This window comes from Plantibacter sp. RU18 (genome assembly GCF_050613355.1).
Taxonomy (GTDB): Bacteria; Actinomycetota; Actinomycetes; order Actinomycetales; family Microbacteriaceae; genus Plantibacter.
The window spans coordinates 3174360-3286123 of record NZ_CP159618.1; the positions used below are offsets into that span (position 1 = coordinate 3174360).

108 protein-coding genes, 3 tRNA genes, 1 pseudogene and 1 riboswitch (2 of these 113 cut by a window edge) are annotated in these 111764 nt (G+C 67.8%); of the genes and pseudogenes, 46 read left to right on the plus strand and 66 right to left on the minus strand.

From position 1 onward, the window contains the following. Window positions 1–195 (plus strand): annotated as a pseudogene (locus ABMA10_RS15245) (glycosyltransferase) (its annotated part extends 507 nt beyond the left edge of the window); the annotation flags it as partial. Here the strand turns inward: ABMA10_RS15245 and ABMA10_RS15250 are convergent. After that, window positions 158–1192: a Gfo/Idh/MocA family protein gene (locus ABMA10_RS15250; protein ID WP_347868532.1), complete on the minus strand. Its 1035-nt coding sequence runs from the start codon at window positions 1190–1192 to the stop codon at window positions 158–160. The pseudogene ABMA10_RS15245 and the gene ABMA10_RS15250 overlap by 38 nt on opposite strands. 196 nt (window positions 1193–1388) lie before the next feature. Here ABMA10_RS15250 and ABMA10_RS15255 point away from each other — a divergent pair, with 196 nt between their 5' ends. Further along, entirely contained in the window at window positions 1389–1853 is a 465-nt protein-coding gene (locus ABMA10_RS15255) for a LysM peptidoglycan-binding domain-containing protein (protein WP_347868533.1), read from the plus strand. 9 nt (window positions 1854–1862) lie between these two features. On the opposite strand, the gene ABMA10_RS15260 is transcribed toward ABMA10_RS15255, so the two are convergent. After that, the gene (locus tag ABMA10_RS15260) at window positions 1863–3287 is read right to left on the minus strand and encodes a CitMHS family transporter (protein WP_347868534.1); all 1425 of its coding nucleotides are present in this window, start codon (window positions 3285–3287) and stop codon (window positions 1863–1865) included. Window positions 3288–3481: 194 nt separating this feature from the next. Here ABMA10_RS15260 and ABMA10_RS15265 point away from each other — a divergent pair, with 194 nt between their 5' ends. Both ABMA10_RS15265 and ABMA10_RS15270 read left to right on the plus strand, forming a co-directional pair. Further along, window positions 3482–5200 carry a sensor histidine kinase gene (locus ABMA10_RS15265; protein ID WP_347868535.1) on the plus strand — a complete coding sequence of 573 codons (1719 nt, stop codon included), beginning with the start codon at window positions 3482–3484 and terminating at the stop codon, window positions 5198–5200. Next, on the plus strand, window positions 5200–5871 hold the full coding sequence (locus ABMA10_RS15270) for a response regulator (RefSeq protein WP_347868536.1): 672 nt from the start codon (window positions 5200–5202) through the stop codon (window positions 5869–5871). Before ABMA10_RS15265 ends, ABMA10_RS15270 begins: the two co-directional genes overlap by 1 nt. A 199-nt stretch (window positions 5872–6070) precedes the next feature. On the opposite strand, the gene ABMA10_RS15275 is transcribed toward ABMA10_RS15270, so the two are convergent. Further along, complete coding sequence (locus ABMA10_RS15275) at window positions 6071–6736, minus strand: ScbR family autoregulator-binding transcription factor (RefSeq protein WP_347868537.1); 666 nt, start codon at window positions 6734–6736, stop codon at window positions 6071–6073. Window positions 6737–6917: 181 nt separating this feature from the next. Then, window positions 6918–7760 carry a LysR family transcriptional regulator gene (locus ABMA10_RS15280; RefSeq protein WP_347868538.1) on the minus strand — a complete coding sequence of 281 codons (843 nt, stop codon included), beginning with the start codon at window positions 7758–7760 and terminating at the stop codon, window positions 6918–6920. Between the two features lie 229 nt (window positions 7761–7989). On the opposite strand from ABMA10_RS15280, the gene ABMA10_RS15285 reads away from it, so the two are divergent. Continuing rightward, window positions 7990–8061: transfer RNA gene (locus ABMA10_RS15285), tRNA-Arg, on the plus strand. A 10-nt stretch (window positions 8062–8071) separates the two neighbouring features. On the opposite strand, the gene ABMA10_RS15290 is transcribed toward ABMA10_RS15285, so the two are convergent. The 3 genes from ABMA10_RS15290 to ABMA10_RS15300 all read right to left on the minus strand — a co-directional run bounded on the left by ABMA10_RS15290 (window position 8072) and on the right by ABMA10_RS15300 (window position 11073). After that, complete coding sequence (locus ABMA10_RS15290) at window positions 8072–8569, minus strand: HNH endonuclease (RefSeq protein WP_347868539.1); 498 nt, start codon at window positions 8567–8569, stop codon at window positions 8072–8074. A 409-nt stretch (window positions 8570–8978) separates the two neighbouring features. Continuing rightward, window positions 8979–10121, minus strand: coding sequence for a CHAP domain-containing protein (locus tag ABMA10_RS15295; protein WP_431030661.1), 1143 nt, complete (start codon window positions 10119–10121; stop codon window positions 8979–8981). 250 nt (window positions 10122–10371) lie between these two features. After that, window positions 10372–11073, minus strand: a complete 702-nt coding sequence (locus ABMA10_RS15300) for a metal-dependent transcriptional regulator (RefSeq protein ID WP_347868541.1) — start codon at window positions 11071–11073, stop codon at window positions 10372–10374. Window positions 11074–11217: 144 nt separating this feature from the next. Here ABMA10_RS15300 and serC point away from each other — a divergent pair, with 144 nt between their 5' ends. Further along, a complete protein-coding gene (gene serC, locus ABMA10_RS15305) occupies window positions 11218–12330 on the plus strand; it encodes a phosphoserine transaminase (protein ID WP_347868542.1) in 1113 nt (370 codons plus the stop codon). 84 nt (window positions 12331–12414) lie between these two features. Here serC and ABMA10_RS15310 read toward each other — a convergent pair whose 3' ends face one another. Together ABMA10_RS15310 and ABMA10_RS15315 are read right to left on the minus strand one after the other, a co-directional pair. After that, on the minus strand, window positions 12415–13140 hold the full coding sequence (locus ABMA10_RS15310; RefSeq protein WP_431030662.1) for a DUF3027 domain-containing protein: 726 nt from the start codon (window positions 13138–13140) through the stop codon (window positions 12415–12417). Next, window positions 13133–13516, minus strand: a complete 384-nt coding sequence (locus ABMA10_RS15315; protein WP_347868544.1) for a cold-shock protein — start codon at window positions 13514–13516, stop codon at window positions 13133–13135. Before ABMA10_RS15315 ends, ABMA10_RS15310 begins: the two co-directional genes overlap by 8 nt. 136 nt (window positions 13517–13652) lie before the next feature. Between ABMA10_RS15315 and ABMA10_RS15320 the strand changes: the two genes are divergently transcribed. From ABMA10_RS15320 to ABMA10_RS15345, 6 genes are all read left to right on the plus strand, one after another. Further along, window positions 13653–13928, plus strand: coding sequence for a multidrug ABC transporter ATPase (locus tag ABMA10_RS15320; protein WP_431030663.1), 276 nt, complete (start codon window positions 13653–13655; stop codon window positions 13926–13928). A 5-nt stretch (window positions 13929–13933) separates the two neighbouring features. Further along, window positions 13934–15766 carry a helicase-associated domain-containing protein gene (locus ABMA10_RS15325; RefSeq protein WP_347868546.1) on the plus strand — a complete coding sequence of 611 codons (1833 nt, stop codon included), beginning with the start codon at window positions 13934–13936 and terminating at the stop codon, window positions 15764–15766. 54 nt (window positions 15767–15820) lie between these two features. Continuing rightward, window positions 15821–17464: a DNA repair helicase XPB gene (locus tag ABMA10_RS15330; RefSeq protein WP_347868547.1), complete on the plus strand. Its 1644-nt coding sequence runs from the start codon at window positions 15821–15823 to the stop codon at window positions 17462–17464. Between the two features lie 82 nt (window positions 17465–17546). Then, the gene (locus ABMA10_RS15335) at window positions 17547–18236 is read left to right on the plus strand and encodes a response regulator transcription factor (RefSeq protein WP_347868548.1); all 690 of its coding nucleotides are present in this window, start codon (window positions 17547–17549) and stop codon (window positions 18234–18236) included. A gap of 10 nt (window positions 18237–18246) precedes the next feature. Beyond that, window positions 18247–19914: a sensor histidine kinase gene (locus ABMA10_RS15340; RefSeq protein ID WP_347868549.1), complete on the plus strand. Its 1668-nt coding sequence runs from the start codon at window positions 18247–18249 to the stop codon at window positions 19912–19914. A gap of 159 nt (window positions 19915–20073) precedes the next feature. Further along, entirely contained in the window at window positions 20074–20364 is a 291-nt protein-coding gene (locus ABMA10_RS15345) for a WXG100 family type VII secretion target (protein ID WP_347868550.1), read from the plus strand. 71 nt (window positions 20365–20435) lie between these two features. On the opposite strand, the gene ABMA10_RS15350 is transcribed toward ABMA10_RS15345, so the two are convergent. From ABMA10_RS15350 to ABMA10_RS15375, 6 genes are all read right to left on the minus strand, one after another. After that, window positions 20436–21614, minus strand: coding sequence for a hypothetical protein (locus tag ABMA10_RS15350; protein WP_431030664.1), 1179 nt, complete (start codon window positions 21612–21614; stop codon window positions 20436–20438). Window positions 21615–21890: 276 nt separating this feature from the next. Beyond that, a complete protein-coding gene (locus ABMA10_RS15355) occupies window positions 21891–22958 on the minus strand; it encodes a hypothetical protein (protein WP_431030665.1) in 1068 nt (355 codons plus the stop codon). Window positions 22959–23183: 225 nt separating this feature from the next. Further along, on the minus strand, window positions 23184–24803 hold the full coding sequence (gene groL / locus ABMA10_RS15360; RefSeq protein WP_347868553.1) for a chaperonin GroEL: 1620 nt from the start codon (window positions 24801–24803) through the stop codon (window positions 23184–23186). A 203-nt stretch (window positions 24804–25006) separates the two neighbouring features. After that, entirely contained in the window at window positions 25007–25210 is a 204-nt protein-coding gene (locus ABMA10_RS15365) for a cold-shock protein (RefSeq protein ID WP_347868554.1), read from the minus strand. 286 nt (window positions 25211–25496) lie between these two features. Further along, complete coding sequence (locus tag ABMA10_RS15370; protein ID WP_347868555.1) at window positions 25497–26069, minus strand: LytR C-terminal domain-containing protein; 573 nt, start codon at window positions 26067–26069, stop codon at window positions 25497–25499. A 21-nt stretch (window positions 26070–26090) separates the two neighbouring features. Continuing rightward, on the minus strand, window positions 26091–26393 hold the full coding sequence (locus tag ABMA10_RS15375; protein ID WP_347868556.1) for a DUF3263 domain-containing protein: 303 nt from the start codon (window positions 26391–26393) through the stop codon (window positions 26091–26093). A gap of 225 nt (window positions 26394–26618) precedes the next feature. Between ABMA10_RS15375 and msrB the strand changes: the two genes are divergently transcribed. Together msrB and ABMA10_RS15385 are read left to right on the plus strand one after the other, a co-directional pair. Then, window positions 26619–27038: a peptide-methionine (R)-S-oxide reductase MsrB gene (gene msrB / locus ABMA10_RS15380; RefSeq protein WP_347868557.1), complete on the plus strand. Its 420-nt coding sequence runs from the start codon at window positions 26619–26621 to the stop codon at window positions 27036–27038. Further along, the gene (locus ABMA10_RS15385; protein WP_347868558.1) at window positions 27035–27583 is read left to right on the plus strand and encodes a nitroreductase family protein; all 549 of its coding nucleotides are present in this window, start codon (window positions 27035–27037) and stop codon (window positions 27581–27583) included. The genes msrB and ABMA10_RS15385 overlap by 4 nt, the downstream gene beginning before the upstream one ends. A gap of 9 nt (window positions 27584–27592) precedes the next feature. On the opposite strand, the gene ABMA10_RS15390 is transcribed toward ABMA10_RS15385, so the two are convergent. Continuing rightward, window positions 27593–28540 carry a DMT family transporter gene (locus ABMA10_RS15390; protein WP_347868559.1) on the minus strand — a complete coding sequence of 316 codons (948 nt, stop codon included), beginning with the start codon at window positions 28538–28540 and terminating at the stop codon, window positions 27593–27595. 186 nt (window positions 28541–28726) lie between these two features. Here ABMA10_RS15390 and ABMA10_RS15395 point away from each other — a divergent pair, with 186 nt between their 5' ends. Then, window positions 28727–29362 carry a hypothetical protein gene (locus ABMA10_RS15395; protein WP_347868560.1) on the plus strand — a complete coding sequence of 212 codons (636 nt, stop codon included), beginning with the start codon at window positions 28727–28729 and terminating at the stop codon, window positions 29360–29362. Between the two features lie 54 nt (window positions 29363–29416). On the opposite strand, the gene ABMA10_RS15400 is transcribed toward ABMA10_RS15395, so the two are convergent. Then, window positions 29417–29492: transfer RNA gene (locus ABMA10_RS15400), tRNA-Thr, on the minus strand. A gap of 45 nt (window positions 29493–29537) precedes the next feature. After that, complete coding sequence (locus ABMA10_RS15405) at window positions 29538–30506, minus strand: DsbA family protein (RefSeq protein ID WP_347868561.1); 969 nt, start codon at window positions 30504–30506, stop codon at window positions 29538–29540. Window positions 30507–30762: 256 nt separating this feature from the next. Between ABMA10_RS15405 and ABMA10_RS15410 the strand changes: the two genes are divergently transcribed. Next, complete coding sequence (locus ABMA10_RS15410) at window positions 30763–31872, plus strand: ABC transporter ATP-binding protein (protein ID WP_347868562.1); 1110 nt, start codon at window positions 30763–30765, stop codon at window positions 31870–31872. Window positions 31873–31976: 104 nt separating this feature from the next. Beyond that, entirely contained in the window at window positions 31977–33260 is a 1284-nt protein-coding gene (locus ABMA10_RS15415; protein ID WP_431030666.1) for a DUF4032 domain-containing protein, read from the plus strand. A gap of 84 nt (window positions 33261–33344) precedes the next feature. Here ABMA10_RS15415 and rlmB read toward each other — a convergent pair whose 3' ends face one another. Both rlmB and cysS read right to left on the minus strand, forming a co-directional pair. Then, entirely contained in the window at window positions 33345–34355 is a 1011-nt protein-coding gene (rlmB, locus tag ABMA10_RS15420) for a 23S rRNA (guanosine(2251)-2'-O)-methyltransferase RlmB (protein ID WP_347868564.1), read from the minus strand. Then, on the minus strand, window positions 34345–35799 hold the full coding sequence (cysS, locus tag ABMA10_RS15425) for a cysteine--tRNA ligase (protein WP_347868565.1): 1455 nt from the start codon (window positions 35797–35799) through the stop codon (window positions 34345–34347). Before cysS ends, rlmB begins: the two co-directional genes overlap by 11 nt. Before the next feature lie 40 nt (window positions 35800–35839). Between cysS and ABMA10_RS15430 the strand changes: the two genes are divergently transcribed. Continuing rightward, a complete protein-coding gene (locus ABMA10_RS15430; protein ID WP_347868566.1) occupies window positions 35840–36955 on the plus strand; it encodes a winged helix DNA-binding domain-containing protein in 1116 nt (371 codons plus the stop codon). 24 nt (window positions 36956–36979) lie between these two features. Here the strand turns inward: ABMA10_RS15430 and ispD are convergent, their stop codons facing one another. Together ispD and ABMA10_RS15440 are read right to left on the minus strand one after the other, a co-directional pair. Then, window positions 36980–38236 carry a 2-C-methyl-D-erythritol 4-phosphate cytidylyltransferase gene (gene ispD / locus ABMA10_RS15435; RefSeq protein ID WP_347868567.1) on the minus strand — a complete coding sequence of 419 codons (1257 nt, stop codon included), beginning with the start codon at window positions 38234–38236 and terminating at the stop codon, window positions 36980–36982. Between the two features lie 51 nt (window positions 38237–38287). After that, window positions 38288–38770 (minus strand): CarD family transcriptional regulator, encoded by a 483-nt coding sequence (locus ABMA10_RS15440; protein WP_347868568.1) that lies wholly within the window; start codon window positions 38768–38770, stop codon window positions 38288–38290. 212 nt (window positions 38771–38982) lie between these two features. Here ABMA10_RS15440 and ABMA10_RS15445 point away from each other — a divergent pair, with 212 nt between their 5' ends. Then, complete coding sequence (locus ABMA10_RS15445; protein ID WP_347868569.1) at window positions 38983–39522, plus strand: hypothetical protein; 540 nt, start codon at window positions 38983–38985, stop codon at window positions 39520–39522. Window positions 39523–39614: 92 nt separating this feature from the next. Here ABMA10_RS15445 and ABMA10_RS15450 read toward each other — a convergent pair whose 3' ends face one another. Together ABMA10_RS15450 and ABMA10_RS15455 are read right to left on the minus strand one after the other, a co-directional pair. After that, complete coding sequence (locus ABMA10_RS15450) at window positions 39615–40298, minus strand: response regulator (RefSeq protein ID WP_431030667.1); 684 nt, start codon at window positions 40296–40298, stop codon at window positions 39615–39617. Beyond that, window positions 40295–41461 carry a sensor histidine kinase gene (locus ABMA10_RS15455; RefSeq protein ID WP_347868571.1) on the minus strand — a complete coding sequence of 389 codons (1167 nt, stop codon included), beginning with the start codon at window positions 41459–41461 and terminating at the stop codon, window positions 40295–40297. The genes ABMA10_RS15450 and ABMA10_RS15455 overlap by 4 nt, the downstream gene beginning before the upstream one ends. Before the next feature lie 166 nt (window positions 41462–41627). Between ABMA10_RS15455 and phoU the strand changes: the two genes are divergently transcribed. Beyond that, complete coding sequence (gene phoU / locus ABMA10_RS15460) at window positions 41628–42299, plus strand: phosphate signaling complex protein PhoU (protein WP_347868572.1); 672 nt, start codon at window positions 41628–41630, stop codon at window positions 42297–42299. A gap of 93 nt (window positions 42300–42392) precedes the next feature. Here phoU and ABMA10_RS15465 read toward each other — a convergent pair whose 3' ends face one another. The 3 genes from ABMA10_RS15465 to ABMA10_RS15475 all read right to left on the minus strand — a co-directional run bounded on the left by ABMA10_RS15465 (window position 42393) and on the right by ABMA10_RS15475 (window position 45515). Then, window positions 42393–43616, minus strand: coding sequence for a chaplin family protein (locus ABMA10_RS15465; RefSeq protein WP_431030668.1), 1224 nt, complete (start codon window positions 43614–43616; stop codon window positions 42393–42395). 110 nt (window positions 43617–43726) lie between these two features. After that, entirely contained in the window at window positions 43727–44602 is an 876-nt protein-coding gene (locus ABMA10_RS15470; RefSeq protein ID WP_347868574.1) for a hypothetical protein, read from the minus strand. A gap of 163 nt (window positions 44603–44765) precedes the next feature. Next, entirely contained in the window at window positions 44766–45515 is a 750-nt protein-coding gene (locus ABMA10_RS15475; RefSeq protein ID WP_347868575.1) for a phosphoglyceromutase, read from the minus strand. Between the two features lie 73 nt (window positions 45516–45588). Here ABMA10_RS15475 and ABMA10_RS15480 point away from each other — a divergent pair, with 73 nt between their 5' ends. Further along, window positions 45589–46431 (plus strand): class I SAM-dependent methyltransferase, encoded by an 843-nt coding sequence (locus tag ABMA10_RS15480; RefSeq protein WP_347868576.1) that lies wholly within the window; start codon window positions 45589–45591, stop codon window positions 46429–46431. A 27-nt stretch (window positions 46432–46458) separates the two neighbouring features. On the opposite strand, the gene ABMA10_RS15485 is transcribed toward ABMA10_RS15480, so the two are convergent. The 9 genes from ABMA10_RS15485 to ABMA10_RS15525 form a co-directional block, all read right to left on the minus strand. Beyond that, window positions 46459–47298 (minus strand): ABC transporter permease, encoded by an 840-nt coding sequence (locus ABMA10_RS15485; RefSeq protein WP_347868577.1) that lies wholly within the window; start codon window positions 47296–47298, stop codon window positions 46459–46461. After that, a complete protein-coding gene (locus ABMA10_RS15490; protein WP_347868578.1) occupies window positions 47295–48077 on the minus strand; it encodes an ABC transporter ATP-binding protein in 783 nt (260 codons plus the stop codon). Before ABMA10_RS15490 ends, ABMA10_RS15485 begins: the two co-directional genes overlap by 4 nt. Continuing rightward, window positions 48074–49423, minus strand: coding sequence for an amidohydrolase family protein (locus tag ABMA10_RS15495; protein ID WP_347868579.1), 1350 nt, complete (start codon window positions 49421–49423; stop codon window positions 48074–48076). Before ABMA10_RS15495 ends, ABMA10_RS15490 begins: the two co-directional genes overlap by 4 nt. Next, window positions 49420–50556, minus strand: coding sequence for an ABC transporter substrate-binding protein (locus ABMA10_RS15500; RefSeq protein ID WP_431030669.1), 1137 nt, complete (start codon window positions 50554–50556; stop codon window positions 49420–49422). The genes ABMA10_RS15495 and ABMA10_RS15500 overlap by 4 nt, the downstream gene beginning before the upstream one ends. A gap of 12 nt (window positions 50557–50568) precedes the next feature. Then, window positions 50569–51159 carry a helix-turn-helix domain-containing protein gene (locus tag ABMA10_RS15505; RefSeq protein ID WP_347868581.1) on the minus strand — a complete coding sequence of 197 codons (591 nt, stop codon included), beginning with the start codon at window positions 51157–51159 and terminating at the stop codon, window positions 50569–50571. A gap of 127 nt (window positions 51160–51286) precedes the next feature. Then, complete coding sequence (locus ABMA10_RS15510) at window positions 51287–52411, minus strand: FUSC family protein (RefSeq protein WP_431030670.1); 1125 nt, start codon at window positions 52409–52411, stop codon at window positions 51287–51289. A gap of 5 nt (window positions 52412–52416) precedes the next feature. Next, window positions 52417–53550, minus strand: coding sequence for a YgfZ/GcvT domain-containing protein (locus tag ABMA10_RS15515; RefSeq protein ID WP_347868583.1), 1134 nt, complete (start codon window positions 53548–53550; stop codon window positions 52417–52419). Between the two features lies 1 nt (window position 53551). Next, window positions 53552–54253 carry an FABP family protein gene (locus ABMA10_RS15520; RefSeq protein ID WP_347868584.1) on the minus strand — a complete coding sequence of 234 codons (702 nt, stop codon included), beginning with the start codon at window positions 54251–54253 and terminating at the stop codon, window positions 53552–53554. A 135-nt stretch (window positions 54254–54388) separates the two neighbouring features. Further along, window positions 54389–54679 (minus strand): hypothetical protein, encoded by a 291-nt coding sequence (locus ABMA10_RS15525; RefSeq protein ID WP_347868585.1) that lies wholly within the window; start codon window positions 54677–54679, stop codon window positions 54389–54391. Between the two features lie 110 nt (window positions 54680–54789). Between ABMA10_RS15525 and ABMA10_RS15530 the strand changes: the two genes are divergently transcribed. The 8 genes from ABMA10_RS15530 (at window position 54790) to pstB (ending at window position 63947) form a co-directional block, all read left to right on the plus strand. Then, on the plus strand, window positions 54790–55479 hold the full coding sequence (locus ABMA10_RS15530; RefSeq protein WP_431030671.1) for a response regulator transcription factor: 690 nt from the start codon (window positions 54790–54792) through the stop codon (window positions 55477–55479). Further along, window positions 55451–56371, plus strand: coding sequence for a mycothiol synthase (mshD, locus tag ABMA10_RS15535; RefSeq protein WP_347868586.1), 921 nt, complete (start codon window positions 55451–55453; stop codon window positions 56369–56371). The genes ABMA10_RS15530 and mshD overlap by 29 nt, the downstream gene beginning before the upstream one ends. A gap of 90 nt (window positions 56372–56461) precedes the next feature. Beyond that, entirely contained in the window at window positions 56462–58657 is a 2196-nt protein-coding gene (locus tag ABMA10_RS15540) for an RNA degradosome polyphosphate kinase (RefSeq protein ID WP_347868587.1), read from the plus strand. A gap of 56 nt (window positions 58658–58713) precedes the next feature. Beyond that, window positions 58714–59652 (plus strand): NUDIX hydrolase, encoded by a 939-nt coding sequence (locus ABMA10_RS15545; protein WP_347868588.1) that lies wholly within the window; start codon window positions 58714–58716, stop codon window positions 59650–59652. A gap of 210 nt (window positions 59653–59862) precedes the next feature. Next, a complete protein-coding gene (gene pstS / locus ABMA10_RS15550; RefSeq protein ID WP_414693664.1) occupies window positions 59863–60954 on the plus strand; it encodes a phosphate ABC transporter substrate-binding protein PstS in 1092 nt (363 codons plus the stop codon). Window positions 60955–61102: 148 nt separating this feature from the next. Beyond that, window positions 61103–62047, plus strand: a complete 945-nt coding sequence (pstC, locus tag ABMA10_RS15555; protein WP_347868590.1) for a phosphate ABC transporter permease subunit PstC — start codon at window positions 61103–61105, stop codon at window positions 62045–62047. Then, window positions 62047–63147: a phosphate ABC transporter permease PstA gene (gene pstA / locus ABMA10_RS15560; RefSeq protein ID WP_347868591.1), complete on the plus strand. Its 1101-nt coding sequence runs from the start codon at window positions 62047–62049 to the stop codon at window positions 63145–63147. Before pstC ends, pstA begins: the two co-directional genes overlap by 1 nt. Before the next feature lie 20 nt (window positions 63148–63167). Next, on the plus strand, window positions 63168–63947 hold the full coding sequence (pstB, locus tag ABMA10_RS15565; RefSeq protein ID WP_347868592.1) for a phosphate ABC transporter ATP-binding protein PstB: 780 nt from the start codon (window positions 63168–63170) through the stop codon (window positions 63945–63947). A 156-nt stretch (window positions 63948–64103) separates the two neighbouring features. Here pstB and ABMA10_RS15570 read toward each other — a convergent pair whose 3' ends face one another. The 3 genes from ABMA10_RS15570 to ABMA10_RS15580 form a co-directional block, all read right to left on the minus strand. Continuing rightward, on the minus strand, window positions 64104–64955 hold the full coding sequence (locus tag ABMA10_RS15570) for an anti-sigma factor (RefSeq protein WP_347868593.1): 852 nt from the start codon (window positions 64953–64955) through the stop codon (window positions 64104–64106). Continuing rightward, window positions 64952–65623 carry an ECF RNA polymerase sigma factor SigK gene (gene sigK / locus ABMA10_RS15575; protein ID WP_347868594.1) on the minus strand — a complete coding sequence of 224 codons (672 nt, stop codon included), beginning with the start codon at window positions 65621–65623 and terminating at the stop codon, window positions 64952–64954. The genes ABMA10_RS15570 and sigK overlap by 4 nt, the downstream gene beginning before the upstream one ends. Before the next feature lie 320 nt (window positions 65624–65943). Continuing rightward, window positions 65944–66573, minus strand: coding sequence for a DNA-directed RNA polymerase subunit beta (locus tag ABMA10_RS15580; protein ID WP_347868595.1), 630 nt, complete (start codon window positions 66571–66573; stop codon window positions 65944–65946). A gap of 134 nt (window positions 66574–66707) precedes the next feature. Between ABMA10_RS15580 and ABMA10_RS15585 the strand changes: the two genes are divergently transcribed. Next, window positions 66708–66780: transfer RNA gene (locus tag ABMA10_RS15585), tRNA-Lys, on the plus strand. A 9-nt stretch (window positions 66781–66789) separates the two neighbouring features. Here the strand turns inward: ABMA10_RS15585 and ABMA10_RS15590 are convergent. Further along, window positions 66790–67401 carry a TetR/AcrR family transcriptional regulator gene (locus tag ABMA10_RS15590; protein WP_347868596.1) on the minus strand — a complete coding sequence of 204 codons (612 nt, stop codon included), beginning with the start codon at window positions 67399–67401 and terminating at the stop codon, window positions 66790–66792. 106 nt (window positions 67402–67507) lie between these two features. Here ABMA10_RS15590 and ABMA10_RS15595 point away from each other — a divergent pair, with 106 nt between their 5' ends. Then, on the plus strand, window positions 67508–69004 hold the full coding sequence (locus tag ABMA10_RS15595) for an MFS transporter (RefSeq protein ID WP_347868597.1): 1497 nt from the start codon (window positions 67508–67510) through the stop codon (window positions 69002–69004). Between the two features lie 79 nt (window positions 69005–69083). Here the strand turns inward: ABMA10_RS15595 and ABMA10_RS15600 are convergent, their stop codons facing one another. From ABMA10_RS15600 to ABMA10_RS15610, 3 genes are read right to left on the minus strand one after another with little or no spacing between them, the layout of a single operon-like run. Further along, complete coding sequence (locus ABMA10_RS15600) at window positions 69084–69440, minus strand: DUF2200 domain-containing protein (RefSeq protein WP_347868598.1); 357 nt, start codon at window positions 69438–69440, stop codon at window positions 69084–69086. A 60-nt stretch (window positions 69441–69500) separates the two neighbouring features. Further along, window positions 69501–70298, minus strand: a complete 798-nt coding sequence (locus ABMA10_RS15605; RefSeq protein WP_347868599.1) for a hypothetical protein — start codon at window positions 70296–70298, stop codon at window positions 69501–69503. Beyond that, window positions 70295–70855, minus strand: coding sequence for a hypothetical protein (locus ABMA10_RS15610; protein WP_347868600.1), 561 nt, complete (start codon window positions 70853–70855; stop codon window positions 70295–70297). The genes ABMA10_RS15605 and ABMA10_RS15610 overlap by 4 nt, the downstream gene beginning before the upstream one ends. A 133-nt stretch (window positions 70856–70988) precedes the next feature. Here ABMA10_RS15610 and ABMA10_RS15615 point away from each other — a divergent pair, with 133 nt between their 5' ends. Beyond that, the gene (locus ABMA10_RS15615; RefSeq protein ID WP_347868601.1) at window positions 70989–72098 is read left to right on the plus strand and encodes a CPBP family intramembrane glutamic endopeptidase; all 1110 of its coding nucleotides are present in this window, start codon (window positions 70989–70991) and stop codon (window positions 72096–72098) included. Here the strand turns inward: ABMA10_RS15615 and ABMA10_RS15620 are convergent. Further along, entirely contained in the window at window positions 72064–72555 is a 492-nt protein-coding gene (locus ABMA10_RS15620; RefSeq protein ID WP_431030672.1) for a YbaK/EbsC family protein, read from the minus strand. The genes ABMA10_RS15615 and ABMA10_RS15620 overlap by 35 nt on opposite strands. Window positions 72556–72642: 87 nt before the next feature. Further along, entirely contained in the window at window positions 72643–73455 is an 813-nt protein-coding gene (locus ABMA10_RS15625; RefSeq protein ID WP_347868602.1) for a DeoR/GlpR family DNA-binding transcription regulator, read from the minus strand. 83 nt (window positions 73456–73538) lie between these two features. Here ABMA10_RS15625 and galT point away from each other — a divergent pair, with 83 nt between their 5' ends. Together galT and galK are read left to right on the plus strand one after the other, a co-directional pair. Further along, window positions 73539–74690, plus strand: coding sequence for a galactose-1-phosphate uridylyltransferase (galT, locus tag ABMA10_RS15630; protein ID WP_347868603.1), 1152 nt, complete (start codon window positions 73539–73541; stop codon window positions 74688–74690). Next, window positions 74687–75847, plus strand: coding sequence for a galactokinase (galK, locus tag ABMA10_RS15635; protein WP_347868604.1), 1161 nt, complete (start codon window positions 74687–74689; stop codon window positions 75845–75847). Before galT ends, galK begins: the two co-directional genes overlap by 4 nt. Before the next feature lie 73 nt (window positions 75848–75920). On the opposite strand, the gene ABMA10_RS15640 is transcribed toward galK, so the two are convergent. After that, the gene (locus ABMA10_RS15640; RefSeq protein ID WP_347868605.1) at window positions 75921–76799 is read right to left on the minus strand and encodes a bifunctional methylenetetrahydrofolate dehydrogenase/methenyltetrahydrofolate cyclohydrolase; all 879 of its coding nucleotides are present in this window, start codon (window positions 76797–76799) and stop codon (window positions 75921–75923) included. 11 nt (window positions 76800–76810) lie between these two features. Then, window positions 76811–78082, minus strand: a complete 1272-nt coding sequence (gene glyA, locus ABMA10_RS15645) for a serine hydroxymethyltransferase (protein ID WP_347868606.1) — start codon at window positions 78080–78082, stop codon at window positions 76811–76813. Between the two features lie 42 nt (window positions 78083–78124). Beyond that, window positions 78125–78244, minus strand: a riboswitch (ZMP/ZTP riboswitch). A 158-nt stretch (window positions 78245–78402) separates the two neighbouring features. On the opposite strand from glyA, the gene ABMA10_RS15650 reads away from it, so the two are divergent. After that, window positions 78403–79908 carry a family 20 glycosylhydrolase gene (locus ABMA10_RS15650; protein ID WP_347868607.1) on the plus strand — a complete coding sequence of 502 codons (1506 nt, stop codon included), beginning with the start codon at window positions 78403–78405 and terminating at the stop codon, window positions 79906–79908. 419 nt (window positions 79909–80327) lie between these two features. Then, window positions 80328–82703 (plus strand): sigma-70 family RNA polymerase sigma factor, encoded by a 2376-nt coding sequence (locus ABMA10_RS15655; protein WP_347868608.1) that lies wholly within the window; start codon window positions 80328–80330, stop codon window positions 82701–82703. A 12-nt stretch (window positions 82704–82715) separates the two neighbouring features. Here the strand turns inward: ABMA10_RS15655 and ABMA10_RS15660 are convergent, their stop codons facing one another. Further along, window positions 82716–83870 carry an MFS transporter gene (locus tag ABMA10_RS15660; RefSeq protein ID WP_431030673.1) on the minus strand — a complete coding sequence of 385 codons (1155 nt, stop codon included), beginning with the start codon at window positions 83868–83870 and terminating at the stop codon, window positions 82716–82718. A 278-nt stretch (window positions 83871–84148) separates the two neighbouring features. Here ABMA10_RS15660 and ABMA10_RS15665 point away from each other — a divergent pair, with 278 nt between their 5' ends. Together ABMA10_RS15665 and purU are read left to right on the plus strand one after the other, a co-directional pair. Further along, window positions 84149–84550, plus strand: a complete 402-nt coding sequence (locus tag ABMA10_RS15665; protein ID WP_347868610.1) for a MerR family transcriptional regulator — start codon at window positions 84149–84151, stop codon at window positions 84548–84550. A 36-nt stretch (window positions 84551–84586) separates the two neighbouring features. Continuing rightward, entirely contained in the window at window positions 84587–85462 is an 876-nt protein-coding gene (gene purU / locus ABMA10_RS15670) for a formyltetrahydrofolate deformylase (RefSeq protein WP_347868671.1), read from the plus strand. A gap of 74 nt (window positions 85463–85536) precedes the next feature. On the opposite strand, the gene ABMA10_RS15675 is transcribed toward purU, so the two are convergent. Genes ABMA10_RS15675 through ABMA10_RS15685 form a run of 3 tightly spaced genes read right to left on the minus strand, consistent with a single transcriptional unit; the run spans window position 85537 to window position 88614 of the window. Beyond that, window positions 85537–86235, minus strand: coding sequence for a DUF7507 domain-containing protein (locus ABMA10_RS15675; RefSeq protein WP_347868611.1), 699 nt, complete (start codon window positions 86233–86235; stop codon window positions 85537–85539). Beyond that, window positions 86235–87557, minus strand: coding sequence for a DUF7507 domain-containing protein (locus ABMA10_RS15680; RefSeq protein WP_431030674.1), 1323 nt, complete (start codon window positions 87555–87557; stop codon window positions 86235–86237). The genes ABMA10_RS15675 and ABMA10_RS15680 overlap by 1 nt, the downstream gene beginning before the upstream one ends. Next, entirely contained in the window at window positions 87529–88614 is a 1086-nt protein-coding gene (locus tag ABMA10_RS15685) for a hypothetical protein (protein WP_431030675.1), read from the minus strand. The genes ABMA10_RS15680 and ABMA10_RS15685 overlap by 29 nt, the downstream gene beginning before the upstream one ends. 152 nt (window positions 88615–88766) lie before the next feature. Here ABMA10_RS15685 and ABMA10_RS15690 point away from each other — a divergent pair, with 152 nt between their 5' ends. From ABMA10_RS15690 to ABMA10_RS15700, 3 genes are read left to right on the plus strand one after another with little or no spacing between them, the layout of a single operon-like run. Continuing rightward, on the plus strand, window positions 88767–89123 hold the full coding sequence (locus ABMA10_RS15690) for a YrdB family protein (protein WP_347868613.1): 357 nt from the start codon (window positions 88767–88769) through the stop codon (window positions 89121–89123). Continuing rightward, entirely contained in the window at window positions 89120–90274 is a 1155-nt protein-coding gene (gene nagA, locus ABMA10_RS15695; protein ID WP_347868614.1) for an N-acetylglucosamine-6-phosphate deacetylase, read from the plus strand. The genes ABMA10_RS15690 and nagA overlap by 4 nt, the downstream gene beginning before the upstream one ends. Beyond that, complete coding sequence (locus ABMA10_RS15700) at window positions 90271–91632, plus strand: FAD-binding oxidoreductase (RefSeq protein ID WP_347868615.1); 1362 nt, start codon at window positions 90271–90273, stop codon at window positions 91630–91632. The genes nagA and ABMA10_RS15700 overlap by 4 nt, the downstream gene beginning before the upstream one ends. A 58-nt stretch (window positions 91633–91690) precedes the next feature. Here the strand turns inward: ABMA10_RS15700 and ABMA10_RS15705 are convergent, their stop codons facing one another. The 6 genes from ABMA10_RS15705 to ABMA10_RS15730 form a co-directional block, all read right to left on the minus strand. Next, a complete protein-coding gene (locus tag ABMA10_RS15705; RefSeq protein WP_347868616.1) occupies window positions 91691–92845 on the minus strand; it encodes a mannitol-1-phosphate 5-dehydrogenase in 1155 nt (384 codons plus the stop codon). Beyond that, window positions 92845–93279 (minus strand): PTS sugar transporter subunit IIA, encoded by a 435-nt coding sequence (locus ABMA10_RS15710; RefSeq protein ID WP_347868617.1) that lies wholly within the window; start codon window positions 93277–93279, stop codon window positions 92845–92847. The genes ABMA10_RS15705 and ABMA10_RS15710 overlap by 1 nt, the downstream gene beginning before the upstream one ends. A 122-nt stretch (window positions 93280–93401) precedes the next feature. Continuing rightward, window positions 93402–94988, minus strand: a complete 1587-nt coding sequence (locus ABMA10_RS15715; RefSeq protein WP_431030676.1) for a PTS mannitol transporter subunit IICB — start codon at window positions 94986–94988, stop codon at window positions 93402–93404. Then, window positions 94985–96679 carry a phosphoenolpyruvate--protein phosphotransferase gene (gene ptsP / locus ABMA10_RS15720; protein WP_347868619.1) on the minus strand — a complete coding sequence of 565 codons (1695 nt, stop codon included), beginning with the start codon at window positions 96677–96679 and terminating at the stop codon, window positions 94985–94987. The genes ABMA10_RS15715 and ptsP overlap by 4 nt, the downstream gene beginning before the upstream one ends. Then, complete coding sequence (locus tag ABMA10_RS15725; RefSeq protein ID WP_347868620.1) at window positions 96666–96941, minus strand: HPr family phosphocarrier protein; 276 nt, start codon at window positions 96939–96941, stop codon at window positions 96666–96668. Before ABMA10_RS15725 ends, ptsP begins: the two co-directional genes overlap by 14 nt. Window positions 96942–96945: 4 nt before the next feature. Next, complete coding sequence (locus ABMA10_RS15730; RefSeq protein ID WP_347868621.1) at window positions 96946–97224, minus strand: PTS sugar transporter subunit IIB; 279 nt, start codon at window positions 97222–97224, stop codon at window positions 96946–96948. Between ABMA10_RS15730 and ABMA10_RS15735 the strand changes: the two genes are divergently transcribed. Beyond that, on the plus strand, window positions 97223–97402 hold the full coding sequence (locus tag ABMA10_RS15735) for a hypothetical protein (protein WP_347868622.1): 180 nt from the start codon (window positions 97223–97225) through the stop codon (window positions 97400–97402). The genes ABMA10_RS15730 and ABMA10_RS15735 overlap by 2 nt on opposite strands. A gap of 55 nt (window positions 97403–97457) precedes the next feature. Continuing rightward, a complete protein-coding gene (locus tag ABMA10_RS15740; protein WP_347868623.1) occupies window positions 97458–99380 on the plus strand; it encodes a BglG family transcription antiterminator in 1923 nt (640 codons plus the stop codon). Window positions 99381–99452: 72 nt separating this feature from the next. On the opposite strand, the gene ABMA10_RS15745 is transcribed toward ABMA10_RS15740, so the two are convergent. Continuing rightward, window positions 99453–100022: a helix-turn-helix domain-containing protein gene (locus ABMA10_RS15745; protein WP_347868624.1), complete on the minus strand. Its 570-nt coding sequence runs from the start codon at window positions 100020–100022 to the stop codon at window positions 99453–99455. 102 nt (window positions 100023–100124) lie between these two features. Between ABMA10_RS15745 and ABMA10_RS15750 the strand changes: the two genes are divergently transcribed. Both ABMA10_RS15750 and ABMA10_RS15755 read left to right on the plus strand, forming a co-directional pair. After that, the gene (locus tag ABMA10_RS15750; protein WP_347868625.1) at window positions 100125–100781 is read left to right on the plus strand and encodes an AzlC family ABC transporter permease; all 657 of its coding nucleotides are present in this window, start codon (window positions 100125–100127) and stop codon (window positions 100779–100781) included. Further along, entirely contained in the window at window positions 100778–101101 is a 324-nt protein-coding gene (locus ABMA10_RS15755; protein WP_347868626.1) for an AzlD domain-containing protein, read from the plus strand. The genes ABMA10_RS15750 and ABMA10_RS15755 overlap by 4 nt, the downstream gene beginning before the upstream one ends. 81 nt (window positions 101102–101182) lie before the next feature. Here the strand turns inward: ABMA10_RS15755 and ABMA10_RS15760 are convergent, their stop codons facing one another. From ABMA10_RS15760 to ABMA10_RS15780, 5 genes are all read right to left on the minus strand, one after another. Continuing rightward, the gene (locus ABMA10_RS15760; RefSeq protein WP_347868627.1) at window positions 101183–101962 is read right to left on the minus strand and encodes a glucosamine-6-phosphate deaminase; all 780 of its coding nucleotides are present in this window, start codon (window positions 101960–101962) and stop codon (window positions 101183–101185) included. Next, a complete protein-coding gene (locus tag ABMA10_RS15765) occupies window positions 101955–102866 on the minus strand; it encodes an ROK family protein (protein ID WP_347868628.1) in 912 nt (303 codons plus the stop codon). The genes ABMA10_RS15760 and ABMA10_RS15765 overlap by 8 nt, the downstream gene beginning before the upstream one ends. Window positions 102867–102918: 52 nt before the next feature. Continuing rightward, on the minus strand, window positions 102919–103848 hold the full coding sequence (locus ABMA10_RS15770) for a carbohydrate ABC transporter permease (RefSeq protein ID WP_347868629.1): 930 nt from the start codon (window positions 103846–103848) through the stop codon (window positions 102919–102921). Then, window positions 103845–104801: a carbohydrate ABC transporter permease gene (locus ABMA10_RS15775; protein ID WP_347868630.1), complete on the minus strand. Its 957-nt coding sequence runs from the start codon at window positions 104799–104801 to the stop codon at window positions 103845–103847. The genes ABMA10_RS15770 and ABMA10_RS15775 overlap by 4 nt, the downstream gene beginning before the upstream one ends. 69 nt (window positions 104802–104870) lie before the next feature. After that, complete coding sequence (locus ABMA10_RS15780; RefSeq protein WP_431030677.1) at window positions 104871–106223, minus strand: extracellular solute-binding protein; 1353 nt, start codon at window positions 106221–106223, stop codon at window positions 104871–104873. 318 nt (window positions 106224–106541) lie between these two features. Here ABMA10_RS15780 and ABMA10_RS15785 point away from each other — a divergent pair, with 318 nt between their 5' ends. Beyond that, window positions 106542–106955, plus strand: coding sequence for a hypothetical protein (locus ABMA10_RS15785; RefSeq protein WP_347868632.1), 414 nt, complete (start codon window positions 106542–106544; stop codon window positions 106953–106955). Between the two features lie 68 nt (window positions 106956–107023). Here ABMA10_RS15785 and ABMA10_RS15790 read toward each other — a convergent pair whose 3' ends face one another. The 3 genes from ABMA10_RS15790 to ABMA10_RS15800 all read right to left on the minus strand — a co-directional run. After that, the gene (locus ABMA10_RS15790) at window positions 107024–110044 is read right to left on the minus strand and encodes an alpha-mannosidase (RefSeq protein WP_347868633.1); all 3021 of its coding nucleotides are present in this window, start codon (window positions 110042–110044) and stop codon (window positions 107024–107026) included. 86 nt (window positions 110045–110130) lie between these two features. Next, window positions 110131–110964: a carbohydrate ABC transporter permease gene (locus tag ABMA10_RS15795; RefSeq protein ID WP_347868634.1), complete on the minus strand. Its 834-nt coding sequence runs from the start codon at window positions 110962–110964 to the stop codon at window positions 110131–110133. Between the two features lies 1 nt (window position 110965). Next, a protein-coding gene (locus ABMA10_RS15800) for a carbohydrate ABC transporter permease (protein ID WP_414693665.1) crosses the window boundary here: on the minus strand, window positions 110966–111764 show its 3' portion. It continues 149 nt past the right edge of the window; 799 of the gene's 948 nt are visible here — the last part of the coding sequence; its start codon lies beyond the right edge, outside the window; its stop codon occupies window positions 110966–110968.

Here is a 111764-nt window from a genome sequence, read left to right on the forward strand (position 1 = left end):
ACGGCGTTCGGTCGGGCCGCGCGGGCCAGTGTGCTCCCCCGGAGCTGGAAGAGTGTCAGCAGCGCGCTCATCGGTCATTACAGCGACGCGATCGAACTCCACACCTCTGCCCGCGCCGAGCGCACCGGACTGGATCAGAGCGTCGACGGTGCGAGGATCACTCGCCCGGGTATCGGACGCCGATCTGACGCCTGATCTCGTCGAGTGTCTCCATGATCGTCACGGTCTCGGCGAGCGGCATGATGTCACCGGAGCGGCGCCCCTCGAAGGCCAGCCGTTCGAGCTCCCAGGCTTGGAAGTGCATTCCCCGGCCCTCGACCTCGGAGCGGTACGTCTCGACGACCTCACCGGAGGTGTCGAACACCCGGAAGGTGGTCGCGGTGTACCAGACGCGATCGAACTCGATCCATCCCTCGGTGCCGACGATCGCCGCACGGTTCGGCCCCACGGTGTTGCTCGCCGAGAGGGTGTTGGCGACCTGCCCGTCGGCGTAGCCGAACAGCGTCGCGACCTGCATGTCTGCACCGGTGTCGCGCAGCGCAGCGGTCGCCTGGATCGTCGTCGGCGTACCGAACACCGCAGATGCGAAGGAGATCGGATAGATCCCCAGATCGAGCAGTGCCCCTCCGCCGAGCTCGAGCGAGTTCATCCGGTGCGCCGGGTCGTCGGAGAGCAGCTGCGTGTGGTCGGCGACGAGACTACGGGGTTCACCGATGAGGCCGTCGGCGAGCAGTTCGCGGAGGCGCACCATGTGCGGCAGGAACCGTGTCCACATCGCTTCGAGCACCACGAGCCCGCGTTCCGCGGCGAGCGCCACGACTGCCTGCGCCTCGGCGGCGTTGAGGGTGAACGGCTTCTCGATGAGCACGTGCTTCCCGGCGTCGAGCGCGAGCACCGCCTGCTCGGCGTGGAACGGGTGCGGGGTGGCGATGTAGATGACGTCGACCTCGGGGTCGGCGGCGAGGGCTTCGTACCCGACGTGGACGTTCGGGATGTCGAACTCGGCGGCGAACGACGCGGCGGTCCCGGCCGAGCGGGAGGCGACTGCACGCACATCGAAACCGTGCAGCCGCAGGTCGGCGGTGAAGTCCTTCGCGACTCCTGCAGGGCCGAGGATCCCCCAGCGAAGACCAGTGGACGAGCCGTCGTCAGACGATCCAGTGCTCTGCTGGTCGATGTGCTGATCCGTCATGGCTCTCCTTCGATGCGCGTCCGAGCAGCCTAGTGGAGGGCGCTCGGCGCGTCCGGTTCGGGGTTAGCCCTGCTCGATCCTGCCGTCGGGCGTCGTAGGCTGAGGGTTCGACCGTGCTCCGCCAGCTGTGCCGCGAGCCTGTTCCATCCTGGGGGGATGCGCTGTGGAGCGATTCGATTCGACGGTGCGCCGATGCGTGCGCCGCTTCATGATCGGTCTCGGGCTCGGCGCCGTCGGAGTGCTCGCGCTCTCGGCCTGCGTCGGCGAGCCGGCACCGCCGCCGGTGACGGTCGTCGTCACCCAACAGCCAGACCCGTCCCCGTCGGTCGCCCCTGTCCCGACGCAGACGGCACGGGACGCGCTCCCGCCGGAACCCGCCCCGATCGTGCCCAATGCTCCGGCTGAGCCTGCCGAGCCGATTCCCGATGGCCCGGCGTACGATCTCGGGGCACGGGACGGGGCGCTCGGTCCGGTCACCACCGACGGAGACGGCAATCCGCTGACCTACACGGTCGTCCAGGGTGACGTGTTCTTCGACATCGCTCAGCGGTTCGACCTGCCACAGCAGCAACTGCTCCGGATGAACCCGTCGATCCCGGGTCTCGGACTCGACATCTACATCGGCGACATCGTCAATCTGGACTGGACCACGACGCGCTGACGGGGCGGCTCAGCCGAACGGGATCGAACCGACGAGCACACCGACGACGAGCATGACGAGCGAGACGATCGACGCACGCCACAGCACCTTCTTGTGGTGGTCGCCGAGGTTCACGCTCGCGAGCGACACGAGCAGCAGGATCGCTGGGACCAGCGGGCTCTGCAGGTGCACCGGCTGGCCGGTGATGGACGCCCGCGCCATCTCCACCGGCTCGATCCCGAAGGTGGCGGCGCTCTCGGCGAGGACGGGCAGGATGCCGAAGTAGAACGCGTCGTTGCTCATGAAGAAGGTCATGGGGATGCTCAGCACGCCGGTGATCACGGCGAGGAAGGGGCCGAGCTCGTTCGGGATGATGTCGACGATCCAGTCGGCCATGGCCGTCACCATCCCGGTCCCGTTCAGCACCCCGATCAGCACGCCGGCCGCGAGCACCATCGAGACGACGCCGACGATGCTGGGCGCATGGGCGACGATCTCCTTCGACTGGTGCGCGAGCTTCGGGAAATTGACGAGGAGCGCGACGGCCGTGCCGACCATGAACACGTAGGGCAACGGCATGAGGTCGATCACGAGCAGCACCATGACCGCGACGGTGAGGACGAGGTTCACCCAGATGAGCCGGGGGCGCAGGGTGTCCCGGTCCGGGTCGAGCATCGTGTCGGCCATCGCGGTGTCGTCGGGACGGACGAGCGTGGCGAGGCGTCCGCGCGCGCTGGGAGAGAAGGTGGTGGCCATGCCCCCGGTGAGCGGGTGGTCGGCCGACCCGCTGCCCGACGCGGACGAGGCGACGCCGGAGGCGCCTGTCGCCAACAGATCGATCCCGGCGAGCCGCTTTCGCTCTCCGAGCCCGAGCATCCAGGCGAATGCGAAGACGATCACGAGGCCGGCCGCCAACGACGGCAGCATCGGGACGAAGATCTCGGTCGGTGAGACGCCGAGGGCCGAAGCTGCTCGGACCGTGGGTCCTCCCCACGGGACGATGTTGAGCGTGCCGTTCGCCAGACCGGCGACACACGTCAGGACGACGGGGTTCATGCCGAGTCGCAGGTAGATCGGCAGCATCGCCGCCGTCGTCACGATGAAGGTGGTCGAACCGTCGCCGTCGAGAGAGACGGCTCCGGCGAGGAGCGCCGTGCCGACCACGATCTTCGCGGGGTCGTTGCCGAGCGCCCGCACGATGAACCGCACGAGGGGGTCGAAGAGGCCGACGTCGATCATGATGCCGAAGTACATGATCGCGAACATGAGCAGGGCGGCGGTCGGCGCGAGGCTGCCGATGGCCTCGATGACCATGTCGCCGAGACCGAGACCGGCACCGGCGAACAGCCCGAAGACGGTGGGCACGATGATGAGGGCCACCATCGGTGTCAGGCGTTTCGTCATGATCAGCACCATGAAGGTGAGGATCATCGCGAATCCGAGAATGACCAGCATGTCGACTCCTTCGTCTGCGTGCACCGCGGTGTGCACTGCCGTTGCGCGGCGTTCCCGGAACCGTACGGGAACGGTGGGAGGCTGTCGCGCTTGTGGGCGTTCGGCTCGGATCTGCGGTTCAGCGCACGTTCTGCGCATTCTGCTCACCTCGATGACCGGGCGCCGGACGGCCCGCGCCCCGTAGCATCGGAGCCATGACCGGCGACGAAGCGGACCACTCGGACCGACGAGCCCGACGGCGTCCGGGATTCGCCGCCCAGGTCCTCGTCCTGCAACTGTTCGTCGTCACCGCGGTCGTGGTGGTGTGCACAGGCGCGTACGCCTGGATGAGCAGCGAACGCCTCGTGCACGAGGCACAGTCGACCGCGCTCGCGATCGCCCAGAGCGTCGCAAGCGACCCGGACGTCCGTACCGCAGTCACTCTCGAGGCACGCACCCCCGGCGTACCGACGGTCGGGGGTTTGCAGGACGGGACCCTCCAGACGGTCGCGGCCGAGGTGGAAGCACGGACCGGTGCGCTCTTCGTCGTCATCACCGACGAGCGCGGGATCAGACTCGCGCATCCGGATGCCGATGAGCTCGGTCGCCGGGTGAGCACGAGCGCCGAAGCCGCGCTCCGCGGGGAGGAGACCGTGTCGTGGGAGACCGGGACGCTCGGTCCGTCGGCACGCGCGAAGGTACCGGTGTTCGCCGAGGATCCTGCAGGGAGCACGTCCACGGCCGGCGCCGGAGAGGTCGTCGGGGAGATCAGCGTGGGATTCGCTCCTCAACGCGTGTTCGCCGACGTGCTCCGGGAGGCGATCCCGCTCGCTGGCGCTGCACTGCTCGCGCTGACGATCGGCCTCGTCGCGTCGATGCTCATCCGCCGTCGACTCCGCCGCCTCACCCTCGGGCTCGGCCCTGAGGAACTGGCAGCCCTCGTGCAGAACCAGGCAGCCGTCCTCGGCGGCGTCGGCGAAGGGGTGCTCGGCGTCTCCCCCGCGGGCGTCGTCACGGTCTGCACCGAACAGGCGTCGACCCTGCTCGGTGTCGGCCCCGTCACCGGACGACTCCTCGTCGACCTCGACCTGCCGCAACCACTCCTCGACCTCGTCGCAGATGAGTCGTCGATCCCTCCTCCGACGCAGCTCGTGGTCGGCGCCCGAGTGCTGTTCGTGGATGTCCGGACCGTGTTCGAGGACGGTGTCGACCTCGGCCGCGTGATCGTCGTCCGCGACCGGACGGACGTCGAAGGACTCACGCGCCGCCTCGATGCCGTCGCGACGATGTCCACCGCGCTGCGAGCGCAGCGCCACGAGTTCGCGAACCGTCTGCACGCGATCTCCGGACTCCTCGAGATCGGTCAGGACGCGGAGGCGAGGAGCTATCTCGCCAACGTCCTCGAGCACGGGCCCCTGAAGTACCCTGTCGAGCACGCCGACCGCCTCACCGAGCCCTACCTGCAGGCCTTCATCGGAGCGAAGGGCGTCGAAGCCGCCGAACGCGGGGTACTGCTGACGCTCGGCTCGGAGACGCTCGTCACCGGCGCCCTGTGCGATCCTGAGGACGTGACGACCATGCTCGGGAACCTCCTCGACAATGCGATCACCGCTGCTGTCGCGGGGTCCGCCCGGCCGGCCTGGGTGGAGGTCGAACTCCTCGACGACGGCTCGGAACTGCACTGCTCGGTCATGGACTCCGGCGACGGGCTGTCGGCGAGACGATCCGACGAAGACCGCCATGCCGATCCCACCGGGATGGACGACGCGCACGGGCACGGCTTCGGCCTCCCCCTGTCGCGCGACATCGCCCGGCGCAGAGGAGGAGACGTCTGGCTCGCGTCCTCCGGTGTCCCCGGCGAACACGGCGCGGTGTTCTGCGCCAGGCTGCCGGGGACCGTGGAGCCGGTGCCGACTCGGACGGAGGACGACTGATGGTCGCTGACATCCCGGTCCTCGTCGTCGACGACGACTTCCACGTCGCACGCCTGCACTGCCGGATCGTCGACCAGCTGGACGGTTTCCGTGCGCTGGAACCGGCGGGGACCGCCGGCGAGGCTATCCGTGCCGTCGCCGCCGGCCGGCCCGAACTGGTCCTCCTGGACGGCTACCTCCCAGATCGCAACGGCCTCGAGCTACTCACGGAGCTGCAGGTCGACACGATCGTGATCTCTGCCGCGTCCGATGGCGCCTCGGTTCGTCGAGCGTTGCGTGCCGGGGCCCTGGGCTATCTCGTGAAGCCGTTCGCACCACAGCTCCTGCTGGACCGCCTCGCGGCATACGCACGGTTCAGGAACGTGCTCGGCGACGACACCTCGATCGACCAGGAGACGATCGAACGGTCGCTCCGAATCCTCCACTCCGGTGACACGTCTATCGTCACGCGGTCGCGCTCCGCAACCGAGACGGCCGTGCTCGACGCGTTGGCCGATGCAGCAGGTGAGCACTCGGCGGCGGAGATCGCGGCGATCGTCGGGATCTCGCGAGCGACAGCTCAGCGGTACCTGGCAGGGCTTGCGACCAGGAACCTCGTCACGACGCAGTTGCGCTACGGCACGACCGGTCGCCCGGAGCACCGGTACTCGATCACCGCCGGATCACGCTGATCCGGGACGACCTCGCCGGCGGCTGGGCGATCCCCCCACGACATCGCCCAGCCCGGCACGTGAACGCCCCTTCGCCGACGGAACGCAGGATGCCCCCGCACGCCGCACTCCGTCCGTCGTGTCACGACGATCGGCAAAGTGAGTTAATCACCCGATTGAGTTTAGGCCGACCTCAGAGCGGGGACGTCAGGGTTATCCCCTAATGTGCGGAGTCGGCCGCCTGCGCACCGAACGTCTCGTCGAGCACGGCGAACACCTCCGGCTGCCGGTCCACGACGATCACCGCGGCCACAGCGAGCCGCCACATCGCGTCCACCGCACTCAGGAGGTCGCTGCGCCCGGTGAGCAGACTCGAGATCAGCTGAGTGCCCGTGAAGAATGCGACGAACGAGCGGGCCAGGACGGTCGCGTCCAGCTCGGACTCCAGCTCGCCGAGTTCGATCGATGCCTGCACGCGCTCCTGCACGTTCGCGATCCACTGCTCGTGGAATGCGGTCGTGGGAGCCTGGATGACGCCCTGCTCCAGCGACAGACGCATTCCGGCGCGGGTGATCGGATCGGTGAGCAGCAGCTCGGCCACGGCGCGCGACGCCTGCACGAGGCCGCCGAAGGGCGACGGCGCCGTCGTCGGCGCAGTCAGCGCAGCGATCGAACGGGTGCCCTGCTCGTTGATGACCGCGAGGGCGAGCTCCTCCTTGGAGGGGAAGTAGAAGTACAGGGACCCCTGAGTGGTCCCGGCCTCGCGGGCGATGTCCGAGAGACTGGCCTGGCCGTAGCCGACGCGGTCGAACATGCGCGCGGCACCTTCGACGACTGTCTGTCGTCGTTCATGACCTCGTTGCTGCTGTGGTCGTCGTTCGGGCATGTGCGCATCCTGCTTCTGTCATCCCCCGATTCATCGATAAGCGTACTCACTCGAAGCTGGGAACATTGTGTCGAACCGGCCGATTCCGCTGAACAAGTGGACCGACTTGCAACGACAGAACGTCCCGGTCCGCTCGGAAAAGAGCGAACCGGGACCCTGGATCGACGGGCGTGTCTCGCGACTACTCGCGACGAGTGACGAGCGCGAAGCGTTCGCGGAGTTCGGGTGCGTCGGCGAGAGGCCGCCAGGCGAGGCCGTCGTCCTCACGCATCGCCGCGACGGGGCGGAGTGCGACGAGCCGTTCTCCGAAGCGCAGCGCATCGAGGAAGAGCGTGTCGTTCCCCGCGTCGATGGTCAGCGAGCGCGGGTACCAGCCGCGGGAGGCGAGCGCTCCTGCGAGCCACGCCGAGTACGCCGGATCCTTGCCGGGTTCAGGGCGGAGCAGCTCCTGGTCGGCGAGATCGGACCACTCGATGCTGTCCTTCGTGGTCAGCGGATGCTGCGCCCGCATGACCACTCCGAGCGGCAGCGCCGCCACCTCCTCGGCCTGCAGGCCGTCGGGCAGGTCGATCGGAAGCCGCACGATCGTCGCGTCCAGACGGCCTGTGGTGACGAGATGAAGCTGCTCGACGGGCTCGATCGCGACGGCGACGGCCGGGACGTCGATGCGGTGTCCGACCTCCGTGACCACCGCGTCCCAGGTGGTCGGCGGTCGGCCCACCCTGATGTGACGCGCCGGCGCCTGTGGGTCCATATCCGCGACGACGTCGATGAAGGTCCTGGCTTTCAGCAGGAAACGCTGTCCCTCGCGGGTGGGGCGGTACTCGTCGCCGAGCACGCTGAAGATCTCGACGCCGATCGCCGCCTCGAGCCGCCGCAACTGCTGCGCGAGGCTCGGCTGCGCGACCCCGAGGAGGTTCGCGGCGACGCCCAATGTCCGAGCGTCCGCGACCACCACCGCTGAGCGCAGCTGACGGAGGGTGATGGCGTCGCGTTCGAGCTGGCGGTGGAGGTCGTGCGTCATGCTTCGAGCCTAAGGCGTGGGCTCCCCGTCGTTGGTACGTGCTGCTGCGAGCCGCAGGAACACGGCCTCTACCGGGAGTCCTACGTCGAGGAGGAATCGCTCCGCCGTCGGCTCGGCGTGCAGGAACACGGGATTGCCAGGGAGCTCACCGTCGTTTGACCTGCCGGCTGACCGGGAGGCCGTGGCGATGCATCGACCGCCTCGACCTCCCGGTACACTCGATGGGTCAGCCTCTGTAGCTCAATGGAAGAGCAGTTCCGTCCTAAGGAAAGGGTTGGGGGTTCGAGTCCCTCCAGGGGCACCGATGTCGGCTACGCCGCAGGTGCGAGGTACTGCTCCCAGTCGGGCTCCGAGCGCTCGACGCCGCGAACCAGCCAGTGCGAGCCATGCGGCATACCGGGCATGGTGCCGAGGTTCCAGTTCATCTCCGACGGGGTGCGGTCGCCCTTCACGTTGTTGCATCGCAGACAGCACGCGACGAGGTTCTCCCAGCTGTCCGCTCCCCCACGGGAACGCGGCTGCACATGGTCGATCGTCGAGGCGGCCTTCCCGCAATACGCGCACCGGTGCCCGTCACGACGGAGGACACCGCGGCGCGTGACCGGCACGCGACGTCCATGCGGGATGCGCACGTATCTGGTGAGCAGGATGACGGACGGCCGATCGTAGGAACCACTCGTCGCGAACACTGGGTGCGAATCGTCGATCTCGACGACGGTCGCCTTCTGATTCATCACGAGCAGCAGCGCCCGCTTGAACGACACGATCGCGAGCGGCTCGTAGCCCGCATTCAACACCAGTGTGCGCATACACGTTCCCTTCCGAGGGGCCACGACGGCTGCCGTGACCTGTCGACGATCACTCTCTGCAGAACCTCCGCAGCCCATGATCGGGTCGTTTCCGGGCGACAAAAAAGGGCACTGTCGACATGACAGCACCCTTCGGACGCACGGCGGCGCCGCGGCACGCTTGGCTCGAATGCCGCAACACGTACAGGCCGCGACCATTCGCGACCACGTGGCGACGTATAGCGTGCATCAGCTCCTGAACCTCTCCGAGTTGCAGAGCACCAGATTAACCCACAGCGGGCGGATTTCCGCACCTTCCAGCAGATTTCCTGCGCGCGCCATCTGCACGCCACGCGACGGACACCCCCGGAACGAGGAATCGCGCCCTCCCGATGGAAGGACGCGATTCCTGGCCGTGCAGTGGTTCGGCTCAGCCGACGCCCGGAGGGTAGAGGTAGAGCGCTACCGCACTCGCTGCGACAGTGCGCGTGTTGTAACTGTGACGAGCCGAACCCCAGTTGTATTCCTCGAGGGTGACGGTGCCGTCGGCGTTGACTGCCTGCACGTACGCGACGTGGTTGTAGTTGAACCAGGCGACCGAGCCGGCGATGGCGTTCGTGCCCTTGTTGTACTGCCAGGAGTCGGCCCAGCCGTAGGCGCTGCTCGGCGGCAGACCGTTGCCCCAGGTGTAGGCCCAACCACCGCTCGGCGTACCGGCGTCGCGATTGAGACGCCAGGCGACGAAGTCGACGCACTCGCGGTAGTAGTAGCGGAGCGGCGAGAGCCCGCCGCCCTCGTCATCGGAGGCCTGATCGAACCACGGGTAGTCGTCGCCGGGCTGCCGCGCAGCCCCGACGGTGACGGAATAGGTGGCATCGCTCGCTGCGGCGGCTGCATCGAGCTGGCGCTGGCGTTCCGCGAGCTCGTCCGGCGTGGTCGCCGTGTAGAGGTCGCGGGAGATGGCGGTGTCGGCGACCTGGTCCGAGGCGATGACGCTCTGCGCGCCAGCGGCCTTCAGCTGCTCGGATGCGGAGGTCTCGTAGTCGGTGGTTCCGGTGCTGCTCGCGGCGTAGGCGGGCAGGGCGACGGTGGCGAGGAGGGCAGGCACCAGGATGGCCATCGTGGCGACGCCGCGGACCGATCCGGGACGAGCGCCGGTCTTCTTCGGCTTCCGAGCCACCATCGTCGTCGATTGCGTCGGCTTGACCGGCGGCTTCGCGCGCGCGACCCGCTCGGCACCCGTGCGCAGCGGGGCGACCCGACTGAGCGATGAATCGGCAGCGGTCCGGACGGTGAATGAACTGGGCGCCGTGATCTCCGGCGCGGCCGGCTTCGTCAGCGGCAGCTGGTCGAGGGACACCGGGGCGATCGCGTCGGCGTCGTCCTCGATGACGGCGTCGTCCAGGACGATCTCAGGGTGCTCGATGGTTTCAGCGGGCGTCTCGACGACGTTTACCGCCTCGGACGCGTTGGCCGCAGCCTGCTCTTGGAGACGGAGCTGCTTCCGGGTGAGCGGGACCTCGCTCGGGTTCGTTGCGGCCCCGTCAGGGCCGCTCTCGCCAGCTGCAGTCAAGTGGATTCCTCCGGCACCCCGCATGCTCCGCGTGGATCGCACAAAGCGATCGGCACAGCGCAGCCCCATCCGACGTTTGGGTGTCGGTTCGCGTGGCCGAGGGACGGGCTAGGGGGTGCCTCGGTCGTATTCCCGGGACCAGATCATGGCCTCCGAGACGTGTGACAGCCTACGGGTTACCCCTGAGAAAGTCACGTTTCGATCACGGGATTCTGCCCTTCCGTGCCGAATCCTCATGCGCGTCTCATCCTCAGGCCGCAGGGGTCTCCACGAAGATGTGCGTTGCGAGTTCGTTCGGGAGCTCGAGGCCACCGTCGACACCGTCGATCGTGACGAGGACGTAACCGCCGGCCGCGGAGAACGAGCCCGTGCGGCCAGGCATCACACCGGCCTGCTTGAGCTGGAGCAGCAGCTCGGGATCGACCTGCGCCGGCTCGCCGAGACGACGGACCGTCGCCGTGACGGGCTCAGAACGACCCTCGACCAGACCGGAGATGTTGATGACTCCCTGCGAGAACGCGACGGCAGGGCTGTCGCCGAACTCGTCCAGACCCGGGATGGGAGTTCCGTAGGGGGATTCCGTCGGGTGGTTGAGCATGTCGAGCAGCTTGCGCTCGACCTGCTCGCTCATGACGTGCTCCCAGCGGCAGGCTTCCTCGTGGACGAACTCCCACTCGAGGCCGATGACGTCGCTCAGGAGGCGCTCGGCGAGTCGATGCTTGCGCATGACGTGCACGGCCTTGCGGCGGCCGGACTCGGTGAGCTCGAGGTGGCGGTCACCGGACACGACGACGAGACCGTCGCGCTCCATGCGCCCGACGGTCTGCGAGACCGTCGGCCCCGAATGTCCGAGCCGTTCGGAGATCCGCGCACGAAGCGGGATGATGTTCTCCTCTTCCAGCTCGAGAATGGTGCGAAGATACATCTCCGTGGTGTCAATCAGATCGGTCATCGACGCCCTCCCTGCCCGATTTACAAGTTCCCGGCAAGCCTAGTGCGCGCCGGTGACGTTCCCGCGCCACGCCGCTCCGCCCAGAGCGGACGGGCGCTGCCGAGCAGCGAACCGGCACCTGCCCTTCGCCTCTAGAATCTCCGTATGCCGGAGATCACGATTCCCACGTCCCTTCTGCCCGCCGACGGTCGATTCGGCTGCGGCCCGTCGAAGATCCGCCCCGAGCAGATCGCCGCGCTGTCAGCCGCCGGCCTCTCGCTGCTCGGTACCTCGCACCGCCAGGCACCCGTCAAGCAACTCGTCGGACGGGTCCGGGCTGGCCTGTCCGAACTCTTCCGCGCTCCCGACGGGTACGAGATCATCGTCGGCAACGGCGGGTCGACCGCGTTCTGGGATGCAGCCGCGTTCGGGCTCATCGAGCAGCGCAGTCAGAACCTCGTGTTCGGAGAGTTCGGCGGCAAGTTCGCGAAGGCCGCCGGCGCTCCCTGGCTGACGGCTCCCGACGTCCGCGAGGTTGCTGGCGGCTCCCGCGTCGACCCCGAGGCCGTGGAGGGCGTCGACGTCTACGCCTGGCCGCACAACGAGACGTCGACGGGTGTCATGGCTCCTGTCACGCGTGTCGCCGGCGACGCGGGCGCACTCACCGTCATCGACGCGACGAGCGCAGCAGGCGGGGTCGACTTCGACGCGACGCAGGCCGACGTCTACTACTTCGCTCCGCAGAAGAACTTCGCCTCCGACGGTGGTCTGTGGTTCGCCCTCTGCTCCCCCGCGGCCATCGAGCGCATCGAGCGCATCGCGGCGAGCGGGCGGTACATCCCCGAGTTCCTCAGCCTGAAGAACGCCGTGGACAACTCCCGTCTGGAGCAGACCCTCAACACGCCCGCGCTGTCGACGCTCGTACTGCTCGAGGAGCAGATCTCCTGGATCAACGGCAATGGCGGACTCGCCTGGGCTGCTGCGCGCACCGCGGAGTCCTCCGGCGCGCTCTACGACTGGGCAGAACGGACCTCCTACACGACGCCGTTCGTCACGAACGCCGAGCACCGGTCGCAGGTCGTCGTGACGATCGACTTCGACGACGCGATCGATGCCGCGCTGGTCGCGAAGACCCTCCGCGCAAACGGGATCGTCGACACGGAGCCATACCGCAAGCTCGGTCGGAACCAGCTCCGCGTGGCGACGTTCACGGCGATCGATCCTGCGGACGTCCGCCAGCTCATCGCGAGCATCGAGCACGTCGTCGGCGCTCTCTGAGCATCGAGCGCTGAACGCCGAACGGGCGGTCGACCTCCGCGAAGAGGTCGACCGCCCGTTGTGGTTCTGCAGCGGGACGAGCGACTACTCGTCCTCGAACCGGTCGTCGTCGTCGGAGTCGTCATCGTCGGACTCATCGTCATCGTCGTCATCGTCGTCATCGTCGTCGTCAGACTCGTCGTCGTCATCCGACTCATCGTCATCGTCAGACTCGTCGTCATCCGACTCGTCGTCATCCGACTCTTCATCGTCGGAGTCGTCATCATCGTCGTACTCGAGTTCGATCCCGTCGCGGTCACGATCACGAGGGTCGCCGGACAGTGCCGCGTCGTCGTCGAACTCATCGGCGTCGTCCGTGTCCTCGAGCGCTTCGTCCGCCGCAGCAGCGGCAGCAGCCTCCTGGGCGGACCGGTAGTCGGCGAGTCGCTCGGACCATGGCACCCACTGTGGCGCGAGCAGCGCGCCGTCGCCTGGCATGAGTTCCGTCTCGAGCACGTTCGGCGCGGCGTCGTCAGAGGTCCTCGACAGTGTGACCGTCCAGAACCACCCCGGGTACCCGGCCATCGTGTTCGCGAACAACAGGGAGACCAAGTGGTCGTCGATCACCACGTGGCCGGCGGGCTCGCCGACCGTGCTCGCCGGGGTGATCTCCTGGAGCGCCTCACGGGCGAGGGAGACAGCGGCGATCAGGGTCTCGTCCGGAACAGGGATGTACTCGGACGGGGCTTCAGCCTCGACCGACCCGACCTGCTCGGTGGAATCCGCCGGAGCGGTGTCGACCGGAGTCTGCTCGTCTTCGACGTCAGGCATCCAGCTCGTCCGCGACCTTGCGCAGCACTGCTGCGATCTTCTTGCTGTGCGCGCTGTTCGGGTACTTGCCGCGACGCAGGTCTCCGCCGATACCGTCGAGGAGCTTCACGAGGTCCTCGATGATGATCGCCATGTCGTCGGCCGGCTTGCGCTTCAGCTTGACGAGGCTCGGTGGCGCCTCGAGTACGCGCACGGAGAGCGCCTGCGCACCGCGCTTGCCGTCGGCGATGCCGAACTCGAGCCGCGTGCCGGGCTTGACGCCGTCGATGCCGGTGGGCAGCGCGGAGGCATGCAGGAAGACTTCCTGGCCGTCATCGGAGCTGATGAAGCCGAAGCCCTTCTCCTCGTCGTAGAACTTGACCTTGCCGGTGGGCATGGGAACCTCGCTGTGTGTTGTGCGCAGAACTGCAGCGCCGTGCGGTGATCGCGCGGGCAGCACGATCGAGAGGACGATCGGTCCTCGATCCCCAGCCTATTCGGTGCAGCGACCTGGTGCCTCTATCCTGGGAACTGTGGCTGACGACAAGACGCCGAGCATCTCGCGGCCAGAACGTGTCCTGGCCTACATGGTCGTGACGATCGTGGCCGTTTCCATCGCCGCGTTCGTCGCCGTGATGGTCGGCACGGCGTCGGGGCTCGAGCAGGCGGACTTCGGTTCAGGCGTCTGGCCCATCGTGACCGTGCTCCCGCTCGTGGGGCTGCCCATCGCCTTCCTGATGCTGATCGCGCTCATGATCGTCGGGGCCGTGCGGCGCTCGCGCGAGTCCCGCGGATCGTCGTCGCGCTGACCGACATGGGTGAGGCCTTCGCGATCGCGCGCCGCCTTCGGGGGCTCCCGGACGATGCGCTCCGCAGGCTGCTCCTCGACCGCAAGGTCGCGCCAGCCCGGATCGGCGACTTCTTCGACCTCGCAGAGGCACTTCTCGATGATGCGAGCGTCTCCCGTCGGATGGCGCTCCTCGACCGCGATGCTCTGGCTGTCTTGGCCGCTCTCCTCGACGATCCCGACGCGACGACCCTCGGCGACCGCACAGACCGCCTGCCTGACGCCGCCGCCAGCGCCCTCTCCACCCTGACCGAAGCGATGCTCGTCGTGCACGACGACGACACGGCTGTACCGGTCGGCGCCGCCGCACGTGCGTTCGCCTCGTTGGAGGCCAACGGTCGCCCTGGGCGCGCCGAGTTCCTGCGCCGAGCATCTCCGCCCGAGCCTCCGAAACCGCAACCCCTGTCCGACGTGGACGCCCTTGCCGTCGAGCGGGCATCAGGAGCCGTCGGGCTCCTGGGCGAGAGCCTGCACGAGCTCGACCGGGAGCCGGCCCGCCTCCTGGGTCGCGGAGCACCGTCGATGCCCGACCTCAAGCGCCTCGCCGCAGCGTCCGCGAGCACGCCGGAGGCGGTGGAGACCGCCCTGTCTGCCGCAGCGGGCGCTGGGCTCACGGTCGCCGTCGGCGCCGCGATCCGACTCAGCGCGGACGGCGAAGCCTGGCTCGCCTCCGCGACGGCAGATCGATGGCTCGCCCTGGCGACCGCCTGGGAGGCGTCCCTCCCCGCATCCCTCCGAGACAGGATCATCAGCGCCTATCGTCGTGGCTCGAGCGACCTCGTCGAGGAGCTCTCCTGGTGGTACCCGCTGGCAGACGACGCCGTCACCGCGCCGGCGAGCGCCGTCGACACCGCCGCGAGCCTGCTCGGCATCAGCGTCGACGGGACGACGAGCAGCATCGGCCAGCTGCTGCTCGACGGCGACGGGACGGCAGCCGCCGCCGCCCTCATGTCGGGCCTCCCGACGGAGGTGTCGCAGGTGGTCCTGCAGGACGACCTCACCGTGATCGCCCTCGGCCCGCCGACCGCCGAGCTCGACGTCCGGCTTCGCGCGATCGCCGAGCCAGAGGGTCGCGCTCAGGCATCGCGCTACCGGATCACCTCACACAGCGTCACGCGCGCACTCGCCGACGGCGACACCGCGGCGGACATCCTCGCGTTCCTCACCTCGGTCTCTCTCACCGGACTCCCACAGCCCCTGCGCTACCTCGTCGCGGAGGCCGAGCAGCGGTTCGGTCTGGTCCGCGTCGGCACGATCGCCGCCTCCGCCGACGCCTCGGCAGAAGCCGGTCGCACGAGCTACATCCGTTCCGACGACGACGGTCTGATCGCGGCCCTCTCCGTCGACCAGAGCCTCATCGCCCTCGGACTCCGGCCGAGCCACGGGCATCGGCTGACGAGCCGGGTCGATGCAGCGACCGTCTACTGGGCGCTGCACGACGCGCGCTACCCGGTGGTCGCCGAGGACGCCGCGGGTGCACCGCTGCGGGTGCGTCGACAGCCCGTGATCCGCAGCGCGAAGTCGTCGGTGGCCCCGACTCCGGACTCGGACCTGGTCGCCCGCCTCCGCGCCGAGGATCGCGGCGACACGAGCACCGCGTGGCTCGCCAAACAGCTCGAGATAGCCGTCCGCGACCACACGCCGGTCACCGTACAACTGCAGCACGGCGAGCGCCGATCCACCTTCACCATCGAACCGGTCAGCCTCGCGGGCGGCAGGCTGCGGGGGCTCGACCGCACGGCCGATGTCGAGCGCACCCTGCCACTCGCGATGATCACCGAGGTCCGTATCGCAGGTTGACCGCCCCGGCACTGAGTGCATCACCCCGCCATCCGGCCGGTAGACTTGGCGGTTATGTCTGATGGACCACTGATCGTCCAAAGCGACCGCACCGTGCTGCTCGAGGTCGCCCACCCGCTCGCCGAGGACGCCCGGCACGATCTCTCGGTGTTCGCCGAGCTCGAGCGCGCCCCCGAACACATCCACACCTACCGGATCACCCGGCTCGGCCTCTGGAACGCCCGCGCCGCCGGCCACGACGCCGACCAGATGATCGAGACGCTCGAGAAGTACTCCAAGTTCTCGATCCCCGCCTCGGTGACGATCGACATGCGCGAGACGGTGAACCGGTACGGGCGCCTCGTGATCGAGCGGTCCGACGAGGGCGAGCTCGTGCTGCGCTCGACCGATCTGCCGATCCTGACCGAGGTCGCGGGCGCCAAGCGCATCGCACCGCTGCTCATCGGGCATCCCACACCCGACACCTTCCTCGTCGAGCCGTGGGCGCGCGGTGCGCTGAAGCAGGAGCTCGTGAAGCTCGGCTGGCCGGCGGAGGACCTCGCCGGGTACACGGCCGGCACCCCGCACCAGATCGACCTCGTCGAGGACGGGTGGCACCTGCGCGACTACCAGCAGCAGGCCGTCGACAACTTCTTCGAGGGCGGGTCAGGCGTCGTCGTGCTGCCCTGCGGCGCGGGCAAGACCCTCGTCGGAGCGGGCGCGATGGCCACCGCGTCGACGAACACCCTCATCCTGGTGACCAACACGGTGTCGGCCAGGCAGTGGCGCGACGAGCTACTCAAACGGACCTCGCTCACGCCTGCGGAGATCGGCGAGTACTCCGGACAGGTCAAGGAGGTCAAGCCCGTCACGATCGCGACGTACCAGATCCTGACCGCGAAGCGGAAGGGCGAGTACGCCCACCTCGCGCTGCTCGACGCGATGGACTGGGGACTCGTGGTGTACGACGAGGTGCACCTCCTGCCTGCTCCGGTGTTCAAGCTCACCGCGGAGCTGCAGGCGCGACGACGCCTCGGTCTCACAGCCACCCTCATCCGCGAGGACGGCCGCGAGGGCGACGTCTTCTCGCTGATCGGCCCGAAACGGTTCGACGCACCGTGGAAGGAGATCGAGGCGCAGGGCTTCATCTCCCCCGCCGCCTGCTTCGAGGTCCGCGTCGACCTACCGCAGTCGGATCGACTCACCTACGCGGCATCCGCAGACGATGAGCGCTACCGACTGGCGGCAACGGCACCTGCGAAGCTCGACGTCGTCCGACAGCTCGTCGAACGGCACAAGGGGGAGCAGATCCTCGTGATCGGTCAGTACCTCGATCAGATCGAAGAACTCGCCGAAACCCTCGGTGCCCCGAAGCTCACGGGCGCGACACCCGTCGATGAGCGCGAACGGCTCTACCAGGCCTTCAGGGACGGTCTCGAACCGGTCCTCGTCGTCTCGAAGGTGGCCAACTTCTCGGTCGATCTGCCCGAGGCCACCGTCGCGATCCAGGTGTCCGGTTCCTTCGGTTCGCGGCAGGAGGAGGCTCAGCGCCTCGGCCGCCTGTTGCGCCCGAAGACGACGGGTCTGACAGCGAGTTTCTACACGCTCGTCTCTCGCGACACGGTCGATCAGGAGTTCGCGCAGAACCGTCAGCGATTCCTCGCCGAACAGGGGTACAGCTATACGATCCTCGACGCGCACGCCCTGCAGAGCGCCTGACCGGGAGCCGTTCATCGGCCGCCCACAGGGTGTGCCGCGCGGCTCTCAGGAAAGTGTCAAGAAACGTGCAGATAATAGTCGTATGACCGGACCCCGCATCCTCATCGTCGACGACGAACCGAACATCCGCGACCTCCTCACCACGAGTCTCCGCTTCGCCGGTTTCGCCGTGCGTGCAGTCGGCAACGGCGCTGCCGCCATCTCAGCCGTCCTCGAGGAGGAGCCGGACCTCATCATCCTCGACGTCATGCTCCCCGACATGAACGGCTTCGGCGTCACCAAGCGTCTCCGAAGCGCCGGCTACACCGCCCCGATCCTCTTCCTCACGGCGAAGGACGACACCGAGGACAAGATCACCGGTCTCACGGTCGGCGGCGACGACTACGTCACCAAGCCGTTCAGCCTCGACGAGATCGTCGCGCGCATCAAGGCCATCCTCCGGCGCACCATGCAGGCGGACGAGGACGCCGTGATCCGCACCGGCGAGCTCACGATGGACCAGGACACCCATGAGGTCCTCGTCGGCGACACCCCCATCGACCTCAGCCCGACCGAGTTCAAGCTCCTGCGCTACCTCATGCTGAACCCGAACCGGGTCCTGTCGAAGGCGCAGATCCTCGACCACGTCTGGGAGTACGACTTCAACGGCGACGCCGGCATCGTCGAGAGCTACATCTCGTACCTGCGCCGCAAGCTCGACCAGTTCTCCACCGAGCCACTGATCCAGACGAAGCGCGGCTTCGGTTACATGCTCAAGGCCGGGAAGGCGTAGTCCGAACCCGATGGCCGACTCCCTGTCCACCTGGTGGAGCAGCGTCTCACTGCGTACGAAGATCACTGGTGTGACGGTGCTCGTACTCGCGTTCGGCCTCCTGGTCGCGGGCATGGGGACGACCCCGCTGCTCAAAGAGGTCCTCACGCAGCAGGCGAACGACAGCCTGTCGACCGCTGCCAAGGGCAAGATCGTCGGCGAGATCTCGGAGGACGGTCAGCTCCAGCTCGACGCACCGACGTCGCTGTTCGTGGCGGTCTACGACACCAACGGTGAGCTGCGCGCGTCGTCGGGGTGGGATGAGAGCATCGCTCCCGAGCACCCCGCGCACCTCAGCGCGAACGATGTCGCGGTCACCGGCAACCAGATCTACACCACCACCAACGCGAGCGGCACGATCGTCTACCACGCGGTGTCCGTCCCGGTCACGCTGGACGGCTTCCGCACCGGTGCCGCCTGGGTCGCCATCTCGATGCAGGCGACGGACAACACGATCGCGACATACCTCACGATCTTCTTCGTCCTCGGCGTCCTCATCATCGTCGTGGGCGCATTGCTGACGCGCTGGCTCGTCACCGGCACGTTCGAACCGCTCCGTCAGGTGGAGCGGACCGCCGCGGCGTTCGCGGACGGCGACTTCAGCCAGCGGCTCGCCGGGTCGACGCCGAACACCGAGGTCGGACGGCTCAGTCGTTCGCTGAACACCATGCTGGCGCGCATCGACCGCGCGTACTCCGACCGTGGCAAGACGATCGAGCAGATGCGCAACTTCGTCGGCGACGCCAGCCACGAGCTGCGGACACCGCTCGTGTCGGTCCGCGGCTACGCCGAGCTGTACCGCATGGGGGCTCTCCAGACTCCACAGGACGTCGCCCAGGCGATGGAACGCATCGAGAAGGAGGCGATCCGCATGGGGGCCCTGGTCGAAGACCTCCTGCAGCTCGCCCGACTCGACGAGACACGACCTCTGAACGTCGCCTCCGTCGACCTGCTCCCGATCGCTCGGGATGCGGCGTTGGACACCACCGCACAGGCTCCGGGCCGGACGGTCAGGGTCGTCCGCGACGAGCACATGGCCGAGCCCGCCGACGCCTCCCCCGCTGAGATCGCCTCAACCGCATCGACACCCCCAGAGCTTGCCGCACAGCAGAGCACCACGGGGCCGATCTTCGGCGCGACGTTCAACCGCTTCCGTCGTCGCCCGAAGCAGACCGGCGAGATTCCCACGCAGGACCCGTTGAAGCCCGTCACCGAGCAGTTGACGCTCGCCGTGCCGCCGATCGTGCTCGGCGAGGAGAACAAGATCCGGCAGGTCGTCACGAACCTGATCGGCAATGCGCTGCGCTTCACGCCGGCCGACAGCCCGATCGAACTCGCGGTCGGAACGGACGCGCGCGCCGGGACGGCGAGCATCGCCATCGTCGACCACGGCGAGGGCATTCCGCCCCAGATCCGCGAGAAGATCTTCCAGCGGTTTTGGCGCGCGGACAGCTCTCGGACACGGGAGACTGGCGGCAGCGGCCTGGGGCTCGCGATCGTCGCATCCATCGTCGCGGCCCACGGGGGCCGGGTGGATGTCACGGAGACTCCGGGCGGCGGAGCGACCTTCCGTGTCGTCCTGCCACTGGCGCCTGCCGCGGCGACGACGCCGCTTGTCATCGACGGCCCGCCCGCCTGAGACCGGCGCTCGATCGGCACCGCCGACCGTCCTCCCCACGGAGGTCCTGAGCGGTCGTCGTCCACACCCGGCCGAGGTGCTGACGCCTCACGATGTCGGCGAACCTAGTGTCGGGGTCGTGGCGATGAGACACATCGCCCCGACGAACGGAGTCCATCCATGGCAACCTTCCAGGTCGACAGTGAGGCCGTCCAGCAGGCCTCGACCGCAGCCCGCATCACGATCGAACAGATCCAGAGCGAGGTCACCCGGCTCCAGTCCCAGTTGAGTGCACTCGACGGCCAGTGGACGGGCGCGGCTGCCGCCGCGTTCCATGGCGTCGTCGAACGGTGGCGGGGCACGCAGCGTCAGGTCGAGGAACACCTCGGAGAGATCAGCCGCGCACTGGCCGTCGCCGGCAACCAGTACGCAGACATCGAACGTGCGAACGCAAGCATGTTCAGCGGCTGATCCGCCCGCGGGCGGGTGGATCAGCAGGTCCAGGCGACGACTGCCCCCGCGAGGGATGGCAGGGATGCCGATCAGGGTCGAGCGGTGATACTGGCCGCGGCGAGTTCCGCGTAGGCCAGCGCCTGCTGACCCAGCTCATCCACCCCGTATATGCCGTCCAGGGAACTCTCGTTGTCGACCTGGACCTGCAACCAGTGCCCGGCGACCGCGAGTTGGAGGCTGCAGGTCGCCCACGGGCTCGTGCTGCATTCGAGGAAGGCGTCCCGCGCTCCCAGGCCGTCTATCGTCACGATCTCGATGTCCGTTCCCGCGGTCATCCGCGATTCGAGCAGTTGCTCGTAGGCCCAGCGTCCGCCCGGAAGCGCCCGCAGGACACCGCGTGCGGAGTCACTGTCAGGCAGGGAGAAGATGCAGTCCGGCGCGCCGAAGTCGTCGGCGGCGACCCCTCGGTTCCACAGCCGCTTCTTCGGCGCCCAGCTGTACGCGAGTTCCTGGCCAAGAGCCTCGCTCATCGCCTCGGCAGGCACGAACGCCTCGCAGTCCGTCGGCAGCGCGTTCGCTCCCGGGGTCGTCCCGCCCCAGGCGTACCGGGGAGCCGTGCCGACCGGTTCGAGTGCCGCCCGGATCGCCTCGATGAACGGCGTGACCGCCTCGACCGCATCCTCGTCCGACGCTGCGGCGTTGTCGGCCGGACCGTAGATGATCAGGTCGACCCAGCTGTCACCGACCAGGAAGTTGATGCTGCAGACGCCGAGCACACTCCCGTTCTGGGTGAAGCAGGACAGCGTGGTGGAGTCCGGCCACGGGCCTGACACCCCGTTCGCCCACCGCTCGAAGTAGGCGTCCCAGTCGGCGTGCGACCCGGGCAGGATGGTGATCTCGGCCCACCGCTCCGTGCCGAGCGGCGTTCCGCCCTCCGACTGGTTTCTCGACTCACCATTGCTCCACGTGCAGTGCAGGCCCCCGAGTGAGTTCGCCGCCCACAGCAGTGGGTTCGCACTGGAAGGATCGGCGAAGGATGGCTCCAGGGTCACTGCTGGCGCAAGCGCGGTCACCACCACGTCCTGGGGGACGAGGTTCTCGCACCCGAATCCGTAGGAACTCACCGGTGCGGTCGGTTTCGCCGTCGCAGATGGCTCCGGCGATGCGGATTTCGTGGGCGATGCCGTGGGCCTCCCCTCACTCGGCGTGCACGCGGCAAGCCCCAATACCAACATGGCGGCGACTGCCGCTCCCCCGATGCGCTTCATAGCTCGATCATAGGAAACGAGGAACGTGGACATATGCCATTCCGATCACGTATCCGCAACAACTGTTCGCACAATGCGCCAGAGGGCATACGCCTCAAGGGTTGCCCCTGATGCGTCCTGCCGAACGCCGCAGGGCGCCTCCCGAAGGAGACGCCCTGCGCGTGTGAAGCGGTCGGACTGAGAGGTCCATGCCACCGGTCGGGTCGACGGCCGGAGCTGTGTTCTTCTCCGGCTTGTCGGCGATGACGACGCCGCTCGGTGCCTCGGAGCAATGGATCAGTTGGCGACCATGGCTGTGGCCAATGCCGTCAGCCGCTCGGCGGCGGACAGCGACCCATCGCCCAGACTGGAAGCTCCGCCGAGGGAGATCACGACCCAGGTCCCGTTGAAGTTCATCTCCAGATCGGCTCGATCAGCGACCATCGGGTCGATGCGGACGATCACACTGCCGGCCGACAGACCCGGGATCTCGACAGCCGAGACGTTCGGTGACTCCAGCGCAGAGGCTGCCGATACCGCGAACTCGACGCCCGCGCCGGGGAGCGTCTCGATCGATCCCATGCGACCGGATTCGGTACCGGCGAAGCCGCAGGCCTGGCCGCCCGCCCCGAAGACAGCGCCATACGGCAGGTTGCTTGACCGGTAGCTGTATCCAGGAACCCACTCGGGTGCCGACAGCTCGAGCGTCGCTGCGAGGGTGTCGCGCGACACGACGCCCTCGCAGTCGGACGGCCACGAGGAGGCTGCTTCCGGGAGCTGAGGGGATCGGCTCTCGCCAAGACCGCCGACGACAGAGGCGACGTGGTCGAAGACCGCCTGCTCGCTCTCCGTCGGAGGCAGATAGCTGTCAGCGTAGGAGATGGCGAAGGCACTCACCCAGTATTCGCCGATGACCATCTCGGCGGAGCATGTACCGAAGTCGCACGCGCCGGCCGGATCCGCGCCGGGCGTCGAACCGCCCAGCTCGCTCGCGATCCGCTCGGAGGTTTCCGCACCCCGCGGGATCAGGTCGACAGCGACAGCCAGCCAGTTGTCAGGACCGTCGATACCGTTGCGGTCCTCCGTCGGCGCGGACGGATCCACGGCACCCCACTCGCAGGACAGGCCGCCTGCGTACTCGTAGGCGCTCGTCCAGAACGAGCCGTACGCCGCACGAGCCGGGTCTGTTGCGCCGGCCACCAGCGGGACACCGAAGGTCGCGTCGACGAGATCCTGCGGGATCAGCTCCTCGCAGCTGGTGTCGCCGAGCGCGCTCGGCCAGGTCGGCGTCGGGGATGACGTCGGTGCGGGCGTCGCCGCCGGTGACGCGGTCTCGATTGCCGCACCAGGCGAACAGGCTGTCATCAGCAATACCAATGCAGCAGTGGCCGCGGCTCCCCCGAGTCTTCTCATAGCTCAATCATAGGAATGTGTGTGCCGCGCGGATGCCGCCGCAGGTCACGTTCCCGCATCACATGCTGGAACGCATACACGCCACGGCATCGACACTCGGGACAGCCCCGATGTGCTGGAACAACAACGCAGGGCGCCTCCCGAAGGAGACGCCCTGCGCGTGTGAAGCGGTCGGACTTAGAAGTCCATGCCACCGGTCGGGTCGCCGGCCGGAGCCGGGTTCTTCTCCGGCTTGTCGGCGACGACGGCCTCGGTGGTGAGGAACAGACCAGCGATCGACGCTGCGTTGAGCAGCGCGGAGCGCGTGACCTTCACCGGGTCGTTGATTCCGGCAGCAAGCATGTCGACGTACTCACCGGTCGCGGCGTTGAGGCCGTGTCCGACGGGCAGGTTACGAACCTTGTCGGCCACGACGCCGGGCTCGAGGCCTGCGTTGAGGGCGATCTGCTTGAGCGGAGCGTCGATGGCGACCTTGACGATGTTCGCACCGGTCGCTTCGTCACCGACGAGCTCCAGCTTCTCGAACGCGGTCTTGCCAGCCTGGATGAGCGCGACGCCACCACCGGCGACGATGCCCTCTTCGACGGCAGCCTTCGCGTTACGGACGGCGTCCTCGATGCGGTGCTTGCGCTCCTTGAGCTCGACCTCGGTCGCCGCGCCGGCCTTGATGACCGCCACACCGCCTGCGAGCTTCGCGAGGCGCTCCTGCAGCTTCTCGCGGTCGTAGTCGCTGTCGGTGTTGTCGATCTCCTTGCGGATCTGCGAGACACGACCAGCGATGGCGTCGGCATCGCCGGCACCCTCGACGATGGTGGTCTCATCCTTGGTGATGACGACCTTGCGAGCACGGCCGAGAAGGTCGAGGGTGACGGTCTCGAGCTTGAGGCCGACCTCCTCGGAGATGACCTGGCCACCGGTGAGGATGGCGATGTCCTGGAGCTGAGCCTTGCGGCGGTCGCCGAAGCCAGGCGCCTTGACGGCGACCGACTTGAAGATGCCACGGATCTTGTTCACGACGAGGGTCGCGAGCGCTTCGCCGTCGACGTCCTCAGCGATGATGAGGAGCTGCTTGCCCGACTGGATGACCTGGTCGACGATCGGGAGGAGGTCCTTGATCGCCGAGATCTTCTGGTTGGCGATGAGGATGTAGGGGTCCTCGAACACCGCCTCCTGGCGGTCGGGGTCGGTCACGAAGTACTGCGACAGGTAGCCCTTGTCGAAGCGCATGCCCTCGGTGAGCTCGAGCTCGGTGCCGAAGGTGTTCGACTCCTCAACGGTGACGACGCCTTCCTTGCCGACCTTGTCGATCGCCTCGGCGATGATCTCGCCGATGGTGGTGTCGCCGGCGGAGATGGAAGCGGTCGCAGCGATCTCCTCCTTGGTCTCCACCTCCTTGGCGTTGGCGATGAGCTCGGCCGTGACAGCTGCAACGGCCTTCTCGATGCCGCGCTTGAGGCTGATGGGGTCGGCGCCTGCGGCGACGTTGCGGAGGCCCTCACGCACGAGCGCCTGTGCCAGCACGGTCGCGGTGGTGGTGCCGTCGCCTGCGACGTCGTCGGTCTTCTTGGCGACCTCCTTGACGAGCTCCGCGCCGATCTTCTCGTACGGGTCGTCGAGTTCGATCTCCTTGGCGATGGACACGCCATCGTTGGTGATCGTGGGAGCGCCCCACTTCTTCTCGAGGACAACGTTGCGACCGCGCGGCCCAAGGGTGACCTTGACCGTGTCAGCAAGAATGTTCAGTCCACGCTCGAGGCCGCGACGGGCCTCCTCGTCGAAAGCAATGATCTTAGCCATGTGTGTTTTTCGTCCCTCCCGGACGTCATGAACGTTGTTAGCACTCAATGAGTGCGAGTGCTAAGTCGATTCTGGCACTCAGGGGGTGGGAGTGCAAGTGAGCGCCAGTGCCCTGAGCGAACTCCCGGGAAGCGCCCGGAGACGAGGACAACGCCGCCCACTCGTGTGGACGGCGTTGCGGGAATCTCTCCCCAGATCGGCGTCTAGGCCAGTCGTACCGCCTCGGCCTGGGGCCCCTTTGCGCCAGTGCCGACCTCGAAGACGACCGCCTGGCCCTCTTCGAGGGACTTGTATCCACTCATGTCGATGGCCGAGTAGTGGACGAAGACGTCCTGCCCGTCGCCGTCAACCGTGATAAAGCCGAAGCCCTTCTCAGCGTTGAACCACTTCACGGTTCCGTTCGCCATTTCATACTCCCATTGCTGCGTGCTCTCGGTGCTCGACTGTTGCCGTGCCCGGGCCTGCCGATCGGAGTCGGGACTCCGACGGCAATCTCGTCGCGGTACAGACCCGGGGGCGGGTCGTGACGTGACGTGATGAGCGGCCAATTCCAGATACTAATCCGGAGCACCACGAGGAATCACGCGAAAATCGTCAAACGGGCCGGAGTATTACGACAACTCAACACGGAGGAAACACCCCCGAAACACAGGCCGCGCGAGCGAACCGTCTGGGTGCAGTCGACTGGACCGCTCAGGCAGCCGGCTGGTAGTCCGCGCCGACCACGACGACGATGCGCAGGACCGGGGCTTCGCCGTCCTCGACCGGGATGGCGTACTGATCCGTGATCTGGATGGGGACGCCGCCGAGTGCGTTGGCGATCGCCCGAGCCACGCCCTCCTGAGATGCATCCTGATAGTAGACGCCACTCGTCGCGACGTCGTCGGTGCTCGCGTCACTGGTCGGGATCTGCTGCGTGAAGCCCGCCGCGGCGATCGCCGCAGCAGCTGCGCCCGCGAGGCCGTCGGTCGTGGTGCCGTTGAGCACCAGGATGCTCGCCGCAGGGTCCACGACCGGTGCAGCCTCAGTGGGCGTGGGCGTCGGTGTCTCCGTCGCCGTCGGCGTGGCGGAGCTGCCGAAGAAGTCGATCCGGTCGTTCAGGCCGAACAGTGCGAGTGTCCCGATGCCGACGAGGACGAGCGTGGCGACGACCGCCACCAGGAAGGCGATCCAGCCTCGCCCCTTCGGAGCGGGTGCGCGATGGGCCCCGACACGCTTGAGGTCATGGACCTCGTCGAAGCGGTCGTGCGGAAAGGTTTCAGCCATGGTGTGGTCTCCGGGTGATGCTCACACGTTCCGACGCGGAGCCGAGGCTCCTCGCGCCGAGAGGCGAGCGTCGCGGGTGCGTTGCAGCCGCTTGATCAGCATGGGGTCGTGGGCGAGAGCGAGCGGCGAGTCGATGAGCGCGCCGAGCAGTTGGTAGTAACGGGCGGGCGAGAGCGAGAAGCGATCACGGATCGCGGCCTCTTTCGCACCGACATGACGCGTCCAGTGGGACTCGAACTCGAGGATCTCGAGATCCCGTTCGGCAAGGGCGTTCGCAGGCCGCGCCGCGCTGCCGTCGACCGGTTCGTCCGATGCTGGACGCATGGTGATCCTTCCGCTGATCAGCGCCGCTCGGGCGTGCTGGAATCCGGCAGTGGTCTGCCGTCCGTCCATCCTATTCAGCCACCCGGCCCCGGGCCGCATCCCGCTCGGCGAGGCAGCACGTTCACCGGGAAGGTTCAGGCCACCTGCAGCGTTGTGTCATCTGGCGCCCGTGCGGCCATCGACCCGTGATGCCGCGCGTAGGATGACCGAGAAGAATGGAGCAGCATGACGTACGACGTGTCGAAGACCGATGAGCAGTGGCGCGAGGAACTCTCGCCGGAGCAGTACCAGGTGCTCCGCGGCGCCTCGACGGAGCGCGCCTGGACCGGCGAACTCCTCGACGAGTCGCGCGCTGGCCTGTACACCTGCGCCGCCTGTAACGCGGAACTCTTCAAGAGCGGTACCAAGTTCGATTCCGGCTGCGGTTGGCCGAGCTTCTACGAATCCGTGAACCCCGAGGCCGTCCAGCTCATCGAGGACACGAGTCTCGGGATGGTGCGGACCGAGGTCCGCTGCGCGAACTGCGGATCGCACCTGGGTCACGTGTTCGACGATGGCTTCGGTACCCCGACCGGCGATCGGTACTGCATGAACTCGATCGCACTCAACTTCGCAGCGGCGGACACCGCCGAGCCGACCGAGTGACCGAGCCCGTTCCGAGCCCCGTCCTCACAGCAGTCGCCGAGCGCCGCTCGCTGTCGAAGGTCACCGATGTGGCCCCGTCGACCGACGAACTCCTGCAGATCGTCAGTGCGGCCGGCCGGGTCGCCGATCACAGCTCGCTCCGCCCGTGGCGCATCATCACGCTCCGCGGTGACGACCGGGTGAAGCTCGGGCGCGCGCTCGCGAAGGCCGAGGGCGACTCGAATCCGTCCACGAAGCCGATGCGCGCTCCGCTGCTGCTCGCCATCGTGGTCAGCGTCAAGAAGTCCAAGGTCCCTGCCTGGGAGCAGGAGGCCACGGCTTCCGGTGTCGCGCACATGGTCAGCCTGCTGCTCGACGATGCGGGCTGGGGCGTCTTCTGGCGCACCGGGAGCGCAACACGGGCAAAGGCCGTCCGCAAGGCCCACGGCCTGAAGAAGGGCGAAGAACTCCTGGGATGGCTCTACGTCGGCGGCAAGCCCACGAGCACCCGCACCGGACGCCGCAAGACGGTCAACGCGAAGGCGCACCTCAGCAGCATGCCGTAGCGTGCCGCCTCAGACCGTCGTCGTGCCTCGTGCGCGTCGACGGATCGAGGCGATCGCGACCGCGATGAAGGCGAGCAGCGTCCCGATCACGGTCGTGAGGTGGATGCCGCTGTCATCTGCGGGGAGCAGGAGGTCGAGCGCGAGTGCGCTGAGCGTCTGGCCTGCGACTGTCCCGAGGCCGAGGATGAGCACACCGGTGTGCTGCACGAGGAAGGCGGCCACGGCGATGAACACACAGCCGATCGGACCGCCGATGTACAGCCACCACTCCCCCGGAAGCGGTCCGGGCGGGGCGACGGTGATCGCGTGTACGACTGCGGCCAGCACCAGGACGACGGTGCCGACCACGAAGTTGATGAACGTCGCGGCGAGCGTGCTCTGGGCGCGGACGCGAACGCGGCCGTTGACGGCCTGCTGCCAGGCGATGCCGATGCCAGCGAGCAGCGGCAGCAGGAGCAGTCCGAGCGGGATGGATCCCCCGAGTTCACCGGACACCGCGATCGCCACCGCGAGCAACGCGACGGCAGCTCCCAGCACGCGCGGCGCCGTCAGCGCCACCACACCACCCGGGCCGAACCCGACGCGGTCGAAGACGAGACCGCTCGCGGTCTGACCCGCGACGACGGCCACGGTAAACAGTGCCACCCCGAGCGCTGCTGCGGTGAGGCCCTGCGAGAGCACGAGGAATGCTCCTGCGCAGCCGCCCAGGACGGTCCACCACGGCATCTCGCGACGCTGAACCGAGCGCATGACCGTTCCCAGTCCGCGGCGGCCTGCGCGCGAGATCAACATGCCGATCGTGAGCACGACGAGCCCGCCGCCGAATGAGATGGCCGCTGCGGTGAACCCGTCACCGAGGCGCACACCGAGTTCTCCGTTGATCCTCGCCTGCACGGCGATGAACGCCCCGCTGACGATGGCCATGATGAGCGCGAGGGGCGCGGGGAAGCGGGTCACAGGTGATTCCTTTCACGACGAGAGCGCAGGCGGATCGATGGACGACCACAGCACCTGCGCTCACGCGACGTCCACCATCCTCCCATGCGGGATACCCCTGTTCTGCCGGATGCGCGTCGAATGGTTGACTGACGGGACGAACACGCCGCGACCCCGACTGGGTCAGGCGGATATGAGGGGGAATCCATGACCATCGTCCTGAAACGAGTGCCCGGACTCTGCGCTGTCGCCGCGTCCACGGCACTGGTACTCGTCGGCTGCGCAACGGCAGCGCCCGAGCCGACTCCGACAGCGGTGTCGAGTGCCGGGTCGACCGCGGTGACAGCAGCACCGACGACGACGCCTGCAGCCGACCCGGCGGATCCTGCAACCTGGGTCATCGATTTCGGTCACGTGGGGCCGATCGCAGTCGGAGCCGCACTCGACGAGGTCGCACCGTTGATGACCGCGTTCACCGATGCGACCCAGGAGGCCTGCCCGTGGGTGACGGCCTACGACGCAGCAGGCTTCCCATCCGTGTGGTTGCCGGACCCGTCGAGCACCGGCTCGATCGAGCAGGTCGTACTACAGGCGTGGGGCGACCCGGCCGCCGTCGGAACGGACGCGCTCCGCACCGACGCAGGAATCGGCGTCGGGTCGACGCTCGACGAGCTTCGTGCGGCCTATCCGGACCTCGCCGAGCAGCCTGGCAAGTACGCCCCGTTCTACGCGATCGAGGACGAGCAGGGTCAGTGGATCAATTTCGGCGCGAATCAATCGGGCGTCGTCGACACGATCGTGCTCCGCGGCGAGGCGAAGATCGACAGCGAGTACTGCGGCTGACCGCCCGACAGACGACGAACCGCCCGCTCAGCAGTGCTGAGCGGGCGGTTCTGTTGGAGCCGACGACGGGACTTGAACCCGTAACCTACGCTTTACAAGAGCGTTGCGCTACCAATTGCGCCACGTCGGCCGACCGGGGCGAACCCCGTCCTGACCATCCTACGATGGCGGCGGATCAGCCGTTGGTCGCGGGCGTCTCGCTGGCGCTCGGCGTCAGTGTGCTCGTCGAGTAGCTCTCGCTGGAGACGGCGAGGACGAAGGCGGCGAACTGCTCCGCATCGGTGGGCGAACCGGTGTACTGCTTGCCGTTCACCAGGATGGTCGGCGTGCCCTCGACCTTGGCGACATCCGTTCCGGGCAGCGGACCACTTCGTGCCTTGTCGGTCGCGTCCTTGACCCACGACTTGTAGGTGCCCTCGTCGATGCACGTGTTGATCTTCTTCTCGCCACCGGAGACGACACCCTTGGCGATCGACTTGAGTTCGGTGTCCGTCAGACCCTCGGTGTTCTCCTTGGGCTGGTTCTCGAACAGGGCGGTGTTGAAGGCGAAGAAGTCGTTCGGGGAGTACTCGGCGACGCACGCAGCTGCGTTGGAGGCCCTGAGCGAGTACTGCGTACCGAGCGACAGGTTGCTCAGCGTCGCGAGCGGGTGGACCGTGTAGGTCGCGGCGCCGGCCTGCAGCCATCCGCCGACCTGTTCGGCGTTCGTCGTCTCGAACTGACCGCAGTAGGGGCACAGGAAGTCCTGGTAGACGGCGATCTTGATGTCCTGCGCGGCGGGGGTCGCATCGGTCTCGGGCGTGGCCTCCGGCGCCGGCGTCTCGGCGGCGGCGCTGTCGGTCGGCGTCGCACTCGGCGTCGAGGTGGTCACCGGGGCACCGACCAGCTTGAGCTCGGCGCCGACGGTGAATCCATCGTTCTGGGCCGCCGTGGGCACCGGACCGGCGGGCTTGATCGAGGTCACGATGATGACCGCGACGACGGCGACGATGGCGAGGGCCCCCAGGACGATGCCACCCTGCAGCAGGAAGCGGTTCCGGCGGTCCTTGCGCTTCTGTTGCTCGCGCAGCACGCGTGCCTTGTCGCGGGCCGCGTCGCGGCGTTCGTTCTTGGTGGGTCGGTTCTGCGATCCAGCGCCAGACATTGATCCTCGTTTCAGGGGGTCGCGCTCCGTGGACACAGCAGCGCCAAACAGACCAATCGTAGACCTGCTGCCTGAGAGCGGCCCAAACGAGGCAGGGAGCCGCCTGTGCGTCCACCGAGAGATCGGCCTCCCGCATCCCCTTCCATTCTCAGCACCTCATGGCATACTGGGACCGCGAACGCGCCATCGTCGATGCGTTCGCGTCCATTCACAACGGATCGTCCGGCACGTACCTGCCGGTGAAGGAGAACAAATCATGGCGTCAGTGACGTTTGACAACGCAACCCGTTTCTACCCGGGCGGCACCCGCCCCGCGGTCGACAAGCTGAACCTCGAGGTCGCCGACGGCGAATTCCTCGTCCTCGTCGGCCCGTCCGGCTGCGGAAAGTCCACCTCGCTCCGCATGCTCGCCGGCCTCGAAGAGGTCAACGACGGCCACATCTTCATCGGCGACCGCGACGTGACCGACGTCCCGCCGAAGGACCGCGACATCGCGATGGTGTTCCAGAACTACGCGCTGTACCCGCACATGACCGTCGCCGAGAACATGGGCTTCGCGCTCAAGATCGCCGGCGTCGGCAAGGAGGAGCGCGCCACTCGCGTCCTCGAAGCCGCCAAGCTCCTCGACCTCGAGGACTACCTCTCGCGCAAGCCGAAGGCCCTCTCCGGTGGTCAGCGTCAGCGCGTCGCCATGGGTCGCGCCATCGTCCGTCAGCCCCAGGTCTTCCTCATGGACGAGCCGCTGTCGAACCTCGACGCCAAGCTCCGTGTCCAGACCCGCACCCAGATCGCGTCGCTCCAGCGCCGACTCGGCGTCACCACGGTCTACGTCACCCACGACCAGACCGAGGCGCTCACCATGGGCGACCGCATCGCGGTCCTCAAGGACGGCATCCTCCAGCAGGTCGGCACGCCGCGCGACCTGTACGAGATGCCCAACAACGTCTTCGTCGCCGGCTTCATCGGCAGCCCGGCAATGAACCTCTTCGAGGGTGAGATCGCCGACGGCGGCATCAAGCTCGGTGGCTTCATCATCCCCGTCGAGCGTGAGATCACCGACGCCGCTCCGTCCAAGAACGTCACGGTCGGCGTCCGTCCCGAGGACATCGTGGTCTCGCAGACCGCCGGTTCGGGCATCGAGGTGACGGTCGACCTCGTCGAGGAGCTCGGCGCCGACGGTTACCTCTACGGCCACACCGAGGTGTCGGGCAAGCGCACCGACATCGTCGCGCGCGTCGACGGCCGCAACCACGCCCACATCGGCGACACCGTGTTCCTGCAGCCGACGCCGCACCACGTGCACGCATTCGACTCCGCATCGGGCGAGCGCCTCGGCAACAAGCCGGTCGTGTCCTCCTCGATCTAGTTCCAGCCGACGATGGTCGAGCGATCGTTCTCCGATCGCTCGGCCATCGTCGTTTCTGCACCACCCCACTCCCGCCCGATCACTCCCGAGGAGCGCATCGCACCATGCCCGGCGCACTGAACATCACTGCAGCGACCGTCGATCCGGCGCTACTCGACCTCCCCTGGGAGCTGCCGCTCGAGAACTGGCCGAACGAGGCCATCGCGTCCCTGCCGAAGGGCATCTCGCGTCACCTGGTCCGCTTCGCGAACCTGTCGGGCTACGTCATCGCCGTCAAGGAGACGACCTCCGAGATGGCGAAGGGCGAGTACGACATGCTCCGGACACTCCAGCGCCTCGACATCCCCTGCGTCGATCCCCTCGCCGTCATCACCAACCGGACCGACAAGAAGAACCGGGAGCTGCCGAGCGTCCTCGTGACGAGGCATCTGAAGTTCTCCCTCCCCTACCGCGCCCTGTTCCAGGGCACGCTCCGCCCGGACACCGCGACCCGACTCGTCGATGCGCTGGCCGTGCTGCTCGTCCGCCTGCACATCGTCGGCTTCTTCTGGGGCGACGTCTCGCTCTCCAACACCCTCTTCCGGCGCGATGCCGGTGCGTTCGCCGCGTACCTCGTCGACGCCGAAACGGGGAAGATCTACGAAGGTGGCCTGTCCAACGGACAGCGGGAGAACGACCTGGAGATCGCCCGCGTCAACATCGCCGGTGAACTGCTCGACCTCGAAGCCGGTGGCCGCGCCGACCCCGAACTCGACCCGGTGACGGTCAGCAACGGGATCGTCGCCGCCTACCGCTCCCTCTGGAAGGAGCTCACCGGCTCCGAATCGTTCGACGCCTCGGAGCGCTGGCGCATCACGGAGCGCGTGCACCGCCTCAACGATTTGGGCTTCGACATCGAGGAGCTCGCCATCAAGACCACCAACGAGGGCACGACGGTCCGGATCCAGCCGAAGGTCGTCGACGCAGGCCATCACCAGCGCCGACTCCTCCGCCTCACGGGACTCGACGCCGGAGAGAACCAGGCCAGGCGGCTGCTGAACGACCTCGACGCGTACTCAGCCTCGTTCGGCAAAGACGGTTTCGACGAGGAGATGGCCGCGCACGAGTGGCTCATCCGCGTCTTCGAGCCGGTCATCAAGGCGATTCCACGCGAACTCCGCGGCAAGCTGGAACCGGCCGAGATCTTCCATCAGTTGCTCGAGCACCGTTGGTTCCTCGCGCAGGACGAAGGCCGCGACATCCCGCTTGCAGAGGCCGTCAGCTCGTACGTGAACACCGTACTGCGGCACCGACGCGACGAAGCGACCATGATCGTGCCACCGACGGAGTCCATCACCGTCGCGACGCCGACGATCACCGGACCCGTGGACTGGCGCGACCTGGTCTGACGCCTCGTACCCACCTCCGGAGTCGGCAGACGACGAAGGCCCGGGAACGGAATCCGTTCACCGGGCCTGCTCAGAGGTCTCCGACTATGCGCTGCGGCGTCGGGCGATCTCGTAGAGCGTGACGCTCGCCGCGATACCGGCGTTCAGCGACTCGGTCGAGGCCGAGATCGGGATGGACACCACGGCGTCGCACGTCTCGGTGACGAGACGGGACAGTCCCTTGCCCTCGCTGCCGACGACCACGAGGATCGGCTGGTCGGCGAGTTCGAGCCCGGGCAGCGAGACGTCGCCGTCGCCGTCGAGACCGATCACGAAGACGCCGCGCTCCTTGAAGGCCTTGAGCGTCTGCGTGAGGTTGGCTGCCATGGCAACGGGCGTCCGTGCTGCGGCGCCCGCAGACGTCTTCCACGCCGAAGCCGTGAGGCCGACGCTCCGACGCTGAGGCAGGATGACCCCGTGACCACCGAAGGCAGCCGTCGAGCGGATGATCGCACCGAGGTTGCGCGGGTCCGTGATGCCGTCGAGCGCGATGAAGAGCGGGTTCTCGCCGCGGGCGATCACCTGGTCGAGCAGTTCCATCGGGTGGGAGTACTCGTACGGCGGCACCTTGATGGCGACGCCCTGGTGGACGCCGTCGAAACCGGCCATGCGGTCGAGCTCCGGGCGCATGACCTCGAGCACGGGGATCCCGCGCTTGGTGGCAATGCTGAGCGCCTCCTTGACCCGATCATCCATCTCGATGCGCGTCGCGACGTACAGCGTGGTGGCGGGGATTCGTGCGCGGAGCGCTTCGAGGACGGAGTTACGGCCCGTCACGACCTCGGACTCGTCGCTCGACTTCTGCTTGGTGCGTCCGTTCGTCGACGGACGTCCATCGCGACCCTGACCCGCGGTCTTCGGCTTGCCGGTACCTCCGGCGGCGGCGTAGCGGTCCTGGGCCGCCTTCCGCTTGCCGGCGGGGTGCCAGGCGCGGTCCTCCGCCTTCGGGGTGGGGCCACGGCCCTCGAGCGCCTTGCGGCCGAGGCCACCGGTGCCCTTGAGCGGACCCTTCTTCACTTTCTTCTGTCCGCCGGGGCGGGAAGGCTTACTTGCCACTGATACTCCAATGTGCTCCGGACGGGGTGTCTTCGATGGTAATGCCGGCCGCCGTGAGTTCGTCGCGGATCCGGTCGGCCGCAGCGAAGTCCTTGGCGACCCTGGCGTCCGCACGGTCGACGAGCAGACGCTCGACGAGTGCGGACAGGGATCGGTGGGTGACATGGTCAGTTCCGGACGCCCACAGGACGTCGGTCGGGTCGATGCCGAGGACTCTGGTCATCGCGAGGACGGCACTGGCGCTCTCCGCGGCGATCGTGGGGCTGTCCGCGCGATCGAGCGCCGCATTGCCGACGCGCACTGCATCGTGCACCGAGGCGAGCGCTCGGGGGATGTTGAGGTCATCGTCCATCGCCTCGGTGAAGTCGTTCGGCAACGCGGCTCGATCTGGAACCGCGGCGGTGTCGTTGAGGAGGCCTGCGCGGTCGGCTCGGTCGAGGAAACCCTCGATGCGTCCGAGTGCCGCCTCCGCTTCCTCGAGGGCGCCGTCGTGGAACTCGAGGGTCGATCGGTACTGCGCCGCACCGAGGTAATAGCGCACGACGAGTGGGCGGGCCCCGGCCAGGAGGTCTGCGGCGTAGACGGAGTTGCCCAGTGACTTCGACATCTTCTGTCCGCCGGTCACGGCCACGAGCCCGTTGTGCAGCCAGTAGCGGGCGAACGGGTCGCCCGCGGCGCTCGACTGCGCCAACTCGTTCTCGTGGTGCGGGAACCGGAGGTCGAGTCCGCCACCGTGGATGTCGAACTCCTCGCCGAGGTACTTCGTCGACATGGCGGAGCATTCGATGTGCCAGCCGGGACGGCCTTCGCCCCATGGCGACATCCAGCTGGCGGAGCGTGGCTCGCCGGGTTTCGTGCCCTTCCAGAGTGCGAAGTCGCGCGGGTCGCGCTTGCCACGTGGGTCGGCGTCGGTCGCCGCCTCCATGTTGTCGGCGTTCTGCCGGGTCAGCTCGCCGTAGCGGCTCCATGAAGCGGTGTCGAAGTAGACGTCGCCCGAGTCGTCGGGCGCGGGGTACGCGTGACCTGCGTCGATGAGCCGCTCGATCAGCTCCTCCATCTCGGGGATGCTCGCGGTGGCTCGCGGTTCGTAGCTGGGTGGCAGGATGCCGAGCGCGCTGTAGGCGGCGGTGAACTCGAGCTCGTACCGGTAGGCGAGTGCCCACCACTCCTCGCCGGGCAAGGCGAAGCCGCCCTCCACACCCGCGGCGGCGTTCGCGAGGATCTTGTCGTCGATGTCCGTGACGTTGCGCACGAGCGTGACGCGATGCCCCGAGACCGTCAACCAACGGCGCAACTGGTCGTAGACGAGCGCGCTGCGAAGGTGACCGATGTGCGGGGACGACTGCACGGTGGGTCCACAGACGTATAGCCCCGCCTCAGCTTCGCGGAGCGGCACGAAGTCCCGGAGGGACTGCGTTTTCGAATCGTAGAGTCGGAGAGCCACGACACCAGACTAGCCGCCGCCGTCGGGGCATGATGGTCGCATGACGATGCGACGGGGCGACCAGACGGTTCTGCGTGCACGGCTCGGAGCCCAACTGCTCGACGACAGGGAGCGGCTCACCCCCGCGCAGGTGGTCTCACGGTTGCTCGCGATGCAGGCCCAGGATTTCAGCTCAGGACTCTGGGCGATCGGTGCCAGGTCCGGCGGCGCGGTCGTCGCCGATGTGCTCGGCGCGCTCGAGGACGGTTCGATCGTCAGGTCCTGGCCGATGCGTGGCACGCTCCACTTCGTCGCGGCGGAGGACCTCGGTTGGATGATGCGGCTCGGCGCACCTCGGGTCCGGTCGGCGATCGCCGCGAGACACCGTCAGCTCGGCCTCGACGCCGAGACCTTCTCGCGGTCCCGCAGCATCGCCGAGCATGTGCTCAGCGGGAATCGGCGGGCGACGAGGGACGAGCTCATGGTGGCGCATCAGCAGGCCGGTATCCCGACGATCGGCCAGCGCGGACCGCACCTCGTGATGGAACTGGCGATGACGGAGGTCGTGTGCTGGGGCCCGCCCGCAGGAACGCAGCAGGCCCTCGTCCTCAGCGAGGAGTGGATTACGTCGCCACGCGACCTCGACCCGGACGAAGCGCTCGGAGAGTTCGTCGTCCGCTATCTGACGGGACACGGTCCTGCCACGCTCGCCGACTTCACCTGGTGGTCGAAGCTCACCGTCGCACAGGCGAGACGTGGACTCGATGTGGCCGCGGCCAGGGTCGTCGAGTCCGTCGACGACGGCGTCAGCCGCTGGTCGACCGCAGAGCAGGCAGCCTCGGGACCACCTGTACGCGCGACGAGCCGGGTCCTCGCGCTGCCGGGCTTCGACGAGCTCCTGCTCGGCTACCGCGACCGGTCGCTCGTGCTCGAACCCGAACACGCCGATCTCATCGTTCCCGGCGGCAACGGGATCTTCCTGCCGCTGATCACGGTCGACGGTCGCATCGTCGGCACCTGGCGGCGGCGGGTGACGTCGAGCGGTGTCACGATCACGCCTGCCCCGTTCCGACCACTGTCGCAGCGGGTGCAGGCGGGAGTCCGCCGGGCGGGAGCCGACTACGGACGGTTCCTCGGCCTGCCGACGACGGTGTCCGACGAGCAGCCGCTCGACTGACCGTGCCCCGGGGCGCCCCTGCGGTCAGCGCCGTTCGACGAGCGCTGTCGCGATCGCCGTGAGTCCTTCGCCACGCCCGGTGAAGCCCAGCCGATCAGTCGTCGTCGCCGAGATGCTCACCGGACCGCCGACGAGATCACGGAGCAGCGCTTCCGCCTCGGAGCGCCGCGGCGCGAAGCGCGGTCGATTGCCCACGAGCTGCACGGCGACGTTCACAACCGTGAACCCGGCGTCGTGCAGCCGGGCAGCGGTGGCGCGGAGGAACACGTCGCCGTGCGCACCGGAGAAGCGGGGGTCGTCGGTTCCGAACACGGAGCCGATGTCGCCGAGGCCGGCGGCGGACAGCAGCGCGTCGACGACGGCATGTGCGACGGGGTCGCCGTCGCTGTGCCCCGCGAGTCCGCACTCCCCCGGCCAGAAGAGACCGGCGAGCCACAGCTCCGCATCATCGTCGAAGGCGTGCACGTCGATGCCGATGCCGGTGCGGATCGATGCTCGCGACGGCTCGTCCGGCGTGTGCCGGCGTGCGGCGACCGGCTGCTCGGTGAGCAGCCGCGCGGCACGCTGAGCGTCCCACGGTGTCGTGATCTTGAAAGCGGCCTCGGAACCGAGGACGGCGAGCACCGGGTGACCGGCATCCGCATACAACGCGGCGTCGTCGGTCGCAGCGGCAAGGCGCCCGCCTGCTGCCTGGAACGCGGCGATCAGGGATTCCTTCGGGAAGGCCTGGGGTGTCTGGACAGCGGTGAGCGTCGTGCGATCGACCGTCTGCTCGACGCGACCTCCGGCGTCGACGCGCTTGATGGTGTCGGTGACAGGGAGGCCGGGGATGATCCCCCAGCCGGTCCGCTCGGCTGCCTCGATCACGCGCTCGAACTGTTCGGTCGGCGTCAACGCCCTGGCCGCGTCGTGCACGAGGACCGTGCCGACTCCTGGCCAGAGCGCTCCGAGTCCCGCAAGGACGGAGTCCTGGCGCGTGTCGCCTCCGACCACGACGCGGAGGTGGTCTGCGGCTGCACCGGCCGCCCGAGCCCCGATGGTCTCCGCCTCACCCACCCGATCGGCAGGGACGACGACGACGACCTGCACCGCCTCGGTCAATCGGAAGATCGGCGCGAGCGCGTGCTCCAGCACCGTCGCACCGGCCAGGGAGACGAATGCCTTCGGAATGCCCGCCCCGAGACGGGTGCCACTCCCGGCCGCGACGACGATCACACCGACCGAGGGCGCCCCCTCGAGGGAGGAGTCGTCTGCTGCGGACGGTTCGTAGATCGCACCCATGTGCCGAGCCTACTTCGCCGCGCGGACGCGGCGAGGGACACAGGCGAGCGGTCAGGACGCGAGTACCTCGTCGAGGACGGTGGACGCCTGCTCCTCGTCGGTCTGCTCGGCCAAGGCCAACTCCGAGATGAGGATCTGTCTGGCCTTCGCGAGCATGCGCTTCTCGCCCGCGGACAGACCGCGGTCCTGGTCGCGACGCCAGAGGTCTCTGACCACCTCGGACACCTTGATGACGTCGCCCGAAGCCAGTTTCTCGAGGTTCGCCTTGTATCGGCGCGACCAGTTCGTCGGCTCCTCGGTGAACGGCGCGCGCAGTACGTCGAAGACCCGGTCCACGCCGTCCTGGCCGATGACGTCGCGAACGCCGACGAGGTCGACGTTCTCGGCCGGGACCTCGATGACGAGGTCTCCCTGCGTGACGCGGAGCTTCAGATAGAGCCGCTCCTCACCCTTGATCACACGGGTCTTCACCTCGGTGATGATCGCGGCACCGTGATGCGGGTAGACAACCGTCTCGCCAACTTCGAAGATCATGGGTTCAGGTCCCTTCAGCGTCCCCCAGAATACCATGGGACCCCTGGTCAGAGCCTGGTACGCGCCCTCGAGGACCCTCGCGGGCAGACGCGGTCCTCCGCCTGCCCCACAGCGATCACGGGACCCCAGCGGGGGTGGGCTAGACTCGAAGCCGGATCCCGGGACACCTGTCACTCGTCTGCGCCCGGGGACGCCACATCTTGGAGGGTTCTGTGAAGGCGCGTCTCATCGCTTCCATCGTTGTCGCGGGTGCCCTGGCACTCGGCATGAGCGGCTGCAACCTCATCGCTCCGCAGGCGACCCTGAAGCAGTACGACGCTTCAGACGGCGTCGGCGTCACGGTCGGCAAGGTCGACATCCGCAACGCCATCGTCGTCGCGGACGACGACACGGTCGGCAACCTGGTGTTCAGCGTCGCCAACACCGACGACCGCGCACACACGATCCTCATCGAGGTCGAGGGCAGCGACGAGCAGTTCCAGGTCCTCGCAGAGCCGGGTCTCACGACCTTCGACGGCTCCGGCGCGAACGAACCGCTGCGCATCGAGCCGCTTGGCGCCAAGCCCGGTGACATCCTCGACGTGTTCTTCCAGTACGGCGACGAGACCGGAGCCACCGCGAGCGTCCCGATCCTGACCGGCCAGCTCCTCGAGTACTCGACGCTCGTCCCGACGCCGACTCCGACTCCGTCCGAGGTGCCGAGCACGGAACCGACTCCCGAAGTCACACCGACCACGGAACCGACCGACTAGTCGTCGCACCGGAGCCAGTCCGCTCCCGGATCGCACTGAACGCCCCGCCTCTCCTCGGAGATGCGGGGCGTTCTCGTGGCGTCGGACGGCGTCTACGCCTCGAAGCGGTAGCCGAGGCCACGCACCGTGACGAGCATGACCGGCTCCGACGGATTCGCCTCGATACGCGACCGGATCCGCTTGATGTGGACGTCGAGGGTCTTCGTGTCCCCGTAGTAGTCGCTCCCCCACACACGGTCGATGAGCTGGCCCCTCGTCAACACGCGGCCGGCGTTGCGTAGGAGCAATTCGAGGAGTTCGTACTCTTTGAGCGGCATCGGGATCGGTGCGCCGTTGACCTCGACCACGTGGCGTTCGGTGTCCATCCGGACGGTACCCACCTCGAGGAGGATCTCCTCCTGAGCCTGGTCCGCCTCCACCCGACGGCGCATCACGGCCCGGATCCGGGCGAGCAGTTCGCGGGTCGAGTACGGCTTCGTGACATAGTCGTCTGCGCCGAGCTCCAGTCCCACGACGATGTCGACCTCGGAGTCCTTCGCCGTCAGCATGATGATGGGCGTGCTGGACACCGCCCGGATCTGCCGACAGACCTCGGTACCGGGAATGCCCGGCAGCATGAGGTCCAGCAGGACGAGATCGGCGCCACGCGAGGTGAACGCCTGGACGGCGGATGGCCCGTCTTCGGCAACCTCCACCTCATAGCCCTCCCGTTCGAGCAGATAGCTCAACGGTTCGCTGAGAGACGCTTCGTCTTCGACGAGCAGGATGCGGGTCACTGAGTACTCCTTGCCGTGCCGGTGGAGAGGTCCTCCGGCGGGGTCGTTGCTCTGGGGAGGCGGATGGTGAACGTCGAGCCACGGCCGAGCTGCGACCAGACTTTCACGTCACCACCATGGTTCTGGATCGTGTGCTTGACGATGCTGAGTCCGAGACCTGTTCCGCCGGTGTGACGGGATCGGGCCTGGTCGACGCGGAAGAACCGTTCGAACACCCGATCGCGGTCGTCGTCGGCGATCCCGACGCCCTGGTCCGTGACGGCGACCTCGACGACGTCGTCGATCGCCCGTACCCCGACGCCGACCTGCGAACCGGTCGGGGAATAGTGGATGGCGTTCGAGATGAGGTTGTGGACGGCGACGACGAGCATTGCTTCGTCGCCGTAGACCTCGAGGCCCTTCCCACCGCGCACTGACAGCCCGACACCGGTGGCCTCCGCGGGAACGCGGTTCTGGTCGACGGCGGCGGCGATGACGCGGTCGAGGCGCACGAGCTCTGGTTGATGCAACGCATCGGCCGCCTGCAACCGGGAGAGATCGATGATCTCGGCGGTCATGCGGGTCAGGCGCTGCGATTCCGTCGCGAGCCGACTCGCGAACCGTTTCACGCGGTCCGGATCGTCGGCGGCGGTGTCGAGCGCCTCGGACAGCAGGCCGATGGCCCCGATCGGGGTCTTCAGCTCATGGCTGATGTTGGCGATGAAGTCGCGCCGCACCTCGTCGAGGCGTCTGGCCTCGGTGTGATCCTCCGCGAGCAGGAGGATGAACCGGGAACCGAGCGGCGCGGCGCGGACGGAGAGGTGCCGGGTCGCTTCGCCGAAACGACCGAGCGCGAGCTCCAACTCGCTCGTCACCGCTTCACCGGTGCGGCGCACTTCGAGCGACAGCTCCATGAGTTCCGGGTTGGCAAGGGTCCGATCACGGACGAGCCCGAGCGCGAACGCCCCCGGTGATGCCTTCAGGACGTTGTTCGACGGGTCGACGACGATACCCGCGCTGTCGAGCGCTTCGAGTACCTGGTCGACTCCATCGGGCACGACCGGGCTGACTACGGTCGCCGCGCGCTCACCTCGCCGGAGAGCGAGGATGATGAGGGCGACGAAGCCGCCCCCGACGATGAGGCCGAGTGCCAAGGCGATCAGCACCAACCACATGGTGTCCATGGTGACTACGTTACTCAGTCCGCCTGAGCACGAAGTCGCGAATACCGCACCACTTCGGTCACTGTTCACGCCTACAGCCCCAACTGTTAACCTTGGTTCGGCATCATCGGCGGAGCAGGCACCTGCCTGCCCACCGCCAGGTCACGGAAGGACGGCACCCAGAGCCATGCGCGAGGTATTCCAGCAGTCACTGCGAGAGGTCCAGGATCGTCTGGTCGAGATCTCCGAACTCGTGACGGTCTCCATCGAGAAGGCCACCCAGTCCTTCGGCACCTCGGACGTCTCGATCGCCGAAGAAGTCATCGCCAACGACAACCGCATCGACCAGCTCGCGATCGAGCTCGACGAACTCGCGATCGACATCCTCGCGCGTCAGCAGCCCGTGGCACGCGACCTCCGCATCGTCGTGAGCGCACTGCGCATCAGCGCATCCTTGGAGCGCATGGGCGACATGGCTGAGCACATCGCTCAGCTGTCGCGGTACCGTTTCCCCGACAAGGCCGTTCCCAAGGGCCTGCGCTCGACCTTCGCCGAGATGGGACGTCTCGACGTCTCGATCGCGCGGAAGCTCACCGACCTCCTCCGCACGCAGGACCCGCGGATCGCCGATGAGATCAGGAACGACGACGACGACGTGGACGAGCTGCACGCCAGCGTCTTCGAGAAGGTGCTCGGTGAGACCTGGAAGGGCGAGCCCGTCGCGACCGTCGATGCCACGCTCGCCTCGCGGTACCACGAGCGCTTCGCAGACCACGCCGTCTCGATCGCCAAGAAGGTCCAGTACCTCGCCACCGGCGATTGGATCCCCGAGGACGCGACGAGCCCGGCCCACCACTGAGCACGTCCGACAGCACTGAGCAGGTCCCACAGACATGCCGATGAGCGGTGCCGCCCCCATGGGGCCGGCACCGCTCAGTCGTTTAGCGCCGACTCAGCTGCGCTGACGGCGACGCGTGACGGCGCCGCCTGCCAGGAACAGCAGTCCGAGGATCATCGCGAGACCGGCGCCCGGTACGAGCTGAGCCACGTCGGATCCGGTGTCGGCGAGCGCCGGCTCACCCGACTGGGCGGCTGAGGACGCTCCGCGTGAGCTGCGCAGTGCTGACGTCGACGCGGAGGTCGGGTTCGTCACCGTCGGGGTCACCGGGGTCACCGGGGTCGTCGGGTCCACCGGGTCGGTGGGGTCGACAGGATCCGTCGGGTCGACAGGATCCGTCGGATCCGTCGGGTCCGTGGTCGTCGGACCACCGGTCTCGGTGTCACCGATGACCGAGATCGCATTGCCGCCGATCGTGATCGGCAGCCCGAGGTCGATGAGGACCTGGTTCCCTCCGCCGATGCTGTCCGTCCCGGTCGTGGTCGACGGCACGCTGCCGCCGGTCACGGGAAGCATCGTGGACGAGCCTCCGGACTGCGCGTCACCGATCACGCTGATGGCGTTCCCGGTCGCAGTGACCGGCACATCGACGACACCGATGATCTGGTTGCCGCCCGCGACACTGTCCTCACCCGTCGTGGTCGACGGAGCACCAGGAGCGGACTCCGAGGGACCCGCCGTCGGCGCGCCACCCGTGCTCTCCGAATCACCAAACAGCGAGATCGCGTTCCCGCCGACCGTCACCGGAACCGTGATCACCGGCGACACCTGATTTCCGCCCGCGACACTGTCCTCACCCGTCGTGGTGGCGGGTTGGGATGCGGCCGGGGCCGTCACCTCGGATGGGACCGGCGCACTACCCGCCCCTGTGCTCTCGGCATCGCCGATGAGCGAGATGGCGTTGCCCTCGACGGTCACCGGGATCGTGATGGGCAGCTCGACCTGGTTGCCGCCGGCAACACTGTCCTCGCCGCTCGTCGCGGCTGGTGCTGGTGCGGGCGCCGGCTCAGGTGCCGGTGCCGGCTCAGGTGCCGGTGCGGGCTCAGGTGCCGGCTCCTCGACAGGTTCGGCCGCTGGTGCGGCAGTCGAGTCGCCGACGACACTCACAGCCGTGTCGACGATGTCGACCGGCACTTCGAGCACCACGTCGACGAGGTTCCCTCCGAGGACGCTGTCGTCCCCCGATGTCTCGGCGGCGTTGGCCGCCGTTGTGCCGAGGAGCGTGAGCCCCGCGATGAAGAGGCCGCAATACAGCCCTTTTTTGACAAACGAATTCATGATTCCTGCTCCTTGCAGAGTGACTGGCGTGCTCCCGGAATCGGGAGACTTCGGACTGGAACCCACCGAGAAGGTGGCACTCCACCGCGAGTGGGCGGAGTGGTCCGGCGTCAATCAGGAGAGGTGTCGGAAGGGAATGTCGGCGAGGACGGGAGGTCGTCGTCGCGCGAAGGCCCTCTGCGGTCGTCGCAGAGAACGGGGTGGAAGTCTGCAGCCGTGGCGTCGCCGGCGGTCGCCGACGCGCTGGGGCCCGCCGCACCGGAGGAACTCGCCCCGGCGGGCGTCACGGCAAAGCCAGGGGCGGACAGCGGCGCCTGAGGGACGCCTGCGGGCGAGGCAGGCAGCGCGGCCGAGCCGACGACGTCAGGTGTCGTGGCTGCGGTGCCGGCTAGGAAGTCCGAGTACCCGTCCGCGAACATCGAAGTGGCGTCTGAACCCCCCGGAGAGGCAGCCACCGACGGCGGGCCGACGACGGCCTGTGCAGGCGTGAGCGGCTCCCCCGACGGTGTCAGGGCGACGGGTGTCGACGGCTCGTTCGCCACGGCCGGGTCGGAGCCCGGAACGACCGGGACCGGCACAGCGGCGACGGCATCCCCGACGCCCGTGAGCGTCTGGTCCACCGCATCGACGACCGGTTCGACGATCGCAGCGACCGGGGCATCCCCGAGCGTCTGATCCACGAGATCGTTCACGACCGGTACGGACGCGACGGTGTCGTCGACCACGGAGACCACCGGTTCGAGGACGGTCGCGTCAGCCGTGTCGACGACGTTCGCGACTGCGTCGAGGGGTTGCTCGAGGGAACCGACCACCTGGGTCACGGCTCCGAGCAGGCTTGGGTCGGCAGGGGTGCCACTGCCGTCGTCGGCGTGCGCCGACGCGGGGCTGCCGAACAGCGCCATCGCCGTGAGTGCTGCGGCAGCGAAACCGCCGAGCGTGAGCGCGCGCCAGAGGGGGAAGGCGGTGCGGTCGGCTGACTGCTCCATGTGAATCCCCCCTTTCAGGTCACAGTGGAGTCACTGTACGCTCACCGGCGCGGTGAGACAACCCCCTTCCGACGGCGACAGAAAACCCCGATCAGGAGCGAATCCATCCGCGGTTTCCGCGAGGGTCGCGCCCGATCGGGGCACTGGTTTGGTGGGGTTAACGCTACTTCTTCCCCTGAGCAGCGACGGCTGCAGCACCGGCCGCGGCGGCTTCGGGATCGAGGTAGACGCCGGGCTTGACGGGACGGAAGTCTTCGTCGAGTTCGTAGACCAATGGGATGCCCGTCGGGATGTTCAGCTCGGCGATCTCGTCGTCGGAGATGCCGTCGAGGTGCTTCACAAGAGCGCGCAGCGAGTTACCGTGCGCCGTGACCAGGACGGTCCTGCCGGCTGCGAGGTCGACCGTGATGTCGGACTCCCAGTAGGGCAGCATGCGGTCGATGACGTCCTTCAGGCACTCCGTGCGAGGCAGTTCACCATCGATGCCGACGTAGCGCGGGTCGTTCGCCTGCGACCACTCGTTGTCGTCATCGATCGGGGGCGGCGGGACGTCGAAGGAGCGACGCCAGGTCTGGAACTGCTCGGGGCCGTACTCCGCGAGGGTCTGTGCCTTGTCCTTGCCCTGGAGCGCACCGTAATGGCGCTCGTTCAGGCGCCAGCTGCGCTTGACCGGGATCCACATGCGGTCAGCGGTCTCGAGGGCGAGGTTCGCGGTCTGGATCGCGCGCGAGAGCACCGAGGTGTACAGGACGTCGGGCGTGATGCCCGAGTCAGCGAGCAGCTCGCCCGCGCGCTTGGCCTCGGTGACGCCGAGCTCACTGAGTCGGACGTCGACCCAGCCGGTGAACAGGTTCTTCTGGTTCCAGTCGCTGTTGCCGTGGCGCAGCAGGACGAGGGTGTAGGTCTCAGGCATGCCTCCAGCATACCGATCGGCCGCTCGACGGACGCGGACCGCCGAGCCTCGTGCAGTGCGGGAGAATGGTCCCATGCCGGTCGGATCCATCACCCGCGGGACAACGAACACGAACCGCCTGCGACGGGTGGATCGCTGGATCGCGACCCTACCGGTGCTCCGGCACACGACCGAGCCGCTCGTCGTCGACCTCGGCTACGGCGCGAGCGGAGTGACCGCCTTGGAACTGCACCAGCGGTTGCACACGGTCCGAGCGGATCTCCGAGTGCTCGGGCTCGAGATCGAACCGAGTCGGGTGCGGACCGCTGACGCGCAACTCCAGCAGGTGCACTCGGGCGGGACACGCTTCGCCCCCGATGCTGCGGTGTCCTTCGCGCTCGGTGGCTTCGAGGTTCCGACCGGAGACGACCGGCCGGTGGTGATCCGTGCGTTCAACGTCCTCCGTCAATACGACGAGTCGGAGGTGCGCGGCGCGTGGCAGCTCATGGGTTCTCGACTGCAATCGGACGGGGTCCTCGTCGAGGGCACCTGCGACGAGATCGGACGGATCTCGAGTTGGGTCGCGATCGACCGATCCGGGTCGGCGCAGACGTTCACGATCAGTCTCCGTCTGGCGGACCTCCTGCTGCCGTCGATCGTGGCCGAGCGCCTACCGAAGGCCCTCATCCACCGGAACGTCGCAGGCGAACCCGTCCATGCCCTGCTCCTCGAACTCGACCGCGCCTGGCGCATGCACGCCCCGCTCTCGGTCTACAGCCCGGTGCAGCGCTGGCTGGCCGCTGTCGCCACGCTCCGCGACGCCGGCTGGCCCGTCCTCGCCGGACGCAGCCGCTGGCGTCTCGGCGAACTGACGCTGCCGTGGTCGGCCGTCGCTCCGAAGGAGTCCGGGACGACGGCCGCTTCCCTCACGAACTGAACAGCTCGGCGCACTCGTCGGTCATCGCTACGAGTCCTGCTGCCAGAAGATCACCTTGCGCCTGGCCAGCCTGACGAGCAGGTTGAGCGTGATGCCGAGCGCGGACAGGATGATCAGCAGCGCGAACACCGCAGCGGTCTGCATCGCCCCCTGCGCCTGCAGGATCAGCACCCCGAGCCCATGCTGTGCGCCGACGAACTCGGCGACGATCGCGCCGATCATCGCGTTCGCGACAGCGAGCTCCAGCCCGCTGAAGATGCTCGGCAACGCCGCGGGGATCAGGAGCTTCCGACGGATCTGGCCCCGACTCGCACCGTTCGCCTCGAACAGCTCGATCTGATCGCGATCGACACCTCTGATCCCGTGGATGGTGTTCACGAGGACAGGGAAGAAAGCCAGCAGCACGACGACGACGATCTTCGACGGCAGACCGAACCCGAACCAGATGACGAACAACGGCGCGACGGCCACTTTCGGGATCGACTCGATCGCGACGATGTACGGGAACGCGATCGCGTACGCCGTCGGGAACTGTGCGAGCAGGATCGCTCCGACGAGGCCGATGGCGACACCGATCGCAAGGCCAGCCAGGACTTCGGTCAGTGTCGTCCCTGCATTCGACAGGTAGCGCGGGAACGCGGCAGGGTCGACGAGGGCCTGGACCACATCCGACAACGCCGGCACGACGTAGCTCGGCGTCCCGGTCAGGCCAGGCAGGAACTGCCAGGAGGCGAGGATCACCGCTGCGACGATGACGCCGCCGGACACCACGGTGCGTCGGTTGCCGGACCGCCGCGGTGCCCGAGGGTTTCGAGGGCGGGCCGCGGCCGTGCTCCTCGGTTGACGTTGAACGTCCTGAGTGGTCATGCCGTCACCTCGAAGTAGGTCCTGATGTGCGAGCTGAGATCCGCGAACTCCGACGAACCCAGCAGATCGAGCGCGCGCTCCCGGCCGAACGGGATGTCGACGATGTCGATGATCCGTCCAGGCCGCGGGCCCATCACGATCACCCGCTCCGCGAGAAAGACGGCTTCGGGGATGCTGTGCGTGATGAGGACTGCGGTCTTCGAGGTCTCCCGCCAGATGCGGTTGACCTCCACGTTCAAGGCGTCGCGTGTCATAGCGTCGAGCGCACCGAACGGCTCGTCCATCAACAGGACCTCCGGCTCGTGCACCAGGGCACGGCAGATGGCCGCGCGCTGCTGCATACCGCCGGACAACTCCTGCGGATACTTGTCGGCGAAGTCCCGCAGTCCCACCATCTCGAGCAGGCCGAGCGCGTGTTCGCGCTCGGTCGCCCCGACCTTCCTGTGCAATTCGACCGGCAGCAGGACGTTCTCGAGGATCGTCCGCCACGGGAGGAGTGTCGGTTTCTGGAAGACCATGCCGACGTCGCCGCGCGGTGTGCTGATCGGCGAGCCCGCGATCGTCGCCGTCCCCGACGTGAAGCCCGTCAGACCGGCGAGTATCTTGAGCAGGGTCGTCTTGCCGCAGCCACTCGGCCCGACGATTGCGACGAACTCGCCGTCGCGGACGTCGAGGTTCACGTCCGAGAGCGCATGCACGTCGCCGGTCCTCGTCGGGTAGATCTTCTCCAGGTGCGCGATCGAGATCAGCGGCGTCGCCGACACCGTCGGCGCGGTCATCGTCCGAGTCCATACACGTCGCGCAGGTTCTCGTGCAGCACGCGTTCGGCGAGCCAGCTCGCCTGACGGTGGGACCAGAGGCCCGAGGCCCTGCCGGCCGACAGCGCCGCGTCGAGCGCGACCCGGCCACGCCTGGTCCCCGACACATGGAACTCCGGCGAACCGGTGTCCGTCCCGAAGATGACCTTGTTCGCGGGCAGCACCTCGAGCCACTCCTGCAGCATGCGATGCAATGCGTGCTCGTGCAGGTACGGCATCCAGGAGAAGTCCACGAAGACGTTCCCGCGAGCCTGTGACAGGGCGGCGAGCGCCTGGCCATAGGGGAATCCGCCGTGGATGAGGATGACCCTGAGGCGGTTCAGACCAGGCGTATCGAGGAATTGCTCGAGCAGTATCGGATTGGCGCCCGCAAGCTTCAGTCCTGGTTCCGTGTGCCCCATGCCCGTGTGGATCTGCATGGGCAGCTCACGTTCGACTGCATGAGCAGCGATGTCGTACGCGAGGAAATCGGCGAGGGTCCTGTGGTCCGCCGCATCGACGTCGTCACCCGCGTGCTCCGACCGATGCAGTCGACCGTAGGCTGCTGCTGCGTCCTGCACCGAGGTCCGGCGGAACTCCAGCGTCCGGACGTAGGCGGAGGCGATCTTCAGGCCGACGGTGCCGGACTGCTGGCGCCGGACGATCGAGCCCGCGACGAACGCCCGGTAGTCCTCGAACTCTGCGGGTGGCGCGTCGAGACCCGAGGCCGCCAGCAACCCATCGAGGATCGACCTGAACACCCGCCGGAACTTCCGCGAGTCCTCTGCACGATCCACGATCGGCGGATGCCCGAAGGGGAACAGGTACGGGTCGATTCGCGCGATCGGCTTGTACCGGTCCGGCGACCACACCGAGTCATCGATCTCGGGGATGTCGGTCAGTACCTGTTCGGTGCCCGACAGGAGCAGAGCACGGTCGTACAGCCCGGCGAAGTCCGTGCGCCGCTGTTCGACGCTCGCCCGGATCAGAGACGTCCTCGATCCAGTACCGTACAGGGCGTTGGTGCCCTCTGTCAGCGATGCGGCGTGCACCGTCGTGGACTGGAAGCGGATGCTCTCGTCGATGAGTTCGGCAATGGCGAACTCCGACTCGATCGCTCGGACTCGGTCCTCGTCGTGCACGAGCACCGCATGGTTGTAGGCGACATAGACCTCGTGCGGGATGTTCGCCTCGACGTGTCCCATCGCGTACTCGCGCTCGTACCCGTCGAACCCGTGGAGGTGCTCGCCCGGACGGACGTACCCGGCGTGGGAGTGGTGATCGATCGCCGGCACTCCGGCACTCCAGGTCAGTTCTGCGGCACTCATTCGCCGTCCTCCCAGTCGGCTGCGGCGTCGATGACGGCTGCAGCATCGAACTCGTTGATGCGCTCGACGAGATCATCCGAGTACAGTGACGCCGGATCCACCGGGCTGTCGATGATGCCGGCCTCGAGCGCGAAGTCGACCCAGGCCGTCGCTGCCTCCGGCGCGTAGGCGCCGAAGGACTTCGTACCGACCGGATCCCCCGCGAGCAGGAGCTCGATGCGCCGTTCGAGCGCGACGACGTCGGTGGCGAGCTGATCGGCTTCGTCCGTGCCTGCGATCCTGGTCTCGGGGAAGTCCTCGTACATGATCGTCAGGGCCGCCTCCGGGTTCTCCGACGTGAACAGCGTCGCCTTCGCCATCGCCCGGCCGAACCCTGCGGCCTGCTCTGAGCGCTCGTCCAGGAACTCGCGTGTGGTGAAGTAGCTCGTCGAGAACAGCGACTCGACCTCGGGGGTCGTGAAGTAACGGAGCTCGACGCCCGTCGCCTCCATCGCTGCGTACTCCGTGTCCCACAAGGACAGCGCGTCGACCTGTCCGGTCTCGAGCGCCTGACGCGCGGCCGCCCCTGTCCCGACGGCCAGGTTCGAGAAATCCGCGTCCGCTTCGAGACCCTCGGTGTGGAGGATGCCGTTGGAGAGCAGCATGTTGCTCGTGCCGAGGCTGGCTTGACCGATGGTCGCGCCCTCGAAGTCGGCGATGGTGGTGATCGGTCCGTCCGCGAGCACCGCGATGGACCCGGTCTGCTGACGGATGTAGTTGTACATGAGCACCAGATCGTCGCCATTTCCCTGGGACTTCGCCTGCAGGATCGGTTCGGGTGGAGTACTTCCGATCTCGAGCGAGCCGGAGTCGATGCCTTGGACGATAGACGTGGCGTCCTTCGTGTGGACGATCTCGACGGCCAACCCCTCGTCGGCGAAGTAGCCCAGTCGCTGGGCGACGGCCATGGGTGAGTTGTTCGCGCCCATCTGCGTCGGCAGACCGAAACGGATCGTGGTGAGCGCCTCGCCATCATCGCCCGCCGGGGAGCACCCGGTGAGGACGAGGCCGGCGAGGACGACTGCGGCGACGGAGCTGCCGAGGCGACGTGCAGGGGCGGAGGGCTGGTGCGTGCGGTGCAGTGGTCCGGTCATGTCTGGTCCTGTTCAGGTGGAGGTCGGGAACACCTGTGGAGCAACACCGGATGGCGGCGTGACCACCCAGAGCGCCTCTCCGACCGTGTCTCCGACGTTCGTGATCATGTGGGGGGTGGACGTGCGGTAGTCGAGGCTGTCGCCGACTTCGAGTTCGAACTCCTGATCGAGGAGGCGGAACAGGAAGCGCCCCTTGAGGATGACGACGACCTCATGGGAATCACCGTGAACGTAGTTCTCGTCGCCGACGACCATGCCTGGTTCGTACTCGGAGACGAGCACCTCGACATCGGTCGCTGGCGACCGCGTGATGCCGAAGTGTCGGACCGAAGATGAGGTGGAGTCCAGTTCGGGACGGTCGGCCTTGCGGAGAAGCTCCCCGCGGCGAGGAGTCGCCTCGAAGAGCTCCATCCACTGCAGACCGAAGACCGACGCGATTGCTCGCACGGTCTGCAAGCTGGCGTTGGCCTTGCCCGTCTCGATCTGACTGATGTACCCAGCGCTGACCCCGGCGCGGGAGGCGAGCTCCCGTGTCGAGATCCCGCGGAGCCTCCGCAGGTCCTTGATCCGATGGCCGAGCGTGACGCCGTCGACGTCGTTCATGTGGTTCCCCTCCCTCAGTAAGCACTTTGCTTACTGGAAATGAACACAACGTATACTCAGCGCGTGTCAATTGGAAGACCCACGTGTTACGTCCGTGTAAATCCGCCCACGGGTGCGCGGGAACGCGTCAGATCGAAGGCAGCGCTTCCTGTGCGTCGGCGGTGGAGACCCCGGTGGCGGTCAACAGGTCGACGAGATACGGCCGGACCACGAGGATGAGCGCCTGTTCGGACACGGACGCATCCGGGAGCATCTCCACGGGGTCCAGGTGCTTCGCGATCTCCAGGAGCGACTGCCTCGCGATCGGCTGCTGCGCGACGTCGCCGATCGACTGCGCCAGAATGCCGAGGGCGATGGCGGTGCGCGCCAGCAGGTCGGCGAGCTCCGGTCTGCTTGCCGCGTCCCGCGACACGTAGTCGATGCGCCGCGCGATGACGCGGAGGTTGCGTGTCGCGAGGTCCATGCCCGACAACATGGTCTGTTGGCGCTCCAGATCGAAGACGGCTTTCCTGAGGAACGGGGAGATCCTCGCGATGGCGAGCCCGGAGTCGAGCGTCGAGCGCCAGCTCTCGAGCGCCGGTTGCGTCGCACGAGCCCTCGCGAGCGCCCGGTCCGCTTCGTCGACGTCGCCGAGGCGGAGCGCCGTCACGAGCGAGGCGAGGGTCCGGACGTGTTCGTCGATCAGGCGCTGACCGTCGCGGCGGGCACCCCGCCGCGGGTCGCGGGGAATGAGCGCCGTCGCGATGAGCGCGAACACTCCCCCGATGAGCCCATCGAGCGTGCGGACGAACGGACCGCCGTCCGGTACCGGCAGGAGCATCACGAGCACCGACTGCACCGCCGCTGCGATCGCGAAGGACGCAGCCGGAGACAGGAACCGGGCGACGAGCAATGTGAGGACGAGCGCAACCGCGAGCTGCCACGTGCCCTGGCCGAAGCCGAGCAGGAGGACCTCGGCGAGCGCGATCCCGACACTCATGCCGACAGCGGTTTCGAGCACGCGGATCGGACGGGCGTCACGGACGAATCCGAGGCTGGAGATCGTCACCGTGATCGCGAGCAGCGGCACGGCATGACCCAGGACGTAGTGCGAGAACGCATAGGCACCGATCGCCGTGATGCTGACCTGCAGGACCGCTGGAACCGAGCCGACGAGCCGATGCCATGCGTCACCGAGTGCGATGCGTCGGCGCACCGCGGCCGTCCAACGACCCGAGCGGGGATCCGCCTCCTCGGCGCTGCTCCCGCCCACCGTGGTCAGCGCCGGACGGCGCCGAGCCGCGGAAGCCGCGGGACGTTCGCAGTCGCGCCGGCATCGGCCGGGACGATGACCTCCTGGGACGCCGCGACGTCGACACCCTCGGCCTCGACCACCATCACTGCAGCGGCGTCGGCGGAGCGCTTGACGACGGCCAGTGCCACCGGGCCGAGTTCGTGGTGGATCGCACTCGACGTCACCGTGCCGACCGGCTTGCGGACGGCGTCATCGCCGACTCCCTGGACGAGGACCACAGGTGAACCCGCCGGAGGAAGGACGGAGTCGGATCCGTCGAGCAGGAGCATGACGAGCCGACGCGGCGGATGTCCGAGGTTGTGGACCTTCGCGACCGTCTCCTGGCCGCGATAACAGCCCTTGGTGAGGTGCACGGCCGAACGGAGCCAATCGAGTTCGTGAGGGATGCTCCGCTCATCGACCTCGGAACCCAGACGCGGCCGCCAGGCGGCGATCCGGAGTGCGTCGGCGGCGATCGAGCCCGCCGCTGCGAAGGTTCCGGATTGGACGGCATCAGCGAGCTCGGCCAGGCGTGAACGCTCCACAACGGACTCGGTCCAGGACCAGGCAGCCGCAGGATGCTCGCTCGTCGCGTACTGATGGCCGCCGACGGCGACTGCAGCCCACGGATCGTGCCACACGAGCGGCACGCCGTTCGGCTCTGCGGCATCGATCCCGAGACCGCCGGCAGCACCGATGAGTGCGTACTCCTCGGTCACGATCGCCACCTCGACGCGCAGCATGAAGCGCATGCGGTCGAGCCAGGCGTGCAATGGCGAGGCGTCGTCGGCCTCGGTGAGGAGCCAGGTGGTCGTGCCGTCGTCGAGGACCTTGACCGCGTGTTCGATCCGACCGCTCTGATCGAGGAACAGGGTCTCGGTGGAGCCCCCCACGGACAACGACCGGAGGTCCTGGCTCGTGATCGAGTGCAACCAGCTGAGTCGGTCCGGACCGGTGACGGTGACGATGCCGCGGTTCGAGAGGTCGACGATGGCCTCGCCGCGCTCGATCAGCCGCTGCTCGATGTTCGGGCTGCCGTAGTGCGACGGCACGCCGTGGTCCAGTGCATCGGGCTGCTCGACGGCGCCGGGAAGGGCGAGGAAGGGTGAGACGGACATGTCAGTCGGCTTTCGCGAGGCGCGCCGAGGCGTGCGTGCGGAGATCCTGACCGAGGGCGGCGATGTCCCAGGCCCAGAGCAGGTGGTTGTCGACGAGGCCGTAGAGACGCGTCGCCGCGGCGTACTCTTTGGCCCCGGCCGTGCGGACGACCGCGTCCGTCGCGAGATCGATCCTCGGGCCCTCGATCCGACCGAGGTACAGCTCGCTGACGCCGTTCGGGTGCACGATCGACACCTGCAGGGGGAACGCGCCGGTGGAGGTGCGCAGCGTCTCGACGGCCTGCGCGGTGCCGAAAGGACGAGGGCCCGTCCCCGGAAGCATGCCGGGGCCCGGGTCTCCTTCGATGAGGGGGCGTTCGAGGCGCCAGTAGCCGGTCTCCGTGACGAGCGGCTCCGGCGCGGCGAGTTGCTCGGCCGCGTCGGGTGTCTGTGCGGCAGGCTCCGTGTCGTCCGACAGCGCATCCGCGTCCGTGGTCGACTCACCCGTCGCGTCTGCGGAGGGTTGCTCGGGCAGCAGCCACGTGTAGGAGTTGTAGTTCAGATACGGCAGGCCGTCATGGCTGAAACTGACGCGCTGGCCGAACTCGCGCGTGACCGTGGTGTCGCCGACCGTGTAGTCGATCACACCGGTGCCCTCCCAGACGCCGATGAGCCAGGACAGCGGGACGAGTTCGCTCGGCAGGCCGGTCGGGATCTCGATCATCGAGCCGCTCCCGGACTAGCGCTGACCGCGATACAGGTTCTTCAGCACGACCACTGCGGTGAACGCGATGGCGAGGCTGGCGAGGACGAGCAAGCCGATGAAGAAGATTTCGAGAGCGAGCAGCATGGGGAAAGTCTACCCCGCGGCCAGTGCGATGAGTCCATACACCGCACCGCCGATGGCGAGGATGATGACGGCGCCCGTCACGCTCGTCGACATCCGGTCGACGAAGCCGATCTTCTGGCGCGTGAGCAGCTGAGCGGCGAAGGCGGCGAGCGTGCAGAGGCCGAGGGTCACCGACAGACCGAAGAAGGTCTCGCCGGCTGTCCACAGCACGCCGGACACGACGACACCGATGAGCGCCAGCGCCCAGATGGACACGACGCTGATCCAGCGCAGACGTGGGGAGAGTGTGGTTTCGCTCACGCTCCCATTGTCACAGAGCGCGGCCTGACAGGCCACCCGGGCGGGACGGGTGGAGCGATCGACTGCACGCGTCACCTAATATGGTTCCAAACTCAGTCGGGAGGATGCGCGTGGCGCAAATTTTGGTCTTGACCTCCATGGTCGGCACCGAGGTCCTTCCATCCCTCGGGCTCCTCAGCCACCGCACCCGCCAGATCCCGGCAGATCCCGCACAACTGGTGAACGCTCCAAGTTCGGACCTCGTGCTCGTCGACGCACGTCAGGATCTCGCGAGTGCGAAGTCGCTCTGCAAGATCCTCGGCGCTTCAGGGCTCTCCGTGCCACTGCTGCTCATCCTCACCGAGGGTGGCCTCACCGCGGTCAGTGCGGACTGGGGCGTCAACGACGTTGACCTGGAGTCCGCCGGGCCGGCGGAGGTGGACGCGCGCATCAGGCTCGCGATCGGTCGCGCCTCTCAGGAGCACTCGGCGAGCAAGATCCAGGCGTCCGGCGTGGTCATCGACGAAGCGAGCTATTCCGCCAAGGTGCACGGCAAACCGCTCGACCTCACCTTCAAGGAGTTCGAGCTCCTGCGGTTCTTCGCCACCCACCCGTCCCGCGTCTTCACACGGGAGCAGCTGCTCAGCGAGGTCTGGGGCTACGACTACTTCGGCGGCACCCGGACGGTCGACGTCCATGTGCGCCGACTGCGCGCGAAGCTCGGCGATCTCGAGCAGCTCATCGGCACGGTGCGCAATGTCGGCTACCGCTTCAACGTCTACGAGGACGACCATGCCCCGGCTGACACTGTCGGTTCGTAGCGTCGACGATGCGCACACCCGCGGTGTCCTCGACCACCTCGTGCGCACTGCGACCCTGATCGACGGCCAGCCCCCGTTCAGCGATCAAGCGCTCATCGACGTCGCCTCTGGCGCCCGCACGCTGATCGTGGCAGTAGAACCGCAGGATCCCCCGGTCGATCCCGTCGACTTCGCCGTCGTCGGGGCGGCGATCCTCGGACATGGCGAGCTAGAGTTCGTCATCGAACCCGAGTGGCGCAGGCATGGCTACGGCAGAGCGGCACTTCGGGGAGTCCTCGCCAGCTGTCCGCCCCAGGTCCGCATCTGGGCCCATGGCGACCACCCGGCATCGCGCGTCCTCGCTGAGGAGTTCGGTTTCTCCGCCGTCCGCACGCTCTTGCAGTTGCGTTTGACCAAGGCACCGGCGAACCGGGCGCGCTCCGCGACAGCCGGGCACGCCGATGTCACCGTCGGCCCCTTCCGACCAGGGCACGACGAGGCGGAGTGGCTCGAGGTCAACGCCCTCGCGTTCGCATCGCACCCCGAGCAGGGCAGGATGACGCTCGACGACCTGCGCGCGCGAGAGGCCGAGTCGTGGTTCGACGCCGAGGACTTCCTGCTGGCGCGCGGCCGCGACGGCGACCTCCTCGGGTTCATCTGGTTGAAGATCGAGGACGGCGTGGGCGAACACAGGATCGGCGAGATCTACGCGGTCGGTGTGCACCCTGCTGCGGGTGGCCGTGGGCTCGGTCGGCTCCTCATGGAGGCCGGGCTCAGCCGAGTGCAGGAACGCCACGTCGATTCCGTCACCCTCTACGTCGAAGCGGACAACGTGCCGGCGGTCTCGCTCTACCGTTCGCTCGGCTTCACCGATCACACGATCGACGTGCAGTACGCCAGGACGAGCATCTGAGCGTCCTGCACAGCACCGTGGGCGTCCGCTTTTACACAGTGTTCACCGCAGCCGTCGCCGCCACCGCCGTCACGGTGTCATGATGAAGACATGCCAGCAGACCCAACCGTGCTCGATGTCGGCCTCGATGGAGACGACGAGGACTTCGATCCAGCGTTCGAGCGGAACGACCCCGCACTCCCTGAGCACCGGTACCTCGACCGCGAGCTCAGCTGGCTCGCGTTCAACCAGCGGGTGCTCGAGCTCGCAGAGGATCCGGCACTACCGGTCCTCGAGCGCGCGAACTTCCTCGCGATCTTCGCGTCGAACCTCGATGAATTCTTCATGGTGCGCGTCGCCGGATTGAAGCGTCGCATCCTCACCGGTCTCGCGGTCCCGACGAACGTCGGTCACGCCCCGGCCGAGGTCTTGTCCGACATCTCGGAGAAGGCCCACATCCTGCAGGAGCGCCATGCACGAGCATGGCACGACCTCGTCCGACCCGACCTCGCCGAGCGCGGCGTCACGGTCGTCACGTGGGACAGCCTCGACACTGCAGACCGCGAATACCTCAGCGACTACTTCAGCAACCAGGTCTTCCCGGTCCTCATGCCGCTCGCCGTCGATCCGGCGCACCCCTTCCCGTACATCTCGGGCCTGTCGTTGAACCTCGCGGTGCGTGTGCGCAACACGAAGTCCGGGCGCGAGGAGTTCGCTCGGCTCAAGGTGCCGCAGATGATGCCGCGGTTCGTCCGAGTGGGGCGTGAGGAACGCCGCTCGGCTGCCCTCGACACCGCGCCGAGCGTCCGGTACATCGCGCTCGAAGAGGTCATCGCCAACCACCTCGGGCACCTGTTCCCCGGTATGGAGATCATCGATCACCACGTGTTCCGCGTCACCCGCAACGAGGACATGGTGATCGAGGAGGACGAGACGGAGAACCTCATCCAGGCGCTCGAGAAGGAGCTCCTGCGCCGGCGGTTCGGCCCGCCGATCCGCCTCGAGATCACCGACGACATGGACGACGTCACGCTCGGGCTGCTCGTCCGAGAGCTCGACATCACCGAGCAGGAGGTCTACCGGCTTCCGGCTCCGCTCGACCTCGGCGGGCTCTTCAGCCTCGCAGGCATCGACCGCCCAGACCTGCAGTACCCGAAGCGCGTGCCGACCACGGCGCTGCAGTTCCAGCCGGACGAGCCGAACGGCAAGCCCGACCTCTTCCGGTCCATCGCCCGCGAGGACGTCCTGGTGCATCACCCGTACGAGTCCTTCGCGACGAGCGTGCAGGCGTTCATCGAGCAGGCTGCAGCCGACCCGCACGTGCTGGCCATCAAGCAGACCCTGTACCGCACCTCGGGCGACAGCCCGATCGTCGAGGCGCTCATCGACGCTGCCGAGGCCGGCAAGCAGGTGCTCGCGCTCGTCGAGATCAAGGCGCGGTTCGACGAACAGAACAACATCTCCTGGGCCAGGAAGCTCGAGAAGGCCGGAGTGCACGTCGTCTACGGCCTCGTCGGCTTGAAGACGCACTGCAAGCTCGCTCTCGTCGTCCGCCAGGAACGCGGCGTGCTGCGGCACTACAGCCACATCGGCACCGGCAACTACAACCCGAAGACGAGCCGCATCTACGAGGACCTCGGCCTCTTCACCGCCGACGACCAAGTGGGCAAGGACCTCACCAGGCTCTTCAACGAACTCTCCGGCTACGCCATCGAGAAGAAGTTCAAGCGCCTCCTCGTGGCACCGCGTCATCTCCGGAAGGGACTGCTCAAGCACATCGAGCAGGAGCGCACGAACGCCGAGGAGGGAAAGCCCTCCGGCATCCGCATCAAGGTCAACTCGATGGTCGATGAATCCATCATCGACGCGCTCTACCGCGCCAGCCAAGCCGGCGTTCCCGTCGACCTCTGGGTACGCGGCATCTGCGCGCTGAAGCCCGGCCAGCCCGGCATGAGCGAGACCATCCGCGTGCGGTCCATCCTCGGCCGCTACCTCGAGCACTCCAGGATCTTCTCGTTCCACAACGACGGCGACCCGCATGTGTTCATCGGCAGCGCCGACATGATGCACCGGAACCTCGACCGTCGCGTCGAAGCGCTCGTCCGCCTCACCGAACCGACGCACCTCGCCGCGACCGCGGCGATGTTCGAACAGGCGCTCGACGAGCAGACATCGTCTTGGTGGCTCGACTCGGACGGCGTCTGGACGCGCCACGCGGTCGACGCCGAGGGCCGGCCGCTCACCGATCTGCAAGACTCGCTCATGCTCGAGACCGCCGCCCGTCGGCGTCCGAGGATCCGTCGCTGACGGAACCGCAGCACAGCACGCACGAGCACCACGACACCGACGAGGCAGCGAACCCTATGACGACCACGGCAATCTATGCGGCTGGCGCGGTCTGCTGGCGCCTGATCGACGGCAAAGTGCATCTGCTCGTCATCCACCGCACCGTCTACGGCGATGTCACGATCCCGAAGGGCAAGGTCGATCCGGGCGAGTCCCTCGCCGAGACAGCGGTGCGCGAGATCAAAGAGGAGACCGGTCTGAGCGTGTTCCTCGGGGTGCCGCTCGGGATCTCGACCTACCCGCTGTCGAGCGGTCGCGAGAAGATCGTGCACTACTGGTCGGCCGAGGTGACCGATCAGGCCATCCGGGAGAGCACCTTCATCCCGAACGGTGAGGTGGCTGCACTCGAGTGGGTCAGCATCAAGCGCGCACGCGGCTACCTCAGCTACGAACGCGACGTCGAGATCCTCGACGCCTTCGCCGCGCTGGTGGACGAGGGCGTCACCGAGACGTTCGCGCTCATCGCGATGCGCCACGGCAAGGCGACCCAGCCGTCGGAGTGGTCAGGCGAGGACGCCACCCGTCCGCTCGCACCACGCGGCGTGAAGCAGGCTGCGGGCAACGTCCCGACGCTCCTCGCGTTCGGACCCCGCAAGATCGTCACGAGTACCGCGGTGCGCTGCGTGAGCACGGTCAGCCCGATCGCAGCTGCCGCCGGTATCGAGCCGAAGCGTACCGACCTCATCAGCCAGGATGCCTACGAACGTGGCGAGTCCGACGTCAGGCGTGTCGTCGGTCGCCGCGTCCGCGCGCTGAAGACGGCGATCCTCTGCAGCCACGGTCCAGTCCTCCCCGAGATCCTCCACGAGATCGCGCTCGCCACCGGGTCCGCCCGAGGCTCCTACCTCGGCAGCGCCGCAGCATTGGAGACCGGCGCGTTCTCCATCGTGCACCTCTCCCGCACGAATCCGAGCTCCGGCATCATCGCCATCGAGACGCACGAGCCGCGCGTCTGACTCGGAGCACAACCCCTCGGCACGCCGGGTGAGCGCTCAGCCACCACCCGTCCGAGGGGTTTTCCGCATGCCCCGAGGGCCTGCGCCATGAAGCCGTCGACATCCGTTCACCCGCTGTTTACCATCACGGGGGATGCTCTTCATGCCACGTGGTTAGCGTCACTGACGAGCCAGCACCGGCTCGCACCCACACCAATGAATGGACATCCTGTGAAGTACTCACGTTTCGGCCGCGTCGCGGTCGTGGCAGCAGTCGCAGCCCTCGCCCTCACCTCCTGTGCAGCCAACGAAGGTGGGCCAGCATCCACCAGCGCGGCCACCAGCGACCTGTCGGGCAGCCTGGCCGGTAGCGGCGCTTCCTCGCAGGGCAGCGCGCAGGAGGCATGGGTCGCCGCCTTCCAGACGTCCAACCCCGACGTCACCATCAACTACTCCCCCGACGGCTCCGGCGCCGGACGCAAGGCGTTCATCGCCGGCGGCGTGCAGTTCGCGGGTTCCGACTCCTCGCTCTCCGACGAGGAGCTCACGAGCACGTTCGCGGCCTGCGCTGCAGACACCAAGGCGATCGACCTCCCGGTCTACATCTCCCCGATCGCGATCATCTTCAACATCGACGGTGTCAAGGAGCTGAACCTCGATGCAGCGACCACCGCGAAGATCTTCGCCGGTCAGATCACGTCCTGGGATGACGCCGCGATCGTCGCCCTGAACCCCGACGCGAAGCTCCCCTCGACGGCGATCACCGCCGTGCACCGTTCGGACGACTCCGGTACGACGAAGAACTTCGCCGACTACCTGAACAAGAACGCAGCAGACGTCTGGACCGCTGAGCCGGCCGACACCTTCCCGTTCCAGTCCGGTGAGGGCGCCAAGGGCACCTCGGGTGTCGTCGACACCGTCAAGGGCGGTACCGGCACCATCGGCTACGCCGACGCGTCGAAGGCCGGCGACCTCGGTGTCGCGAAGATCAAGGTCGGCGAGGAGTTCGTCGAGTACAGCGCCGAGGGTGCGGCAGCCGTCGTCGAGGGCTCGCCGCTCGTCGAGGGCCGCGAGGCCAACGACATCGCGATCAAGCTCGACCGCGAGACCACGGACCCGACCCACTACCCGATCGTCCTCGTGAGCTACCTGATCGCCTGCCAGGAGTACGCGGACGCTGACGCTGCCGCGCTCGTCAAGGCGTACGCAGGCTACATCGCCAGCGATGAGGGCCAGAGCGAGGCTGCGAAGTCGGCCGGTGCTGCGCCGCTGTCCGCTGACCTCGCCAAGAAGGTCCAGGACGCGATCGCGACCATCAAGTAATCCAACGAGTCGAGCGTGCCGGGTTCCACCCGGCACGCTCGACCTGCGTCACCCGCACGACAGACACACCCTGCACCTCCGGACCCTGAGCTCGTCGAAGGGCCACCACCCGACCAGCACCACCATCGCATCGAGAGAACGGGAACCCATGGCTGTCGAGGCCCTAGCTGCGAGACCCAAAGCCAAGCAACGAGTGGGCGATCGCGTCTTCTCCGCGCTGTCCGTCGTCTCAGGATCGCTCATCCTCGTCATCCTGGCGGCGGTCGCGATCTTCCTCATCGTCCAGGCGTTCCCGGCCCTCACGGCTGACTCCTCGTCGTTCACGGGCGCCCCGACGAGTTTCTGGGCCTATGTCGGCCCGTTCGTCTTCGGCACCATCTGGGCGGCCGTGCTCGCGCTCGCCATCGCCGTGCCGCTCTCCCTCGGGATCGCGCTCTTCATCACCCACTACGCGCCGCGCCGTCTGGCGGTCGCCCTCGGCTACGTCATCGACCTCCTGGCCGCGGTGCCGTCGGTCGTCTACGGCCTCTGGGGTGCGCTCGTCCTCGCCCCCTTCGTCCAACCGTTCTTCGCGTGGTTGTCCGTCAACCTCGGCTGGATCCCGTTGTTCGGTGGAACCGTCTCCGGCACGGGCCGCACCATCCTCACCGTCGCCCTCGTCCTCGCGGTCATGATCATCCCGATCATCACCGCGATCTCGCGCGAGATCTTCCTGCAGACCCCGAAGCTCCACGAGGAGGCTGCATTGGCGCTCGGAGCGACCCGCTGGGAGATGATCCAGATGGCCGTCCTGCCGTTCGGCCGCCCCGGCATCGTGTCTGCATCGATGCTCGGTCTCGGCCGTGCACTCGGCGAGACGATGGCGGTGGCCCTCGTGCTCTCGCCCGCGGCCGTGTACTCGTTCTTCCTCCTCACCTCCAGCAACCCCAACACCATCGCGGCGAACATCGCCCTCAACTTCCCCGAGTCATTCGGCATCGACGTGAACAAGCTCATCGCCACCGGCCTGATCCTGTTCATCATCACCTTCGTCGTGAACTTCATCGCCAGACTCATCGTCAACCGTCGTAAAGAATTCTCGGGAGCGAACTGATGACCGCCACGACAGACCGCCGCCAGGCGACCATCGCCACACCGTTCACGAACTCGCTCACCGCGGGCAAGCTGCCGAAGTACGCGCCGCTCACGATCCTCGCCGGCAGCCTCATCGTCTCAGGGCTCATCTTCCTGCTCGTGCAGCAGTCGAGTTCGGACAAGAGCTACAACGCGCCCGGTGCGGTCGTCCTCGGTGCAGCGCTCTACGCGGTGAGCGTCTACAGCTCCTCGCTCATCATCGAGGGCCGCAGGAAGGCGAAGGACCGCCTCCTCACCACTCTCGTGACGGCGGCCTTCGTGATCGCCCTCCTACCGCTCATCTCGGTTGCCATCACGGTGATCTCCGCCGGTGCCGCCCGGTTCGACATCAACTACTTCAGTCTGTCCATGCGGAACGTCGTCGGTGAGGGTGGTGGGGCGCTGCACGCCATCACCGGCACGCTGCTCATCACGCTCGCGACGTCGATCATCTCCATCCCGATCGGCATCCTCACGGCGATCTACCTCGTCGAGTACGGTCGCGGCAAGCTGGCGCAAGGGATCACCTTCCTCGTGGACGTCATGACGGGTATCCCGTCGATCGTCGCCGGCCTCTTCGCCTTCGCGCTCCTCGCGATCTTCTTCGGACCCGGCGTCCGACTCGGCATCGGTGGCGCGATCGCACTGTCACTGCTGATGATCCCCGTCGTCGTCCGGTCGAGCGAGGAGATGCTGAAGCTCGTGCCGAACGAGCTCCGCGAAGCCGCCTACGCGTTGGGCGTGCCGAAGTGGCTGACGGTCCTGAAGATCGTCCTGCCCACCTCGATCGCCGGCATCATCACCGGTGTGACGCTCGCCGTCGCCCGCGTCATCGGTGAGACGGCGCCGCTGCTCATCATCGCCGGCTTCACCCAGAGCATGAACTACAACCTCTTCGACGGCCCGATGATGACCCTCCCCGTGTTCGTGTACACCCAGTACGCGAACCAGGGCACCGACGGAGCGTCCTACGTGGACCGCGCCTGGACCGGCGCGCTCGTCCTCATCCTCATCGTCATGGCGCTGAACCTCATCGCCCGACTCATCGCCAAGATCTTCGCCCCCAAGTTCGGCCGCTAGGCCGCGAGCAAAGGAACCCCGTGTCCAAGAGCATCGAAGTCAACGACCTCAACGTCTTCTACGGCAGCTTCATGGCTGTCGAGGGCGTGTCCCTCCAGATCCAGCCTCGCACGGTCACGGCGTTCATCGGCCCGTCCGGTTGCGGCAAGTCGACCTTCCTCCGCACGCTCAACCGCATGCACGAGGTCATCCCCGGCGCACGCGTCGAGGGCGAGGTCCTGATCGACGGCAACAACCTGTACGGTCCCGGCGTCGACCCCGTCCTGGTGCGGCGCCAGGTCGGCATGGTCTTCCAGCGTCCGAACCCGTTCCCCACGATGAGCATCAAGGAGAACGTCCTCGCGGGTGTGAAGCTCAACAACCGCAAGATGTCGAAGTCCGACCAGGAGTCGCTCGTCGAGCGTTCGCTCCAGGGTGCGAACCTCTGGAACGAGGTCAAGGACCGTCTCGACAAGCCGGGCTCCGGCCTCTCCGGTGGCCAGCAGCAGCGGCTCTGCATCGCGCGTGCCATCGCGGTCTCCCCCGACGTGGTCCTGATGGACGAGCCGTGCTCGGCGCTCGACCCGATCTCCACGCTCGCGATCGAGGACCTGATCGAGGAGCTCAAGCAGGAGTACACGATCGTCATCGTCACGCACAACATGCAGCAGGCGAGCCGTGTCAGCGACAAGACGGCGTTCTTCAACATCGCCGGCACCGGCAAGCCCGGCAAGCTCATCGAATACGACGACACCACGACGATGTTCTCGAAGCCGTCCGTCCAGGCCACCGAGGACTACGTCTCGGGTCGCTTCGGTTGATCTGATGCCCGACGCCCGAAACCCCGCCCGGTCCTCCCGGGCGGGGTTTCGTGCATCTGGCCCTCCGACAGGCTCAGGGAACGAGACGGCGCAGGGACCGCTCGCGGTCACCGGGCTTGTCTCCCCCCCCCCCCGGCCACCGAGCTTGTCGAGGTGCTACGCCGTCTCGATGACCATGATCGGGTCCGTGGTCGGCTGCTTCGAGCCGCCCTGCGGTTCGACCGTGACGCCGACCTTGTCTCCGGCGCTCATGGCGCCGTCGAGGACACGCCAGGTGGTGCCATTGGCGGCCGAGAACGTGCCTGCGGAGACCGCGCCACCTTCACCGATGTACCAGAGCTCGTAGACCTTGTCGGCGGGGAGCGAACCGAGACCGTCGACGAGCAACGCCGACTTGCCGAGCTCGCCGGACCACACGAGTGTGGCTGTGGCGTCGTCCATGGAGACCTTGGCACGCTGGACATCCGACGCCGCGTTGATCTGGGCGAGGGCGACCGTCTGCGTGAGCGATCCTCCCCCGAAGGTGTTTGCAAGGCCGACGCCACCGAAGATGAGCCCGACGGCAGCTGCAGCACCGACGACCATACCGATCGCGCTGCGGCGCCATCTCGAGGCCGCCTTGCGCTCGGCAGCTCCAGCGATCGACGCCACAGGTGCGGGCTCGACATCGGGCGCAACAGCGGGAACCTCGGCGAGGTGCGACTTGGTCGACGGCTGTTCGGCCGGCATCGTCGGAGCCGTGGCTTCAGGCACCACAGCCGGCCTGTCCGCAGACATCTGCGGCAGGTTCTGGATGGCGGCCATCAAGGAGTTCTTGAGCGCGGCCGACGGCTGCACGGGTGGTGCTGCGAGGTCGAGCATGGCGACGGTCTCCTCGAACTCGGCCGCTTCGTCGCGGACGGATTCATGTTCGGCGCGAAGGCGGTCGAACCGCTCCTGCTCGCGTGGGGTCAAGGTGTGCAGCGCGTGTCCGGCTGCAAGGTCTGCTGCATCGTCTCGGTCGGTCATGTTCGCACCCCCAATTCGTCTCGTAGCCTGATCATCCCGTCTCGTAACCGCGTCTTGACCGTGCCGATGGGCACGCCCAACAGGTTCGAGATCTCGCTGTGGCTGTAGCCGCCGTAGTAGGCGAGTGACACGGCTTCCCGCTGCAACTCGCTCAGGCGGGTGAAGGCCCGCTTGACCCGCTCGTGTTCGATCCGGATCTCGACGGTCTCCTGCACGTCGTCAACGCTGTTGTCGAAGTCGCGGATGCCGATCTTCAGATCACGATCTCGCCCAGCCTGTGAGGCTCGCACACGGTCGATCGCCCGGCGGTGGGCCATGGTGAGGACCCAGGTCGTCGCGGTACCCTTGCCGGCTTCGAACTTGGCCGCGTTCTGCCACACCTCGAGGAACACCTCCTGGGTGACCTCTTCCGACTGCGCATGATCGATGAGCACTCGCTTGATGAGGCCGAGGACTCTCGGCGCGATGTGATCGTACAACTCACTGAAGGCGTTCTGGTCGCCTCCGGCGACTCGGACGAGCAGCGCGTCGAGCACGTTCGCCAAGGAGAGCTGCGGGGCAGCGTCGGCTTCGGGTCCCGTGGTCACAAGTCTTAGCTTCTCACGGACGCCGAAAGAATGCGTGCCGCTGACCCTGGGTCGGGTCTGCGTGTACAGTTCGGCGGTCATGATTCCTATTCGGGGCGGACCACCGATCCGATTGGGTTGCCGGACTTCCGATTCCACCCCAGTCCCGGGGACAACACCGAACCGCGCCCGGCGCACCGAATGGGGCGTTCGTCCGGGTGGAACCGTGGCAGCGCCTCGGCGGGGCGCGAACACCCGCGGGCAAAGAAAGTGCCAGGCCGCAGAAACGCCTCTCGGCGCAAGGCCGCTCGGAGCGGCGATTTTTGGAGCCCGGGGTTACTGCGGCCCGGCTGTAGAAGTGTAGCAAGTGTTCGGCTGTGAGTATTCCCAGCGCATCGGAGCAGCTGCCCGACGGGACGGTCTCAGTCGAGCGACTCCGAGCGCCAGAGCTTGGCGCAGCCGGCGAGCTCGCCGGCGATGGTGCTGAAGCGCGCCGCCTTGGTCGTGAGTTTGGCGGCCTCCGCGGGATCGATCACGTCACGGTCGTCGGCGAGTGCGCTGCAACCGACGGCGTTGATCCGGCAGAAGGACGCTGCGCGTTCGAGGGCGATGGCGAAGTCGCCGATGTACAGGCCACGGAGGATCTGATCGGCGAGGACGGTGATCTCCGCAGGTCCGGTCGGGTCGGCGGCACCCGCGATCACCGGGTCGACCGTGGGGATGAGCTCTGTGCCGCGCTGGAAGCTGTAGCTCGTGCCGACCGGGTCCTGGCGGATCAGCAGGCGGAGCAGGTAGATCCGCCACATCGCGCCCGGCAGGCTACGAGGGCTGGCGTGCGACCAGAGTTCGGCGATCGCGTCGATCCCGTGTTCGTCGGTGTAGTTGACGAGCCGGTCGACGACGGCCGGGTCCGGATTCTCGCGAACCCGCGCGAGCAGGGCGACGGCGGTCTCGTGCGCGATGCGGGTCTCCTCGGCCGGGTCGAGTCCGCCCTGGATGGCTTCGAGCATGGACGGCGGCAGCTTCGTCGGACGGTGGAATCCCTCGGTCATGCGTGCTCCTCCCGTGCGCTCGCGTCACGCACCCGTCTACGGTACTCGCGTCTCGAGGGCCGGGCTCCCCGGTCCGTCGATCGAACCGGGGCGTCAACGTGGACCTCGAAAATCTCGTAGAGTAGACGACGTATGGGCCTGTAGCTCAGTTGGCAGAGCATCGGACTTTTAATCCGCGGGTCGTGGGTTCGAGCCCCACCGGGCCCACCCAGATGATCAGCGCCGGACGGCAGGCATGATGACGCCGTCGATGATCGAGACCAGGAAGTCCCGTGTGACGGGCTGGCGCAACATGAGGACGCGGTAGCTCACCATCGCTTGACTCACCAACGCCAGCGTCTCGACGTCGCAGTCGGCCCGGATCTCTCCGCGGTCGATCGCGCGATGCAGCAGGAAGCGGTTGACCGCCATCCGTGGCGCGACCAACGCGGCATGCACTGATTCCGTGAGCTCCGGGGAGTCGGAGATCATCGACATGACGCCGGCGAACACCTTCATCTTGCGCTCCCCCTCGGCAATGGACGGAGCCTTGATCATGCCGACGAGATCGTCGCGCAACGAGCCGGTGTCAGGCAACTTGGAGAAGTCCGGGTCGATCTGCTTCATGCACGCCACTGCGTCGATCACGAGTTCGGACTTCGACGCCCACCGGCGGTAGAGCGTGGCCTTGCCGGCCTTCGCTCGCGCGGCGACCATATCCACGGTCATGCCGGCGTAGCCGGTCTCTGCCAGGACGTCGAGTGCGGCCTCCAGAATCTCGGCATCGCGCGTGTGGTCACGCTTGCGTCCGAGTTTCGGGGCGTCGAGCGGGGCTTCGAGCTGCGTCATCGCGGCCCACCTCCCTTTCTGTCTTCGAGACAGCTTAGTTCAGGAACTGTGAAGTTCTGGAACTTGTCGGTTCCGAAACTAGTGAGTTCCGTATATGGTGATCGTCATGACTTCGAACATCGCTTCCGGAACCCCGGTCGTCTCCTCACGCCGCTGGTGGACACTCGTCACTGTCGGCCTCGCCCAGCTCATGGTCGTCCTCGACGCCACGGTGGTGAACATCGCGATGCCCGCTGCCCAAGCCGACCTCGGCTTCTCCGACGGCGACCGCCAGTGGATCGTCACCGCCTACTCCCTCGCCTTCGGCAGCCTCCTCCTCCTCGGCGGCCGCCTCTCGGACCTGATGGGACGCAAACGCGCCTTCATCATCGGCCTCATCGGCTTCGCCATCGCCTCCGCGCTCGGAGGCGCCGCAGACAGCTTCGGTCTCCTCGTCGCCGCCCGCGCACTGCAGGGCGTGTTCGCGGCCCTGCTCGCGCCCACCGCCCTCGCCATGCTCACCACCACCTTCACGATCCCCAAGGAACGCGCCCGTGCGTTCGGCGTCTTCGGCGCGATCGCCGGCGCCGGTGGTGCCGTCGGTCTCCTGCTCGGCGGATTCCTTACCGAGCAGTTCGACTGGCGCTGGAACCTCTACATCAACGTCTTCATCGCGATCATCGCGATCGTCGGCGCGATCATCTTCATCTCGACCACGAAGTCTGCCGGTCCGCGGCCGAAGCTCGACGTCCCGGGCACGATCCTCGTCTCGGGCGCCCTCTTCAGCCTCGTGTACGGGTTCGCCAACGCCGAGACCGACGGCTGGGACTCACCACTCAGCTGGGGCTTCCTGACCGCAGCCGCCGTGCTGCTCGTGGTCTTCGTCGTGTGGCAGCGCCGTGCAGCGCACCCGCTCCTGCCCCTGTCGATCATCCTCGACCGCAACCGCGGAGCCGCGTTCATCTCGGTCATGATCGCCGGAGCCGGCATGTTCGGCATCTTCCTGTTCGTGACGTACTACCTGCAGGCGTCACTCGGCTACTCGCCGCAGCAGACCGGATTCGCATTCCTGCCGATGATCGCGATGCTCGTGCTCGCGGCACAGCTCGGAACGAACATCTTCGTGCCGCGCTTCGGCCCGAAGGTGATGGTGCCGTTCGGCATGACGCTCGGCGTGATCGGCATGTTGCTCCTCACACGCCTCGACCTCGACAGCAGCTACGTCGGGGGCGTCCTGCCAGCCCTGATGGTGCTCGGCTTCGCGATGGGCTCCATCATGCCCGCCTCGATGCAGACCGCGACGCTCGGCGTCGACCGTGCGTTCGCCGGGGTCGCGTCAGCCACCGTCAACACGAGCCAGCAGGTCGGCGGCTCGATCGGTGTCGCTCTGCTGAACACGCTTGCGGCGAGCGCGGCGACGAACTACGTGACGGACAACGCGCCGCCGACTCCAGAAGTGCTGGCGCAGGCCGCGATCCAGAGCTACCAGACGGCGTACTTCTGGGGCGCCGGGTTCTTCGCGGTCGGTGCGGTCACCGCGGCGCTCCTGTTCCGCCGACGGAACCAGGGACTCGCGTTGCACCACACTCCGGACGAGGCTGCGGAGCCGGTGCTCGCGCACTAGGCAGGTACTGACGCCGCGCTGAACGCGAGACGGCCGTCATGCTCACCGCATGACGGCCGTTTCGTGTTCGCTGGTCGGCTCAGGCGGGCTGCCGGAGGATCGACGTCATCTTCTTGCCGTTGGCGACCTCGTCGACGATCTTGTCGAGCTGACGGACCCGCTGCATCAACGGGTCCTCGATCTCCTCGACGCGGATGCCGCAGATCAGCCCGGTGATGAGCGAGGCATTCGGATTCATCGCCGGGGCCTCGCCGAAGAACGTCTCGAAGTCGGTGCCGTCAGCGAGGACACGCTCGATCGCCGCGTCGTCGTATCCGGTGAGCCAGGTGATAACCTGGTCGACCTCAGCCTTCGTGTGCCCCTTGCGCTCGGCCTTCGCGACATAGTGCGGGTAGACGCTCGCGAAGCTCGTCGTGAAGATGCGATGTCCTGCCATGACAGTCAGTTTCGCACACAGCGTGCGCCTGGCGGCAGTGCGGACGTCTCGCCGATCGAGTCAGCATCCGACTGCTCGCTTCCCCGGCGTGCACGGCTTGTCGACACCGACGGTGGAGTTCCGGAGGACCGTGATCGTGTGCGAGGTGTCCGCCGGAACGCTCAGTGTTCCGTCGACCGGAAGCCACTCGCCGCCACCGAGGCGATACTCCGCGGCGTACTCGACCGCGGCGGTGATGGTCTTCTCGCCGGCGTCGGTGTAACGGTGGCTCGTCGCGGTCTTGGAGAACTCCGGAACGCCGAGCGACGCCCAGGTGGACCCGCCCCCGGCGCTGGAACCCGTGCCGCCGTCGCCGTAGTCGAACGTGAAGCCGAGGGGGATGAAGTTGACTTCCGCGGACTGACCGAGCAGCGTCCCTGATCGGACATGCCCCGAGGCACCCGCGATGACGTTCGTGTGCGCTTTCAGCAAGCCCCAGATACGCGGTTCTGTCCTCACCGTCGGCGCGTCGGGGGCGAAGCTCGCGACGTCGCGGATCGTGACGGACAGCGTCGTGCCGAGGTCGCCGATGCTCTTCGGTGGAGGTACGACGGTGTAGCAGTCGGGTTCTGTGCGGCTCGTCCCGCACACCGCGTACTCGCCGCCAGGGCCGATGTTCGACCCGGGCGTTCCGCCCGAGCCGGGCCGCCCCATGCTCCCGCCGATGTCGACGGAACCGTTGCCGATACATGCACCTGAGTAGTCGCCAAGACTTGAACAAGGCGCTGCCGTCGCCGGCCCACCGGCGGAGGAAGCCACAAGAAGGAACCCGACGACGACGCCGAGACCGGTCGCTCGTTGGACACCGGAAAGCCTCATGCGCAGTCTCCCTCGCGCTTGTCACGAGAATGCACAACGAGGGCGTTCTGCCCCTCGAGGAGAGCAAACTCGGCGACCCACGAAGAAGATGCGGGCCGATCGGCGCCGACGAGTGATCTGCCATCACTCGCGAGCACATCCACTGCTGAGATATCCACACAGAAAGCTGCGCTCGCGATCACACCAATCGCATCGGGATACCCAAACCAGGACAGAACCTGCACGGATTGCACGCGAGGTTCACCGGTGACCGACAGTCCGTCGCGCGCGACCTCCGCAAAGGCTTCCTGCTCGATCTTTGAGAGGGCTGGTGATGCTACGGCCTCGATGCGCTCGGGCCCAGATCCACCTTCCGACAGGATCAACGTCGAAAGCCGTTGAAAATCTTCGTACGCCGACGTCACGGCAGCGAGCGCCTGTTCCTCGTTCTCGAGGACGGGTTTCGTCGTCGCGATGGGAGTCGGCGCTGGCGCCGGGCTCGTGCAGGCGGTGAGTGCGGCGAGAGCCACAGCGATGGGGACTGCTGGCAGGATCCAGCGGGAAGGTCGAATGGGCATGGAAACGAAGCTAGGCGTCGCAGCGGGCGTGAAATGAGTTATCCACAGTGCAGATATACCCAAGCGAATCCCCCACGCGTCGTCCATCGCTCGGGGGACGACGACCGCCGGTGCGGATGCCTACGCTTGCAGGATGACGAGTCCAGAGCAGCTGCCGCAGACACCGCCGTACGTCGCCGCCCGATCGCAGGACGCGCCAGTCGCGGCCACGCCGGAGGCGTCCGCTGAGGCAGGATCCACCTACGACCACGCCCTCCGCGCGGCACCGGCCTGGTGGCGCGGCGCGGTCGCGATCCTGCTCCTCGTGGTCGGGTTCCTGATCCTGTCGCTCGTGTTCGGCCTGCTGGCCTTCGTGATCGACATCGCAACCGGCGCGTACACCCTGGAGGACGTCGCGAACGGGCTCATCACGCTGACTCCTGCGACGATGCTCGGCAACAACCTCTCGCTCGCCGCCCTCATCCCCGTGTCGATGCTCATCCAGTGGGCCGTGTTCGGGGTCCGACCGCGCTGGCTGTCTTCCGTGCAGGGGCGGTTCCGTTGGCGCTGGCTGGGCAGACTCGCCCTCATCATCGTGCCGGTCTGGATCGTCTACGTCGGAGTCTCCTTCCCGCTGTCCCCACTCGACCCGATCGTCGTGGACGGCACGATGATCGCGATGCTCGCCGTCGTGATCCTGACGACCCCGCTCCAGTCCGCCGGCGAGGAGTACGGTGCGCGCGGACTGATCCAGCGCTCCGTCGGCTCATGGTTCCGCCGCCCGATCACCGCGTTCATCGTCGGCACGCTCATCTCCGGCGCCGTGTTCGCATCGGTTCACTTCGCCGGCGACCCGTGGCTCATCGCGTACTACTTCGTGTTCGGCGCCTCGATGTCGCTCGCAGCCCGAGGCACCGGCGGCCTCGAAGCCCCCGTGCTCATCCACGCGACGAACAACGTCCTCCTGCTCATCCCCACCGCGCTGATGTCGCAGACCGACCAGGTGTTCGAGCGCGGCGAGGGCGCAGGTGGGCCGTTCATGCTCCTGCCGATGGCCCTCTGCGTCGCCGCGGCCCTCGCGAGCACCTGGTGGGGTCGGCGGAACGGGATCACCGCCGTCGCGCCGCTGCCTCCGGTCCGCGCGCGCCGGATACCGGTCGCGCCGCTTCCTCTGGACGGAGCGCCGCCGCTCCACACCGCTGCGCCATCGCCACAGGATCCGATGGAGCCTACGCAGACGCCTCCGCAGGCTCCACCACGATGACCTGGCCGCCCGTCATCCGCACCAGTTCCTCGAACGTGACGGGGAACACGGTGTGGGCGTGCCCGGCGGCAGCCCAGACCTCGGGATACGCGGCAAGCGCCGCATCCACGTAGGTCCGGATGGGCGCCGGATGGCCCACGGGAGCGACACCGCCGATCACCTGACCGGTCGCGGCCTTCACCATCTCGGCGTCGGCCCGTTTCAGCCGTCCCCCGAGCTGTTCGCCGACCCACGTTGTGTCGACGCGGTGCGCACCGCTCGTCATGATCAGTGTCGGTTCGCCGTCGAGGGTGAAGACGAGGGAGTTCGCGATCGCCCCCACTTCGATGCCGAGCGCCTCAGCGGCCAGCGCGGCCGTGGTCGCGGCACCGTCGAGCCAGGTCACCTCGCCCGCCACCCCGTAGTCGCGGAGCACGGTCTCGACGATGGTCACAGCGGGATGCGTTCGAGCAGTCATACCACCATGCTGCCGCACAGACTCCCCTGATCACCAGCGTGCGGCATCCTCAGCCGCGTCGTCGCGGGAGCGCACGGAGGTGACCCGTCAGTCGCCGAGCGGCACCAGGGTGACGGCCAGTCCGGTCTCTCTGAGGCCGGCGACGATGTCGTCCTGAGCCTCGTCGTCCGTCAGAAGCACGTCGAAGGCGTCGAGCCCCGCGATCCGTCCCAATTGCCGCACCCCGAGCTTCGAGGCATCGGCGACGACGACGACCCGCTCGGCGGCCCGCACCATGCGCGCCTTCACCTCGGCTTCGGGCAGGTTCACGTTCGTGACACCGTGCTCCGCGTCCACGCCGTTGCACCCGATGAACGCGACGTCCACATGGATCTGGGCGAGCAGGGAACCGGCCAGTGGATCGACGAGCGAGTGCTGCAACGGCCGCAAGGAACCGCCCGTGACGATCACGGAGAACCTCGGGATCTCCGACTCCAGCTCGAGTGCGATGGTCAGCCCGTTCGTGATGACGACGACGTCGATGAGCTCGCGACGCGCCTTCAACGCGCGGGCGAGTGCGAGTCCGGTGCTCCCGACGTCGACGATCACGCTCTGCCCCGAGCGCACCATCGCCGCAGCCGCCTCCCCGATGCGCTGCTTCGCGTGCGCGGAGGTGGCCGTCGCCAGTTCGATCGGGGACTCCACCGCACCACGCCCGTGCGCGGGCATCGCACCGCCGTGGACGCGAACGGCGTCACCCTGGTCGACGAGGGTGTCGAGGTCGATCCGGGCGGTCACCCGCGAGACACCGAAATCGTCGGAGATCTCGGCGACCCGCACGAATCCGCGTTCGTCGAGCAGCTCGCGGATGCGCTCCCGACGGAGCGGCGCCGGCAGTTGTGTCGACTCGACTTCAGACATGGATGAATCTTCGCTGACTTGCCTATACTTTTCAAGGCGAAACGTTGTACATTTCCCTTCGACAACCCGTTCAGAGGACTCCCATGCCCCACTTCGACGACAGCTTCGTCATCGACCCGACGATCGCGAGCTCGACGCAGCGCCTCGCCGACGGTCGCGAGCTCATCTACTTCGACGATGTCGGCTCCACGCTGCCGACAACGCGCCTCCCCGACGCCCGCACACTCGATGCCCGTCCGGCGACGGCATCCATGCGCCAGGACCCGCTCACCGGCGAATGGATCTCCATCGCGGCCGCTCGGCAGAACCGGGTGATGCTTCCACCCGCGAACCTCGACCCCCTCGCACCCGCGACCCCGTCGAACCCGTCGGAGATCCCCGACCAGTACGACGTCGCCGTCTTCGAGAACAAGTCTCCGTCCTTCGGCCCCCTGCTGGAGGACGACAACGCCCCCGTCGATCTGGCGGACCTCGAGTCGATCGGCATCGGCCGGACACGCACCTCGGTCGGCCGCTGCGAGGTCGTGAGCTTCAGCCCGTCGAGCACCGGTTCGTTCGGCTCGCTCTCCCGCACCCGCGCCAGGACCGTCATCGAGGCTTGGGCCCGCCGGACGCACGCGCTGTCGCAGATCGACTCTATCCAGCAGGTGTTCCCGTTCGAGAACCGCGGTGAGCAGATCGGTGTCACCCTGCACCACCCGCACGGGCAGATCTACTCCTACCCGTACGTGACGCCTCGCACCCAGCGCCTCATTGCAGCGAGCGAGGCGTACGGTCCGGGACTCTTCGCCGACATCCTCGCCGCCGAACAGGCCGACGAGCGCGTCGTCCTCGCTGGCGAGCACTGGACCGCCTTCGTCCCGTTCGCCGCTCGCTGGCCCGTCGAGGTGCACCTGCTGCCCCACCGGCACGTCCCGGACTTCGCTGCCACGTCCCTTGCTGAGCGCGACGAGCTCGCGGGGCTGTACCTGCGGCTGCTGCGCGGCGTCGACGCGCTCTACGACACACCGACCCCCTACATCGCCGCCTGGCATCAGGCACCGGCGCGCGTGCATCGCGATGAGTTGCGACTCCACCTGCAGCTGACCTCGCCGCGTCGCGGCGCCGACAGGCTGAAGTACCTGGCAGGGTCCGAAGCCGCCATGGGTGCCTGGATCGGCGACGTGCCACCGGAGACCACCGCCACCGCCCTGCGCGCAGCGATCGCCGCAGCCGACGAGGAGAACCCCGTATGACCGAGTTGCAGCACACCGCCACCCGCGGCTTCCAGGAGACGTTCGGCAGCGAGCCACGCGGTCTGTGGTCGGCTCCCGGGCGTGTCAACATCATCGGCGAGCACACCGACTACAACGAGGGCTTCGTCTTCCCGATGGCGATCGACCGGCGCACCGTCGCCGCCGTACGACCGCGTGAGGACGACCGGATCCGGGTGTCCAGCAGCTTCGCGCCCGGCATCGTCGAGGGCGTCGTGCACGCGCTCGACCCCGACGCACTCGAGGGTTGGTCCGCCTATCCGCTCGGTGTCGTGTGGGCCCTCGGTCAGTTCGGTGCGCCACTGCGGCAGCTGTCCGGCGTGGACATCTACATCGACTCCGATGTGCCCGTCGGCGCAGGTCTGTCCTCCTCGGCCGCGATCGAGTCCTCCGTCGCCGTGGCGCTCAACGAGCTCTGGCACCTCGACCACGATCGCAAAGCGCTCGCGAAGGTCGGTCAGCTGGCCGAGAACCGTGCGGTCGGCGCCCCCACGGGCATCATGGACCAGTCGGCATCCTTGCTCGGCCGCCGCGACTGCGGCGTCTTCCTCGACTGCCGATCGCTCGACACCGAACTCATCCCCCTCGGCTTCGAGGAACACGACCTCGAACTGCTCGTGATCGACACGAGGGTCGAGCACGCGCATGTCACCGGCGGATACGCCGCCCGTCGGGCCTCCTGCGAAGCCGGGGCGGCAGCACTCGGTGCCTCATCGCTCCGCGACGTGCACGTCGGAGACCTCGACCGGGCTCGCGAGCTGCTCGACGATGAGACCTTCCGACGTGTCCGCCATGTCGTCACCGAGAACCAGCGCGTCCTCGACACCGTCAGGACGCTGCGCGAGCACGGTCCGACCGCCATCGGCGAGCTGCTCCTGGCATCGCACGCCTCCATGCGCGACGACTTCGAGATCTCGGTGCCCGAACTCGACCTCGCCGTCGAGGCGTCGATGTCCGCCGGCGCGATCGGTTCGAGGATGACCGGCGGTGGTTTCGGGGGCGCGGCGATCGCACTCGTCCCCGTCGCGCAGGCCGCGATCGTCACCGAGGCGGTCACCGCCGCCTTCGCAGCAGCAGGCTTCCGAGAGCCGACCGTCTTCCCGGTCCGTCCGGCTGCCGGAGCCACGCGGGAACGCTGAGGGACGCCGACACCAGCGAGGGCCCGTCCGAAGCAGCAGCAGCTGCCCCGGACGGGCCCTCGCTCGTTCCCGACTACTCGGTGGGCGTTGCCAGGCGGACGACGTTGGCGAGGAGGCCGACACGGGTCATCGGGCCCACTCCACCGGGGTTCGGGCTGATCCAGGCGGCAACCTCGGCCACATCGGGAGCGACGTCGCCGACGACACGGGACTTGCCCGTCTCAGGATCCACCTCACGGCTCACGCCGACGTCGAGGACGATCACGCCAGGCTTGACGGCATCGCGCTTCACGATGCCGGGGACACCCGCAGCCGCGACGATGACGTCCGCGGTGCGGAGGATGTCGTCGAGACCGACCGTGCCCGTGTGGGTGAGCGTGACGGTCGCGTTGAACTCACGACGGGTGAGCAGCGGTCCGATGGCCCGTCCGACGGTGACACCACGCCCGACTACGACGACGTGCTTGCCCGCCCAGTCGATGCCGTGACGCTGCACGAGCTCGATAACACCCTTCGGCGTGCACGGGAGCGGCGTGTGGATCGGGCGGTTGACGTTCAGCACCAGGCGGCCGAGGTTGGTCGGGTGCAGTCCGTCCGCGTCCTTCTCCGGATCGATGCGCTCGAGGATCGCGTCGGTGTCGATGTGTTTCGGCAACGGGAGCTGCACGATGTACCCGGTGCAGCTCTCGTCGGCGTTCAGCTCGTCGATGACGGCTTCCAGCTCCTCCTGCGAGATGGTCTCGGGGAGGTCGCGCCGGATCGACTCCATGCCCACCTCCGCGCAGTCGCGGTGCTTGCCCGCCACATACCACTGGGAGCCGGGGTCTTCTCCGACGAGGACGGTGCCGAGCCCGACCGAGATGCCGCGCTCCTTGAGCACGGCGATCTCGATCTTCAGCTCGGCTTTGATGGCGGTGGCCGTGGCCTTGCCGTCGAGGATCTGTGCGGTCATGCGCCCACGTCCTACTGCTGGAGGCCGGGGTAGAGCGGGAAGCGCTCGGCCAGCGCCGTGACGCGCTCGCGCAACGCACCGGGCTCGGCGCCCTTGCGGAGCGTCAGCGCGATGATGTCCGCGACCTCGGCGAACTCGACGTCGCCGAAGCCACGTGTCGCGAGTGCCGGCGTACCGATGCGGAGACCCGAGGTCACCATCGGCGGACGCGGGTCGAACGGCACCGAGTTGCGGTTGACCGTGATGCCGACCTCGTGGAGGACGTCTTCGGCCTGCTGGCCGTCGAGCTCAGAGGTGCGGAGGTCGGCGAGCACGAGGTGGACGTCGGTGCCACCGGTGAGCACGTCGATGCCCGCGGCCTTGGACGCGTCGGACGTGAGCGCGTCGGCGAGGAGCGTCGCGCCACGGAGGGTGCGCTCCTGGCGGTCCTTGAACTCAGGCGTCGCCGCCAGCTTGAACGCCGTCGCCTTCGCTGCGATGACGTGCATGAGCGGTCCGCCCTGCTGGCCGGGGAACACGTTCGAGTTGAGCTTCTTGGCCAGCTCCATGTCGCGGCTCACGATGAAGCCGGAGCGCGGGCCACCGATGGTCTTGTGCACGGTCGACGAGACGACGTCCGCGTAGGGAACCGGCGACGGGTGGACGCCTGCTGCGACGAGACCGGCGAAGTGCGCCATGTCGACCCAGAGCTTCGCGCCGACCTCGTCGGCGATGGCACGGAACGCCGCGAAGTCGAGCTGACGCGGGTAGGCCGACCAACCGGCGATGATGACCTGTGGCTTGTGCTCGAGCGCCTTGTCGCGGACGACGTCCATGTCGACCAGGAAGGTCTCGGGGTCGACCCCGTAGGAGACGGCGTTGTACAGCTTGCCGGAGAAGTTGAGCTTCATGCCGTGGGTCAGGTGGCCGCCGTGGGCGAGCTCGAGGCCGAGGATGGTGTCACCCGGGGTGGCGATGGCGGAGAGGACGGCGGCGTTGGCGGTCGCGCCGGAGTGCGGCTGGACGTTGGCGTACTCGGCACCGAAGAGGCTCTTCGCACGCTCGATGGCCAGCGACTCGGCGATGTCGACGAACTCGCAGCCACCGTAGTAGCGGCGGCCCGGGTACCCCTCGGCGTACTTGTTCGTGAGGACGCTTCCCTGCGACTGCAGGACGGAGACGGGCACGAAGTTCTCGCTCGCGATCATCTCGAGCGTGTTGCGCTGGCGACCGAGCTCCTGCTCGAGGACCGCTGCGATCTCAGGATCGACTTCGGAGAGTGGCGCGTTGAAAGTGTCGGACAAGACTTGCTCCCTTTTGTGACAGAACGGATGTCGGTGATGTGCCGTTTCGGCCCAGGCGTGCGGCCGAAATCCGCCCTTGTCTTCAAGGTGCAGGGTCGCTCCCCGATGGTGAACCATCTGAGGCGGAGCAGGACTCCGTCTATACGCCAGTTGCGACTGCTAGCAGCATAGCAACGGGTCGGCTCCGGCGCACCGTCCCGGCCGCAGTCTCCGAGCGTGATCGACCTGATGTGACAGGATGGTCGCACCCTTGTTAGCACGCCGAACAAACCAGCGTTCCGGTGATGCGACGACGGACCCCGACCGAGAAGGAACCGCTCATGAGTCTGCTCCCCCGCCCCGTCTCGCAGACCACGGACGAAGCGGCCGCGCCGTTCCGTCTGGCGCCGACGACCGTCGTGCGGACGGCACCGGAAGCGGCCACCGTGGCACGGCTCCTCGCCGAGGGGCTCCGGGTGTCGACCGGCTTCGAGCTGCCGGTCCAGTCGGACACGAACGATGCTGCGGACGCGGCCACGTTCGACGGGGCGATTCTGCTGACGGTCGATCCGACACTCTCCGCCACGAGCGGCTCGTATCGTCTGACCGTCGGCGCGCACGGGGTCGAGATCGTCGGCGCGGATGTCGACGGGGCCTTCAACGGGACGCAGACGTTGCGCCAACTGCTTCCTGCGACGAACTGGTCCCTCGAGCCAGTCACCGACGACTGGGCCATCACCGCCACCATCATCGACGACGCACCGCGCTTCGCCTACCGCGGTGCCATGCTCGACGTCGCCCGCCACTTCTTCACGGTCGCCCAGGTCGAGCGCTTCATCGACCAGCTCGCGAGCCTCAAGATCAACCACCTCCACCTGCATCTGAGCGACGACCAGGGATGGCGGCTTGAGATCGACGGCTGGCCCGAGCTGACCGCGATCGGTGCGAGCACGGCTGTCGGCGGCGGAGCCGGCGGCTTCTACACGGCGGACGACTACCGCAGCATCGTCGAGTACGCAGCCGATCGCCGCATCACCGTCGTCCCCGAGATCGACGTCCCCGGCCACACGAACGCGGCCCTCTCTGCCTACCCCGAGCTCAACGCGGACGGTGCCGCGCGGGAGCCGTACACCGGCACCGAGGTCGGGTTCTCGACCCTCGACGTCCACTCCGAGACCACGTACCGGTTCCTCGGCGACGTCTTCACCGAGCTCGCCGCCCTCACTCCCGGCCCGTACCTGCACCTCGGCGGTGACGAATGCCTCTCGACGCCGACCGAGGACTTCCTGCTGTTCGCGCGGCGCGCGTCCGAGCTCATCGCGGCCACCGGGAAGACCGCGATCGCCTGGCACGAGTTCGGAGCCTCGAGCGACCTCACACCCGGCACGGTCGGCCAGTACTGGAACTACGTGTCGCCGGAGGCCGGTCACGCCGACAAGCTCCGATCGTTCGTGGAGCAGGGCGGTCAGGTCATCATGTCGCCGGCCGACGCCGCCTACCTCGACATGCAGTACCCCGACGTGCCGGCACCGGGACTCACCTGGGCCGACGGCCCGACAAGCATCGAACGCTCCGCAGCCTGGGAGCCCACCACTGTGGTGGACGGCCTCCACGAGGACGACATCCTGGGCGTCGAGGCCCCGCTCTGGACCGAGACGGTCGATCGCACCCAGACACTGGAGTTCCTCGTGTTCCCACGTGTGGCATCGGTCGCCGAGATCGGTTGGTCACCTCGACGAGCGGCCGATTGGACCGACTTCAGCGCGCGTCTGGCCGATGTCGCTCAGGGTTGGACGGCGGCAGGCATCGCGTTCCACCGCTCGCCGGAGATCGACTGGCGCGCCTGAATCAGGCCGTTCACAGCGACACGTGCACGATGCGACGGGGAAGCGGCGGGGAGTGGCGCTCGCCCCCGAGCGCCACTCCCGGCCTGTCGACGGGTTCGCACGATGGCGCCCCCTCCCGTCGAGATCTGCAGCGTTTCGGGTCCGCTGCTGCGACGCGCGCCGGCCGTGACGCGAGTCGAGGCCATCAGGACGATGACCCAGCCGTGCTCCTGGGGAGCCGTGCTGCTCACTCTGAGAGAGTCGGTCCGCGTCGCTTCATGACGCGACTTGCCCGAAGAATATCGACCTGATTTCCGAACCTCTTCTCGTCCTCCTGACGGAGGATACGTGGGAGAATTGGCGGATCGGCGTCATGATCCCGCCGCACCCGACTCTCTTGAGACGGGCAAGTCGCCCAGCAGCGCGCAGACGGAGGCATCATGAGCCTGGACGTATCCCCGACGTCATCGCTCACCGAGCGCTCGGATTCCGAGCTCATCGATGGGACGCGGGCAGGGTCTCAGGACGCCTACGCGGAGCTGTGGCGGCGCCACGCGAACGCCGGCCGTACCGTAGCCCGCTCCGTCACCTCGAGCCTCGACCCCGACGATCTCGTCTCGGAGTCGTTCGCACGGATCTACCAGGCGATCCGTCGCGGCAAGGGTCCGACCGGCGCCTTCCGTCCCTACCTCTTCACGACGGTCCGCAACACCGCCGCAGCCTGGGGCCGCGCGCGTCGCGAGACCTCGCTCGACACCCTCGACTCCTTCGAGGACCCCGACACGAACGAGGCCTCGTCGATCGAAGCGCTCGACCGCAGCTTGAGCGCCCGCGCCTTCCGCAGCCTGCCCACCAGGTGGCAGGAGGTGCTCTGGTACACGGAGATCGAGGGCATGTCCCCTGCCGAGGTCGCTCCCCTGCTCGGCATGAAGGCGAACTCGGTCTCCGCGCTCGCGTACCGCGCTCGAGAGGGTCTGCGCGAGGCGTGGATCCAGGCGCACCTGCGATCGGTCGACGACGACTCCGAACATGCGTTCACCATCAGCCGACTCGGCTCGTATGCACGAGGCAACCTCGCCGCGCGCGACACGGCGAAACTCGAAGCGCACCTCGACGCCTGCCAACGCTGCACGATCGTCGCAGCGGAGGCGAAGGAGGTCGGCTCCCGTATGGCGCTCGTCCTCCTGCCGCTCGTCGCCGGCACCGCCGGCGCTGCCGGCTACACTGCGTGGCTGCAGACGAGCGGGCATGCTGCAGCCGCAGTCGTCGCGATGCCTGCGACCGTCACGGGAGGCACCGTCCTCACAGCGCACCTCGGCGCGCACGCCGCGGGCACCCACGCGGCTAGCGCCGCGCTGCCTGCCACCACCCACCTCGGCGCGCATGCTGCCGGCGCGACGACCGTCGGCGCGCACGTCGGCGGCGGACACGCGGCCGGTGGCGCCGTGGCGGCGGGTGCCGGCATGACCGGCGGTGGCGCTTCCACCGCCGCGGGGGCTGGCGGCGTCGCATCGAGCGGCCTCGGGACCGGCGGCGGCGCAGCCGGGTCCGGTGCTGTCGGCGCTGCCGCCGCGGGAGGCGTCGGCGCCGGGGTCGCCACCGCTGGTCTCTCGGGCGGGATCATCACGGCGATCATCGTCGGTGTCATCGCGGCCGGCACCGCGGCCGCGCTCGTGGTGGGCCCGATGGTGTTCCCACCGTCCGATGCAACGGACTCGGCGGTCGTGGCGGAGGAACCGGTCACCGCACCGGTCACGCCCAGCACACCACCCTCCGCGGTGCCGACCGCTCCCCCGAGCGCCGTACCGACTCCGACGCCATCCGCCCCCGTCCCACCTCCGGCACCGCTGCAGGACGACGAGACGGAGAGCGAGACCGGCGACCCCTCGAACGACCCGGCGCAGGTGCCACCCGTCGTCCCGACCACGCCGCCGACCGGGCCGACGGCACCCACTGACCCCGTCGACCCGAACGTCCCCGACGCCGTCCCGGCGCCGGTCATCTCGACCGTCGACGTCGGCGGGAGCGGAATGCTCTGGCCGGTCCTCTCCGGCACCGCGGCTGCAGGCTCCACGATCGAGATCATCCTCGACGGCAGTGTCATCCAGACGACGACGGCACGGGTTCCGGAATCGGGCAGCGACGCCCGCGCAGCAGCGATTGCGGACGGCCGCTGGTCGACCGAGGCGATGGATCTCGGGTCTGCCGGCACGTTCGAACTGACGGTGCGGCAGACACTCGGCGAGGACGTCCAGAACGTGACGACCTCCGTCACCGTGGGTGCACCGTCGATCGTCGGGATCACGGATGGACAGTTCGTCCTCTCGGTCGTGGAGTTCTTCGTCCACGGCGCTCCCGGTGGTGTCGTGAGCTTCACCGATCAGTCGGGCACACGAACGCTGCAGCTCGACGATGCCGGCGTCTCACAGCCGCTCAGCACGAGTGACCGATTGCTCGACCGACCGACGCTGTCCGTCACCGCGATCGACCCGCTCGATGTCGAGCGGACCGGACCGGCGACGACGCTGACGTACTTCGCCCTGCCGATCCTGTCGGCGAATGAGGTGCCGACAATCCCAACCGATCCGATCATCACACCGACCGCCCCCGCGGAGCCTGCAGTGCCCGCGGAGCCCGCAGAGGGCGAGGAAGCCCCCGCTGCCCCGGCCGAGCCAGGGCCGGAGGAGTCGACGGACATCCCCGCACCGGACGCCGAGGCGACGACGACACCCGAGCAGACCGAGCAGACGCCCGCGCCCGTTCCCACTCCGGAGCCGGCGTCTGACGTTCCGGCGCCTGCCGAGACGACCGAGTAGCGATCCTGCCGCTCAGGCGGTTGCGCGCTTGCGCGTGCGAAGCACGTCCGTGGCGAGCAACAGCGTCGCGACAAGCGCCAGCACGACGTAGACCCACGGCAGGATGCCGAGACCGACCTGGGCGAGCAGCAGGGCACCGAGCGCTGAGCCACCGCCGATGCCCGTGTTGAACGCGGTCGTGTAGAACGCATTGGCCGTGTCCCGGATGCGCGGGCTGGCAGCGTGCAGCAGCCGTGTCTGCATGAGCGGTGGAAGCATCCCGAACGCCGTTCCCCAGAGGAAGAAGGCGACGAGGGCCCCCGGCAGCCAGCCGGCAGACAGGGTGAGGGCGCTCACCATCGCGGCTGAGACGGTCAGTGCGACGAACAGTCCGGTGGTGGCACGCTTCGCGAACACGCTGCCGGTGAGGATCAGACCGACGGCCCCGGCGACACCGTAGACCAGCAGCAGGATGCTGAGCTGCCCCGAGGGGATGCCGATCACGCCGATCAGGTAGGGCGCGATGTAGGTGTAGAAGGAGTAATGGCCGACCATGATGATGCCGACGGCGATGCAGACGATCGCAACGGGCACGATGGACGGGTCGCGGCCGGTCGCTCCGGCGGCAGCGGCGTGCGCCTCGTCGCGTTCCACTGGCGGCAGCTTCCACCAGACCACGACCGCTCCGAGCAGCATGGCGACGGCGAGGACTCCGAAGGCGAGACGCCAACCGAGGGCATGGCCGAGAGCCGTGCTGATCGGGACGCCGAGCACGAAGGCGAGGGTGCCGCCCGCGATCGTGACGGAGACGGCTCGCGCCAGCTGCTCCTTGGGGACGAGGTGACCGGCGTATGCACCGACGACGGCCCAGAACACGCCGTGCGCGAGGCCACCGAGCACGCGCGTGGCGACGAGCAGCTCGTAGTTCGGCGCGAGCGCCCCCAGACCGGTGCTGATGCCGAGGAGTGTGATGACACCGACGAGGAGCGCGTGGCGCGGCACCCGCCTGGTGAGGTGGATGAGCGTCGTGCTCGACACCACGACGGTGAACGCGAAGACGCTGACGAGCAGGCCGATCTGCGATTCAGTCACGCCCAGGGAGTCGCTCATCTCGGGCAGGAGACCGGTCGGGATCATCTCGCCGGTCACTGAGAGGAACGTCCCGGCGGCGAGCGCGATGAGGCCCACCCAAGGGAAGGGTGGCAGCACTGCCGTCGGCGAAGTTTCGGCTGCGCGCGGCGAGGAGGATGGAGAAGAGGTCATCGGATTGCTCCAACGATGGCGTTCACTCGGCGGCGGAGGACTGCGGACGAGTTCGTCTACGCGCTGATGTGCGCGCCCAGGGCCCACCGATATCCGGCGACCGTCGATGAGTCTACCGGAGCTCGGGAATGCGGACGGCTCGGCACGACGTTAGGTCCCTTGAGAAGGTGACAGACCTTGCGACGGTGACAGAGAGGCCGCACATGCGCATTGCAGAACTCGCGACACGAACGGGTGTTCCCGCGACCAGGCTCCGCTCCTATGAGGCGGAGGGCCTTCTGCACCCCGTCCGCGCGTCCGACGCCCCGGACGAGTACGAGCCGTCGGCCATCGACCACGTCGTCACGGTGGACAACCTCATCGACGCAGGTCTCACGACGAGGTTCGTCCGCGTGGTGCTCGACCTCGACGCCGACTCGGTCTCCGGACCCACGCGTGTCGTGCCCGACTGCTCGCGTGCAACGGCCGAGTCGTTGCACGCCCAGATCGCGTCGATCGACTCGCGGATCGACTGCCTGCAGCAGAGCCGCGAGAACGTGCGCGCATACCTGCAGCAGTCGTCGCACGCCGACCTCGTGGACGCAGAGGCGGCCCCGGCAGCCTGACCCGCGCACTGCCGGTAACCTGGGTCGGTGACCACGATCGACTCCCCCGCCGCCCAGCACGAGCACCCCGTCCACTGGGTGCTCTCCATCATCTGCGAGGACCGCCCCGGCATCGTCCACGCGGTCAGCGGGGCGATCGTGGAGGCCGAGGGGAACATCACCGAGAGCCAGCAGTTCTCAAGTGACGATACGGGTCGGTTCTTCATGCGACTCCAGGTGCAGGCCGCGGTCTCGCGCGAGCAGTTCGAAGCGGCCATCGCCCCCGTCGTCGAGCGGTATTCGCTCGAGTGGCGTCTCGACGTCGTCGGCCGTCCGCTCCGCACCCTGGTCCTCGCGTCCACGGCGGCGCACTGCGTCAACGACCTGTTGTTCCGTCAGCGTGCGGGTCAGCTCGCGGTCGAGATCCCCCTGGTGCTGAGCAACCATGGCTCGCTCCGCGACCTCGCGTCGTTCTACGGAGTGCCGTTCGAGTCGCTGCCCGTGACCGACGCCGCGTCCAAGGCTGCCTTCGAGGCGCGCGTGCTCGCCGCCGTCGAGGAGCACGACATCGAGCTCGTCGTCCTCGCCCGGTACATGCAGATCCTCTCCCCCGAGCTGTGTGAGCGTCTGGCCGGGCGGGCGATCAACATCCACCACTCCTTCCTGCCCGGCTTCAAGGGCGCGAACCCGTACAAGCAGGCGCACGCCCGTGGCGTGAAACTGATCGGCGCGACGGCCCACTTCGTGACGAGTGACCTCGACGAGGGTCCGATCATCGAGCAGAACGTCGTGCGCGTCGACCACTCGCGCTCTCCGGGTGAGCTCGTCGCCATCGGGCAGGACGAGGAGAGCCGCACGCTCACCCAGGCGGTGAAGTGGTTCTCCGAGGATCGAGTCCTCCTCGACGGGGCTCGCACCATCATCTTCCGCTGAGCGCACCGGGCGGGGCGCAGACACGACGAGGCCGTGACGGAGCAGACTCCGTCACGGCCTCGAGATGTCTCTCGTCAGTCCCGGGCGATCGAACGGCGCCTGGCGAGGAGCAGCAGCCCACCGACGGCGAGCAGCCCCACGGCGAACGGCGCGACGGCCATCACGGCGGCACCGGTTGCGGCCAGTGGCGGCGTCACCGGAGCCGGCCGCGTGTCGATCATCGTCGTGATCGAGGCGGTGACCTCGGTGCTCGTCTCGACGGCCTTCGCCGACACCTCGTCACCCTCGGGCGAGTCGTTCCCGATCCGGACCTCGCGGGGGGCGGTGCCGGTGGCGGTCGCCGTGAAGGCGAGCATGGCCTCGCTGACGTCCTCGACGCGGTGGTCGGGCATGACGCACAGGGCCACATCACCCGGCGCGAGCGAGACATCGTCTCTCGACCAGAACGACCAGCCGGCCGCATCATCCTCGGCCTCGCCGGCGACGACCTCGCATCCCGCGTGACCGCCGTGATCACCCTTGAGCTCCAGGGCGTCGAGGGTGACGTTTCCGGTGTTCGTGACCATGTAGCTCATCCGCACGGTCTCCCCCACGGTCACGGAACCGTCGCCAGCGGGTGCGATCTCGACGGCGTCGACGATCTCGATGCCGCCAATGCCGTCGATCAGATGCGTCGTCTCGGTGTCAGCCTCGACCGCGCCGGCGGAGCTGTCCGCCCGGACGGTGGCGCCCAGGTCGATCGAGCCTGCGTCGATCGTGTCCTGCGTCAGCACTACACCTCCGCCGCGCACATGACGGCTTCGCCTGGAGCGAGGACGGCGACGCACACCGCGCCGTCGAGTGACACCTCGGTGAGGGTGACGTTGCCCGCGTTCGTGATCGTCACGTGCTCCATGATCGCGTCGCCGACTGCCGGGATGTCGGAGGAGTCGCTCTCCGCCGACGTGACCAAGGACACGTCTGCCCGCTGTGCGATGTCGACGGAGACGGTCTTCCGATCCGTCACCGGCACGCCGCTCGGGCCGACACCGTTTGCGACGAGGCTGTAGCCGAGCGAGCCGCGGTCGATGTCGGCCTGCGTGAGGCGGCGGATCGCCGATTCGCAGTCCACGGTCTCACCGGGTGCCAGCGTGCCACTGGGGCACGCGATGGCGAGTTCCGGGCGTCCGTCCACCGCCACGGTGATCGCCGAGAGCGTCACGTTGCCCGAGTTGGTGATCGTCGAGGTGATCGTCGCCGACATGCCGGGCACGGCCTCACCGTCGATGATCGCCAGTGCCGCACCGAGCTGCACGGACGGAGCAGCAGCCTCGGTCGTCACGGACGCGATCGCGTCCGGAGCCGTGATTTCCGCTCCGCCGGCCCGAGCCGCGCCCGTCGCGGTGAAGAGGATCGAGCCGCGATCGACGTCGTCCTGCGTGACCCGGTACCTACCGGTGAGCTCGCACACCACGGACTCACCTGGAGCGAGTGACCCGGTCGTGCAGTCGGCGACGAGTTCCGGAAGAGCGGGGATCGATGCGGACACACCGACGATCGAGACGTTTCCTGCGTTCGTCCACTCGACGGAGAGCGTGATCCGGTCGCCGACGGCCGGGGCGGCGCCGTCAGCTGTGGATGCGGTGAGCTGGAGCCCGACGGCAGCGGCGGCCGGAGTCGTCGCCACGGACGGGTCGACGGCCTCCGACGCGACGGTCGCGCCAAGACGGGAGACGCCCGTCGCAGAGCCGGTGGCGCGGATGCTTCCGCGATCGAGGTCAGCCTGCGTCGCGGTGATCGGCGCGCTCCGGCACTCCGTGGATGCACCAGCAGCGAGCGTCGTCGCCGCACAGTTCGCTCCGTCGACGCTCACGCCGCTGACCGGCGCGTTCCCCGAGTTGACGACCTGGTACACGAACGTCACGGTCTCGCCGAGATCCGCGTAACCGTCTCCGTTGCCGGTCTCGATGACGCCGCTCGCCGCGATCTCGAGGGCGTTGCGCTCGCTCGCGAACGAGATCGGGGAGGCGGTCGGGTCGACGTCGAGCCCGACAATGCCGGACACCGAGGCACCACCGATCTCGTAGTCACCGCCGGTGAGCGAGACGAGCTGCACCGTGATCGTGCACTCGGCGTCGCCCGTGCGGAGCTCGCCGGTCGCGATGATCCCACCGTCGTCCGCGGTGACGACAGCATTCGCGCAGGAGGTCTGCTCGGAACCCGCGACGATGTCCAGACCATCGGGCAGGACCTGCTCGAACGCCCACCCCCTGCTTCTTACCGAGGTCCGCCGTGTTGGTCACGGTGAAGGAGACCGTGACTGGATCGCCAGCGACACCATCGCCACCGCTGACCGAAGTCGACAACGCCGGCGTCGAGTCGTACACCGCGAGGTTGTCGACCGCACCGTCGTTGCCAGCACCGCTGCCCTGAGCGTTCCGCATGACGACGCCGAACTCGGTCCCGGCGAAGAGGATGCCGCCGTCGGAGACGAAGGTCCCACCGCGGGTCCTGCCGCTCTCGAACATGTTCTCGCCCGGGCTCACACAGGGGTCGATCGGCTCGGTCGAGATCGGCACTTCGACGCCGTCGTCGTCAAAGAAGAAGTTGAGGAGCGGGTGGGCGACGTGACAGGAGGTGGCCACCGCGTCGACGCCGAAGGAGATGAAGCGTTCCCCACTCCCGAGGGAGAGCGAATCGACCGTCCGAAGCTGAACCTGGCTCGGCGCGGTGTTGCCATCCGTGTACGCACTGACGGCATGGTTCTGCTGAGGGTCGGTCGCGCCGCCGATCGTTCCGAGCACGCTCGCCAAGCCGAGGAGCGGACTGCACAGCGCGGAGACCGTCGCTTCGGCGCTGAGGACGATGCCGTTGCACCTCCCCATGTCCAGCCAGAAGGCGTCTGCGGTGTACCGTTCGCCGGTCTCTGACACGTAGTCACTCAGCGAGGTCGCGGCGCTACCCACACCGTTCTCGAACGTCTCACGGAAGACGAGCCTGGGCTGCACGAGGTCGGCGGCCGGCGCCAAGTCGGCAGACGCCGGGGCCTGCGACGCGGAGGCGTTCGCGGCGGGGCCGGGGAACCCTGCCACGAGGGTCGCAGAACCGACACCGAACGCGAGCGCCGAGGCGGCGAAGCGTCTCAGGCTGCGGTGAGCTGCAGGATTGTGCACGAGGGAACTCCAAGGATCGGCTGCTGAAGCGCAGCGGTGAAGCGGTCGAGTCTGGGAACCAGTTCTCGACGACATAAATTTCACATCAACATATACCAGGTTCGCACCGGGCTACGCCGCCCTTCCCCCGCAGCGCGCCGTAGAATCGTGTGGTGTCTGAACGAACTCCCGCCGACGTGAAGATCGGCCCCAACGAGATCCTCCGGTTCTTCCTCGAACTCTTCGCGTTCTTCTCCCTGGGATTCTGGGGCGTGATGGCTTGGCCATTCCCCTGGAACGTCGTGATCGGCATCGCGGCTCCGCTTGTGGCCATCGTCCTCTGGGCGCTGTTCCTCTCGCCCCGCGCGGTCATCCGCATCGACCTCTACGGGCGCACGGTGGTCGAACTCGTCATCTTCGGCGCTGCGGCGCTCGCCTGGTGGAACCTCGGCCAACCTGTGATCGGCGCCGTGTTCGCCGTCATCGCGGTCGTCAGCGGCGTCGTCAGCGGCCGGAAGCAGATCGCATGAGCGCCCTCCTGATCCACTCTGCGACGAAGGTGGACGTCGACGGCCAGCTCGACGCCTTCTGGTTCCACGCGGTCGACGGCGTGATCGTCACGACCGGCACCGGCGAGCAGTGGCGCTCGATCGACCTCGAACCCGACACCGTCGTACGTGACGCAGCTGGCGGCCATCTCACGCCCGGTTTCATCGACCTCCACGTCCACGGCGGCGGCGGCGCAGCCTTCGACGACGGTCCGGCAGCGATCCTGCAGGCCCTCGCCGTGCACCGCGCGCACGGCACGACGCGCTCCCTCATCAGCCTCGTCTCGAACCCCGTCGACGCGCTCGTCGCAAGCCTCGACGGCATCGCGGAACTCGTCTCGCAGGACCAGCTCGTCCTCGGTGCCCACCTCGAGGGCCCGTTCCTGTCGCCGGTCAAGAAGGGCGCGCACGATGTCACCGCGCTCATCGAGCCGACGCCGGCCATCGTCGAGCGCCTCATCGACGCCAGCCGCGGCACGCTCCGCCAGATCACGATCGCGCCGGAGCTGCCGAACGCGCTCGAAGCGATCCAGGTCCTGGTCGAGGCCGGCGTCGTCGTCGCGGTCGGCCACACCGACGCCGACGAAGCGCTCACGAAGACCGCGTTCGACACCGGCGCCCGCCTCGTCACCCACGTCTTCAATGCCATGAACGGCATCCATCACCGGGCACCGGGTCCCATCGTCGCGTCCTTCGCCGATGAACGCGTCACGGTCGAGCTCATCCTCGACGGCGAGCACGTGCACCCGGATGTGGCGAAGCTCGTCTTCGAGCAGGCTCCCGGCCGCGTCGCGCTCATCACCGACGCGATGGCCGCCGCAGGATCCGCCGACGGCCGCTACCTGCTCGGTTCCCTCGAGGTCGAGGTCACGGACGGCCTCGCACGACTCGTCGACGGCGACTCGATCGCCGGATCGACGCTGACGCTGGACCGAGCGCTGCGACTCGCGATCGAGAGCGGCATCCCCGCACCCAGCGCGGTCGCCGCCATGACCAGCACCCCGGCCCGCGTCCTCGACCTCGGACACCGCTTCGGACGGCTCGCCGCGGGCCACGCGGCCGACGCCGTCCTCCTCGACCACCACTGGAATGTGCAGGCCGTCTGGGCCGACGGAACCGAACTCGCCCGATGACCACCCCGACCGTGCTCGATGCGCTCCGCGACGCACTCGGGGACGCCGTTTCGACGGACGCCGCCGTCCTCATGGCAGCGCGCTCCGACAAGTCCGGCCATCTCTCGGACGCGGCCCCGATCGCCGTCGTCTCAGCACGAACCATCGAGGACGTCCAGACGGTCATGCGCATCGCCACCACCTCGGGCACGCCGGTCGTCACTCGCGGCGCCGGAACTGGCCTGGCGGGCGGCGCGCTGGGTGGCGCCGGCGAGATCGTGCTGTCGACCCTCGCGATGACGCGTGTGCTGGAGATCAACGAACCCGACCTCCTCGCGGTGGTCGAGCCCGGAATCATCAACGGCGACTTCAACGAGATGCTGCTCGCTCGCGGCCTGTGGTTCGCTCCCGACCCCGCGAGCCGCGCCATCTCCACGGTGGGCGGCAACATCGCGACCGGCGCGGGCGGACTCCTGTGCGCCAAGTACGGCGTGACCCGCGAAGCGGTCCTCGCTCTCAAGGTCGTGCTGGCGGACGGGCGCCTGATCAGTGTCGGGCACCGCAGCGTCAAGGGCGTGACCGGGCTCGACCTCACGAGCCTCATGGTCGGCTCAGAGGGCGTCCTCGGCGTGATCGTCGAGGCCACCGTGCGCATCCGCCGGATCACGCCGGGGACCGTCGCGACGGTCGCGGCGTACTTCCCGAGCGTCGTCGCGGCGGCGTCAGCCACCGCGGCCGTGACCGCGTCGGGTGTCCAGCCGTCGATCATGGAGCTGCTCGACCCGGTCGCGCTCGTCGCCGTGCACCGGTACCTGCAGCTGCCGACGCCGACGTCCGGTGAGGCGCACGTCGTCATCCAGACCGACGGCTCGAACTCCGAAGCCGAGGCGGCCGCGATCGTCGAGGTCCTGCGCGCCTGGGGAGGTCGTGCCGAGATGTCGACGGACCACGTCGTCGGCGAACACCTGCTGGCCGTCCGACGGGCGTTGCACCCGTCGCTTGAGCAGTTCGGTACGCCGCTCATCGAGGACGTCTCCGTGCCACGCAGTCAGCTCGCCGCGATGTTCGCTGAGATCGGCGCGATCGAGCGACGCTACGGCATCACCATCCCGACGGTCGCGCACGCGGGCGACGGCAATCTGCACCCGAACTTCGTGTTCGAGGGAACAGAGGTGCCCGATCTGATCTGGCAGGCGGCCGACGAGCTCTTCACGACGGCGCTTCGGCTCGGGGGCACGCTCACCGGCGAGCACGGGATCGGCCTGCTCAAGAAGCGTTGGCTCGGGGACGAGCTCGGCGCGGACCAGCTCGAGCTGCAGCACGGGATCAAGCGCCTCTTCGACCCGGAGAACCTGCTGAACCCGGGCAAGGTCTTCTAGCGCGCCCCTCGACAAGCTCGGCAGACGGACTCCGTTCACCGAGCTTGTCGAGGTGCCACTACACGAGCGCCGCTTGGCGGGCGACGACCTGCGCGAGCACCGCGGCCGACAGGGGGTGTTCCGGTGCGAGCCCGGTGACCTCTTCGACGAAGGTCTCGGCACTCAGCTCGTGGAGCTTCGCCTGCAACTGGACGCTCTGCTCGTCGTCGCTCACGTCGAACTCCAGAGCCGCACCGATTGCAGCGACGAGTGCGTCATGCGGCAGACCGCGCTCCGCGAGCTCGGCCGCCGGACCGATGAACCGCTCGGTGCGGCTGAGCTTACGCAGCGGCTGACGACCGACGCGCTCCACCGTGTCGGGCAGGTGCACGTTCGCGAAGCGACGCAGGATCGTCTCGCGGTACTCGCGCTGGGCGTCGACGTCGAGCCCGTGCTTGGCAACGAGCAACGCCGAGGTCTCTTCGAGCACCGCCCGCACGGCCGTCGCGATCGACGGTTCGGCGAGCGCCTCCGCGATCGTGCCGATACCCGCGCGCGTCCCGAAGTACGCGACCGAGGCGTGGCCGGTGTTCACCGTGAAGAGCTTGCGCTCGATGTACGGTGCGAGCTCCTCGACGAAGTGCGCGCCGGGGATCGACGGCAGCACTCCCGCGAACGCCGGGGTCTCGATGGCCCACTCGAAGAAGGTCTCGACGGTAACGTCGATGCCCTGACCCTCGGGTTGCCCGGGGACGATGCGGTCGACCGCGGTGTTCGCGAACACCGCACGGCTCGCGAGTTCCTCCCATGCGAGCTCGCCGACGGCCTGGCGGACCTCATTGGCGAGGAGGTCCGTCGCGTTGATCGCGTTCTCGCACGCCATGACGGCGAGCGGGGCTGCGCCCACTGGTCGTGCAGCGATGCCTCGTGCGATGACGGGCGCGACGAAACGCAGGATCGTCGGACCCACAGCGGTCGTGACGATGTCGGCCGCCGCGATCTCGGCGACGAGCGCGTCCTCGTCGGTGGCGCTGTTGATCGCGCGGAACCCCGTCACGACGGTGTCCTTCGCGCCGTCGCCCACCTCGTGGACGGTGTAGCTGTCTGCTGCGGCGATCGCTCCGATGAGCTCGGCGTTGACATCGGCGAAGACGACCTCGTAGCCGCCCTCGTGGAGCAGCAGTCCGACGAAGCCGCGCCCGATGTTGCCGGCGCCGAAGTGGACGGCCTGCATCAGTCGTTGACCTCGCTCAGGAGGGCGAACAGCTCTTCGGCCGTTCCGGCGGCGAGCAGCTTCGCGACCTCATCGTCCTCGGAGAAGATGATGGCGATCTTCGACAGGATCTCGAGGTGTCCCCCGTCCTTCCCCGCGATACCGATCACGAATCGGACTTCCTCGCCCGCCCAGTCGATGGGGGTCTCGTAGCGCGTCACGGACAGTGCGGAGGCCAGCACGGCCTCCTTGGCGTCGTTCGTGCCGTGCGGGATCGCGAGGAAGTTGCCCATGTAGGTCGAGACCGACTGCTCGCGGGCGAGCATCGCCTCGAAGTACTCGTCAGTGACGGCGCCTGCGGCTTCGAGCGCGTCGGCGGCGGTCCGGATGGCCTCCTCCTGCGTCACCGTCCCCGTGACGATGGTGATCCGGTCCTGGGTCAGTACCTGCGACATGTCTTCCTCTGCATTCCTCGTGGTGGGGCCCCGCCTGGAAGGGCGACGGCCCGGTGAAGGGTGGTGGGTGATGCCCCGGTGGCGTGCACCCCTCGTGCACGCCGCCGGGTTCGGTTCCGTTGCTAGTGTGCTCCCTCTTCGCGCAGCAACTCCACCACTTCGTCGTACTTCGGAGAGTTCATGAAGTTGTCGACCGACATGTGTACGGCACTCGGGGTCTTCTCCTTCGCGCGCTCGGTCAGCTCGCGCTGGGTGATCACGAGATCGATGTCGTCGCTGAGGTTCGCGATCGCCTTGTTGGTGACCGTGATCTCATCGATCCCGGCCTTCTTGATCTTGTTCCGGAGGACCGAGGCGCCCATGGCACTCGAACCCATCCCCGCGTCGCAAGCGAACACGATGTTGCGGATCGGGCCGCGCTCGAGCGTCGCGACGAGGCCCTCGTCGACGACATCGGCACCACCGGTGGCACTTCCGGCGGACAGGTTGCCGAGCACGCTCGACTTCTTGCCCTTTGCGGCCTCGGTCGCTGCGACGGCGGCCGACAGGTCACCGGCGTTCTCGCTCTCGAGGTCGCGCTTGCGGCTCGCCCGCAGGATGATCGCGGAGATCGCGAACGACACGGCTGCCGCGACGATGACCGAGAGGATCACGCCGACGTAGCTGTCCGGAGCCGTCTGGATGAGGACGGCGATGATGCTTCCCGGCGATGCCGGAGCTCGCAGGCCGGTGTTGAACGCGACGTTCGTCGCGACACCCGCCATACCGCCACCGATGGCGGCGAGGACGAGCATCGGCTTCATGAGCACGTAGGGGAAGTAGATCTCGTGGATCCCACCGAAGAACTGGATGATGACGGCGCCCGGTGCCGACGCTTTCGCCAGGCCGATGCCGAAGAAGCAGAATGCGAGCAGGATGCCGAGACCCGGGCCGGGGTTGGCCTCGAGCAGGAACAGGATCGACTTGCCGGTCTCCTTGGACTGCTGCACACCGAGCGGGGTGAGCACACCGTGGTTGATGGCGTTGTTGAGGAAGAGGATCTTGCCCGGTTCGATGAAGATGCTGGCGATCGGCAGGAGCGAGTTCGCCACGAGCCAGTCGACGATGCCTTCGAGGAAGCTGCTGAGCGCGGTGACGATGGGTGCGATGCCGAAGAAGCCACCGATGGCCAGCAGCGCGCCGAGGATGCCGGCGGAGAAGTTGTTCACGAGCATCTCGAAGCCGGCCTTGATCTTGCCGTCCCAGAGGCGGTCGACCTGCTTCATGAGCCATGCGGCGAGCGGGCCCATGATCATCGCACCGATGAACATCGGGATCGCGCTGCCGACGATGACGCCCATGGTGGCGATGGAGGCGACGACGCCACCGCGCTCACCGTAGATCATCCGACCGCCGGTGTTCGCGATGAGCAGCGGCAGCAGGTACGTGATCATCGGGCCGACGAGGCCGACGTACTGCGGGAAGGTGGTGCCGTCGTCCGCCTGCGCGAGTGCGGTCGCCGCGCCCTGCCAGCCGATGAGGTCCGCGTTGCCGAAGCCGCCGAGGATGCCGTTGGGCAGCCAGCCGGTGGCGATGAAGAAGGCCGTGATGAGGCCCCAGGCGATGAACGCTGCGATGTTCGGCATGACCATGCCGGAGAGGAAGGTACCGAATCGCTGAACGCCGACTCGTGCACCTCCCGGCTTCTTGGGGACAGACGTCGTTGTCATGATGTTGCCTCTTTCATTTCGGGAGTCGTTGCAGCGGTGGCCGCTGCTCTGGCTTCGGCCGCACCATCGGCGGCCAGCGCTGCCGCGGCGATGCGGCGAGCATCGTCGAGCGTGTACTGCTGGAGTGAGTGACGGACGTCGGCGAGCGCCGACGGTGACATGGAGAGGGTGGTGGCGCCGAGCCCGACGAGGACGACGGCGAGGAGCGGGTCGGCTGCTGCTTCACCGCAGATGCCGACGGGCTTGCCGTGGTGCACGCCGGCGTCGCCGACGAGCTGCACGAGGCGGAGGACCGCCGGGTGCCACGGGTCCTGGAACGCACCGACCGAGCCGAGCAGACGGTCAGCGGCGAGGGTGTACTGGGTGAGGTCGTTCGTGCCGATCGACGCGAACCCGGCGTGCTCGAGGACACGGTCGGCGAGCAGTGCGCTCGATGGCACCTCCACCATCACGCCAGGTGTCTTCAGCCCGTACTCCGCGGCGATCGCCATGAAGTACTTCGTCTCCTCGACGGTCGACACCATCGGCGCCATGACCCAGAGGTCGGCGTTCGTCGCGGCGTCGGCCTGTGCGAGCGCGGTGAGCTGCTCGCGCAGGATGTCCTCGCTCGCACGCAGGGCGCGGAGCCCGCGCAGCCCGAGCGCAGGGTTGTCCTCGTGGGCGTCGTTGAGGAAGGCGAGCGGCTTGTCGGCGCCGGCGTCGAGGACGCGCACGACGACCTTCTTGCCGGGGAACGCGTTCAGCAGCTTCTCGTAATGCCCGCGCTGCTGTTCGACGGTCGGCGCGAGCGCCTGGTCGAGGAACAGGAACTCGGTCCGGAAGAGGCCGACACCCTCTGCACCGAGCTCGGCCGCCTCCGCGGCGTGCTCGGCTGAACCCAGGTTCGCAAGCAGCGGGATCGAGGTGCCGTCGGCCAGGGCGCCCGGTACGACGGGTGCGTTCACGAGGGCGAGTCGGTCCGCGATACGCTGCTCGGTCGCCGCGACGAGTGCCGCAGTCGGGTCGGCGGTGACCGAGCCGGCAGCGGCATCGACGACGAGCGTCGTGCCGTCCGTCAGCGCGGCTGCTCCGACGACGCCGACGATGGCGACGATCGACTTCTCGCGGGCGAGGATCGCGGTGTGCGAGGTCGGGCCGCCGTCGCTCGTGACGAGACCGAGCACCATGTCCATGTCGAGCAGCGCGGTGTCGGCTGGTGCGAGGTCGCGTGCGACGAGGATGAATGGGTGCCCGGGAGACGGGACACCGGGAGCCGGAACACCCAGGAGGTTCGCGATGACCCGCTGGGAGACGTCGTCGAGGTCGGCGGCACGCTCGCCCAGATAGCCGCCCATCGCCGCGAGCTGGTCACGGAACGAGGCGAACGCCGCGTAGACGGCCCATTCAGCCGTCTTGCCGTCAGCGAGGCGGCTCGCGATCTCCTCCGCGAGCGTCGGGTCCTCGGCCATCATCGCCTGCGCTTCGAGCACGTCGCGTGCGGAGCCACCGGCTTCGAGTCCACGGGCTTCCAGCTCACGTGCGACGGCGGCGAGCGAGGTGTTCGCGCGCTCGGTCTCGGTCGCGACATCGAGCGTGCTGGCGACGTCGGCGGGGGCGGGCAGCGGGTCGGCCATGCGGGCGACGGGGCCGACGGCGACACCCTGCCCGATGCCGATGCCCTGGAGCGCTGCCACCGTGCTACTGCTCGTCATGGTCGGTCACCAGGAGCTCGGAGAGGGTGTCGAGCGTGCCCTCGACCTGCGCACCATCACCCTCGACGGCCAGCGTGACGTAGTCGCCGTGCTCGACGGCGAGCGCGATGACGCCGAGGATGCTGGCAGCGTTGACCGCCTTGCCACTGCCCTTGGCGATCGTGACCGCATTTCCGGAGTCCTTGGCTGCCTGCGTGAACAGCTTCGCCGGCCTGGCGTGCAGGCCGTGCGAGGAGCCGATGCGGACGGTACGAGTTGCCATGGGGTTACCTCCTGGTTGGTGACTGGATCGAGAGGGCGAGGTCGAGGGCGCGTTCTCCGCCGTCGACACCGAAGATGTCGGCCGGCAGCACGGCCACTGCGGTGCCGTCCGGTGTGGCCACGGCGCGCAGCGCGTCTTCGTGGTCTGCCAGGTGGGCTCCGATGAGCAGGACGTCGACGCCGTCGAGGGCACTGGTGCCGGCAAGGATCTGGGATTCGGCACCGGCATCGACGGAGACCTCGATGCCGCGGTCGGCTGCGGCACGCCGGAGGCGTTGTGCCATGAACGTGCTGGACGCGCCCGCGCCGCAAATCACCAGGATCCTCATTGAACCTTCTCCAGAAGTGCCGACTGCTTACCGCACCATCTTTCCGTCAGGGCCTCCCGACCACCACCACAAGCTCTTCCGCCCGGGCGGAAAGGTCGCCGAACGGCCGCAGGCGGGTGCGGAAGATGGTTGACTCGGTGGAGCGGTTCGTCCGGATCGCAGGAACACGCACCGGCAGGAGGGGCATCGTGGCACGCGAGAAGCACGACCGCATGCTCGGTTACCTCGCCCGTCGTGACTCGTGGACCACTGCGACCGAGATCGCCGAAGTGCTCGGGGTCACCCCGCGCAGCGTCCGCAGCTACGTCACCGCCGTCAACACGCGGACGGCTCCGCACGACGTCGTCGAGTCCGGACCGAACGGCTACCGACTGAACGCGGACGGGTATGCGGTCTACAAGCGGCGGGCGGCATCGGCGTTCGAGTCAGAGACGCCGAGGGACCGCTTGTACGGGCTCGTCCGGTTGCTCATCAGCACGCCTCGCGGCATCGACGTCCATGAGACCGCGCAGAGTCTGCACGTGAGCGAGTCGACGATCGAGGGAGACCTCGGGCGCGTCCGCTCCCTGCTCGCCGACACGACACTCACCCTCGACCGCTCCGGTGCGACCGTGCGGATGACGGGTGGCGAGACCGAGCGCCGACGCCTGCTGAGCCGGATGTTCCGTGATGAGACCGATCGCGGCATCGTCGAGCTGGACGCCCTCCAGCGGGCGTTCGCGCCGAACGAGTTCAGCCCGTTCAAGGGCGAACTGCTCGACGCACTGACTGCACGGGGCTACTTCGTCAACGAATACGGCATTGCGAACGTGCTCCTCCACATCGCGATCGCGATCGACCGGGTCACGAAGGACCGACCGGCGGAGTCCGCAGAGCACACCCCGCACACGCCGGAGGTCGAGGCAGTCTCCGAAGACCTTGCGAGACTCGTCGACGCCCACTTCCAAGTCACCCTCGGCGAAGGCGACCTCGTCTACCTGAGCTACCTGCTCGTCACTCGCGTCGTGACCCCCGGCAGCGGAAAGACCGCCGAAGCGCTCGTCGACGACTACGTCAACGCGGCCGACCTCGCCGCGGTCCGGGAGGCGGTGGCGCGAGCCGGGCGCGAGTACCTCGTCGACCTGTCCGACGAGGACTTCATCGTGCGACTCACGCTGCACGTGCAGAACCTCATCCGTCGTGCCCAGGACCAGTCGTACTCGCGCAACCCGCTCACTCGCTCGATCAAGACCTCCTATCCGATGATCTACGAGCTCGCGGTGTACATCGCGAGTCAGTTGCAGCGGCACGGCTCGATCATCATCAACGACGACGAGATCGCGTACATCGCCATGCACGTCGGCGCGCAGCTGGAGCAGAAGGCCCGCAAGGAGGCACTCCTCGGCTGCACGATCGTCTCTGCCGGCTACTACGACATGCACGAGGTCCTCCGCGGCCGCGTCGAATCGCAGCTGGGCGACGTGCTCGACGTGCGGAGCGTGATCACCCGGACGGACGTCGACTGGTCCGCGATCGACACCGACCTCGTGCTCACCACGATCGAGCCACCTGCGCCCGCCGACGGCATCGTGGTCATCCAGCCGTTCCTCACCGCTGCCGACGCGGAGCGGGTCCGTGCCGCGGTCAGCCGGGTGCGGCGCTCGTCGCGGCTGTCGGAGATCAAGGACGAGCTGCTCCAGTACTTCCATCCCGAGCTGTTCGTCCGAAACGCGGCCGCTGCCGACGAGGAGGCGATGATCCGTCTCCTCGGAGAGCGGATGATCGAACGCGGCATCATCGACGAGAGCTATCTGACGGCTGCGATCGAACGCGAACGGATGTCATCGACGGCGTTCACCGACACACTGGCCGTCCCCCACGCGATGTCGATGACCGCTCACTCCACGGCGATCGCGATCGCGGTCAACGAGACGCCGATGGAGTGGGGCGGCGCCCGTGTGAGCGTCGTCGCGCTCGTCGCATTCAGCGAGTCGGGTCGTGCGGCGTTCCAGACGGTCTTCGACCAGTTCGTCGAGGTGTTCTCCGAACGGGCCAGCGTGGCGCGCATCATCCGCCGTTCCGACGATTTCACCGGGTTCCTCGACGAACTGGTGCACGTCATCGACGACTGAGTCCACGGCGGGGCTCGGCGAACGGCACGACCATCGCGGAGAGCGGCTCGTTCGCCGAGCGCCTCGACGGATCTAGACGTGCTCGGACACCATCACCGCGGTCGTGCCCGGTTCGAGAGCATCGAACAGGTGCGGCACATCGCCTGCGTGCGACAGGTAGTCGCCGGGGCCGAGCTCGACCTCCTCGCCGACCGGGCCGACCAGCGCTCTGCCGGTGCTGATCACCCAGTGCTCCACGACGCCCGGCATATGCGGCTCGGAGCGCCGGGGTTCGCCCGGTTCGACCACGATGCGGTAGATGTCACGGCGCGCGTTCGGCGGGCACGCGGACAGGACGGTGGCGGTGTAGTCGGAACCGGATGCGGCGAGCGCCGGCCCCTCCCCCGCCCTGATGACCTGAACTGGTCGTTTCACCGGCTCGACGAGCCTGGCGAACGGCACGTCGAGGGTCAGGCTCAACGACCACAGGGTCTCGAGACTCGGGTTTCCGGACCCCGACTCCAACTGCGAGAGGGTCGACTTCGCGATACCGGCTCGTCTGGCGACCTCGGCGAGGGAGAGGCCGGCGCGCACCCGTTCCCGGGTCAGCGCTGCGGCGACGGCGGCGTGCGGTGCTCCGTCGGCGGGTGGGGTATGCGTCATTTGTTCGCTCCAGCGGCATGATCGTTCGATTTGACGAACGGTGATGTTTCGTTCACTATAGTGTACGTGCGTTCGGTATGGAGGTCTCTCGGGAGCGCGACCATGCGCGCCATCGTGCTCGTGTGCCTCGCCGACGGCCTCGTCGGGATCTCCTACGGCGCCGTCGCGGTCAACGCCGGCATCGAGCCCTGGGTCATCCTCGCGCTCACGCTCCTGGTGCTCGCCGGGGCATCCGAGATCCTGTTCGTCGGGATCGTCGCCGCGGGCGGCAGTCCCCTCACTGCGGCGTTCGCCGGACTCCTCGTCAATGCCAGACACCTGCCGTTCGGGCTCGCGATCCACGAGGTGATCGGTACCGGATGGCGGCGAGTCCTCGGAACCCATCTCATGAACGACGAATCGGTTGTCTTCGCCCTCGACCAGGACGCACTCGCCCGGAAGCGCGCCGCGTTCTGGGCCTGCGGGCTCGGCATCCTGCTGTGCTGGCCGGTCGGAGCGGCGATCGGCGTCTTCGCCGGTTCGGTGATCGAGGACACCGACGCCTTCGGGCTCGACGCGATGTTCCCGGCGGTCCTGCTCGCGCTCGTGTTCCCCGCGCTGCGGGTGAAGCGCACGCGACGCGCCGCCCTCGCCGGTGCGGTCATCGCCGTCGTCGCAACGCCGTTCCTGCCGTCGGGCGTGCCCGTGCTCCTCGCCCTGGTCGGGCTGCTCTTCGGCCTCGGACGGACGAAGCCGACCGGAACGGAGACGGCCTCATGAACCAACCGATGCTCATCCTCGCCGGAATCGTCGTCCTGGCGGTCGGCACCTACGCCTTCCGATTGGCGGGGCCTCTCCTGCGCACGCGCGCCGAGGTGTCCGAGCGAGTCGAGGCGCTCCTGGCCGACGCCGCCATCGTCCTACTCATGGCCGTGCTCACCACGACGGCGCTCAGCCAGGACCAGCAGTTCGCCGGGTTCGCCCGCGTGGCCGGCGTGCTCGTCGCCGCGGTGCTCGCCTGGCGACGGGCGCCGTTCGTCGTGATCGTCCTCGCCGCGGCGGTCACGACCGCGCTGCTCAGACTCGCCGGCGTCGCGTGACCGTCTTGAACGTCACACCAACGGCACGTCTACAGGCTCAGTGAGCGAGAGATCCTCGGTCACTGAGCTTGTCGACGTGCGTCAGATGCCCTGCCAGGCGGGCTTGTTCGCGTACGCGTAGCGGTAGTAGTCCGCGTGCTGCAGCTGCGATGCCGCCGCCTCGTCGACGACGACGGTCGCGCGGGGGTGCAACTGCACGGCCGAGCCGGGAAGGCTCGCCGAGAGTGGTCCCTCGAGCGCTGCGGCGATGGCCGCCGCCTTCCCCTCCCCGAACGCGAGCAGCACCAGGTGGCGAGCACGCAGGATCGTTCCGAGTCCCTGCGTGATGCAGTGCATCGGGACGTCGTCGATGGAGTCGAAGAACCGCGCGTTGTCCTTGCGCGTCTGCTCGGTGAGGGTCTTCACGCGGGTCAGCGAGGCGAACGACGAACCCGGCTCGTTGAAGCCGATGTGCCCGTCCGTGCCGATGCCGAGGAGCTGCAGGTCGACACCACCGGCGGCCTCGATGGCCGCCTCGTAATCGGCACCGGCGTGCTGGATCGTCTCGGAGGCTCCGTTCGGCACCTGGATCCGCTCGGGCACGAGACCGACAGGCTCGACGACCTCGCGGGTGATCACCGAACGGTAGGACTCGGGGTGCCCTGCCGGCAGCCCCACGTACTCGTCCAGCGCGAATCCTCGCACCCGGGACAACTCGAGCGACCCCGCGCGAGCGGCGAGCGCCTCGTACACCGGGAGCGGAGTGGAGCCGGTCGCGAGACCGAGCACCGCGTCGGGCTTCGCCGCGATCAGGGAGGCGATGGCCTCGGCGACGAGCGTGCCTGCGGCACCTGGATCCTTCATGATCACGACTTCAGCCATATGACAATTCTCCTCTACCGACGAGTGCTGCTCCGACCGCCGCGACGGGAGATCCCATCGGCACGAGACGCACCCGCTGTTCCAGTTGCAACGACGCGACAAAGCGAGAGCCCATGGCGGATTCGGTCAGGGCCTCGCGGATGACGACGAGCAATCGCTCGCCGAGTGCGGTCAGTCCTCCCCCGAGGACGATCTCGTCGGCATCGACGGCGAGGGTCAGGATGCGGATCGCAGCTGCCGCCCCGTGGCCGAGTCGCGCGCGAAGGGCGAGTGCGCGCTCGTCGCCGGCGTCGGCACGGTCGAACATCTCGAGCACCGGCAGAGCCGCACCACCGCCCCAAGCGGCGCCGACTGGTCCGCCTGCCGCCATGGTCTCGACGCAGCCTCGCTGCCCGCAGCTGCAGCGCTCACCACGCGGATCGACCGAGATGTGCCCGACCTCACCGGCGATGCCGCTCGAACCACGCCACAGGCGGCCGTCCGCGACGATCCCGGCCGCGACCCCGGTCCCGAGGTTCAGGTACGCCATCGTGCCCGCACCGTCGAGCAGTTGCCAGGCTCCGAGCGCAGCGGCCTTGACGTCGTTCTCCACGGTGACGAGCACGCCGAGGCGCTGCTCGAGGATGGAACCGAGCTCCAGCTCCTCGACCGCGAGGTTCACGGCGTGTGTGACGCGCCCGCTCCCCGGCACAACCAGCCCGGGGATACCGACACCGACCGACGCGAACGACGCGATCGGTGCATCGATGGCCGCGGAGAGTCGTCGGACGGCCTCGACCGCGGTGTCGATCACCGCATCCGGACCCATCCCCGTCGCCAGCCTGAGCCGATGGAGCAACGCGCCGTCGTCCGTGACGACCACGGCATCCGTCTTCGTCCCGCCGATGTCCAGCCCGATCCTCACGCGAGCACGCTCACGCTGATCCACTGCGGGCTGGCGGTGCGTCCTGCGACCATCAACCCTTGACCGCCCCGCTGACGAGCCCACTGGTCAGACGCCCCTGCACGATGAGGAAGAAGGCGATGACGGGGACGGCGACGAGCGCGGAGGCTGCCATGACCTGCCCCCAGTCGATGGCCCGCGTGGAGCTCTGCTGCACGAACCCGCGCAACCAGAGCGGGAGCGTCTCGGAGGACTGGTCCATGAGCACGAGGGCGATCGTGAACTCGTTCCAGCACTGGAGGAACGCGTAGACGCCGGACGCCACGAGACCGGGAGCGAGCAGCGGGAACGTGATGCGCAGGAACGCCTGCGTCCGACTCAGCCCGTCGACCATGGCCGCCTCTTCGAGCTCGATCGGCACGCCGGCCACGAATCCGCGCAGCATCCACACCGTGAACGGCACGATCGCTGCGATGTACAGGAGGCTGAGCCCGATGATGCTGCCCTTCAGCCCGAGCGTCGACATCATCTTGTACTGCGCGATGAAGAGCCCCTCCGCCGGAAGCATCTGCACGACCAGGACGGCGAGCACGAACGAGGTACGTCCTCTGAACCGGAATCGGCTGATGGCGATCGAGGCGAGGAACGCGAAGATGAGGCAGCAGAACACCGCCGTCAGTGTGACGCCGACGCTGATGCCGAGTGCGCTGAAGAAGGTGCCGTCCGCGATGGCCGCCCGGAAGTTGCCGAGGGAGGCCTCGACCGGGAAGAAGGTCGGTGTGAACGACTCGAGGTAACTCTTCGGCAGGAGCGCCGAGTTGATCATCCAGTAGACCGGGAAGACCCAGATCACGGCGATGACGACGGCGAGTGCCCCGAGAAGCGTCTTGCCGACGCGTCGGCGTGAGCGCCCCGGCCGGGAGTCGCGAGGGGCGCGAGGTGGCGACTGCTCGACCTGTGCGCGGTCGAGCGGCGCCTCCGGTGCGATGAGGGCTGCGGTCATGACTGCTTGTCCTCCTTGAGGAGACTGCGGATGTAGAACCAGCTGAGGGCGATCGTGAGGGCGAGGACGAACAGCGCCATCGCCGATCCCTGACCGAAGTCCAGTCCCGCAACGCCGGACTTGTAGATGTACGTTCCGAGCAGGTCGAAGTCGGCGCTGCGCGAGCCGGCATCCTGCAGGATCGTGATCTGGGTGAACACGCGGAGGTCCCAGATGAGCTGCAGGAGGAGCACGATCGCGATCACCGGGCGGATGGTCGGGAAGATGATGCTGCGGAAGCGCTGCCAGCCTGCCGCGCCATCGAGCGCTGCGGCTTCGAGGACCTCCTCGGACACCTGCGTGAGCGCCGCATACGCGGAGAACGCGACGAACGGCACGGACATCCAGATGATGATGACGCTCGCGACGATGAAGAAGGTCGAGGGCGTACCGAGCCAGTCGAAGCGGTTCATGTCGACGCCGGGGATCAGGTCGAGCAGGTAGTTGACTGCACCGCGGCGGCGGTCGAACAGCCAGATCCAGACGGTGGTGGCAGCGACGACGGGCATAGCCCAGGCGAGGAGCAGCCCGATCTGCAGTGTCAGTCGGGAGGCCTTGCCGATCGCGGTCATGAGCAAGGCGAGCAGCATGCCGATCACGAGCGTGATGGCCGCCGTGACGACGCAGAAGACGATCGAGCGGATCGCGACGCCCCAGAATTCGGGGCTCGTCGCGACGGCGATGTAGTTGTCGAGGCCGACGAACGGCGGGGCCTGGCCACCGAGCTGCTGCATGGCCCCGTACTTCTGGAACGAGGTGACGACCTGCCAGATGACGGGGTACCCGAGGCCGAAGAGCAGGATCCCGATGGCCGGGATGAGGAACATGTAGGGCGCGAACGCCTTGCGCCGACGGTTGGTCGCCGCGGTGCGGGTGATGGCGGCTCGCGGCGTGCGCTGCAGCGTCGAGGTCACGATCGTCCTCCGTTTCTGGGGGTGGGGCTCCCGGCCGTCGTCGAGACGACGGCCGGGAGGGGTTGAGGACTAGCCGTTGATGATCTTGTCGATCTTCTCGTCGTACTCCTTGGCGAGGGCCTTGATGTCGCCACCTGCGGCGACCTTGCCGAAGAACTCCTCGAGGTAGGACTTGCCCTCCACGGCAGCCCAGCCCGGTGCGGCCGGCGTCAGCTTCGAGTGCAGCGCGGAGTCGATGAGTGCGGTCGCGAACTGGTCGTCGCCGAGCGAGGAGACCTCGTCGGTGTTGGCGGGTCCGAGACCGTTCTTGCCGAGCATCTGCTGGTATTCGGAGGAGAACACGATGCGCAGGAGCTCCTTGGCCCCGGCCTGCTTCGTGCTCGTCTTCGAGATGGCGAGGTTCGAGCCACCGGCGAAGACCGGGGCGGGCTTGCCGTCGTTGCCGGGCAGCGGGAAGACGCCGAAGGTGGCGTCGTTCCACGTACGGGTCTCGACCGGAGCACCGTTGGCGTCGAGCACCACCTGGCCGGCGTCGTCGACCTTGTCGCCCGTGAAGTCACCGACCGACCAGTGCGCCCAACCGGGGGCGATCATGGTCGCGGCCTCAGGCGCTGCGCCGTCGCGGTCGTTGTTGATGTTGACCCACGGGGTGCTGTCCTTCTCCGTGACCGGAGCGTTGGACGCATCGGAGAACACCTGCTGGAACTGCTCGAGCCCCTTCACGGTCTTGGCGTCGGACAGGGACGACTTCCAGGTGTCACCGTCCTTCGTCGCGAGCTCGCCGCCGTTGGCGAAGATCCAGGACACACCGTTGCGCCAGTCCTCGCCGCCCAGGTAGAAGCCGGACTGCGAGGAGGTCTTCAGCACGGCGACGTCGTCGTTGAATTCGTCGAGCGTGGTCGGGACGGTGAGTCCCGCGGCGTCCCAGATGTCCTTGCGGTAGGTGATGTAGCGGGAGCCGAAGTAGTACGGCAGTGCGTACTGCTTGCCGTCCACCTCGCCGACCTCGACGAAGGACTTCAGCAGCTTGTCGCCGCCCAGGTCGTCGTAGATCGGGCTGAGGTCGGTGAAGGAGCCGGCGTTGGTGAACGTCGGAGACCAGGTGTTGCCGATCTCGGTGACGTCGGGGGTGTTCTTCGCGTCGGGCAGCTGGTTGGTCAGCTTGGTGAGCGCATCGCCCCAGCTCTGCTCCTCGATCGTGAGGGTACCGCCGGTGGCCGCCTTGTATTCGCTGATCAGGTAGTCGCGGAGTTCCTGCGGGGTGTCGCCGCCCATCACCCAGAAGGTGATGTCCTGGCCCTTGGCGCCTGCTGCGTCGAAGCCGCTTGCGGCCTCTCCCCCTGCGGCGCCGCTCGAGCAGCCGGCGAGGGCGATGGCGGACGCGGTGATCAGCGCGAGGGCGCCGAGCTTGCTCTTCATCATGGGTGCTTCCTTGTGTCTCGATGCCGTGACGGCGTGCCGGTTGGCCTGCCTCTGTGGTGCGGTGCATGGTCAAACGAGGTGGCGGGACGCGGTGCGGAGTTCCGACACCTCGTCGTGTCGATAGTTTGTTAGTAAACCTTACGAACAAATCCACCGCAAGTCCGGACCTCGTTTTCCGGCAGAGATTTACCCAGCTGTTACATTCGGCAGCGTGCTCTCGCCCATCACATGTCGGAGGGCAACAGGTAGCCTGGACGTCGACCCGCAGCTCGCGGGAAGCCCGAGCTCGGGCACCGGACACGGGGGAACCACATCACCATGAAGAAGAACGCAAGTGCACTCGTCGGAGCGATCGCCGTCGCAGGCCTGCTCCTCACCGGTTGCGCCGGTGGCGCACAGAGCAAGGCGGACGCCTGCAAGGTCATCGAGTCCGAGGTGACCGACTCCGCAGCCCAGCTGCAGTCCGGCCTGAGCACCCTCTCCTCCGACCCCGAAGGCGCCGTCGCCCAGCTCGACGAATTCGCCGACACCTTCGACAGCGCGGCAGGCAAGGTCACCAACGAGGACGTCAAGAAGTCCGCCGACGCCTCCGTCGCGGCGCTCAAGGCCTTCATCACCGAGGCCAAGACGGCGGTCGACGACCCGGCCTCGGCCGACCAGACGAAGCTCACCGACTCACTGACGAAGCTCCAGGACGAGTTCACCACGCTCGGCACCTCCTGCAGCCTCTGAGCACGAGAGCATGACGAAGCGGGCCCCGGATCGTATGATCCTGGGCCCGCTTCGTCGCTCCGGCCGGACTACTCCGTGCGCCCCACCCGCAGTGTGACGATCTCGAAGGGGCGCAGGCTGAGTCGGACGGACCCGTCTGCCGCGACCTCCGGCTGCTCACCCAGCTCACGCTCGAGCAGATCGGTGCGCGTCACCGTGGCGACACCGAACCCGAAGGACACCCGTCCGGCCGACCGCCCGCCCGAGGCCTCGTAGAGCCGGACGACGAGATCGCCCGAGCGGTCCTCGGCGAGCTTGACCGCCTCGACCACCACACCGGGTCCGTCGACGACGACGAGCGGCTCGACGGCGGAACCCTGCACCTCGCGCAGCGGCAGGTTGATGCGATACCCCTCCTCGGCCGCCTCCAGGATGCCCGCGCCGACCGTGAGCGTCGACCGCAGCACGTGCTCACCCTGGTCGGCCTGCGGATCCGGGAAGACCGGGGCACGGAGCAGGGACTGCCGTACGAGCGTCGTCGTTCCGCCGTCATCGCGTGTCGACCGCGTGATGTCGTGTCCGTAGGTCGAGTCGTTCGCCACGGCGAATCCGTAACCAGGCTCCGCAACGTGCACCCAGCGGTGAGCGGCGGTCTCGAACCTGGCCGCGTCCCAGGAGGTGTTCACGGCGGTCGGGCGGTCGATGTGTCCGAACTGGATCTCCGAGCTGGCCTGATCGGCGCGCACATCGAGCGGGAATGCAAGTTTCAGCAGCTTCTGGCGCTCGTGCCAGTCGACCGTCGTGACGATGTCGACGGTCGGTCGTCCAGCATCGACGCCGATCGTCTGGATGATCGTCGAGGAGCCGAAGCTGCGACGGACGTGCACTGCGACGCGCGACGGGGTGTTCTCAGCCGCTTCGACCGCATCCGCAGCATCGAGGACGGTGAGGTGGCTCCGATACGCGACGTCGATGTCCCAGGCGTCCCATTGGTTCGGGGTGTCCCGGAAGAGCTGCAGTTCACCCGCGAACTCCCCTGGCGCGACCGCCTCCCGCTCCCCTGCGACGTCGTAGATGGAACTGAGCCTGCCCTGCTCGTCGATCGTGACGCGCACGAGTCCGTTGTCGAGGACGAAGCCGCCGCCCTCCGTTGCGGAGATGGTCGCGCCGCTCTGCTCGACGGGCGTGGATGCCCCGAACGCCGGTATGCCGTCGACGGCATACGGCGAGGCGTTCACGAGCACCGGGGCTGTGGCCTCCCCGGAGAGGGCCCCGAGCGACGACCGGATGAGTCCGTTCAGGCGCTCCGCGACCTCGGCGTAGTTCGCCTCGGCCACCTGATGCACCCAGGCGATCGAGGAGCCCGGCAGGATGTCGTGGAACTGCTGCAGCAGGACCGTGTGCCACGAGGTCGCGAGCGCCTCGTACGGGTACTCGGCCCCGGTGCGGATCGCGGCGGTCGCCGCCCACAACTCGGCTTCGCGCAGGAGGTGCTCGCTTCGACGATTGCCCCGCTTCGTCCGCGCCTGCGAGGTGTATGTGCCACGGTGGAATTCGAGGTAGAGCTCGCCCGACCACACGGGCGGGCTCGGGTAGCTCTCGCGCGCGGCGTCGAAGAACGCGGTCGGAGTAGCGATCTCGACGGTCGGCGAGCCCTCCAGCGAGCGCGTGCGAGCGGCCACGGCGAGCATCTCGCGCGTGGGTCCACCGCCGCCGTCACCGTAGCCGAACGGGATGAGCGACACGTTCGACTCACCCTTCTCCTGGTACTGGCGCTGAGCACGGTGCAGGTCCGTCGCATCGAGCACCGAGTTGTACGTGTCAGCCGGCGGGAAGTGTGTGAACACCCTGGTGCCGTCGATGCCCTCCCAGCGGAAGGTGTGATGCGGGAAACGGTTCGTCTCGTTCCAGGAGATCTTCTGGGTGAGGAAGTTCTCGGCCCCGGCCGCGGTCACGATCTGGGGCAGCGCTGCCGAGTAACCGAAGGAGTCGGGCAGCCACACGTCGGTGACCTCCAGGCCGAACTCCTCCTGGAAGAAGCCCTTGCCTGCGACGAACTGACGCGCCATCGCCTCGCCGCCCGGCATGTTCGTGTCGGACTCGACCCACATGCCGCCGACGGGCACGAATCGCCCTTCGGCCACTCGCGCACGGATGCGCTCGAAGAGCGCCGGGTAGTGGTCCCGCATCCAGGCGAACTGCTGCGCGGACGAACACGCGAACACGAACTCCGGGTCCTGGCCCATGAGGTCGAGGACGTTGGAGAAGGTCCTCGCACATTTGCGGATGGTCTCCCGCACCGGCCACAGCCAGGCGGAGTCGATGTGGGCGTGGCCGACGCCGATGATCCGATGGGCGCTCGCGTAGGCGGGCGAGGCGAGGAGCGGGGCGAGGATCTCGCGCGCCGCCGGTGCCGTCGCGGCGACGTCCTCCGGATCGACCGCGTCGACCGCCCGTCCGAGCCCGCGCAGGAGTTCCGCGCGGCGCGGCAGCTCGGCGCCGAGCTCACGACGCAGCCCGTCGAGCGTGAAGATGTCCTGCAGGAGTTCCCAGACGGGGAGGTCGATCTGCACGATGTCGACCCGGCGCAACCGGTAGATCGGTTCGGTACCCGCCGTCGCTTTGTCGCCGAGCTGCGTCGGCGCGTAGTTCCAATTGCCGGCGACATCGGGGTTCGAGGCGGCTTCCACCCACACGTCGATCGCTCCACCGGCACCCACACTCACGGGAACGTGCATGTTGAGAGGCTCGAGCGCCTTGATGATCGCGCCGCTCGGATCGTAGACGAGCCCCTCTGCCTGGAAGCCCGGCTGCGTGATCGCGAAGCCCAGGTCGATCGCGAGCTCGACACGCGTGTCCGGCTCGTCCCATCCATCCGGCACGATTCCGGTCACGTGGAACCAGGTGGTCCCCCACGGCTTGCCCCACGGTGTCCCGACGCTGAACGGCGTGTATTCGGCCGCGATCGCATCCGCGAACGGGACCGGTTCGTCCGGGACCTCCCACGCGCTGACGGTGAGCGGAGTGCTGCGGCGGAAGACGGCCGGGGTCAGACGTTCCGGGACGAAACGGGCGATGCGGGCCTCGATGAGCGGGTCGTCATGGTGCATGAGGATGTCCTTCGACTGATGTGAGCTGGAACCTGGGTCTGGCGGCGGACGGGCGGGCGGCGAACGCCCCCTCCCCGAGCGACGCGTCACCCCTTGACCGCCCCGGCCAGCGCGAACGAGCCGCCGGTCCGGGACACGAGCACATAGAGCGCGAGGACCGGGACCGAGTAGATGAGCGAGAATGCGGCGAGCTGGCCGTAGGCCACAGAGCCGTACTGCCCGAAGAACGTGAAGATGCTCACCGCGGCAGGCTGCTGCTCGGGACTCAACAGCAGGACGAACGGGACGAAGAAGTTCCCCCAGGCGCCGATGAACACGAAGATGAACACCACGCCGATGCCGGGGCGCATGAGCGGCACGACGATCCTGGTGAGCGTCGACATCATCGACGCCCCGTCCACCCAGGCAGCTTCCTCCAGACTCACCGGCACGGAGTCCATGAAGTTCTTCATCATCCAGATCGCCATCGGCAACGACGTCGCGGCGAGGAACAGGATCGTCCCCCCGATCGAGTCGATCAGGTTGAACGCCACGAACAGACTGTAGACGGGCACCATCATCGCGGTGATCGGCAGGCAGGTCCCGAACAGCACCCCGTACAGGAACGGCTTGTTCACGCGCATCCGGTACCGCGACAACGGGTAGGCGGCGAGCACAGCGCAGACCACCGTGATGATCGCGCAGCCCCCCGACAGCAGCAGCGAGTTGAGCAGCGGGATGAGCGCCGTCTCCGGCGTCAGGACCGCGATGAAGTTGTCGAGCGAGAACGTCTCCGGCAACTTCACCGACAGCGTCGCGCTCGTGTCGAGCGAGGCCAGGAGCAGCCACAGCATCGGCAGGAGGAAGCACAGCCCGATCACGACGAGCACGGTGTTGGAGACGACACGCATGGACGTGCCGCTCGGTGAGGTCATGGCCATGTCAGTCGACCTCCGGTTTCAAAGCCTTCAGGTACACGACCGAGCACAGCGCGCCGACGATCAACAGGATGGTCGCGATCGCCGTCCCGAAGCCGAGCTCACCGAACTTGAACGCCTCCTGATAGGCGAGGAGTGGCAAGGTGGTGCTGTCCGTCCCCGGTCCGCCGCCCGTCATCACGAAGATGAGGCCGAAGACCGACAGCGTCTGCAGGGTGGTCAGCATGAGGTTCGTGGAGATGCTGCGACGGATCATCGGCAGCGTGATGTAGCGGAGCCGTTGCCAGCCGCGGGCACCGTCGACGGCTGCCGACTCGGTGATCTCCGGCGGAACGTCGTTGAGCGCTGCGGTGTAGACGAGCATCGAGAACGCGGTGCCTCGCCAGATGTTCGCGAGGATCACGGACAGCATCGGGAAGCTGTACAGCCAGCTCGGCCCCGTGATCCCGATCGTGGCGAGCAGACTGTTCAATGTGCCGTCCGCGCTGAAGAACGCGTAGGCCGCGAACGCACCGACCACCTCCGGCAGGACCCAGGCGCCGACGACGAGCGTGCCGACGACACCGCGGACCGCGCCGTTCGCCGACTGCATCAGGAGCGCGAGCCCGAGTCCGAGCACGTTCTGACCGACGATCGCCGAGGCGATCAGGAACACGAAGGTGAGGAGGACGGATTTCGGGAAGTCGGGGTCCTGGAAGAGCGCGATGTAGTTGTCGAAACCGACGAAGGACGCCCCCTGCGCGGCCGACCCGGACAGCGACGAGTCGGTGAGGGAACCGTAGAACGACGAGATGACGGGGCCG

Excerpts from the sequence above, each read along its gene's own strand:
- ABMA10_RS15250 (WP_347868532.1), bottom strand. The coding sequence starts at position 1,192 with ATGACGGATCAGCACATCGACCAGCAGAGCACTGGATCGTCTGACGAC.
- ABMA10_RS15260 (WP_347868534.1), bottom strand. The coding sequence starts at position 3,287 with ATGCTGGTCATTCTCGGATTCGCGATGATCCTCACCTTCATGGTGCTG.
- ABMA10_RS15265 (WP_347868535.1), top strand. The coding sequence starts at position 3,482 with ATGACCGGCGACGAAGCGGACCACTCGGACCGACGAGCCCGACGGCGT.
- ABMA10_RS15270 (WP_347868536.1), top strand. The coding sequence starts at position 5,200 with ATGGTCGCTGACATCCCGGTCCTCGTCGTCGACGACGACTTCCACGTC.
- ABMA10_RS15275 (WP_347868537.1), bottom strand. The coding sequence starts at position 6,736 with ATGCCCGAACGACGACCACAGCAGCAACGAGGTCATGAACGACGACAG.
- ABMA10_RS15280 (WP_347868538.1), bottom strand. The coding sequence starts at position 7,760 with ATGACGCACGACCTCCACCGCCAGCTCGAACGCGACGCCATCACCCTC.
- ABMA10_RS15290 (WP_347868539.1), bottom strand. The coding sequence starts at position 8,569 with ATGCGCACACTGGTGTTGAATGCGGGCTACGAGCCGCTCGCGATCGTG.
- ABMA10_RS15300 (WP_347868541.1), bottom strand. The coding sequence starts at position 11,073 with ATGACCGATCTGATTGACACCACGGAGATGTATCTTCGCACCATTCTC.
- serC (WP_347868542.1), top strand. The coding sequence starts at position 11,218 with ATGCCGGAGATCACGATTCCCACGTCCCTTCTGCCCGCCGACGGTCGA.
- ABMA10_RS15310 (WP_431030662.1), bottom strand. The coding sequence starts at position 13,140 with ATGCCTGACGTCGAAGACGAGCAGACTCCGGTCGACACCGCTCCGGCG.
- ABMA10_RS15315 (WP_347868544.1), bottom strand. The coding sequence starts at position 13,516 with ATGCCCACCGGCAAGGTCAAGTTCTACGACGAGGAGAAGGGCTTCGGC.
- ABMA10_RS15325 (WP_347868546.1), top strand. The coding sequence starts at position 13,934 with ATGGGTGAGGCCTTCGCGATCGCGCGCCGCCTTCGGGGGCTCCCGGAC.
- ABMA10_RS15330 (WP_347868547.1), top strand. The coding sequence starts at position 15,821 with ATGTCTGATGGACCACTGATCGTCCAAAGCGACCGCACCGTGCTGCTC.
- ABMA10_RS15335 (WP_347868548.1), top strand. The coding sequence starts at position 17,547 with ATGACCGGACCCCGCATCCTCATCGTCGACGACGAACCGAACATCCGC.
- ABMA10_RS15340 (WP_347868549.1), top strand. The coding sequence starts at position 18,247 with ATGGCCGACTCCCTGTCCACCTGGTGGAGCAGCGTCTCACTGCGTACG.
- ABMA10_RS15345 (WP_347868550.1), top strand. The coding sequence starts at position 20,074 with ATGGCAACCTTCCAGGTCGACAGTGAGGCCGTCCAGCAGGCCTCGACC.
- ABMA10_RS15350 (WP_431030664.1), bottom strand. The coding sequence starts at position 21,614 with ATGAAGCGCATCGGGGGAGCGGCAGTCGCCGCCATGTTGGTATTGGGG.
- ABMA10_RS15355 (WP_431030665.1), bottom strand. The coding sequence starts at position 22,958 with ATGACAGCCTGTTCGCCTGGTGCGGCAATCGAGACCGCGTCACCGGCG.
- groL (WP_347868553.1), bottom strand. The coding sequence starts at position 24,803 with ATGGCTAAGATCATTGCTTTCGACGAGGAGGCCCGTCGCGGCCTCGAG.
- ABMA10_RS15365 (WP_347868554.1), bottom strand. The coding sequence starts at position 25,210 with ATGGCGAACGGAACCGTGAAGTGGTTCAACGCTGAGAAGGGCTTCGGC.
- ABMA10_RS15370 (WP_347868555.1), bottom strand. The coding sequence starts at position 26,069 with ATGGCTGAAACCTTTCCGCACGACCGCTTCGACGAGGTCCATGACCTC.
- ABMA10_RS15375 (WP_347868556.1), bottom strand. The coding sequence starts at position 26,393 with ATGCGTCCAGCATCGGACGAACCGGTCGACGGCAGCGCGGCGCGGCCT.
- msrB (WP_347868557.1), top strand. The coding sequence starts at position 26,619 with ATGACGTACGACGTGTCGAAGACCGATGAGCAGTGGCGCGAGGAACTC.
- ABMA10_RS15395 (WP_347868560.1), top strand. The coding sequence starts at position 28,727 with ATGACCATCGTCCTGAAACGAGTGCCCGGACTCTGCGCTGTCGCCGCG.
- ABMA10_RS15405 (WP_347868561.1), bottom strand. The coding sequence starts at position 30,506 with ATGTCTGGCGCTGGATCGCAGAACCGACCCACCAAGAACGAACGCCGC.
- ABMA10_RS15410 (WP_347868562.1), top strand. The coding sequence starts at position 30,763 with ATGGCGTCAGTGACGTTTGACAACGCAACCCGTTTCTACCCGGGCGGC.
- ABMA10_RS15415 (WP_431030666.1), top strand. The coding sequence starts at position 31,977 with ATGCCCGGCGCACTGAACATCACTGCAGCGACCGTCGATCCGGCGCTA.
- ABMA10_RS15430 (WP_347868566.1), top strand. The coding sequence starts at position 35,840 with ATGACGATGCGACGGGGCGACCAGACGGTTCTGCGTGCACGGCTCGGA.
- ispD (WP_347868567.1), bottom strand. The coding sequence starts at position 38,236 with ATGGGTGCGATCTACGAACCGTCCGCAGCAGACGACTCCTCCCTCGAG.
- ABMA10_RS15440 (WP_347868568.1), bottom strand. The coding sequence starts at position 38,770 with ATGATCTTCGAAGTTGGCGAGACGGTTGTCTACCCGCATCACGGTGCC.
- ABMA10_RS15455 (WP_347868571.1), bottom strand. The coding sequence starts at position 41,461 with ATGGACACCATGTGGTTGGTGCTGATCGCCTTGGCACTCGGCCTCATC.
- phoU (WP_347868572.1), top strand. The coding sequence starts at position 41,628 with ATGCGCGAGGTATTCCAGCAGTCACTGCGAGAGGTCCAGGATCGTCTG.
- ABMA10_RS15465 (WP_431030668.1), bottom strand. The coding sequence starts at position 43,616 with ATGAATTCGTTTGTCAAAAAAGGGCTGTATTGCGGCCTCTTCATCGCG.
- ABMA10_RS15470 (WP_347868574.1), bottom strand. The coding sequence starts at position 44,602 with ATGGAGCAGTCAGCCGACCGCACCGCCTTCCCCCTCTGGCGCGCGCTC.
- ABMA10_RS15475 (WP_347868575.1), bottom strand. The coding sequence starts at position 45,515 with ATGCCTGAGACCTACACCCTCGTCCTGCTGCGCCACGGCAACAGCGAC.
- ABMA10_RS15480 (WP_347868576.1), top strand. The coding sequence starts at position 45,589 with ATGCCGGTCGGATCCATCACCCGCGGGACAACGAACACGAACCGCCTG.
- ABMA10_RS15485 (WP_347868577.1), bottom strand. The coding sequence starts at position 47,298 with ATGACCACTCAGGACGTTCAACGTCAACCGAGGAGCACGGCCGCGGCC.
- ABMA10_RS15490 (WP_347868578.1), bottom strand. The coding sequence starts at position 48,077 with ATGACCGCGCCGACGGTGTCGGCGACGCCGCTGATCTCGATCGCGCAC.
- ABMA10_RS15495 (WP_347868579.1), bottom strand. The coding sequence starts at position 49,423 with ATGAGTGCCGCAGAACTGACCTGGAGTGCCGGAGTGCCGGCGATCGAT.
- ABMA10_RS15500 (WP_431030669.1), bottom strand. The coding sequence starts at position 50,556 with ATGACCGGACCACTGCACCGCACGCACCAGCCCTCCGCCCCTGCACGT.
- ABMA10_RS15505 (WP_347868581.1), bottom strand. The coding sequence starts at position 51,159 with ATGAACGACGTCGACGGCGTCACGCTCGGCCATCGGATCAAGGACCTG.
- ABMA10_RS15515 (WP_347868583.1), bottom strand. The coding sequence starts at position 53,550 with ATGTCCGTCTCACCCTTCCTCGCCCTTCCCGGCGCCGTCGAGCAGCCC.
- ABMA10_RS15520 (WP_347868584.1), bottom strand. The coding sequence starts at position 54,253 with ATGATCGAGATCCCGACCGGCCTGCCGAGCGAACTCGTCCCGCTGTCC.
- mshD (WP_347868586.1), top strand. The coding sequence starts at position 55,451 with ATGCCCCGGCTGACACTGTCGGTTCGTAGCGTCGACGATGCGCACACC.
- ABMA10_RS15540 (WP_347868587.1), top strand. The coding sequence starts at position 56,462 with ATGCCAGCAGACCCAACCGTGCTCGATGTCGGCCTCGATGGAGACGAC.
- ABMA10_RS15545 (WP_347868588.1), top strand. The coding sequence starts at position 58,714 with ATGACGACCACGGCAATCTATGCGGCTGGCGCGGTCTGCTGGCGCCTG.
- pstC (WP_347868590.1), top strand. The coding sequence starts at position 61,103 with ATGGCTGTCGAGGCCCTAGCTGCGAGACCCAAAGCCAAGCAACGAGTG.
- pstA (WP_347868591.1), top strand. The coding sequence starts at position 62,047 with ATGACCGCCACGACAGACCGCCGCCAGGCGACCATCGCCACACCGTTC.
- ABMA10_RS15570 (WP_347868593.1), bottom strand. The coding sequence starts at position 64,955 with ATGACCGACCGAGACGATGCAGCAGACCTTGCAGCCGGACACGCGCTG.
- sigK (WP_347868594.1), bottom strand. The coding sequence starts at position 65,623 with ATGACCGCCGAACTGTACACGCAGACCCGACCCAGGGTCAGCGGCACG.
- ABMA10_RS15580 (WP_347868595.1), bottom strand. The coding sequence starts at position 66,573 with ATGACCGAGGGATTCCACCGTCCGACGAAGCTGCCGCCGTCCATGCTC.
- ABMA10_RS15590 (WP_347868596.1), bottom strand. The coding sequence starts at position 67,401 with ATGACGCAGCTCGAAGCCCCGCTCGACGCCCCGAAACTCGGACGCAAG.
- ABMA10_RS15595 (WP_347868597.1), top strand. The coding sequence starts at position 67,508 with ATGACTTCGAACATCGCTTCCGGAACCCCGGTCGTCTCCTCACGCCGC.
- ABMA10_RS15600 (WP_347868598.1), bottom strand. The coding sequence starts at position 69,440 with ATGGCAGGACATCGCATCTTCACGACGAGCTTCGCGAGCGTCTACCCG.
- ABMA10_RS15605 (WP_347868599.1), bottom strand. The coding sequence starts at position 70,298 with ATGAGGCTTTCCGGTGTCCAACGAGCGACCGGTCTCGGCGTCGTCGTC.
- ABMA10_RS15610 (WP_347868600.1), bottom strand. The coding sequence starts at position 70,855 with ATGCCCATTCGACCTTCCCGCTGGATCCTGCCAGCAGTCCCCATCGCT.
- ABMA10_RS15615 (WP_347868601.1), top strand. The coding sequence starts at position 70,989 with ATGACGAGTCCAGAGCAGCTGCCGCAGACACCGCCGTACGTCGCCGCC.
- ABMA10_RS15620 (WP_431030672.1), bottom strand. The coding sequence starts at position 72,555 with ATGACTGCTCGAACGCATCCCGCTGTGACCATCGTCGAGACCGTGCTC.
- ABMA10_RS15625 (WP_347868602.1), bottom strand. The coding sequence starts at position 73,455 with ATGTCTGAAGTCGAGTCGACACAACTGCCGGCGCCGCTCCGTCGGGAG.
- galT (WP_347868603.1), top strand. The coding sequence starts at position 73,539 with ATGCCCCACTTCGACGACAGCTTCGTCATCGACCCGACGATCGCGAGC.
- galK (WP_347868604.1), top strand. The coding sequence starts at position 74,687 with ATGACCGAGTTGCAGCACACCGCCACCCGCGGCTTCCAGGAGACGTTC.
- ABMA10_RS15640 (WP_347868605.1), bottom strand. The coding sequence starts at position 76,799 with ATGACCGCACAGATCCTCGACGGCAAGGCCACGGCCACCGCCATCAAA.
- ABMA10_RS15650 (WP_347868607.1), top strand. The coding sequence starts at position 78,403 with ATGAGTCTGCTCCCCCGCCCCGTCTCGCAGACCACGGACGAAGCGGCC.
- ABMA10_RS15655 (WP_347868608.1), top strand. The coding sequence starts at position 80,328 with ATGAGCCTGGACGTATCCCCGACGTCATCGCTCACCGAGCGCTCGGAT.
- ABMA10_RS15665 (WP_347868610.1), top strand. The coding sequence starts at position 84,149 with ATGCGCATTGCAGAACTCGCGACACGAACGGGTGTTCCCGCGACCAGG.
- nagA (WP_347868614.1), top strand. The coding sequence starts at position 89,120 with ATGAGCGCCCTCCTGATCCACTCTGCGACGAAGGTGGACGTCGACGGC.
- ABMA10_RS15700 (WP_347868615.1), top strand. The coding sequence starts at position 90,271 with ATGACCACCCCGACCGTGCTCGATGCGCTCCGCGACGCACTCGGGGAC.
- ABMA10_RS15705 (WP_347868616.1), bottom strand. The coding sequence starts at position 92,845 with ATGCAGGCCGTCCACTTCGGCGCCGGCAACATCGGGCGCGGCTTCGTC.
- ABMA10_RS15710 (WP_347868617.1), bottom strand. The coding sequence starts at position 93,279 with ATGTCGCAGGTACTGACCCAGGACCGGATCACCATCGTCACGGGGACG.
- ABMA10_RS15715 (WP_431030676.1), bottom strand. The coding sequence starts at position 94,988 with ATGACAACGACGTCTGTCCCCAAGAAGCCGGGAGGTGCACGAGTCGGC.
- ptsP (WP_347868619.1), bottom strand. The coding sequence starts at position 96,679 with ATGACGAGCAGTAGCACGGTGGCAGCGCTCCAGGGCATCGGCATCGGG.
- ABMA10_RS15725 (WP_347868620.1), bottom strand. The coding sequence starts at position 96,941 with ATGGCAACTCGTACCGTCCGCATCGGCTCCTCGCACGGCCTGCACGCC.
- ABMA10_RS15735 (WP_347868622.1), top strand. The coding sequence starts at position 97,223 with ATGAACGTGCTGGACGCGCCCGCGCCGCAAATCACCAGGATCCTCATT.
- ABMA10_RS15730 (WP_347868621.1), bottom strand. The coding sequence starts at position 97,224 with ATGGCACAACGCCTCCGGCGTGCCGCAGCCGACCGCGGCATCGAGGTC.
- ABMA10_RS15745 (WP_347868624.1), bottom strand. The coding sequence starts at position 100,022 with ATGACGCATACCCCACCCGCCGACGGAGCACCGCACGCCGCCGTCGCC.
- ABMA10_RS15750 (WP_347868625.1), top strand. The coding sequence starts at position 100,125 with ATGCGCGCCATCGTGCTCGTGTGCCTCGCCGACGGCCTCGTCGGGATC.
- ABMA10_RS15755 (WP_347868626.1), top strand. The coding sequence starts at position 100,778 with ATGAACCAACCGATGCTCATCCTCGCCGGAATCGTCGTCCTGGCGGTC.
- ABMA10_RS15760 (WP_347868627.1), bottom strand. The coding sequence starts at position 101,962 with ATGGCTGAAGTCGTGATCATGAAGGATCCAGGTGCCGCAGGCACGCTC.
- ABMA10_RS15770 (WP_347868629.1), bottom strand. The coding sequence starts at position 103,848 with ATGACCGCAGCCCTCATCGCACCGGAGGCGCCGCTCGACCGCGCACAG.
- ABMA10_RS15780 (WP_431030677.1), bottom strand. The coding sequence starts at position 106,223 with ATGATGAAGAGCAAGCTCGGCGCCCTCGCGCTGATCACCGCGTCCGCC.
- ABMA10_RS15785 (WP_347868632.1), top strand. The coding sequence starts at position 106,542 with ATGAAGAAGAACGCAAGTGCACTCGTCGGAGCGATCGCCGTCGCAGGC.
- ABMA10_RS15790 (WP_347868633.1), bottom strand. The coding sequence starts at position 110,044 with ATGCACCATGACGACCCGCTCATCGAGGCCCGCATCGCCCGTTTCGTC.
- ABMA10_RS15795 (WP_347868634.1), bottom strand. The coding sequence starts at position 110,964 with ATGGCCATGACCTCACCGAGCGGCACGTCCATGCGTGTCGTCTCCAAC.